We start from the raw sequence: 112,648 nt of genomic DNA, 5'->3' as shown, positions 1-112,648 counted from the left end.
CGCGGTAGCCGGTGCGGACGACCTCCACGCAGACCGGGCCGGTGACGACGGCGGAGCGGGTGTAGGCGACGGCGAGGTGCAGGCCGGGGTCGAAGGGTTCGCCCGGCTCGCCGAAGGAGACCAGGCCGAGTGCGCCGAGCTCGGCCTCCAGCAGGTCGGCGACGGCGCCGAAGCCGTCCACCACCTCGCCGGCGGCCCGTGCCTGGTCGAGGGCGTCGAGCACGGGGAGCAGCCGGCTGAGCACGTTGGAGACGGCGATCTCGCGGACGGCGAGGCGGTCCCGGTGGACGCGGCGGCGGTAGTTGTCGTACTCGGCCTTGAGCCGGCGCAGGTCCTCGTCGGGCCCGGTGTGCGGGCCCTCACCGTCGCCTGGCGAGTGCGCCATGGACCGGACTCCCTCCGGACGGTATCCACGACCCCTGAAACCGGGATAATTCTGGATATAGGGCTTGTCAAGGGCCGAGGCAGGGAGGTAGGCGCGATGATCACCGAACTGGCCGTGGAGCGGGTCGAATTCACCTGCGGACAGTGTTGGCACCACTGGTCCGTGGACTACGACGTCCAGCACTACCGCGACGACGACGGCACGGACTGGGAGCACTTCTCGTACGACGGCATCGGCACCGCCTCCCCCTACACGCCGGACGGCGGCGTGCCCTGCCCGGAGTGCGGGCGGCACTGGGTCGGCCACCTCGTCGCCCGGCGGCTGGTGCCGCTGGCCGGTGCGGCCGGGACGGCTCCGCGCCACCGCGTCTCCGACCTGTCGAGTCACCGCCCGGAGCGGCACGAGGCGCCGCTGCTGTCCGGCGTCGTCCACCCCGAGACGCACCCGACCGGCTCGGGCTGACCGCCGCCGGCCCGGGGAACACCCGCGCGGCGGCCACCGGGGACGCTGCCGCGCGGGAGTCCGACCGCTCCGCCGCACCCGCCCGGGAGTCCGCCGTGTCCTCGTCCGCCCCCGTCCCGCAGTCCGCCCCGGCCGAGCCGGGCACCGGGCCGGAGCTGGTCGCCGCCGTGGACATCGGCGGTACGAAGATCGCCGCGGCCCTGGTCGACGCGGCGGGCACCCTGGTCGCCCGTACGCAGCGGCCCACCCCTGCCACCGCGCCCGCCGAGGCGGTGCTGGGCGCGGTCCTGGACGCGGTGGAGGAGTTGGCCGCGCACCCGCGGTGGTCCGCCGCGGCGGCGCTCGGCATCGGCAGCGCGGGGCCGGTGGATGCGGCGGCGGGCACCGTCAGCCCGGTGAACATCGCCGCCTGGCGCGGCTTCCCGCTGGTGGAACGAGTGGCCGGCCACCCTGCCGTCCGGGTGCCGGTGGCGCTGCTCGGGGACGGGGTGGCGATCGCCGAGGCCGAGGCCTGGCGGGGCGCCGCGGCCGGGTACCGCAATGCGCTGTGCATGGTGGTCTCCACCGGCGTCGGCGGCGGTCTGGTCCTGGACGGCGCCGTGTACGCGGGGCCGTCCGGGAACGCCGGGCACATCGGCCACATCACCGTCGGGATGGACGGCCCGCCCTGCCCCTGCGGCAGCCGCGGCTGCGTGGAGGTCTACGCCAGCGGCACCGCGATCGCCCGGTACGCCGCCGAGCAGGGCCTGCGCCCGCCGGACGGCGACACCACGGCCGCCGCCGTCGCCACGGCCGCCCTGGCCGGGGACGCGGTCGCGCTCGCCGCCTACGACCGGGCGGCCCGGGCGCTGGCCGCGGGCATCGCCGCCACCGCGACCCTGGTCGAACTGGAGGCGGTGGTGATCGGCGGCGGCGTGGCGCAGTCCGGCCCGGTGCTGTTCGACCCGCTCGCCCGCCACCTGGCCTCGTACGCCGCACTCCCGTTCACCCACGGCATCCGCCTGCACCCCGCCCGGCTCGGCACCGACGCCGGCCTGGTCGGCGCAGCAGCCGCCGCCATGCGCCTGGCGGGCACGCCCGGGCCGCGCCCGGCGGACCTCACTCGGGCCTGACCGGCGTCTGCCCGCACAAAGGCGCGGCCGCCGTCGCAGTGTCGGGGCCGACGGTCAGCGGCCGTCTTCCCGTCCGTCCACCCGCGGCTCAGTGGTCGGCGGCGATGGTGGCGTCGATGCCGGCCAGGGCGATGTCGAGGCCGGTCTCGAACTGGAGGTCGCGGGAGGCGCGGATGCCGCCGTCCTCGGCGGGCGGCAGCAGGTCGGCGTTCTCGGCGAAGCGGGCGTCCGCCTGCTGCGCGACGCCCCGGATGACCCGGTTGAGTTCGTCCTCGTGCAGGCCGGAGGCCTTGACCCGCTGCAGCCACTGCGACTCGGCCAGCGCGAAGCCGTAGACGAACTGCAGGACCAGGCCGAGGGCGCCGCCGAGCCGGTCGCCGGTGAGGCCGGTGCGGCGGATCGCACCGATCGCGCTGGTGGAGAAGAACAGCGAGTTGGGGCCCAGGGCCAGGAACTGCCCGGCGAGCTGGGCGGCCCAGGGGTGGTCGTGGAGGCAGCGGCGGTACTCGTGGGCCAGCAGCCGCAGGTGCGCCCGCCAGTCGTCGCCGTCGCCGAGCGGCGGGATGCGCATGTCGCCGAAGGCCTCGTCCAGGGCGAGTTCGAGGAGTTCGTCCTTGTTGTCGACGTACCAGTAGACCGACATCGGGGTGACGTCCAGGGCGGCCGCGAGCTTGCGCATGGTGAAGGCCTGCACGCCTTCGGCGTCGAGGAGTTCCACAACGGTGCGGACGATCCGATCCCGGCTGAGGCCCGCGGGCGCGCTGCCGCGGCGCCGCTCCTTCGGCGGTGAGACCCAGATGCTGACACCGGGGTCACGGGGCTTGTCCGCCATGCTCGTCCTTCGTGCTCGCCGCACGGCCGCCCGACGGCGGCCGTGCAGCGATCGTAGAGGTCGGGTCAGCCGGCCTGGGCGACCGGCTCGGCCGGGGCGGAGGCCGCGGGCGGCTGCGCCGCGGCCCGGCCCAGCAGCCAGGCGGCGACCAGGCCGCCGGCCAGCACCGCGGCCGCACCGATCAGTTGGCCGGCGGTCAGGCTGTCCGCGAAGGCCGAGCGGATCCGCCCGGCCAGCGAGGTGCCGCCGGCGGCGAGCGCGTCCGGCAGCGAGCGGGCCGCGGACTCCGGCAGGCCGGACGGCAGCGCCCCCGCGAAGTTGGCGGTCAGCACCGCGCCGAGGACGGCGACGCCGAGCGAGTTGCCGAGCTCGCCGAGGGTGCCCATCAGTCCCGAGCCGACGCCGGCCTTCTCCGGCGGGATGGAGGTCATCACCGCACCGGCCATGGCGGGCTGCGCGCAGGCCACACCGGCGCCCATCATCACCAGGCCGAGCAGGATTCCCGGGTAGGAGCCGCCGTGGCCGAAGAGGGCGATCGCGGCGAGGCCGCCGGCGAGCAGCGACAGGCCGGTGGCGATGGCGGTCGGCGGCGAGAGCTTCGCGGTGAGCCGCATTCCGGCGCCGGTGAGGTTGAGCGCGACCACGGTGAGCGCCATGGGGGCGGTGCGCAGGCCGGCGGCGAGCGGCCCGTAGTCGAGGACGAACTGCAGGTGCTGGGTGAGCAGGAAGAGCGAGCCGCCCATGCCGAAGCTGACCAGGACGCCGCCGGACACGGCGCCGCGGAACCTGGCGTTGCGGAAGAACGCGAGGTCGAGCAGCGGGTGCTCGATGCGGCGCTCCCACAGGCCGAAGGCCAGCAGGAAGAGCAGGCCGAGGCCGCCGGCGACGAGGGTGCGCGGGGCCGTCCAGCCGTAGCCGGGGCCCTGGATGACGGCGTAGACCAGGCCGGTGAGGCCGGCGGTGGAGAGGACGGCGCCGAGCAGGTCGGGGCGGTCGCCGCGCGGATCCTTGGACTCGGGCACGAGCCTGCCGACGGCGATCAGGCCGAGCACGGCCACCGGCAGGTTGACCAGGAAGGTGGAGCCCCACCAGAAGTGGGCGAGCAGCACGCCGCCGATGACCGGGCCGAGGGCGACGCCGAGCGAGGCGACGGCCGTCCAGGCGGCGATGGCCTTGGGCTGCTCGTCGGCGTCGAAGGTGCGGACGACGATGGCGAGGCTGGTGGCGAGCAGCAGGCTGCCGCCGACGCCCATGCCGGCCCGGGCGGCGATGAGCTGGCCGGGGTTCGAGGCGAGGGCGGCGATCAGCGAGCCGGCGCCGAACAGGGCGAGGCCGATCATCTGCACCCGCTTGCGGCCGTACCGGTCGGCGAGCCCGCCGGCGGCGATCAGCAGGCCGGCCTGGGCGAGCGAGTAGGCGCCGATGACCCACTGGGTCTGCGCGGTGGTGGCGCCCAGCTCCTCGGTGAGGGAGGGGATGGCGACGTTGAGGATGGTGTTGTCGAGGATCACGACGAGCTGCGCGAGACAGATGACCGCGAGGATCACCCATCGGTCCGGTCGGCGCTGGGGCTGGGTCATACGGGCTCCGCTCTTGTACGGTGTAGAAGACTTGTACAACGTATAGGAGCGGCCGCGAGGGGCGCCATCGGTTTTCCGGATGCGACGCGGCGCAGGTCAGAGGCCGGAGCGGATCTCCTCCAGGGACTCCTGCATCAGCACCCGGGCCCGCCCGAACCAGTCGGCCAGGACGGCCACCTCCTCCGGGCCGTAGTCGGCGAAGAGGGCGCCGAGCCGGGCGTAGAACGGGCCGTAGGCCTGCATGATCCGCTCCTGGGCGGAGGGGTCCATGGCGATCCTGACCTTGCGGCGGTCGGCCGGGTCGGGCCGCCGGAGCGCGTACCCGGCCCGCTCCAGCCGGTTCAGCACACCGGTCACGGCGCCGGTCGTGAGGTGCGCGCGTTCGGCGAGGTCGCCGGCGGCCAGCGACTCCCCCGCCAGTTCCGCCTCGATGAGGAAGCCGATGCAGGTCAGGTCGGTGGTGTTGAGGCCGAGCCGGGCCGCGAGGTCCTGCTGCCCGAAGTGGGCGGTGGCGATCATCCGGTCCATCGCGTGCAGGGCCTGCTCGGGGGTCGCTGCCGGGCGCGGCTTGCCTTCCACGGACAGTCTCCTTAGCATCTAAGTTACTTAGCTCGTGAGATAAAAAGTCGTCGAACCGCGGGCCTGCGGCGACGGCACCATCACACCAAACGAGGAGACATGAGCGCACACGGCGACCACGACATGGGGCACACCGTCGCCGGCTGGACCGGCTCACTGCTCGCCATCGCCGGAACGGCGGTGGCCGGCACCGCCTTCGCGGCCGGATCCACCGGCTTCCTCCGGCTCGGCCTGGCGGCACTGCCCGCCGCCGCCCTCACCACCTGGCTGCTGCACCTCGCCGGCTGGGGCAAGGCCACCGGCCCGCGGCCCCACGGACGCCGCGACTGGCGCCTTCGCGACCCCGAAGCCCGCCACGGCCATTCGGACTGCCTCGGCTGCCGGCTGGCCGGGCGGGGACGCCGCGCACCCGCTCCCGAACGGGCCTTCCCCACACCGGAGCAGGTGCGCGCAGGCGCCGCGGACCGGCGCCCGGCAGATCAGGGCAGCGTCCAGAACTGGACCGTGACCAGGTAGAAGACCGCGACCCAGAACACGGTCGCCGCGGCGACGATGCCGAGGCCGATGCGGTTGGTCCTCGCCGCCGGCTCGTCGGGCCTCGGCCGCAGCCACCGTTTGAGCAGCCGGTTCACGTAGTACGGCATCGTGAGGAAGGTCATGATGAAGCTCGACAGCAGGTTGCCCACGAGCAGCCCGAGCCAGAACGGCATGTGCAGCGGCGACAGGGCGAGCGTCAGCAGCACCACGGTGGGGTAGAGGCCGACCCAGACCGCGAGGGCGGTCTTGGCCTCCGAGGGCGGCGGCGCTTCCCTGCCGTTCTCCTCGAAGGCGAACCAGCTGCCGAACGAGTTGTCGATCGTGTGCAGTTTGAACTCGTTGAACTTCCTGCCCTCGGCGAGGATCTCCCGCCGTTCGGCCGACGTCAGCCAGGCGTCGAGGTGCTCGGCGTTGTCGAACCGGTACAGCGTGGTCCACTCCTCCTGCAGCCCCTCGATCGGGCGGAAGAGCTCGGTGCCGCGGTAGCCCTCGAAGGTGCTCTCCTCCTGGCTCATGCGGTGCTGCCAGGCGAGGAAGTCGTCGACGTGGTTCGGGTGGACGCGGTGGGTGACCACCATGGTCACCAGCGGATCCGCCGGCTTGGTGCCGCCGCTGACCACCTGCTGGGTGCCGGGGCCGTCGAAATAGCCGCGGCCGACGTCGAGCAGCGTCTGCCGGGTGGCGCTGTTGATCCACGCCTGCAGGTGGGCGATCGAGTCGAACCGGTACACGACGACCCAGTCGGGCTGCAGGGACGTCGGCGGGGAGATCTCGGCGCCGAGGTACCCGGCGTAGTCGGCGGCGGCGCTGTTGACGTCCAGCTGCCACGTCGCGTACTCCCGGTCCCGTCCGGGCCGGACCTTCTGGCCGATGATGGCCGTTGCCGTGGCGCCGTTGCGCTCTTCGGTGCTCATGTCGCCCGGCCCGTCGGCGCCGACCTGCTCTCGGCGAGCCGGCTGTAGATCCGTTCCGGGGTCAGCGGCAGCGCGCGGTGGCGGACGCCCGTGGCGTCGTGGAGCGCGTTCGCCAGCGCCGGGGCCACCGGGTTGATGCAGCACTCCGCCATCCCCTTGGACCTCATGGGCCCGAAGGAGTCCGACGACCCCACCAGGAGCACGTCGGTGCGGGGGACGTCGGCGTACGTGGGGATGCGGTAGTTGCGGAAGTTCGGGTTGACCATGACTCCGTCGGCGTCGACGTGGTGGTTCTCGGTCAGCGCGAAGCCGATCCCCTGGGCGACACCGCCCTCCACCTGCCCGCGGACCTGTGCGGGGTTGATCACCACGGCGGCATCGGTCGCCTGGACGCTGTGGAGGATCCGGATCTCGCCCGTCACCCGGTGGACGGCGATCCGGAACCCCTGCGTGTTGGAGGTGACGCTCCGGGGCGACCCGTAGGCCCTGCGGGCGGCGGTGAAGCGGATCCCGCGCGCCCGGGCCAGTGCGACGAGCTCGGCGAGCGACACCCGCCGGTCGCCGCAGACGACACCGTCGTCGTCCATCGAGCACAGGACGAGGTGGACGCCCGTGTGCGCGGCGGCGAACTCCAGGATGCGGTCGCGCACGGCGCCGGCCGCCCGCAGTACCGCGTTGCCCGCCACGAAGAGGCCGGCGCTCGCGAAGGCGCCGGTGTCGAACCCCGTGCGGTCGGTGTCGGACTGGACCAGGCGGATCCGCGACGGCGTCGTGCCCAACTGGTCGGCCGCGATCTGCACATGGGCGGTCGAGGTGCCCTCGCCGAACTCGACCGTCCCGACGGACAACTCGTAGACGAGGTCGTCGCCGAGCGTGACCCAGGCCTCCGAGATGTGGTCGGTCGGGGGCGCGGTCTCGTGCAGCGAACTCGCCACGCCCGTCCCGACGAGCCACTCCGGACCGGGCGGCGGCCCGTCGGCCGTACGGGCCAGGGCCTCGTCCACCAGATCGATGCACTTCCCGAGTCCGTCCTCGGTGAACATCACGTCGTCGGGGCCGTCGTGCAGGGCGACGAGCGGATCGCCCGGGCGCACGATGTTGCGCCGCCGCAGCTCGAGCGGGTCCATGTGCAACGCGCGGGCCAGCTCGTCCATCGCCGACTCCACGGCGAACGCCGGCTGCGTCATCCCGTAGCCGCGCAGGGCCCCGCTCGGAACGGTGTTCGTGTAGACGGAGAAGGCGTCGTACTTCTTGTTGGGGCAGCGGTAGATCATGACGGCCGCGCCGCCCGCGAACAGCGTCTCGCCGCCGTGGTTGCCGTAGGCGCCCGTGTTCGACACGTTGCGGACCTGGAACGCCGTGAGCGTTCCGTCCGCCTTCGCGCCGAGCCTGACCGTCAGCGTCATCGGATGCCTGGGCGAGGCGGTGGTGAACTCCTCCTCGCGGGTGTACTCGAAGCAGACCGGCCGGCCGGTGTCCAGGGTGGCGAGCGCGACCAGGTCCTCCGAGATCACCTCCTGCTTGCCGCCGAAGCCTCCGCCGACGCGCTTGCAGAACACCCGGAGCTGGTCCGGGCGCAACGCGAAGAGGTAGGCGAGTTTGACCTTCGCGATGGACGGCGACTGCGAACTGGTGCGGACGTTCAGACGGCCGCCCTCCATCCAGGCGATCGATCCGTGGGTCTCGAGGTGCGCGTGCTGCACCCGCGGTGAGGAGTACGTGCCTTCGTGGACCACGTCGGCCTCGGCGAACCCCGCCTCGACGTCACCGATGTGCGAATGGAGCTCGAGCAGGATGTTGTGGACGGGATCGCGGACGAAGGGATCCGCCGTGCCGTGCAGCTGCGGCGCCCCCTCGGCCATGGCCTCCTCGGGGTCGAACACCGCCGGCAGGGGTTCGTAGTCGACGACGACCCTCCGGCAGCCCTCCTCCGCCGCCGCGACCGTGTCGGCCAGGACGGCGGCGACGCGCTGGCCGACGAAGCGCACCGTGTCGTCGAGGACGAAGGTGTCGTCCGGATCGACGAGGTGGTCGGTGTGGATCGCCGTGGTGAAGCGCTTGCGCGGCACGTCCTCCCAGGTGTAGACCCGCTGCACCCCGGGGACGGCGAGTGCGGCGGTCTTGTCGATCGAGACGATCCGGGCGTGCGCATGCGGCGAGTGCAGGACCTTGAGGTGCAGCATGCCGTCGATGTGCGTGTCCATCGTGAACTCGGCGCGACCGGTCACCACGTCGTTGGCCGCCGGCGCACCGACGCTCGTCCCGACGGCCTTGCCGGGCACGGCCGTCTCCACGCCGGCGACGCCCCGCACGGCGTCCTCGATCGCCCGATAGCCCGTGCAGCGGCAGAGGTTGCCCTTCAACGCCCTCGGCAGGTCCTCCTTCTGGGCCTCGGTGAAGGTGGCGGACGTCATGATCATCCCTGCGGTGCAGAAACCGCACTGGAAGCCCGGGGCGTCACGGAACCGGCGCTGCACGGGATGCAGGTTCCCCGGTGATCCGAGACCCTCGATCGTCGTCACCTCACGGCCCTCCGCACGGAAGGCGGGGGTGATGCAGCTGTGCACCGGACTGCCGTCCAGCCACACCGTGCAGGCGCCGCAGTCGCCCGCGTCACAGCCCTTCTTGACGCCGTGGTGGCCGAGTTGCCGGAGGAAGGTGCGAAGGCACTGGCCGGGGGCCGGTTCCTCGTCGAAGCCCCTGCCGTTCACGATGTAGGTCATGCCGGGCCCCCGGCTGTGAGTTCGCGGCGAATCTCTTCGGCGAAGTGCTGTGTCAGGTGGCGGCGGTGGTCGGGGGTCCCGTTGGGATCCGCGAACCAGACGTCGTCGGGGATCGCGTCCACGCTGCGCCGCAGCGCGTCGGCGTCGGGCACGGTGTCGAAGGCCAGGCGCACCGGCCGCGTGGTGCCGGCGGTGACGGTGAGCAGCAGGTCGCCCGTTCCCGGCGTCCGGGTGCCGATGAGGAAGACCGTCGAACGGCCCAGGCGGGTCAGCGAGAAGCGGCGGTGCGCAGCCCGTTTCCTCAGGGCGCGCGCGGGAATGTCGATGCGCCGCAGGATCTCCCCGGGCTCGAGGACGTTCCGGTTGTTGCCGGTGACGAAGTCGTGGGCGTCGACGGTGCGCACCGACCCGTCGCGGGCCCACAGTTCGTACGTCGCCTCGAGTGCGACCGTCAGCGTGATCATCGGGCCGGCCGGCAGCGACATGCAGATGTTGCCGCCGACGGTCGCCGAGTTCCAGACCTTGAACGAGGACAGGAACGCCTCGCAGCTCGTCGCCAGGAGGGGGCCTGCCGTCCAGTCGGCGGGCGGCTCGAAGGCGTGGAGGTCACGGACGGTGCACGTGGCGCCGATGGCGAGACCCGTGTCGCTCGGGACGAGCGGATCCCAGCGTAACGACGTCAGGTCGATCAGGCGGTTGAGGTGCGGCTGCTCCACGGAGTACAGCCATGTTCCGCCGGCGAGCCAGGCGTCGCCCTCGCGCCAGTCCGCGCCCGGGTGGTCGGCCGGTCGCCGCACGACTTCGGTGATGGTGTTGAGGTCCATGGGAATTGATCTCGGCTCACTGAACTCGTCGAATCCGACGGGTCGCGACATGCGCCGGGAGCGGCACAACCTCGAGCGACAGAGTCATGTTCCGGCCGCTGCGGTCGAGCTGTCCGAGGAAGGACCGGCGGGCGCTGGATTACCTTTCGAGCGTATCGCGGAACGGGCCGGCAGGTGCGGCCGGACGGCCCCGGCCGTCGCGGGCCCGTAGGCGTCGGCGAGCCGGTGCAGGAAGTCGGCCGGGTCGAAGCGGTACTCCTGGGTGCCGACGGCCTCCAGGGCCAGGGTGGCGAGCTGGCAGCCGACCCGGGCGGCGGTGAGGACGGGCAGTTGCCACACCGTGGCCGCCAGGAAGCCGGCCCGGAAGGCGTCGCCGACGCCGGTGGGGTCGGCCCTGGCCCGCTCGGGCGGCGGGGCGGTCTCGACGGGCGGCTCGCCGCGGCGCTCGGTGCGGACGCCGTCGGCCCCCAGTGTGGTGATCCAGCTGCCGACCCGGTCGAGCACCTGGGCCCCGGTCAGCCCGGTCCGGTGCAGCAGCAGTTCCCGCTCGTAGGCGTTGGTGAACAGCAGCTCGGCGCCAGTGACGAGGTGCACGGCCTCCTCGGCGGAGAGCCGGGCGAGCTGCTGGGACGGGTCCGCCGCGAACGGGATGCCGGCGTCCCGGCACTCCTGCGTCCGGTGCCGCATGGCCGCCGGGTCGTCCGGGCCGATCAGCACCAGCCGGGCGGGGCCGGTGCGGGCCAGCACCTCGCGGAGCCGGACGGTCGCGGCACGGGCCATGGCGCCGGGGTGGAAGGAGGCGATCTGGTTCTGGTCCCGGTCGGTGGTGCACAGGAACCGGGCGGTGAGGAGGTCGGGCACGGTCAGCACCCCGGCGGTGTCGACGCCGTTGGCGCGCAGCCAGGCGTCGTACTCGGCGTGGTCGGCCCCGGCCGCGCCGACCAGCACCGGGGCGAGCCCGAGCCGGCCGAGGCCGACGGCGATGTTGGCGCCCACCCCGCCGCGCCGTACCTCCAGGTCCTCCACCAGGAAGGACAGTGAGACCCGGTCGAGCCGGTCGGGCAGCAGCTGGTCGGTGATCGACCCGGGGAAGACCATCAGGTGGTCGGTGGCGATGGAGCCGCTGACGACGATCCGCCCGGCGGGGTCGTGCACGGAGGCTGTCACGGGTGTTCCTTCCGGGATCGGCGGGCCGGCTACCAGCCGCGGCGGGCGGCCGGGAGGCGGCTGCCGTGCCGGAGGCGGGCGACCAGGGCGCGGCGCAGTTCGCGGTCGTGGTCGGTCTCGGTCGGCAGGTCGAGCTGGACGATGTCCACGCCGGCCGAGCGCAGCAGCCCGATCCGGTCGGCGACGGTGTCCGGGGAGCCGGTGTGGGCGGCGGCGAGCGAGCGGCGGACGTAGGCGGCGACCTGGTCCGGGCCGTGCCCGGGGTCGGACCGGCCGCGTTCGCGGTCGCGGTCGAGCTGGACGGCCTCCGTCCAGCGGTGGGCGTCCGGTCCCGCGGTGAGCCGCAGGGCGTCGCGGCGCAGGCGCCGGACGCGGTCCCGGGCGCGCTCGTCGGTGTCGTCGAGGACGACGGTGACGTGCCGCCAGATCCGCAGGGTGCGGCCGTGCGCGGCGGCTGCGGCGCGGACCTCGGCGATCCGGCGGCGGGTGTCGGGCAGCGGCAGCGGGCCCACCGCGTACACGTCCGCGTGCCGGGCGGCGAGGGCGACGCCCTCCGGGGAGGAGCCGCCGAAGGAGAGCAGTTCGCCGCCGGGCCGGGGCCGCAGGCCGGGCCGGGCGCCGTGCACCCGGTAGAACTCGCCGTCGAAGTCGAAGTCCTGCTCCGCCGCCAGGTAGCGGCGGAACACCTCCAGGTACTCGCCGGCCCGGCGGTAGCGGTCGGCCTTGCCGAGCAGGTCGCCGTCGCGGGCGACGTCGAGGTCGCTGGAGCCGACGATCACGTGGGCCGCGGCGCGTCCGCCGGAGAGGCGGTCCAGGGTGGCCAGCGAGCGGGCCGCGGCGGTGGGGGCGGTGGTGCCGACGCGGTGGGCGACGGCGGTCCGCAGCCGGGTGGTGGCGGCCAGCGCCCAGCCCGCCACCAGCCACGGGTCGGGCCAGGAGCTGGACTGCACCACCAGGGCGCTGTCCAGCCCGTCCTCCTCCAGTTCGCGGGCGGTGCGGACGACGTGCGCCGGGTCGGCGGTGCGGTCCCGCGGGTCGGGGGCGTGGCGCAGCGCCTGCCGCTCCTGCGGGGTGCGGCCGGGCAGCGGGGCGGCGCGGACGCCGCCTCGGATCTCCAGTTCCATCGGGGGACCTCCGCGGGTCGAAGTGGGGTCAGCCGGCGGCGGGGCCGAGCCGGGCGAGGGTGTCGAGCAGGCGGGCCCGGCTGACGAAGACCTCGGGCGGCAGCGAGACGTACAGCTGGATGGTGGTGACGCCGGGCAGGTGGTACTGCAGGATGCGTTCGCGGCACTCCTCCGGGGAGCCGCTGATGAACAGGCCGTCGACGGCCTCGTCCGGCAGCGCCTTCTGGGCGCCCTCGGTGTCGCCGGCCGCCCACCGTTCGTGGGTCTCGGCGAGGAGTTCGCCGTTGCCCAGCCACTCGTGGAACTTGCGGTAGGGCTCCCGGTTGAGGATCCAGGCGAGGAACGGGCGGCTGGCCCGGTGGGCGTAGTCGGTGTCCTCGGTGGGGCAGACGAAGACCTTGACGACGAGTTCCTTGCCGGGCGGCTGCGGTCCGACGGCGTTCAGCACGGTCGGCAGGTCCTTGGGGAGCAGCAGGTTGGTGATGGCGCCGTCCCCCTCGGTGAAGCCGAGCCGGAGCATGCCGGGGCGCAGTGCCCCGAGGATCACCTTGACCGGCTCGGCGGGCGGGTGCGGCAGCCGGTAGCCGGTGATGGAGAAGGTGTCGAAGTCCCCGGCGATGTGCTCGCCGCGCAGCGCCCGGGTGACGAAGCGCAGCACGTCGCGGGTGCGCTTGAAGGGTTCGTCGAAGGGGATGCCGTTGATGTCGGTGACGTGCGCCGGGACGGAGGCTCCGATGCCCAGCAGTACGCGTCCGGGGGCGAGTTGGGCGAGGGTGGCGGCGGTCTGGGCGAGCACCGCCGGCCCCCGGGTGTGCACCGGGACGATGCCGGTGGCGATGCGCAGGCCCGGGGACCAGGCGGCGGTGGCGGCCAGCGGGGTGAAGGCGTCGGTGCCGCCGCCCTCCGCGCTCCAGACGTCGGTGTAGCCGAGGTCGGGGAGCCGTTCGACGAGGAAGCGGTGCCGGTCGATGGTGAGTCCCGGCAGCGGCAGGGTGATGCCCCACTTCGGCGGTGCGGCCGGGGTGCGGCCGTGCGGTTCGTACGGGGCGGTCATGGCGGCGGACGTCCTTCCTGGGGTGGTTCGTTCGGTGCGGGGCGGCGCGCTGTCAGGCGCGGACGCGGACGGTGGTGAGGTCGAGGAACCAGGACTGCGGCTGGACGAGCCCCTCGACCTTGGGCGAAAGGGCCCGCGGGTTGCGGTCGTTGACCACGAACAGCCACGGCGCGTCCTGGGTGACCAGCGACAGTGCCTTGCGGTGGTCGGCCTGCCGCTTCGGCCGGTCGGGCGAGGCGGAGGCGCTCGCCAGCAGCGCGTCCACCTGCGGGTTGGCGTAGTGGCCCGTCCAGAACGGGCTCTTGGAGCCGATGAAGAGCGGCAGCAGCGCCTCGGACTGGAAGAGCGTGGTGGACTGGGCGATGGCGTCCGAGCCCAGGGCGACCTGGCCCTTGGCCTCCGCACCGATCAGCGTGGACCAGTCGGTGGTGCGCAGTTCGACCTTGATGCCGACGGCGGCGAGGTCGCGCTGCAGGGCCTCGGCGATCGGCACCGGCAGCAGGTTGCCTGAGCCGCCGGTCGGCACGGTCACCGAGGTGGAGAAACCGTCGGCGAGACCCGCCTCGGCGAGCAGCTGCCTGGCCTTGGCGGGGTCGTAGGAGTAGGTGTCGCCGGCCGGGTCGTAGGCGGCGGTGGCGCGGGGCGCGGCCTGGTAGGCGGGGTCTGCGGTGCCGTGCAGCAGCTTCTCGGCGATCGCCTTGCGGTCGATGGCGTAGTTGGCGGCGCGGCGGACCCGCGGGTCGCTCCAGGGTGCCTTCGCGGTGTCGAGGATCCAGTACCAGAGGTGGTCGTAGCTGTTGGTGGCGATCTGCACCCCGTCGGCCCTGAGGCTGTCGATGTCGTCGGGGTTCGGGTACTCGATCCAGTTGACGCCGCCGGAGCGCAGCGCGGCGGTGCGGGCGGCGGCGTCCGGCAGCGACTTGACGACCAGCCGGTCGAGCCTGGGGGCGCCGCGCCAGTACGCCTTGTTGGCGACCAGGGCGATCTCCTTGCCCTCGGCCTGCGAGGAGAACGCGAACGGGCCGGTACCGACCGGGTGCTGGGAGAAGTTCGCGGAGCCGGTCTTCTTCACGGCGGTGGGGCTGGCGATCAGGACGTGCGCCAGGTCCTCGGGGAAGTGGCCGTTGGGCTCCTTGGTGACGAGTTCGACGTGGTCGGCGTCGGTCTTGCGGTAGGAGGCGATGCTGCCGGCGTACTCCTTGGCGGCGGCGCCGAGGGCGTCGGTGTACTCGGGGCTCTTCTTGTCGAGGTAGCGGTCCAGATTGAAGACGACGGCGTCGGCGTCGAAGGGGGTGCCGTCCTGGAAGAGGACGCCCTTGCGCAGGGTGAAGGTCCAGGTCTTCGCGTCGGCGGCGACCTGCCATGACTCGGCGAGGGCGCCGGTGACGACGGGCGGCCTATCGGTGTCCTTGAGCAGTTCGTAGCGGGTGAGGCCCTCGTAGATCTGGAAGCCGACCAGGCGCTTGCCCTCGAAGCCGGCGCCGCCGATGACGGTGTCGGGGTTGGGCAGCTTGCCGGTGGCGCCGATGACGAGCGTCCCGCCGTGGCCCGCGCCGCCGGCCGCGTCGCCGGGGGCTGCGGTGGTGCCGGAGGCGCAGCCGGCGGCCGCGAACAGGACGGCGGCGGCCGACAGCGCGCCGGCTCTGGAGCGGACGGGGTGGACGTGACGGTGCGTCATGGCGATTCCTCGTTCTCGGTGCAGTGGGTGTGCGACGGTGCGGGAGGAGTGGTCAGGGGGCGGCCGGACGGCCGGTGGCGGCCTCGATCAGCGCGCGGGTGTACGGGTGGGCCGGGGCGTCCCAGAGGTCGGCGGCGGGGCCCTCCTCCACCACCCGGCCGTGCCGCAGGACGAGCACCCGGTGGGCCAGCTGCCGGACGACGGCCAGGTCGTGGGAGATGAACAGGTAGCCGATCCCGGCGCTCTCCCGCAGGCCGGTGAGCAGGTCGAGCAGCCGGGCCTGGGCGCTGCGGTCCAGGGCGGAGGTCGGCTCGTCGCAGACCACCAGGTCGGGGCCGGTGGCCAGGGCGCGGGCCACGGCGACCCGCTGCAGCTGCCCGCCGGAGAGCTCCCTCGGGTGGCGGCGGGCCAGTTGCGGGTCGAGGCCGACCTGCCGGAACAGCCGGGCGACGGCCTCCGGCCGCTCGCGGCGCGGGGTGCCGTGCAGGCGCAGCGCGAAGGCGACCGCCTCGCCGGCCCGCAGGGCGGGATTGAGGGAACCGCGCGGATGCTGCGGCACGAACTGCAGCCGGGCCCGGACGGCCCGGGCGCCGCGGCCGCGCAGCCGGTACGGGTCGTGGCCGGCGAAGCGGACGGTGCCGGCGTCGGGGGCGAGCAGGCCGAGGGCGAGCCGCGCCAGGGTGGACTTGCCGGAGCCGGACTCGCCGACCAGGCCGACGGTCTCGCCGGGCGCGAGGGCGAGGCTGACGCCGTCCAGGGCGGTGCGCCGGCCGTAGTGCTTGGCCACCCGGTCGAGCTGCAGCAGTGCGGGGCGGGCGGTCATCGGCGGGCTCCCGGTTCGGCGGCGACCAGGGCCGCGGTGAAGGCGTGCTCCGGCTCCTCGAGCACCCGGTCGGCCGGGCCGCGTTCGACGATCCGCCCTTCCTGCATCACCGCGACGGCGCCGCCGACCCGCCGGGCGACCGCAAGGTCGTGGGTGACCAGCAGCAGGGCGATCCCGCAGTCGGCGCGCAGGGTGGCGAACAGGTCGAGGATGCGGCCGCGGACGAGGGCGTCCAGGGCGGTGGTCGGCTCGTCCGCGACCAGCAGTTCGGGCCCGCAGGAGACGGCGACGGCGATCGCCGCGCGCTGCCGCAGCCCGCCCGACAGCTCGTGCGGGTAGGACCGCGCGACCCGCTCCGGGTCGGGCACGCCCGCGGTGGCGAGCAGCCGGACGGCGTCCGCGCGGGCGGCCCTGCGCGAGTCGGCGACCCGGTGCCGGCGCAGCACCTCGGCCAGCTGCGGGCCGATCCGGCGCAGCGGGTCCAGCACGGCGGCCGGGTCCTGCGGGACGTAGCCGATGCGGCGGCCCCGCACCCGGCCGAGCGCCCGCTCGTCCAGGCCGAGCAGGTCGGTGCCGGCCAGCCGGACCCGGCCGGTGACGGCGGCGCCGCGGCCGGGCAGGCCGAGGACGGTGCGGGCGACGGTGGTCTTGCCGCTCCCGGACTCGCCGAGCAGCACCAGGGCCGCGCCCGCGGCCAGGGTGAGCGACACCCCGTCGGCGGCCCGGACACCGCCCGGGTACGCGACGGTGAGTTCCTCGATCTCCAGCAGGCTCATCGGACGGCCTCCGGCAGCAGCGCGCCGCGGTCGCCGATCCGCTGCCGCAGCACCTCGCCCAGGGTGTTGAACACCACCGAGACGGCCAGCACTGCCAGGCCGGGCAGCACCGCGGGCCACGGGTGGGTGAACAGGGCGGGCCGCAGCTCGTCGAGCATGGCGCCCCACTCGGGGGTGGGCGGGGCGGCGCCCAGGCCGAGGAAGGACAGCCCCGCGGCGTACACCACGGCCAGGCCGACCAGCGAGGAGGCGTAGACGAGCACCACCGGGGCGACCACCGGCACCACCTGGCGCAGCACCAGGGCGAGCGGGCCGGCCCCGGAGACCCGGGCGGCCTCCAGGTACTCGGCGGTGCGGATGCGCCGGACCTCGGTGAAGGCGACCCGGGCGACCGCGGGGGTGAGCACCACCGACAGCGCGAGGACGGTCGCCCCGAGGCCGGGCCGCAGCAGGGTGGCGACGGCGATCGCCAGCAGCACCCCGGGGAACGCGTACAGCACGTCCAGGCTGCGCAGCAGCGCCTGCTCGAGGACCCGCCCGCCGAGGCCCGCCGCGACGCCGAGCAGGGTGCCGGCGGCGGTGGCGGCGGCCACCGGCACCAGGGCACCGGTGAGCGAGGCCCGGCCGGCCCAGATCAGCCGGCTGAGCAGGTCGCGGCCCTGGCCGTCGGTGCCCAGCAGGTGGCCGGGGCTGCCCGGGTCGAGCAGCCGGTCCTGCAGCCGGCCGGCGGTCGGGTCGTACGGGGCCGCCAGCGGCGCCGCGACGGCGAGCAGGACGACCAGCAGGGCGAGGGCGGCGGGGACGGCGACGGCGGGGTCGCGCAGTGCGCTGCGGGCCATCTCAGCTCCTCGTCCGCGGGTCGACGGCGGCGTGCGCGGTGTCGACCAGGATGTTCACGCCGACGAAGGCGGTGGCGACGACCAGCACCCCGCCCTGGATCAGCGGCAGGTCGCGGGCGGCGAGCGCGTCGTACAGCAGCCGGCCGAGGCCCGGCCAGGCGAACAGGGTCTCCACGAAGACCACCCCCTCCAGCAGGTAGGCGAGTTGCAGGCCGCCGATGGTCAGCAGGGCCGGCGAGGCGTTGTGCACGCAGTGCCGCAGCACGGCCGCACGGCCCAGGCCGCGGGCCCGCAGGCCGTCCGCGAGGTCCCCGGCCAGCACCGAGCCGAGCGCCGCCCGGAACACCCTGGCGGTCAGGCCGAGCGGCACCAGCGCCGCGGCGACCGCCGGCAGCACCAGGTGCCTGGCGAGGTCGGCCGGGCCGCCGTCGCCGAACACGTCGTGCGTGCCGCCGGCCGGCAGCCAGCGCAGCCGCACCGCGAGGACGGCGATCAGCAGCAGCGCCACCGAGTACTGCGGCGCGGACACCGCCAGCGTCGACAGGCCGCCGGACAGCCGGCCGAGCGGGCCGCGCGGCCGCAGCGCACCGCACGCACCCAGCACCACCCCGCCCACCAGCACCAGCAGGAAAGCGGCTGCGGTGAGCGTCAGCGTCTGGCCGAGCGCCGGGAGCAGCAGCTGCCCGACCGGGCGCTGGTCGGAGATCGAGGTGCCGAGGTCACCGGACAGCGCGTGCCGCAGCCAGGCCAGGTACCGGACCGGCAACGGCTCGTCCAGGCCCAGGCGTTCGGAGAGCTCGCGGCGGGCCTCCGGCGGGGCGCCGGGCCCGAGGAAGGCGGCCACCGGATCGCCGGGAACGAGCGCCACGGTGGCGAACACCACCGCGGTCACCCCGAGCAGCGTCGGCACGGCCAGCAGCAGGCGGCGGAGCAGGAACCGGGTCACCCACCGGCCCTCCGGGTCGGGAGGGCCCGGAGGCGAGCGGGAGACCCGGACGGTCCGGCGGCGGGCCGGCGGGCGGGGGCGGACATGGGCAGGGGCATCCTTCCGAGGGCGGTACGGACGGCCGCGACCTGCGGCGTTCACTGTGAGGAAGGTTGCGGACGGAAGCGGCGGACAACCAGTCAGGAGTTCATGCTGATACCGCCGGTCACAGGATCGGCTGCCGTGACGGGGGGGTACACCCGACCGGGATGCCCGGCCGGGCGGGGCCCCGTCCCGTCCTTGACCTGCTGCAAGAGCCGCACCTAGGGTTGCTGTCATGGCTTCTCGGCGGACCGACTTCACCCTGGTCGGGATCGGCGGCTCGTGGCACCGCAGGTGCTTCGACGAGCTGTGTCCGCAGCGCGCCCCGCGCTGACCGCCCGGCGTTCGCCGCCGCCCGGCCGGCGCCCCTCCCGTCCCGGGACCGCCCGCCGGCTCCGCAGCCCGGAGCCCCGCCGGCAGGTCCCTGCCGTTGCGCCGTGCCCGCCCGGCCGGCCCGCCACCTCCGAGGGGACCGCTCCGCCATGCCGCACCACACCGACTCGCCCTCCGCGCAGGGGGGTTCGCGATGGCCGCACTGACCAGGCCGGCCGGCCCGCGGGGCTGCCGGCACCCGATCCGGCGCGCCCCGCGCCCCACCGCCGCCCCGGCGCCGGTGGACGCCCTGCACGCCGAGATCGACAACCCGCTCGACCTGATCGCCGGCCACCAGCTGCTCGCCGAACCGCCCCCGCCCGAACTCCCAGGCAGACCCGCCCCGGTGGCCGCCGACTGCACCTGCGGCCACCCGATGTGCCCCGGCGACGGCCACCGCGCCACGGACGTACGGGTGTTCCTGGTGGAACGCCACCCGGTGGCCGCCGCCGGGCTCCGCTCGGTGCTCTCCACCGTGCCCGGGCTGTCGGTGGCCGGGTCCGCCGCCGACCCGCTCCGGGCCGTCCCCGCGGTACGGCGGGTCCGTCCCGACGTGGTGCTGCTCGGCCGGGGCGCCGGACTCGGCGAGGACCTCGCCGCCGTCACCGCACTGCGCGGCCCGGACGGCGCCCCCGACGCCCGGGTCCTCCTGCTGCGCCGCGCCGAATCGACCGCCGAGGCCAGCCGGATGCTGCTGGCCGGCGCCAGCGGCTGCTTCCCGCTCGACCTCCCGGAGGACCGGATCATCGCGGCCGTCCAACTCGCCGCCGCCGGAGGATCGGTGTTCCTCCCGGCACCACCTGCCGCCCGCACCCATCCGACCGGCCCGCCCGGGCACATCGCCGAACCACCACCGCAACAGGTCGGCCTGACCGCCCGGGAACGCCAGGTCCTCGCCAAACTCGCCCTGGGGCTCAGCAACGCCGAAATAGGACGCGAACTCGCCCTGGCCGAAGCCACCGTGAAGAAACACCTCACCCAGGCCATGCGCAAGACCGGCCACTCCGACCGCCTCCGCGCCGCCCTCTACGCACACCGCCACGGCCTGGCCGGCTGACCGGCCGGCACGGGGGCAGCCCGATCAGGGCAGCAACCACAGGGGCGCGGGGAACTGCGCAATCAGGGGGCGGGCCTCCTGACGAATCAGGGCCAGGCCGATTTTGTCGAGACGCCCGCTCCCGAACTGCGCAGTTCCCCGCGCCCCTGGGTGCTTCCCCCAGGTCGGTGCAGTTCCCCCGCGCCCCTTGTGACTTGCCCCCGAAGGCGACCTTCGGAGCAGTCCGGGGCGCCGATCGTCGCCCCGGGTGGCTCCGTTCGGGGCTTCTGACGGTGCTTCGGTGATTCGTAGCGTGGGCCGCACCACGTCCAGCCGAAGGGAGAGCCCGATGGGTGACGCGTCCGACGGCGCCATCGCACATCCGCCCGCGACCACGGCCGTGCTCGCCGCCGCCCAGGGCGGCGCCGACCGCCCCGATCCGCCGCGTTCGCCGTACCGGTCGATGCCGGACGCCGAGCGCTCGGCCCTGTGGCGACGCCGCCTGCACGAGGCCGAGGCCGGCCTCACCCGCTATCTGGTGTCGCGGGGCGACGAGGTCCACCTGACCGACTGGTTCGCCCTGCAGGCGGAGATCTTCGCCGACCTGCCCGATCCGGCGACCGCCCCTGCCGCCGAGTGGCAGCGGGTGTTCTTCCGGGGCCAGGCGCTGATGGAGCGCTTCCTGGTCGCGCGGTACGGCGAGGAGGTACTGGCGGCCTGGGCGAGATCCAACGCCGAGGTGCACCGGGAGGTCGAGCCGGATCTCGGCCGGGGCGCCGCGGACCCGATCCACCGGATCGCCCGGCAGGCCGAACTGTACGGCTCCGACTACGAGTTCGACGACGATGCGCCGCCCGTGGCGGAGCGCGCCGCGCTCACCATCACGCACTGCGCGATCTGGGACTACCGGGAGAAGGCCCGCCGCAGCGGCGTCCGCCTCACCCTCGCCTCCCCGTGCACGTACTGCACCGAGGCGCTGTCCGCCAACATCCGCGCCAAGGGCTACCGCCCGGCGCACCGGCTGCGCAGCGGCCCGACCGGCCACGGCTGCCGCTGGGAGGCCGTCCGGCCCGACCGGCCGACCACCGCCGACGACGACGAACCCCGGGAGTCCTGATGTGCGGAGTCACCGGCTGGCTCGACTGGGACACCGACCTGCGCCACCAGGAGCGCCTGGTACGGGAGATGACAGCCACCCTGGCCTGCCGCGGCCCGGACGCCGACGGCGTCTGGCTGTCCCGGCACGCCGCGATCGGCCACCGCCGGCTGTCGGTGATCGACCTGGACGGCGGTGCCCAGCCGCAGACCGACACCGACCGGAGCGACACCGCGCAGCCCGGCGCGGTGCTCGGCTACAACGGCGAGCTGTACAACCACCTGGAGCTGCGCCGCGAACTCGAGGCCCTGGGGCATGTGTTCCGCACCCGCTCGGACACCGAGGTGGTGCTGCGCGCCCACCTCCAGTGGGGCCGGGAGGCGCCCCGCCGCTTCAACGGCATCTTCGCGTACGCCCTGTGGGACGTCCGCCGCGAGGAGCTGCTGCTCGTCCGCGACCACCTCGGCATCAAGCCGCTGTACTGGCACGCGCACCGCAGCGGGGTGCTGTTCGGCTCCGAGCCGAAGGCGCTGCTCGCGAATCCCCTGCTGCCCGCCGGGTTGGACGCGGAGGGTGTCGCCGAGCTGTTCGCCCTGCCCGCCGCGCCGACCCCGGGCCACGGGCTGTTCCGCGGCCTGCGCGAGGTCCGGCCAGGCCACCTGGTCGCCGTCACCCGGCACGCGACCCGTGAACTGCGCTGGTGGGCCCTGGAGTCCCGTCCGCACGGCGACGGGGAGCAGGCCACCCGGGAGCGGGTGCGCGCGCTGCTCGCCGACGCGGTCGAGCGCCAGCTGATCAGCGACGTGCCGCTGTGCACCCTGCTCTCCGGCGGGGTCGACTCCAGTGCGATCACCGCGCTGGCCGCCGCGGCCCGGGAGCGGACCGGCCAGGGCAAGATCACCAGCTTCTCGGTGGACTTCCCCGGCAGCGCCGACCGCACCCCCGACGCCTGGCGGACCACCCCGGACGCCCCGTACGTGCAGGCCGCCGCCGGGCACATCGGCACCCTGCACACCTCCGTCCTGGTCCCCGACGACGACCTGCTGGAGGCCCGGGACGCCGTGCTGCGCGCCCGCGACCGGCCCGGCTGGGGCGAGATGGACGCCTCGCTGCACCTGCTGTTCCGCGAGGTGCGGCGCCGCTCCACGGTGGCGCTCTCCGGCGAGGCCGCGGACGAGATCTTCGGCGGCTACCCGTACTTCCACGACCCGGCCGCACTGGCCTCCGGCACCTTCCCGTGGCTGCACGGCCGCACCACGCCGGCCGCGCTGCTGCGCCGCGAGGTGCGCGCCGAGGTCCGGCCCGAGGAGTACACCGCCGAGGCGTACCGCCGCACCCTCGCCGAAGTGCCGCGCCTGGCAGGCGAGTCCGCCGGGGAGGCGAAGGTGCGGGAGGTGTTCCACCTGGCCCTCACCCGCTGGCTGCCGCCGCTGCTGGACCGGGTCGACCGGGTGTCCATGTCGGTCGGGCTGGAGGTCCGGGTGCCGTTCTGCGACCACCGGCTGGTCGAGTACCTGTGGAACGTCCCCTGGGCGTTCAAGGCACCCGGCGGCCGCTCCAAGGGGCTGCTGCGGGACGCCGTGCGCGACCTGCTGCCGCCGCAGGTCACCGACCGGCCCAAGAGCGGCTACCCGTCCACCCCGGCCGTCCGCTACACCGAGGTGCTCACCGAGCGGGCCCGCGAACTGCTCGCCGACCCGAACGCCCCGGTCTTCGACCTGGTGGACCGGGCGCTGGTCCGCCGGCTGCTCGCCGAGGGCCGGCCGCTGCCGAGCCCGCGGACGGCGCCCAACCCGGTCGGCGGCCTGGACCACCTCGTGCAGGTCGACGAGTGGCTGCGCGCCTACCGGGTGGGGCTGCGGTGAGCGCCCCCGCCCACTCCGTGCCCGCCTCGCCGGCGCCGACCCGGGAGGACGCCTTCCGGGCCGCCGCCCGCCGCTGGACCACCGGCGTCGCCGTCCTCACCACCCTGGCCGGCGAGGAGGTCTTCGCCAAGACGGTCTCCTCGTTCTGCACCCTCTCGCTCGACCCGCTGCTGGTCAGCGCGGCCGTCGCCCGGCACAGCCCGCTGGTGGCCGCGGTCCGCGGCAGCGGCCGGTTCGCGGTCTCCGTCCTGACGGACCGGCAGATCGCGGTGGCCCGGAGGTTCGCCACCCCGGGCGCGGGCCGGGCGCTCGGCGGGTTCACCGCCGTGCCGATGCGCGCGGAGGCCACCGGTGCGCCCGTCCTGGAGGCCGCGCTCGCCTGGTTCGACTGCCGGCTGCACGGCGTGCTGCCCGGCGGCGACCACGCCGTCCTGGTCGGCCGGGTCGCCGCCGCGGACACCGGCCACGGCGCACCGCTGCTCTACCACGACGGCCAGTACCGCACACTCGCCCATCCCTCACCTGGAGTTGGCGCATGACCCTGCTGGACACCCCCGCCACCGCGCGGGGCCTGCTCACCGGCGACCGGTACCGGGCCGAGCTCGACGACGGGCGCGAGCTCTACCTGGACGGCAGGCGGATCGGCAACCCCGCCGAACACCCCGCCTTCCGGCCCGCCGCCGACGAACTCGCCCGGCTGCTCGACCTGCAGCACGACCCCGACCACCGCGACCTGCTCACCTGGAAGGACCCGGCGACCGGCCTGCGGCTCGCCCGGGCCTACCAACCGCCGCGCACCCTGCAGGAGTTGCACCTCCAGCGGCGCAGCGCCGAGTTCTGGCACGCCGAGGCGCTCGGCCAGCAGGGCCGCTCCCCCGCCTTCATGGCCTCGATCGCCGTCGGCGTGTACGACTTCCGGCACCGGCTGGCCGGCAACGACCCTCGGTTCGGCGCCAACGCCGAGGCCTGGTACCGGTACTGCGCCACCAACGACCTCGTCCTGTCGCACGCCCTCGGCGACCCGCAGATCGACCGCTCCGCCGACCCGGTGGACGAGCCCGACCTGGCGCTGCGCGTCCTGGAGGAGAACGAGCGGGGCATCGTGGTGCGCGGCGCCAAGCAGCTCACCACCCTGGCGCCGCTCGCCCACGAGGTGCTGGTCTACCTGTCGGCCTCGTTCGCGCAGCGGCGCGGCGAGCAGTTCGTGGTCTGGTTCGCGCTGCCGCTGAACACGCCGGGTCTGGTCACCCTCGCCCGGGAGCCGCTCGGCAGCGCCCCCTGGGGCCATGCGCACCCGCTCGGCGCCCGGTACGACGAGCAGGACGCGATGCTGTTCTTCGACGACGTCCTCGTCCCCTGGGACCGCGTCCTGCTGCTGCGCGACGCCGGCCTCGCCCGGATCGGCCTCGGCCGGATCAACGCCTGGAGCGCCTACGTCGGCCACATCCGCTACCGGGAGCGGCTGCGCGCCCTGCTCGCCACCGCGACCCTGGTCGCCGAGTCGATCGGCGTGGACGGCTTCCGCAACGTCCAGGAGGACCTCGGCCGGCTCGCCGGGTACGCCGAGCTCACCGAGTACTTCCTGGACGCCGCCGAGGCCCGCGGCGGCCTCACCGACGGCGGCCTGTTCGCGCCGGGCGACACCGCCGCCTCCCGGGTGTGGTCCGCCGAGGTCGCGGCCGAGGCCGTCGCGATCGTCCGCCGGATCGGCGCCTCCGGCCTGCTGATGCAGCCCACCGCCGGCGACCTCGCCAACCCCCGGCTGCGCCCGCACCTCGACCGCTACATGCGCGGCCGCGGCATCGACGCCGAGCGCAAGTCCCGCCTGTTCCGGCTCGCCTGGGAACTCACCGGCGACGGCTTCGGCCAGCGCCAGGACCTCTACGAGTACGTGCACCGCGGCGACCTCGCCCGCAACCGGATCAACCTGTTCAAGCGCTACGACCAGAGCGCCGCCCGCACGCGGCTGCTGCAGCTCGTCGACAACCCCCAGGAGGCCAGGCCGTGACCGCGTCCGCCGTCGAGATCCAGTCCCGCACCCTCGCCGGGTACGCAGACGCCAGCCGGCTGCGCCAGGTGCACGACCGCGACTGGGTGCTCGACCTCTTCCCCGACGATCCGAGGTCCCTGGTCGACCTCGGCAGCGGCATAGGGCAGCTGCTGCAGGCCGCCCTCGAACGCTTCCCCTCGCTGCAGCTCGCCGCCGGCCTGGAGCGCTCCGAGCACCGCATCGCCGAGGCCGCCGACCGCCTCCGCCCGTACGGCGCCAGGACCGTCCTCCACCAGGCCGACCTCACCGACCCCGAAGCGCTCCCGCTGCGCCCGGACGTGGTCACCATGACCTCCGTCCTGCACTGGCTCTTCCCGCACGAGGAGCGCGTCTTCGCCTGGGTCGGCCGGCACCTCGCCCCCGGCGGCCGCTTCCTGCTCACCACCTACCACCCGGCCCGCGACGAGCACGGCCTCGGCGGCGAGGACGAGATCGTCCGCGACGCCCTGACCGCCCTCGGCGCCGACCGCGGCGAAGTCCCCGGACTCTTCGCCCGCGCCGGCACCCTGCCGATCGCCACCCGCACCCGCACCGCCGACGACCTCGCCCGGGTGCTGCGCCCGCACCTCGCGGTCGCCGGCCACCTGGAGCGGGACGCGGTGGTCACCGTCGACAGCGCCGAGCAGTACGCCCACTTCCACGCCGCGACCTTCGGCGACTACTACAGCCGGCTCGTCCCCGCCGGGCAGCGCGCCGACTTCTTCCGCGCGGTCGGCGAGAGCGCCTGGCAGCGCCAGAACGAACGCGGCCACGTCAGCCGGATGCCCGTCCGGCTCTGGCAGCTCACCACGCCCTGACGAACCGTCACCATGCGGCCCGCCGGGCGCCGGACCTCCCACGGCACCCGGCGGGCCGCCCCTACGCTGGATGTGAACCGCACCGCCCGGCCGAGGAGCCAACCGTGTCAACTCCCGTCGCCAGCCAGGAACTCGGCGCCTTCCTGCGCGCCCACCGCGAACTGCTCAAGCCCGCCGACGTCGGCCTCACCACCACCGCCCGCCGCCGCACCCCCGGGCTGCGCCGCGAGGAGGTCGCCTCGCTCTCCGGCGTGGGCCTGGCCTGGTACACCTGGCTGGAACAGGGCCGGGTCGCCGCCTCCCGGCAGGTCCTGGAGGCCGTCGCCCGCGCCCTGCGACTCGACGCGGCCGGCCTGCGGCACGCCATGCGCCTCGCCGGCTACCACGAACCGGCCACCCCCGGCGGCGACACCGGCGCCGACAGGCTCTCCGCCGCCGTCCAGCCCGTCCTGGACTCCTGGCCCGCCAGCCCCGCCGTCCTGCTCGACCGCCACTTCGACCTGCTCGGCTGGAACGCCCCCTGGACCGCCCTCTGGGGCCCGCCCGAGGCCGTCCCCGCCGACCGGCGCAACCTCATGTGGCTGATGGCCGCCGACCGGCACCTGCGCTCCGTCCTGCACGACTGGGAGCCGCTCGCCATGAACGTCTTCCAGCACTTCCGCGCCCAGGCCGGCCCCGCCCTCGCCGACCCCCGCACCGGCGAGGTCTACCGCCACCTGGACAGCGACGCACCGGAGCTCCGCCACTGGTGGGGATGCCACTCCGTGGCGGAGCTCACGGCCCGTACCGTCACCGTCGAGCCGGCCGGCATCGGCCCGATCCGGCTGACCCTCTCCTCCTTCCACCCCGTCGACGACCCCACCGCCCTCGTCCTGCTCCTCACCCCCGCCACCCCCGCCGACCACACCCGCATGACCGCCCTCACCACCCACCCGCTCCGCAGCACGGGCTGAGGGCACCACGGCGGCGACGCCCTCAGGGGCGCGGCGAACCGCGCCGAAGTGCCCATCCCCCGACCGCCGCCGCCAACCCCAGCCCGACCCCCACCACCACGACCCCCGCCGCGACATCCGCGAAGGCCCCCACGGCCCACGCGCCGACCCCCGTCCCCGCATACATCGTCGAGGTCAGCCAGGCACTGGAGGTGGCCCGCAGCTCCGGTGCCACCGTGCCCGCGAGCGTCTGCTGGTCCGTCACGAAACCGCCGGAGGCGAGGAACCACACCACCACCCCGACCAGCGCGAGGACGAGCCCCGGCCCGGCCGCGGCGAGTCCGGTACCGGCCGCCAGCAGGCCTCCCCACAGGGGCAGCAGCGGAAGCCCGCTCCGCCCTGCGGCCCGCGCCCGGTCCCCGAGCCGTCCGCCCAGCAGCGACCCCGCGACACTGCCCGCACCGACCAGCACACCCACCAGCCCGAGCGCCTGCACCGACAGGTCGAACCGTGCCACCAGCAGCGCGCCGAGGAAGGTGTACGCGCCCAGGTTGGCCGCGTGGAACACGGTGTTGACGAGCAGTGCCCGCCGCAGCGCCGGATCGGCCCACCCCGCGAGCACCGCCCGCACCGCACCACCGCCACCGGGCACCGACGCCGCGGCCGCCCCGCCCCCGACCTGCTTCAGCAGCAGCGGCACCGCAGCCGCCGTCCCGATCGCCAGCGCCCAGAACGCCGAGCGCCAACCTGCGAGCCCGGCAAGGAATCCGCCGAGCGGCACCCCGATCACCTGGCCGCAGGAGAACAGCGCCATGCCCAGCCCCAGGGCCCGCCCCCGGACGCCCTCCGGCGCGGTCTCCGCGATGTGCGCCCAGATCGCCGGTCCGGCCGCGGCCGCCGCCAGCCCTGCGACGGCCCGGGAGACGACGAGCAGCGTCAGCCCGGTGGAGAGCGCCGCCGCCGCGTTGGAGAGCACGAAGAGCAGCGTCCCGGCGATCAGGGTCCGCCGCCGTCCGAAGCGGTCGCTGACCAGCCCGAGGAACGGCGCGAAGACCGCGTACACCAGCACGTAGGCCGTGACGCTGGAGGCGGCCGCGGCCTCGCTCACCCGGATCGAGCCGGCGATGGTCGGCAGCAGCGGCGAGACCAGGAAGGTCTCCGTGCCGAACAGGAACAGCAGCAGGAACACCCCGGCGTAGCGCAGTCGTTCGAACGTCCCGGCCTGCTCTTCGGCGGTCGGCGGCGACGCGGACACACTGCTCACGGCCCTCACATCCTTCTGTCGACGGAACTCGGCCGGGCCATCGTGTGCCGTCGGCCGCGGGCCGACCAGGCAGGCGATCATCCTGTGACTGCCGCTCACAGGCTCCCCCTCCCGCCGGATCTCCTGTCGCGGGGCCGTGGCAGGCTGGGGCGATGGACGGATTCCTGGGGTGGGTCGGCCGCCTGGGGGCGGGCGAGGTGGCGGCCGGGGCGCTGGTGTTCAACGTGGGGCTGCTGGTGGCGGCGCTGCTGGCGGGCGGGTGGCTGGTCCGCCGGTACGGGTACCGCCGGGTCGCGCCGGTGCCGGGCCCGGTGACTGCCGGTGAGGCGGCGCTGGTGGCGGTGGCCGTACTGCTCAACAGTGCTGTCGGGGTGGCCGGATGGGCGCTGTGGAAGGCCGGCTGGATCACGGTGTCCACCGCGGCCGGGCCGGGGGTGCTGCTCGAACTGGCGGCGTTCACGCTGGTCATGGACGCGCTGATGTATGCCGCGCACTGGATCGCCCACCGGCGGCGGCTGTACCGGCTGGCGCACGAGATGCACCACCGCTTCCCGGACCCGCGTCCGGCCACGCTGTTCGCCCTGCACCCGCTGGAGGTGGCGGGCTTCGGCGGTGCCTGGCTGGCCGTGCTCATGGTGTGGGAGCTGTCCGTACCGGCCCTCGGCGGATACCTGGTGCTCAACCTGGTCTTCGGACTGCTCGGCCACCTCGGGGTGGAGCCGCTGCCGGCCCGGGTGCGGCGGTGGCCGCTGTTCCGCTGGGTGGCGCTGCCGATGTTCCACGTCGGCCACCACCTCGACGCGAGCGTCAACTTCGGTTTCTACACGACCGTCTGGGACCGCCTGTTCGGCACGGTCGACCCGGCGTACGACCGGATGCGACACGCCGCCGACCCTGCGGCCGTCCGGGCGCCGAATGGCCTTCAATCACCGGCATGAGCTGCATCTTCTGCGAGGTCGTGGCCGGTGGTGCGGACACCCACCGGGTGTTCGAGGACGGGGCGGCGGTGGCCTTCCTGGACCACCGGCCGCTGTTCCCCGGCCATGTGCTGGTGGTGCCGCCGCGGCACGTACCCACCCTGACCGACCTGCTGCCGGAGGAGATCGGGCCGTACTTCGCACGCGTCCAACGGCTGGCCGGGGCCGTCGAGTCGGCGATGGCGGCGGCGGGCAGCTTCGTGGCCGCCAACAACCGGATCAGCCAGTCGGTGCCGCACCTGCACGTCCACGTGGTGCCGCGCAATCCCAAGGACGGCCTGCGCGGCTTCTTCTGGCCGCGGACGCGCTACCGCGACGACGCGCACGCCGCCGAGACCGCCGCCCTGATCCGCGCCGCCCTCGACGCCGGCTGAGCACCGCCCGCCGGAGCGCTCGTCCCCGCCGGGGCGTTGTCAGAGGCGTGCGGCATGCTCCGCGGCATGGACAAGCAGCAGTTCTGGGACCTGATCGAAGAAGCCCGCCGGCCCGCCCCGGAGGACGCCGAGGCCGTCGTCGAGCGCGCCACCGCCCTGCTCGCCGCCCGCCCGCGGCAGGACATCATCGCCGCCCAGCAGATCCTCTGGGACCTGATGGCCGACTCCTACCGCGGCGGGCTGTGGGGCGCCGCGTACGTGATCAACGGAGGTTGCTCGGACGACGGTTTCGACTACTTCCGCGGCTGGTTGATCACCTGCGGGCAGCAGGCCTTCGAGCAGGCCGTCGCCGCGCCGGACACGCTCGCCGGGCTGCGGAGCGTGCGCGAGGCCGCCGAACGGGACGAGGACCTGGAGTGCGAGAGCACCCTCGGCCTGGCCTGGGACGCCCATCTCGCCGCCACCGGTGAGCAGATGTCCGGCGACTGCTACTCGATCCGGTACCCGGAGATCGTCTTCGAGTGGGACTTCGACGACGACGAGGCGACCGAGCGGCGCCTTCCCCGGCTCGCGGCCCTGTACGGGGCGTGAAGCCCGTATCCGCGCCCAACACGCCTGCCCGACACGCGCCTCGGCCACCGGCCGCCCGCGCCCGACCCCGCGCACAATGACGGTATGACAGTTCCCTTGAAGTTCAGCGGAGCCTCGAAGAACCTGACCTTCGACGAACTGGAGAAGTTCGTCCAGGCTGCCCGGAAGGCCGGGGTGACCGGCTCCCAGCAGGTCACCGCCGTCGTCTCCACCACCGGCAAGCTCAAGCAGCTCCAGGTCCTCCTCGACGGGGAGTGACGCCCGCGGCGGGAAACGATTCGAGCCCGCCCCGGGCGATCGGCGAGAATGTGCACGTCCAGAGCACCTCCGCACCGAGGAGACGACGCACGTTGTCCCGCCAGCAGCCCTCCCCCGCTCCCCTCCCGGACGGCGCCGACCTGCGGTCCGACTGCTCGCGGTGCTTCGGCCTGTGCTGCGTCGCCCTCCCGTTCGCGGCCTCCGCCGACTTCGCCGCGAACAAGGACGCCGGCACCCCCTGCGGCAATCTGAAGGCCGACTTCCGCTGCGGCATCCACACGCAGCTGCGCGACCGGGGCTACCGCGGCTGCACCGTCTTCGAGTGCTTCGGCGCCGGCCAGAAGGTCTCCCAGATCACCTTCGGCGGCGACGACTGGCGGCAGCACCCGGGCTCCGCGCGGCAGATGTTCGCGGTCTTCCCGGTCGTGCGCCAGCTCCAGGAGCTGCTGCACTACCTCGCCGAGGGCCTGACGCTGCCCGCCGCCCGGCCCGTCCACCCCGAACTCCGGCGCGCCTTCGACCGGACCGAGCGCCTCAGCCTGGGCAGCGCCGAGGAACTCACCGCGCTGGACGTCCCGGCCCTGCGCCACGAGGTCAACACCCTGCTGCTGCGGGTCGGCGAACTCGTCCGCGCCGGCGTGCCCGGCCGCACCCGCAACCACCGCGGCGCCGACCTGATCGGCGCCAGGCTCAAGGGCGCGAACCTCCGCGGCGCCAACCTCCGCGGCGCGTACCTGATCGCCGCCGACCTGAGCCGGGCCGACCTGCGCAGCGCCGACCTCATCGGAGCCGACCTCCGGGACGCCGACCTGTGCGGGGCCGACCTGACCGGCGCGATCTTCCTCACCCAGTCCCAGCTCAACGCGGCCCGCGGCGACGCCGCCACCCGGCTCCCCGCCGGCCTCGACCGGCCCGCACACTGGGCCGCCGCCCACTGATGGAGGACCCGATCGACGCCCTCTGCGCGCGGCTCCACCGCGCGCTGCGCGGCGAGCACCCGCTCGACGCGGCCGATGTCGCCGCGCTGGCCTGCGAACTCCTCGCCCGGGGCGGCGACGGCCCGGCCGTCCGCGAGGCGGTCGAACGCCGACCTGGGGACATCCCGCCCGCCGAGCTCTCCGGCCTGGCCCGGGAACTGCTGACGGAGAGCGGCTTCGAACCCGGCTTCGACCTGGCCCCGGAACTGCTGGAGACCCTCCGGCAGGCGCTGGTGCCCGTCGTCCGCGACCTGCGCGCCCACGGCCTCCGCGACGGGGCCCGGCTGGTCGTCCAGGACGGGTGGTTCCCACCGTCCGCGGGCGTCGTCCTGGGCGACGCCTGGCTGCACGGCGGCGGCCTCCCCGCCTCCTGCGGCCGCGACCCGGCGACGGCCGTCGCCGCCCACGTCCAGGAGAGCCTGATGGAACGCGACCGCCGCGTCCGGCCCGTCTGCCCCGCCCACCGCCTCGGTCTGCACGCCGCCGTCGCCCCGTCCGGCACGGCCGTCTGGGCCTGCAGCGCGGGCGGCGGCCACCATGTCGCCGCGATCGGCGACCTCTGACGGCCGCAGGCCCCGCCGCCCGACCGCGCCCCACCGATCCCTGGAGTCCGAGTGACCGACATACCGTTCCGCGGCGTCCGAGCCGTCCACGACGAGCGGACCCTGGTCGTCTACCAGGCCTACCCGCCGGAGATCGCCGAGGCGGCGCTCGCCGCGGGCACCTTCGTGCCGCCGTTCAAGCGGGAGCGGATGACCTGGATCAAGCCCTCGTTCCGGTGGATGATGTACCGCTCGGGCTGGGCCGGGAAGCCCGGCCAGGAGCGGGTGCTGGCCGTCCGGATCACCCGGGCGGGCTTCGAGTCCGCCCTTGCGCAGTCCTGCCTGAGCCACCAGGACCGCGACCGGCACGCCTCCCGCGCCGAGTGGCAGGCGGAGCTGGCGGCGAGCCCCGTCCGCGTGCAGTGGGACCCGGAACGCTCCACCACGCTCGCCCCGCTGGAGCACCGCGCGCTCCAACTCGGCCTCTCCGGGCCCGCGGTGCGGGGCTACGTGGACGAGTGGATCACCGGCATCGACGATGTCACCGCACTGGCCCACGAAGTCCGCGCCCTGGCCAGGGAAGGCCGCATCGACCAGGCCGACGCCCTGATCCCCGCCGAGACGCCCTACCCGCTCCCCGCCCACCTCGCAGCCCGCATCGGCGCCACGGTCTGACCCACGCCTGCGGCCCCCGGTGGCTGCCCGGCCCGCTCTCAGGCGCTGCCGCGCTCGACGGCCTGCGGCGGCACCGGGGGCACGGGCGGCACGGACGGCAGGGCCACCTGCGGGTCGGACGCGCTCCGCACCCGTGTCCAGGAGTCGTGGTCGGCCTGGGCGATCTCCTCGTACTCGGCCAGGAATGCGGCCACCTGCACCGGGTCGGGCTCCCCGTCGCCGAGCCCGGCCCGGTGGAAGGCGAGCCGCCGCTCCAGCGCGCCGAGGCGGTGCACGGTGTCGGCCCGCTGCAGCCACAGGGCGCGGTGCGAGAAGAACGTCTGCCAGGCGGCGAGCACGGTGATCGCCGCACCGAGCCCGAGCGCGACGTCCGCCAGCCACTGCCGGGCCGGCTCCCCCACCTGCACCCCGAGCAGCACGGTGATCACCGCCGACAGGCCCACCGTGGAGATCTGCAGGCCGAACGCCCGCTTGCGGTCCGCGTTCCTGCGCCGGGTGCGGATCCGCAGCTGACTGCTCACTTCCTGCTCCACATACACGAGTTGACGCTGCGCCGGGCTGCCCGTCGCGCCACCGTCCCCCGCCATCGGCACTCCTCCCCCTCGGCTCGACCTGACAGTCTGCCAGCCCACGCCGACACCCGGCCGCTGTAACGCAACGGCTGTCCCACCGCGTTGGAAAGTCATGGACCGCACAACGACGACGCGCCCGGTGCCCACCGAACCGCCGGCCTTCATCGACTTCGCTGCGGCGAGGGGGCGCCACCTGATCAGAACGGCCTACCTGCTGACCGGCGGGGACGCGCACCTCGCCGAGGACCTCGCCCAGGAGGCGCTCGGCAGGCTGTTCGGGCAGTGGCGCAAGGTCTCCCGGATGGCCAACCCGGCCGGGTACGCGCAGACCGTCCTGGTCAACACCTTCCTGTCGTGGCGCCGCCGGCGCAGCAGCACCGAGCACGTCACGGACACCTTCGCCGAGCCGGCGGTGGCCGCCCCGGACCATGCGCTGCGGGTGACGCTGCTGCGGGCGCTCGGCGAACTGCCGCCGCCGGACCGGGCGGTGCTGGTGCTGCGCTACTGGGAGGACCGCAGCGCGGAGGAGACCGCGGCGGTGCTGCGGCTGAGTCCGGGCGCGGTGCGCGTGCGCAGCAGCCGGGCGCTGGCCCGGTTGCGGACCGTGCTCGGCGAGGAGCTCGACGAGCTCGTCCACCCCTGACGACGACCAGCAGTACGCAAGGATGCGGAGTACGAGGATGCCCGTCGAGGAGAACTTCACCGTCGCCCTGCGGTCGGCGGCCGAACTGGCCCCCGAGCCGAACGCCTTCGCCTTCGCCCAGGGTGCGGCGGAACGCGGTGTGCGGCGCCGCAGGCGGCGCCGGGCCGCCGTGCTGACCGGGGCCGCGGCTGCCGTGGCGCTGCTGGCCGCTGGTTCCGTGCCGGCGCTGCGCAGTGACCAAGGGGCTGCGGCGCAGCCCTGGTCGACGGTCACCGCGGAGTACATGCGCGATTCCCTGGTCTCCCTGCTGCCCGGCGGCCGGATCACCAATGCCCTCGGCTTCACCGGGGAGGAGAGCAGTGTCCGGGGAGGGCCGTCCGGCGTCGTCGAGATCGAAACGGCGCGCGGCGCGGGGCCGATCACGCTCTCGCTCGACCGGATCTCCACGCCGGTGACCGAGTCCTCCCGCGGTGCGCACTGCTTCGACCCGTCGGAGCGGGCGACCGAGAGCTGCAGCCGGACGGTGCAACCGGACGGTTCGGTGCTGATGGTCAATGTGCTGCTGCCGGAGCAGGCCGGGATGGGCAAGACCATGATCGCGACGTACACCCACCCGGACGGGCGCCAGGTGCGGATCGACTCGTTCAACCGCAGCGCGCAGGGCGAGCCCCCGATCACCGGCGAGCAGGCGACCGCGGTGCTGCAGAGCAGTGCCTGGGACGTCGGCTTCGGCGGTGTGCGGGTGACCGACCCGCCGCAGCCCGGGGTCTCGACCCCACCGGCGTCCGCCCTGCACGGGACGGTGACCGGGCTGCTGCCGGCCGGTGCGGTGGCGGGGCCGGCGGACGGACCCGGGCGGCCCGGCACCGTCCGGCTGGAGGTCACCCTGGAGGGCCGGACGAGCTGGCTCGCGGTCACCGTGGACCCGCACTGGCAGCAGGGCGGCCGGGACGACCCGCGGACGGTCTTCGAGTCGGGCCGCGGCCCGGAGCTGACGCACACCGCGGACGGCACCGCCGTGGTGGTCCGCGCCGAACGGGAGTCCGACGCGACGGACGGCCCGGAGGTGCAGTGGGGTGCCGAGGCGCTCCACCCGGACGGCACCCGGGTGACCGTCTCCGAGTGGAACGGCCCCGACGCCCGGACCTTCCTGCCCGGCACCCCCGCCCTGGACCTGGACCGGCTCAAGGCCCTGGCCACCGCCCCCGCCTGGCGCGGCTGACCGGAGAGACCCGGAGCCCGTCGGTCAGCTGGCCGGCGTCCTGAGGGCCTCGCGGACGCGGGCCCGTGCGGTGGCCGCGTCGGGGGCGGTGCGGGCGAGGGCGGCGAGCCGGCGGCAGTCGGCCAGGGTGCGGTCGGCGAGGGCTGCCCGCACTTCGGGCAGGCAGGCGGGTGCGGCGGAGAGGCCGGTGACGCCGAGGCCGACCAGCACCGGCGCGAGGTCCGGGTCGGCGGCGGCCTCCCCGCACACTCCGACCGGCACGCCCCGGGCCGCGGCGCCCTCCGCGGTGGCGGCGACCAGGTCGAGCAGGGCGGGCTGCCAGGGGTCGAGCAGGTCGGCGAGCGCCCCGAGCGTGCGGTCGGCGGCGAAGGCGTACTGGGCGAGGTCGTTGGTGCCGATGCTGAGGAAGTCGCAGACGCCGGCGAGCCGTTCGGCGCGCAGTGCGGCGGCCGGCACCTCGACCATGGCCCCGGCGGCGGGGAGTCCGTGGGCACGGACCCGGGCGGCGAAGGCGGCGGCCTCGGCGGGCAGCGACACCATCGGCGCCATCACCCGGACGTCGGCGCCGGTGCTGCGGGCGGCCTCGGCGATCGCGGCGAGCTGGGTCTCCAGCAGCTGCGGGTCGCGGGCGGCGGTGCGCAGGCCGCGCACGCCGAGCGCGGGGTTCTCCTCGTCGGCGGCGGTGGCGAAGGGCAGCGGCTTGTCGGCACCGGCGTCCAGGGTGCGGACGGTGATCCGGCGGCCGGCGAAGGCCTTGAAAACGGTGCGGTAGGCGGCGGTCTGCTCCTCGACGGTGGGGGCCTGCTCGCGGTCGAGGTAGAGGAACTCGGTGCGGAACAGGCCGACGCCCTCGGAGTCGGCGGCGGCCGCGCCGTCGAGTTCGTGCAGGGCGCCCAGGTTGACCAGCAGCGCGACGGGGTGTCCGTCGGCGGTGCGGCCGGGCCCGGTGGCGCCGGCGGCCCGTTCGCGGCGGCGCCGCTGCTCCTCGGCGGCGCGGCGGACGTCCTCGGGGCCCGGGTCGGGTTGGACGGTGCCCTCGGCGGCGAGGACGAGCACCTGCCGGCCGTCCTGCAGCCCGGCTGCGCCGGGGCAGCCGACGACGGCGGGCAGGCCGAGGGCCTTGGCGAGGACGGCGGTGTGGCTGGTGGGGCCGCCGCGGACGGTGACCAGGGCGAGCACCCGCTCGGGGTCGAGCAGGGCGGTGTCGGCCGGTGCGAGGTCGTCGGCGACCAGGACGTACGGGTGCCCGGGGTCGGGCAGGCCGGGCATCGGCAGCCCGAGCAGCCGGGCCACCGCGCGGTCGCGCAGGTCGTCGAGGTCGGCGGCGCGTTCGGCGAAGTAGCCGCCGGCGGCGAGCAGGGCGGTGCGGAAGGCCGCATACGCCCCGGTGACGGCGTGCGGGCCGTCGGTGCCGGTGGCGACGAGTTCGGCGGCCCGGTCGGCGAGGACGGGGTCGGCGGCGATCATCGCCTGGGCGGTGAGGACGTCGGCGGCCGTCCCGCCGGCCCGGGCGGCGCGCGCCTCGAGGTCGGCGACGACCTCGGCGAGCGCCGCGCGGACGGCGGCGGTCTCGGCGGCCGGGTCGGTGACCGGGCGGGGCGGCGGCAGCACGGGTGCCGGGGCGGCCTTGGCGACCGCTCCGGCGGCGCTGCCGCTGCCGACGCCGATCCCGGCGAGCGGTGCGGTGCTCACCGGACGGCGTCCAGGTCGTCGGCGAGCAGCGCGGCGAGTTCGCCGAGGGCGTCCTGGGCGCCGTCGCCGTCGGCGGTGAGTTCGAGGGTCTCGCCGTGGCCGGCGGCGAGGGCGAGCACCGACAGGAGGCTGCGGGCGTCCACGGGGGTCTGGCCGGGGCGGCCGACGCCGACCTTGACGTTCTGCCGGGCGGCGGCCCGGACGAAGAGGGAGGCGGGGCGGGCATGCAGGCCGCTCTGCGCGCCGACGGTGACCTGGAGCTGGGGCATGGTGCTGTCCCTTCGGTGGGGTGGGTGGGCGGTCGGCCGCCGGCCCGGTACCGGCGGTGGGGGCGTGCCGCGGGTACCGGGTGATCGGGGGTGACGCACCCGTTGCCGGGTGGGTTGCATTTGGTTTTACGCCCGGTTCATGTCCAGTGTCAACGCAATCGGGCAGAAATCCCACATGTTCGGACTCTTGATTTTAGGCACCGCGGGCGTATCGTCGGAGTCAACCAGGCGTAAACAGACATGAACGGACCCGATCCCACATGTACGCTCCAGAGCGTCAGCAGCAGATCCTGCAGCTCGCCCAAGCCCGGGGCCGAGTCGACGTCCCCTCGCTGGCGGAGGAGTTCAACGTCACGCAGGAGACCATCCGGCGCGACCTCAGTGCGCTCGACCGGGCCGGGCTGCTGCGCCGCGTGCACGGCGGTGCGCTGCCCGCCGGAGCGCTGCACCTGGAGCCCGGGCTCGCCGAGCGGGACTCCACCGCCGCGGACGAGAAGGAGCGGATCGCCCGCGCCGCGCTCGCCCTGCTGCCCGCCGAGGGCAGCCTGCTGCTGGACGCCGGCACCACCGTCTCCCGGCTGGCGGCGCTGCTGCCGATCGAGAGCACGCTGACCGTGGTCACCAACGCGCTGCCGGTCGCGGCACGGCTGGCCGACCACCCCTCGCTCGCGCTCCACCTGATCGGCGGCCGGCTGCGGCACCGCACCCACGCCGCCGTGGACGACTGGGCGCTGCGGGCTCTCGCCGACATCCACGCCGACGTGGCGGTGGTCGCCACCAACGGCTTCTCGCCGGAGGGCGGGCTCTCCACGCCCGACCTCGCCGAGGCGGCCGTCAAGCGGGCGATGGTCACCGGGGCGCGCCGGATCGTGCTGGTGGCCGACTCCTCCAAGTACGGCGCCCGGCACTTCGCCCGGTTCGGCTCGCTGGAGCAGGTCGACGTCCTGGTCACCGACACCGGGCTGACCGCCAAGCAGGCCGCAGAGATCGAAAAACTCGGACCGGAAGTGATCCGCGCATGATCGTCACCATCACCCCCAACCCCAGCCTCGACCGCACCTACGAGCTGCCCGAGCTGGCCCGCGGCGAGGTCAACCGGGCGACCGGGGACCGGCTCGACCCGGGCGGCAAGGGCGTCAACGTGGCCCGTGCGCTCACCGCGGCCGGCCACCGCACCGCCGCCGTGCTGCCGCTGGGCGGCGCCCCCGGCCGGCTGCTCGCCGAGCTGCTGCACCGGCAGGACATCGACGTGGCGGCCGTCCCGGTCTCCGGCGACACCCGGATCAACGTCTCGATCGTCGAGCGCGGCGGCCCGCTCACCAAGGTCAACGCACCGGGCCCGCGGCTGACGCCCGAGGAGTCGGCCGCGCTGCTCGCCGCGGTGCGGCGGCAGGCCGCCGGTGCGGACGTGGACTGGCTGGCCTGCTGCGGCAGCCTCCCCCGCGGCCTGGCGCCCGAGTGGTACGCCGACCTGGTCGCCGAGGCCCACCTGGGCGGCGCCCGGATCGCCGTGGACGCTTCCGGACCGGCCCTGCTGGCCGCGCTGGCGGCCGGCCCGGACGTGGTCAAGCCCAACCGGGAGGAGCTCTCCGAGGCCGTCGGGCGGCCGATCGCCACCCTCGGCGCGGCCCTCGACGCGGCCCACCGGCTGCGCGAGCTCGGCGCCCAGCAGGTGCTGGCCAGCCTGGGCGGGGACGGCATGCTGCTGGTCGCCGAGGAGGGCGCCTGGTACGGCACCGCCCCGGTGGACGAGGTGCGCAGCGACGTCGGTGCCGGCGACGCCTCGCTGGCGGGGTTCCTGAGCGCCGGCGGCATCGGCCCGAAGGCACTGGCCTCCGCGCTGGCGCACGGCGCGGCCGCCGTCCGGCTGCCGGGCAGTGTGATGCCGATCCCGGCCGACCTGGAACCGGACACCGTCGTGGTGACCGCCGACGTGCCGAGGGAGCTGCCACTGGGCCGCTGAACCGCGCGCGGCCGCGAGGGCCGCAGATGCGCACCGGCCGTCCCGGACGGCCGACCGGAAGGACCTGGGGGCAACAGGAACCGACCACGCACCTGTGCACGACTGGTGAAGGACCGACACGATGAGCGACAACGGCAGACTGATCACACCTGCGCTCGTGGATCTCTACCTCGCCCCCGACGACAAGGCGGAGGCCCTCCGCGCCCTGGCCCAGCGGCTCGCCGCCGAGGGCCGGGTCACCGACCTCGACGGCTTCCTCGCCGACGTGGCCGCCCGCGAGGCGCAGGCGCCGACCGGCCTGGGCGACGGGATCGGCATCCCGCACTGCCGCTCGGCCCACGTCACCCGGCCGAGTCTGGCCTTCGGGCGCAGCTCCCGCGGCCTGGACTTCGACGCCCCGGACGGCCGCCCGGCCGACCTGGTGTTCATGATCGCCGCCCCGGACGGCGCGGACGACGCCCACCTGCAGATCCTGGCCTCGCTGGCCCGCCGGCTGATGGACCCGGACTTCACCGGTGCGCTGCGCTCGGCGACCGACCCGAGCGCGGTCGCCGCCCTGGTCAACGACGAGGAACCGGCCCCCTCGCCGGAGCCCGCGGCGACCGCCGCACCGGCGCCCGCACCGGCCCCCGTGTCCTCGGCGGGCGGCCCGGTGCTGGTCGCGGTGACCTCCTGCCCGACCGGCATCGCGCACACCTACATGGCGGCCCAGGCGCTGGAGCAGGCCGCGGCCCGGGCCGGTGCCACCATCCACGTGGAGACGCAGGGCTCGGCGGGCTCGACCCCGCTGGACCCGGCGGTGATCGCCGCCGCGGACGCGGTGATCCTGGCGCACGACGTGGAGGTCCGCGACCGCGCCCGGTTCGCCGGCCTGCCGACGGTGGACGTCGGGGTGAAGGCGGGTGTGAACCGCGCGGACGAGCTGGTCGCCGAGGCGGTGGCGCTGGCCGCCGCGGGCCCGGCACGTGCGGAGCGGCCGGCGGCCGCCCCGGCACCGGTGCAGCGGCAGGAGCACTGGGCGAAGCGGCTGCGCGGCTACCTGATGACCGGCGTCAGCTACATGATCCCGTTCGTCGCGGCGGGCGGTCTGCTGATCGCGCTGGGCTTCGCGCTCGGCGGGTACAAGATCTCCTCGGCGCCGTCGGTGGTCGGCCACTTCGACTGGGCGTCCCAGCAGAGCTGGGCGGCGCTGCTCTTCCAGACCGGCGCGGCGGCCTTCGCCTTCCTGGTGCCGATCCTGTCCGGGTACATCGCGTACGCGATCGCGGACCGGGCGGCGCTGGCGGCCGGCATCGTGGGCGGCGCGGTCTCGGTGACGGTCGGGGCGGGCTTCCTCGGCGGCATCGTCACCGGTCTGATCGCCGGTCTGCTGGTCCGCTGGATGACCGGCTGGAAGGTGCCGCGGGCGATCGCCGGGATCATGCCGGTGGTGGTGATACCCCTGCTGTCGGTGGCCGCGGTGGGCTTCCTGATGTTCGTGGTGCTGGGTTCGCCGATCGCCACCGCGATGAAGGGGCTGACGGACTGGCTGAACGGCCTGTCGGGCACCAATGCGATCCTGCTCGGCCTGCTGCTGGGCGCGATGATGGCCTTCGACATGGGCGGCCCGCTGAACAAGGTGGCGTACACCTTCGCGGCCGGTGCGCTCACCACCGCGGGCTCGGTGCCGGACGCGGGCAGCCTCAAGGTGATGGCCGCGGTGATGGCGGCCGGCATGACCCCGCCGCTGGGCCTGGCGCTGGCGACGACCGTGCGGCGGCGGCTGTTCACCCGCGAGGAGCGGGAGAACGGCAAGGCGGCCTGGGTGCTCGGGGCCTCGTTCATCACCGAGGGCGCGATCCCGTTCGCGGCGGCCGATCCGCTGCGGGTCATCCCCTCGGCGATGGCGGGCAGCATGGTCGCGGGCGGCCTGACCATGGCCTTCGGCTCGACGCTGCGGGCCCCGCACGGCGGCATCTGGGTGCTGCCGCTGATCGGCAGCCCGGTGCTGTACCTGATCGCGATCGGGGCCGGCACGGTGGTCACGGCGGGCCTGGTGATCCTGCTGAAGGGCCTGCGGCGGCCCGTCCCGGCGGCTGCGGAGCCGGAGCCCGACCCGGCGGGCAAGGTACTGGCCGGCACGGCCGCCTGACGGTCGGCCGCAGCGGCGAAGGGGTGCGGCGCGCGGAGAGTGCACCGCACCCCTTCGGCATCCGGCCCGCGCAGTTCTCCCCCGGCCTCCGGCCGGGAGGTGCCCCCACGCGCCCCTGATCCGGCGCCCCGAGTGCCTACCGGCGCTACGGCCAGAGGAGGGTGCTGGTCCAGGCCGTGCGGCCGATGCCTTCGCCGGTGCGGGTGTAGCGGAGGCGGATGTGACGGCGGACCGGGTCGCCCTGCCAGAACTCGACCTCCTGGGCCCGCAGGGTGTACACGGTGTGACCGGCCGCGACAAGCTCCGGGTCGGCCTCCAGCAGCAGCTGGGCCTCGTCGGCCGCCTGGTCGTACGCGGCGAGCGAGCCGAGCGGCTCGCTCTGCCGCCCGACCAGGGCGGCCACCCGGGCACCGGGCGAGCGCCCGCGGAACTCGTCCGCGGAGACCGCCGGCGAAGCCGCTTCGACGGAGCCGCGGATGCGAATCTGCCGGCCCTGCGGCGGCCAGTACACGCTCAGTGCGGCCATCGGGCTGAGCGCCAGCTGGCGGCCCTTGGGGCTGTCGGCCTCCGCCGCGAACACCCAGCCGCCATCGGCCGCGTCGACGTCCCGCAGCACCAGCGCCCGGGCGTCGGGCACCCCGTCCGCGTCGACCGTGGAGAGCGTCATGACGTGCGGGTCGAGCACGCCCGCCTCGATCGCCTCGACCAGCCAGTCCACGAACAGCGGGCCCGGCTCGGCGGGTGCCAGGTCGGGGTCGAACTCCGGCAGCCCGCGTGCCATCGGCGGCCGCTCGCGCAGCAGCTCGCCGACCGGGCTGGGCCGGTACCTGTCGGTCCCGTGATCGGCCGCCAATTCCGCCTCCTGTTCGCTCTCCCCGTCCCCACCGTACTCAGTGGTGGAAGCCGACGCGGGCCGAGTCGTGCGGGTGGCCCTCGTCGAGGTGCTTGATGGCCCGCCGCATGTCCTCGGCGAGGAGTTCGATCTCGTCCCGGTCGACGCCGTGCCGGACCAGGACGCGCTGGATGACGGTCTCCTGGCGGTCCGGCGGCAGCGGGTAGGAGGGCACCTGCCAGCCTCGCATGCGCAGCTGGTCGGAGAGGTCGTACAGGCTCCAGCCGACCGAGGACGGGTCGGTGAGGGTGTAGGAGACGGCGGGCAGCGCGCCGGCGCCGTCGTACAGCAGGGTGAAGGGTCCCATCTCGGCGACCTGCCGGGCGAGGTACTGGGCGGTGTCGGCGCAGGCCTGGTAGACGCGGCGGTACCCCTCGCGGCCGAGGCGCAGGAACATGAAGTACTGGGTGATGACCTGGCCGCCGGGGCGGGAGAAGTTCAGGGCGAGGGTGGGCATGTCGCCGCCGAGGTAGTCGACGTGGAAGACCAGGCCGTCCGGCAGGGCGTCCTGGTCGCGCCAGAGCGCCCAGCCGACGCCGAGCGGGGCCATCCCGTACTTGTGGCCCGAGGCGTTGATGGAGGCGACCCGCGGCAGCCGGAAGTCCCACTCCAGGTCGGGGTGGAGGAACGGCGCGATGAACCCGCCGGAGGCGGCGTCGATGTGCAGCGGGACGTCGAGGCCGCTCTCGGCCTGCATCCGGTCGAGTTCGGCGGCGATCTCGGCGACGGGCTCGTAGGTGCAGGTGTAGGTGACGCCGAGGATCGCGACGACGCCGATGGTGTTCTCGTCGACGTACTCGCGCAGCTGGTGGGCCTGCAGGCCGGTCGCGCCGGGCTCGACCGGGACCTGGCGCAGCTCGACGTCGAAGTAGCGGGCGAACTTCTCCCAGCAGACCTGCACCGGCCCGCAGACCAGGTTCGGCCGGTCGGTCGACAGGCCCGCGGCCTGTCGGCGGTCGCGCCAGCGCCATTTCAGGGCGAGGCCGCAGAGCATGGCGGCCTCGCTGGAGCCGGTGGTGGAACAGCCGACCGCGTTGCCGTCGCCCTCGGAGGGCGCGTGCCAGAGGTCGGCGAGGATGTTCACGCAGCGCGACTCGATCTCCGCGGTCTGCGGGTACTCGTCCTTGTCGACGATGTTCTTGTCCAGGCACAGGTCCATCAGGCGGCGGACCTCGTCGTCCGCCCAGGTGGTGCAGAACGTGGCGAGGTTCTGCGCGGCGTTGCCGTCCAGCAGCAGCTCGTTGCGCAGCAGCTGGAAGACCACCGGCGGCGGCGACGGGAAGTCCGGCATGGACCGTTTGGGAAGGGGCCGCTCGCTCAGCGGCGAGGCGAAGATGTCGACGGCCGGGTCGGCCGCCGGTTCCTGAGCTTTGTGCAGAGCCACCGCGGCACCTCTCGCGTCGTCAACAGCTTCCCTGTTCGGACCCTACGGGCGTGCACCCGAGCCCGACAGCGGGCGTACTCCGACCCGGGCGGGGCGGTACGGCACGTCCGTCCACCACCGTCGCACCGCTCGGCGGAACCCGCATCCGGCACCCGGACGGCCCACCCCGGTTGGCGGGCCGCCGCGACCGGACGGACGGTCGGGACATCCGCACGTCTCCGAAAGGGAGATCGCCATGGCCTCCGCCTCCGTCCCTCCGAGTCCCGCCACGGGGGGCCCGCCCCCTCGTCAGAACAGCGGCTGGGTCACCGGCCTGGTGCTGTTCGCCGGTGTGGTCATGCTGGTCACCGGCCTCCTCGACCTGTTCCAGGGGATCGTCGCCGTCGCGCGGGACGACCTGATCGTCAAGACTCCGAACTACGTGTTCAGGTTCGACGTGACGGCCTGGGGCTGGATCCACATCGTGCTCGGGGCGGTGGTCGCCCTGGTCGGCCTCTGCGTGCTGCGCGGCATGGCATGGGCCCGCTACACGGGCATGGCGGTCGCCTCGCTGAGCGCCATCGCGGGCTTCCTGTGGCTGCCCTACTACCCCCTGTGGGCCATCGTGATCATCGCCTTGGACATGTGGGTGATCTGGGCGCTGGCGCTCTACCAGGAGGACTGACCGGCACCGGCGGGCAACACGGCCGCGGCACCCCGGCGGGTGCCGTGGCCCTCGCACGCACGCCCTAGGCTGCGGGCATGCCCAGTGGTGACGTCCCCGGACCGCTCGACCTCGGCCTGCTGCGGACCTTCCTGGCCGTGCACCGCGCCGGGTCGTTCACCGCCGCGGCCCGGATGCTGAGGCTCTCCCAGCCGACGGTGACCGCACAGATCCGCGTCCTGGAGGAGCAGCTCGGCCGGCCGCTGTTCGAACGGCTGCCGCGCGGGGTCGCGCCGACCGCCGTCGCCGACGCCCTGGCCGCCGAGGTCGCCGGGCCGCTGGACGCCCTCGCCGCGGTCGCCGAGCGGGGCACCGCCGACGAAGGTGCCAGCGCCGAGCCGGTGCACCTCGCCGGGCCCGCCGAGTTCCTCAGTGTCTGCGCACTGCCCGCCCTCGCCCCGCTGGTCGGCGGCGGGCTGCGGCTGCGGATCACCGCCGGGCTCACCGACGACCTGCTGGCCGGGCTGCGGGCCGGCCGGTACGACCTGGTGGTGGCCACCTCCCGGCCGCGCGGCCGGGCGCTGAGCGCCGTCCCGCTGGCGGACGAGGAGTTCGTGCTGGTGGCGGGGGCCGCCTGGGCCGCCCGGATCGGTCCCGGACGGGTGGCGGCCGAAGGACCGGCCGCGCTGCGGGGCGTCCCGCTGGTGACGTACGCCGAGGACCTGCCGATCGCCCGCCGGTACTGGCGGCACGTGTTCGGCACCCGGCTGACCGGGCCGGCCGCGGCCGTGGTGCCGGACCTGCGCGGGGTGGTCGCCGCGGTCGCCGCAGGGGCCGGGATCAGCGTCCTCCCCCGCTACCTCTGCGCCGCCGACCTCGCCTCCGGGGCGCTGGTGGCACTGCTGGAACCGGAGGACCCGCCGATCAACACGGCGTGGCTGGTACGTCGGGCGGGGGCCGCGGAGCCGCGGGCCGTCGTACAGGTGCGCGAACGGCTGCTGGCCGCGGCCCCCGGCTGGTGAACCGTCAGAGGCCGAGGGCCGCCGGGTCGGAGGCCAGCGCCCGCATCGGCTCGCGCGGGTCGGCGACCAGGCGGCGGGCCGACAGGTCGAGGAAGCCGCCGACCGCGGTGACCTCCGCCGCCAGGGTGCCGTCCGCCTTCACGATCGACTGCTCGACGCCGAACGTCCGGCCCTCGCCCCACACGAAGCGGCAGCTGACCGCCACGTCCTCACCGGCCCGCAGCTCCCGCTTGTAGCGCACCGTCGTCTCCAGCACCACCGGGCCGACGCCCTTCGCCAGCAGATCGGCCTGGCGGACGCCGGCGTTCTCCAGGTACGCCCAGCGGGCGTGCTCCGCGTACTGCAGGTAGACGGACTGGTTGAGGTGGCCCTGCGAATCGGTCTCGTAGCCCCGGACGGTGATCGGCACGGTGAATTCGGTCATGACCCGAACAGTACGGGGCTCGCCCCCGGGGTGCCGGGGGAATTGCGGGGTGGCCCGCAGGGGCGCCCCTCACGTGTCCAGGTGGGTGGGGGCGAACATGCGGAGGAGGGCGGGGAGGACGACGACGCTGGGGCCGGGGGTGGCCAGGGCGGCGGCGAGGTCGGCCCGGAGGGTGTCGGGGGTGGTGGCGGTGGCGGGGACGCCGAAGGACTCGGCGAGGCGGAGGAAGTCGGGGCGGGCGAGTTCGGTGGCGGTGGCCTCGCCGAAGGTGTCGGTCATGTACTCGCGGAGGATGCCGTACCCGCCGTCGTCCACGATCAGCCAGGTGACGTCCAGGCCGTGCTGGCGGGCGGTGGCGAGTTCGGCGACCGAGTACATGGCGCCGCCGTCGCCGGAGACGGCGAGGACGGGGCGGCCGGGCAGGGCGGCGGCCGCGCCGAGTGCGGCGGGGAAGCCGTAGCCGAGGCCGCCGGCGCCCTGGGCGGAGTGCATGGCGCCGGGGCGGCGGGCGTCCCACGCGGACCAGGCCCAGTAGCCGAGGATCGTCATGTCGAAGAAGGCCGGGGAGTCGTCCGGCAGGGCGGCCCGCACGGCGGCCAGCACCTGCTGCTCCAGCTCCAGCCCCTGGCCGTCGATCCGGGCGCGGACCTGCTTGAGGAGGTCGGCGGCGACGGCCTCGCCGCGGCCGTCGGCCTCCCGGGCGGGGACGGAGTCGGCGAGGGCGGCGAGGGCGAGCCGGGCGTCGGCGTGGATGCCGAAGGCGGGGTGGTTGGACTCCAGCTTGCCGAGGTCGGCCTCGACCTGGATCAGCTGCCCGCGCGGCGCGAACGTGTGGTAGTTGCTGGAGAGTTCACCGAGGCCGGAGCCGACGACCAGCAGCACGTCGGCGTTCTCCAGCAGGTCGGTGGTGTGCCGGTCCTCCAGCCAGGACTGCAGGGACAGCGGGTGCTCCCAGGGGAAGGCGCCCTTGGCGCCGAAGGTGCAGGCCACCGGGGCGCGCAACAGCTCGACGAGGCGCAGCAGTTCGTCGGTCGCACCGGCCCGGACGACTCCACCGCCGGCCAGGATCACCGGGTTCTCGGCCTCGGCGAGCAGCACGGCCGCCTCCGCGATCAGTTCGGCGCGTGGGACGAGCGGGCGGGGTTCGGCGCGCAGCCCGGTGACCCGGGGCACGGTGGTCGGGGCGAGCAGGACGTCCTGCGGGATCTCCACCCAGACCGGCCCGTACGGGGCGGTGAGTGCGGACTCCCAGGCGGCGGCGAGTGCGGAGGGGATCTGCGAGGCGGTGCGCGCGGTGTGCACGGACTTCACCACGTCGCGGAAGCTGGCCTGCTGGTCGACGAGTTCGTGCAGGTAGCCGCGGCGGCGGCCGCCGAGCCCGGCGGAGGGGATCTGCGAGGAGACGGCGAGCACGGGGGCGGAGGCGGCGGCGGCCTCCTGGAGGGCGGCGAGCGAGGTGAGGGCGCCCGGGCCGGTGGAGAGGAAGAGCGGGGCGACGGTGCCGGCGGTGCGGGCGTAGCCGTCGGCGGCGAAGCCGGCGTTGTTCTCCACCCGCAGGCCGACGTAGCGCAGCCGGGAGCGGCGCAGCGCGTCGAACAGTCCGAGGGCGTGCTGGCCGGGGAGGCCGAAGACGGTCTCGGCGCCGAGGTTGGCGAGGGACTCGACGACCAGGTCGCCGCCGTTGCGGACGTGGGTCATGCGCGCTCCTCGGCGATCCGGCGGGCCATCAGGGTGGTCAGCTCGTAGGCGGTGTGCGAGGCGGCCACGGAGGTGATCTCGGCGTGGTCGTAGGCGGGGGCGACCTCGACGAGGTCGGCGGAGACGATGTTGCAGCCGGCCAGTCCGCGGAGGATCTCCAGGAGCTCGCGGGAGGTGAGGCCGCCGGCCTCGGGGGTGCCGGTGCCGGGGGCGTGCGCCGGGTCGAGGACGTCGATGTCGATGGAGACGTACAGCGGCCGGTCGCCGATCCGCTCGCGGAGCTGCTGGGCGACCTCGTCGACGCCGCGGCGCATCACGTCGGCGGAGGTGACGATGCCGAAGCCGAGCTTCTCGTCGTCGGTGAGGTCCTGGCGGCCGTAGAGCGGGCCGCGGGTGCCGACGTGGCTGAGCGCGGAGGTGTCGAGGATGCCCTCCTCGACGGCGCGGCGGAACGGGGTGCCGTGGGTGTACTCGGCACCGAAGTAGGTGTCCCAGGTGTCGAGGTGGGCGTCGAAGTGGAGCAGGGCGACCGGGCCGTGCTCGGCGGCGACGGCGCGCAGCAGCGGCAGGGCGATGGTGTGGTCGCCGCCGAGGGTCATCAGCCGGGCGCCGGTGGCGAGCAGGTCGCGGGCGGCGGCCTCGACGGTGTCGACGGCCTCGTGGATGTCGAACGGGTTGGCCGCGATGTCGCCGGCGTCGGCGACCTGGGCGAGTGCGAACGGCGAGGCGTCCTGCGCCGGGTTGTAGGGCCGCAGCAGGCGGCTGGCCTCGCGGATCGCGTTGCCGCCGAACCGCGCGCCCGGCCGGTACGAGACGCCGGTGTCGAACGGGACGCCGACCACGGCGATGTCGGTGCGCCCGACCTCGTCCAGGCGGGGCAGCCGGGCGAAGGTGGCGGGGCCGGCGTAGCGCGGGACGCGGGACGAGTCGATCGGGCCGCGCGGTTCGGTGGTGCTCATCGTTTCCTCGGGTGGGTCGGTGGGTGCGGACGCGCCGGTTCGGTCAGGCGGCGGCGGTGACGGCCTCGACCGGGGCGCGGCCGTCCAGGCGCTCGCGCCACCGCTCCAGGATGCGGGCGTCGGTGGGCCTGGTGGCGAGGCTGACGGCCAGGTAGGCGATCAGGCTGGCGCCCAGGCCGTAGTAGATGGGCTCGTTGGCGAGGGTGCCCTTGAGCACCATGAAGGTCACCACGGTGACGCCGCCGGCGGTCATCGAGGCCAGCGCGCCCTGGACGTTGCCGCGGCGCCAGACCAGGCCGCCCAGGATCGGCACCAGCAGGCCGCCGACCAGCAGGTTGTAGGCGACGGTGAGGGCGGCGAGCACGTCGTCGAGCAGGCAGGCCAGGCCGATGGAGACGGCGCCGAGGATGATGATCGCCAGCCGGTTGGAGCCGACCTCGTCGTGGTCGTCGCCCAGCGGGCGGGCCTTGCCGCCGAGGGTGCGCAGCCGCTGCCAGATGTCGTTGTTGGCGACGGTGGCGGAGGCGATCAGGGCGCCGCTGGCGGTGGACATCATCGCGGAGAGCGCGGCGGCCAGCACCAGGCCCTTCACACCGGTCGGCAGGGTGGTCTTGACGATGGTGGCGAAGGCGCTGTCGGCGCCCTCCAGCTGCGGGTGCAGCGCCTTGGTGGCCATGCCGATCACGGCGCCGGCGAGGCCGTACACCAGGCAGTAGACGCCGGCCACGGTGCCGCCGTAGGAGGCGACCCTGTCGGTGCGGGCGGTGAACACGCGCTGCCAGATGTCCTGGCCGATCAGCATGCCGAAGGTGTAGATCAGCACGAAGGTGAGGATGGACTCGCCGCCGATGGAGCCGAAGGAGAGGTAGCCGTCGGGCAGCTTGTCCGCCATGGCGCTCCAGCCGCCGGCCCGGACCACGGCGATCGGCAGCAGCAGCACCAGCACGCCGATCGACTTCACCACGAACTGCACCATGTCGGTGAGGGTGATCGACCACATCCCGCCGAGCGCGGAGTAGCCGACCACGATGGTGCCGCCGATCACCACGGCCGCCCAGCGCGGCACGTCGAAGAGCACGTCGAAGACGGTGGCGTAGGCGATGGTGGAGGTGACCGCGAGCATCAGGGTGTAGATCCACATCACCACGCCGGAGATGACGCTGGCCGCGTCGCCGTAACGCAGCGAGAGCATCTCGGCGACGGTGTAGACCTTCAGCCGGGCGATCCGGGCGGAGAACAGGATGCTCAGGGCGAGCAGGCCGAGGCCGATCGCGAAGACCATCCAGGCGCCGGAGAGGCCGTAGGTGTAGCCGAGGCGGACGCCGCCGATGGTGGAGGCGCCGCCGAGGACGACGGCGGCCATGGTGCCGGTGTACATCAGCGGGCCGAGGCGGCGCCCGGCGACCAGGAAGTCGCTCTTGGAGCGGGCGCGTCTCCTGCCCCACCAGCCGACGGCGACGATGCCCAGCAGGTAGCAGCCCATCACGACGTAGTCGATGGCCATGTGGTCCTCCGATCCGGCCGGCCCGCGCTGCGGGTGCGGGCTGCCGGGGTGCTTGTGGGGGACGGCGGCCGCGGGCCGGAAGGGGCCGGCCGCGCTGCGCCAAAGGGGGACGGGTACGGGCCCGGCCGCCGGGGGGGGGCGGTGTCGGCCCGTGCTGAAACCGTAGAAGGCCCGCCCGGCCTGCTGAAGTGTCGGTTCCGTCCATTCTCTATGCTCTTGATGGAGGAAACATCCATCGAAGGGAGCCGATATGTCCGTTCCGCCCGCCCCGTACGCCGCGGACCCGGGCGCGCCCTCACTGCCGCTGAGCGTCCTGCTCGGCGCGCCGGGGCTCGGTCTGGAGCAGATCGCCGGGCCCCGCGAGGACCGGCTGATCGGCACCATCGGCACCACCGAGCTGCCCGACCCCGCGCCCTACCTGTCCGGCGGCGAACTGCTGCTGACCGCGGGCGTGCGCTTCCCGCCGACCACGGAGGCGGTGGACGCCTATGTGCGCAGCGTCGCCGCGGCCGGGATCGCCGCCCTCGGCTTCGGCATCGCGCCCGTCCACGACGAGGTGCCGCCCGTCCTGGTGGAGGCCTGTGAGCGGCATGCCCTGCCGCTCGTCCGGGTGCCGCCCGCGACGCCGTTCGTGGCGGTGAACCGGGCCGCGTACGCCTTCATGGCCGAGGCCCGCAACCGGGACCTGCGCCTGGTCTCGGAGGCGCAGGCCGCGCTCGCCTCCGCCGCCGCCCGGCCGGACGCCCTGCAGGCCGTCCTGCACCAGCTCGCCGTCCGCACCGCCTCCTGGACGGTCCTGCTGGACGCCTCCGGCCAGGAGCTCTTCGCCGCCGGCAGCCGCCCGGCCGCCCCCGCCCCGCGGCAGCTGCGCGACCTCGCCGCCCGCACGGCCGCCCGGCGCGCCGACCGGCCGGGACGGACGGCACCGCCCACCGCCGCCGCCGAACACCTCGCCGGGCGCCACCTCACCGTCCACACCCTGCCCGGCGGCCTCGCCCTCGGCATCGCCGCCGACGCCCCGCCCACCGGCGTCCACCGCTCGGTCACCGGCGTCGCCGCCGTCCTGCTCGCCCTGCTCACCGGCCCCCGGCACGCGCTCGGCGCCGACACCCGCAGCGCCGGCGCCCTCGTCCGGCTGCTGCTCGGTGCCGGGCCCGCCGCCGTCGCACCACTGCTGCAGCCGGACGGCGCCGCGGACGGCCGCTGGATCGTCGTCGCCGGGCGCCGCACCCGGCCCGGACGCGGCGAGGACCCCGTCCAGGTGGCGGCCCTCGGCACCGCTCTCGGCACCCCGTACCTCGACGTGGACGGCACCGCCCTGCGGGCCCTCGTCCCCGGCACGACACCACCGGACCCGGCCGCCGCAGTACGCCTCGGCTGGACCCTCGGCTTCAGCGCCCCCGCCGACACGGCCGGCCTCGGGCACGCCGCCGTCCACGCCGAACGGGCCCTGGAACGGGCACTCGCCGCCGGCCGGCCCGCCGCCCACCAGCGGAACGAGGCCCTCAGCCTGCACGCCCTGGTCCCCGACGACGAGGCCCGCGCCCACGCCGAGGCCCTGCTCGCCCCGCTCGCGGACGCCGGCGCCCCCGGGCCCGAGGTCCTGCTGGACACCCTGCGCAGCTGGCTCGCCCACCACGGCAGCTGGGACCGCACCGCTGCCGCCCTCTCCCTGCACCGCAACACCGTCCGCCAGCGGATCACCCGCATCGCCGACCTCCTGGGCGCCGACCTCCAGGACACCGACGTCCGCATGGAACTCTGGTTCGCCCTCCGCCGCATGACTCCGACGGAAAGCCCCTGAGGGGCGACCCGGACCTGTGGGCAAGCCACTGGGGGCGTTCGGATCCGGGAGCCGCTCAGTGGCCGAGGGCCCCTCAGTGCCGGTCGGTGAAGGAGCCGTGGCGGCCGGCGCCGGCGGCGAAGCGGGCTGCGCCCTCGCCGGCTTCGGGGAGGGAGCGGAGGCCGTGGCGGAGTTCGTTGTCCAGGGCGGCGGCCTCGGTGAGGCCCTCCTGTTCGAGCAGTGACAGCCGGTCCTCCCGCATGCAGGTCTGCGGGAACCGCGCGATCTCCGCCGCGAGCCGTTCGGCGGCGGCCCGCGAGGTGCCCCGCGGGACGACGCGGTCGGCCAGGCCGATGGCCTTCGCCTCGGCGGCGTCCACCGGCCGGCCGGTGAGGACGAGGTCCATGGCCCGGCCGGCGCCGATCAGGCGGGGCAGCCGGACGGTGCCGCCGTCGATCAGCGGGACACCCCAGCGGCGGCAGAAGACTCCGAAGACCGCGTCCTCCTCGACGACCCGTAGGTCGCACCAGAGGGCGAGTTCCAGTCCGCCGGCGACGGCGTGTCCGGCGACGGCGGCGATCACCGGCTTGCCGAGCCGCAGGCGGGTGGGCCCCATCGGGCCGTCGCCCTCGGGGGCGACCCGGTTGCCTTCGGCGGTGCCGAAGGCCTTGAGGTCGGCGCCGGCGGAGAAGGTGCCGCCCTCTCCCCAGAGCACGGCGACCGAGGCGTCCGGGTCGGCGTCGAAGGCACGGAAGGCCTCGGCGAGGGCCTCGGCGGTGGGCCCGTCGACGGCGTTGCGTGCTTCGGGGCGGGAGAGCACGACGGTCGTGACCGGTCCGCTGTGTTCGGTGCGTACGGGCATCTGCGCGGCTCCTCCTGGTTTCCGCGGCCGCCACCGGCCGGTGGATCGCCCCATCGAAGCAGAATGCGGCGGCCCCGGCGAGGGTGCCGCGCGGTGGGGACGGGTCGAAGCCCTGACAGGCGCTCATACTATGATCTGCCGCCGGGGATTGGGTGGCACACGATCCGGCGCTCCCGCCGCCGGAGGCCGTCCGACCCCGACGGGGGAAGGACCGCCATGGCAGGCAGCCACTACAAGGTGTCGCCCGAACAGCTCGACCGGCTCGCGAAGGAGTGGCAGGCCCAGGCCGAACGCCTGGAGCGCGTCGCCGCCAAGGTGGGGTCGCTCTCGGGCAAGTTCCGCACCGCCGAGATCGAGACGCTGATCACCCGGGGCCTGCTCGCCACCGGCATCGTCATCGCCGCCGAGGAGGCCGTGGAGGACGCCGGGGAGAGCGCCACCGGCACCGCGAAGGCACTGCACAAGGACGCCGCCGGCATCAGGCACTGCGCGGACAACTACCGCGAGGCCGAGGAGCACGCCGGCAAGCAGATGCCCGGCGGCGGGCACCACACACCGCCCAAGTCCCCGGGCAAGCACGGCGGCGGCAGCGGCGGACACCACGGGGGCGGGAGCGGGCACCACGGCGGTGGCGGCCACGAGGGCGGCAGCGGCGGGCACCACCCGATGCCCTCCTCGCCCAACCCGCACGGGAAGATCCCGATGTCCGACGTCGACTACGGCGGCGCCGGCTCCTGGAAGAGCGGCCGCGCCGCCTGCGAGGACTACGTCAACCAGGCGCTCGACGCCATGGGCATCAAGGACCCCGAGGCCCGGGCCAACTGGATGCGCGGCCTGCTCACCATGACCCAGCGCGAGTCCTCGTACAACGACTCGCACTGGCTGGTGAACAAGACCGACAGCAACGCCTGGGGCCCGACCCAAGCTGACGGGGCGCCGCTGCACTCCTCGCGCGGCCCCTGGCAGTGCATCCCGGACACCTTCGCCGCCTACCACCAGCCGGGCACCTCCACCAAGATCTACGACCCGGTGGCCAGCGCGTGCGCGTCCATGAACTACATGATGGCGCGCTACCACGTCTCCCCGGACGGCCACGACCTGGCCGCCAAGGTCGCCCAGGCCAACCCGAACCACGGCCCGCAGGGCTACTGACCGTCCGCGCCGGCCGCGCGGCCGGCCCCGCCGAACCCAGGAAGAGCCAACCGACCGTGTCCCGTCACACCCAGGCGCTGCGCGCCGCCACCGCCGTCCTGCTCGCCCTCGGCGCGCTGACCGCCTGCGACCCGGCCGAGCCGGAGCCCGCGAAGTCCGCCCAGGCACCCGCGGCGGCGCCGTCCTCCGAGGCTCCCGCGCAGGACGCGGCCTCCGCGCAGGCCTCCCCCACCGCCAAGGCCGGCGGCACCATCGGCGGCATCCCTGCCTCCGCCTGGATGGCGGGTGCCGACATCCCGCTCAACTCGGCCTACCACTGGCCCGCCCAGGCCGGAAAGGCGAAGCCGGTCAAGAACGGCGAGCCGTTCGCCTTCGAGGCGCTCTGCGACTCGGTGCGCTCCCAGGACCTCGCCGGCCTCGGCACCGGCGCCGACGGCGCGCAGACCCTGCTCAGCGGCGGCACCGACGAGTGGCAGGCGCAGCAGACGATCGTCCACTTCAAGGGCACCTCCAGCGGTGCCGTGCAGTCGGCCGGCGCCCTGCTGCGCGGCCTGACCGACGAGGTCAGGGCCTGCGCCCCGGACGGAGCCACCCCCTCGGTGAAGGTCACCGCCGAGGACCCGTCCTACCTGGCCGCCACCATCACCCTCAAGCAGGGCAGCGGCGGCATCACCGTCCACGAGTACCTGACCACCACCTCGACCACGGTGGCCGAGCTGACCGTCTACGGCCCGTACGGCACCAAGAAGCCCAAGGCCGCCTGGACGGTCAAGGACGACACCGCCGTCCTGCGCCTGCTGGGCGCCCCGCTCTGCGACGCCTTCAAGAACTGCTGACGCAGCTCTGACGTACGGTCAGTAGACGTCGCGGACATAGCGCTTGTCCGCGACGAGCTGCTTGACGTAGGCGGCCGCGTCCTCCTCGCCGAGCCCGCCCTGGGCGGCGACGATCTCGTGGAGGGCGCGGTCGACGTCCTTGGCCATCCGGCCGGCGTCGCCGCAGACGTAGAAGTGGGCGCCCGCCTCCAGCCACTTCCACAGCCGGGGGCCGTGCTCGCGCATCCGGTCCTGCACGTAGACCTTGTTCCGCTGGTCGCGGGAGAAGGCCAGGTCCAGGCGGGAGAGGACGCCCTGCTCGCCGAGGGCGGCGAGCTCGTCCTCGTAGTAGAAGTCGGTGGCGCGGCGCTGCTCGCCGAAGAACAGCCAGTTGCCGCCGTGGTGGCCGCGGGCCCGGCGCTCCTCCAGGAAGCCCTTGAACGGGGCGACGCCGGTGCCGGGCCCGACCATGACGGCGGGCGTGGCCGGGTCGGGCGGCCGGAAGTGCGGCGAGCGCTGGACGAAGATCCGTACCGGGGTGTCGGGCGCCGCGTCCGCCAGGAAGGTCGACGCCACGCCCTTGCGGCGGCGGCCCTGCTGGTTGTCGAACCGCAGCACGGAAACCGTGAGCCGGACCCGGGTCGGGTCGGCGAGCGGGCTGGAGGATATCGAGTACAGCCGCGGCTGCAGCTTCTTCAGCACGTCCACCCACTCCTGGGCGGTGGCCTCCACCGGGTACTCGGTCACCAGGTCGACCGCCTGGCGGTCCCAACTCCACTTCGCCAGCTCGTCCTTGTTGTCCGGGCGGAGGAGCTTGCGGAGCAGCCGGCCGTCGGCCGTGCGGTCGGCGGCGAAGCGCAGCAGATCCGGCGTGATCCGGGTGATGTCGAGGTGCCGGTGCAGTGCCTCGGTGAGGGTGGTCCGTCCGTGGCCCGCGAGTTCGACCCCGGTGTCGGGGTGCTGGCCGGTCGCGGCGAGCCACTCCACCACCAGCTCGGGGCAGTTGACCGGCCAGACTCCGAGGGCGTCACCGGCCTCGTACTCCAGGGTGCCGCTGTCGCCGAGGTCGAAGGTGAACTGGCGGACCTCCTTGCCCGCGCCGGGCAGGCTGAGCAGCCGGTTGCCGACCAGGCGGGCGGTGAACGGTTCGGCCTTGGTCGGCCGCACCCCGGCCGCCGGTTCTGCGGCGGACGGCGCAGGGCCGGCGGGCTCAGGGAGCGGCTCGGCGAGCCTGCCGAGCACCTGCTCCAGCCAGTCGGCGGCGGGCTGCTCGAAGTCCGGCTCGCAGTCGACCCGCGGCAGCAGCCGGACGGCGCCGAGCTCGGCCAGCCGCTCGTCGAGGCGCCGGCCGTGGCCGCAGAAGTCGCCGTAGCTGGAGTCGCCGAAGGCGAGCACCGAGTAGCGCACGCCGTCGAGGCGGGGGGCGCCGTCGCCCTCCAGCTGCTGCCAGAAGTCGGCGCCGTTGTCCGGGGCGTCGCCGTCGCCGAAGGTGCTGCTGACGACCAGCAGGTCGGTGCCCTCGGCGAGGGTGCCGGGGGTGCAGTCGGCCATGCTCAGCAGGGTCGGGGTGCGGCCGGCCTCGGTGAGCCGGGCGGCGGCGGTGGCGGCGAAGTCCTCGGCGTTGCCGGTCTGCGAGGCGTACAGGACGACCAGGTGCCGGGCCGGTGCGGCCGGGGCCGCGGCGGGTGCCGGGGCCTGTGCGGGCAGCGCGGAGCGGGAGAACATGCCGGCCAGGACGCCGTCCACCCAGAGGGCGTGCGCCGGGTCGAAGGGGGCGTTGGCCGGGAGCACGGGCACCGTGCCGGCCGGGACGGTGGCGCCGAGCCCGGCCAGGTACCCGGCGAGGTAGCGGCGTTCGTGGTCGGCGAGGGCGGGCGGGGCGGCCACGTCGGTGAGCGAGAACAGCTGGGTGAGCGCCGCGACCGGTGACCCGGCGGCCACCGCACCCACCGCGGCCAGTGCGGGCTCGGGCGCCGGCAGCACGGCCGGGGCGGGCTCGGGCACGGCGGCGACACGGGTCAGCGAGACCGCGCAGGCCTTGAACTCGGGCTGGAAGGACACCGGGTCGACGGCGTCGTTGGTCACGGCGTTGATGCTGAGGTACTCCCCGAACATGTCGTTCCAGTGGAAGGGCGCGAAGCAGGTGCCGGGGCGGACCCGGTCGGTGACCACGGCCGGCAGCACCGCCCGGCCGCGGCGGGAGGCGACCTCCAGCCGGTCCCCGGCGGCCACGCCGAGGGCTGCGGCGTCCTGCGGGTGGACCTCGACGAACGGGCCGGGGTTGAGCCTGTTGAGCTTGGCGACCTTGCCGGTCTTGGTGAGGGTGTGCCACTGGTGCTGCACACGGCCGGTGTTCAGCACGAAGGGGTAGTCGTCGTCCGGCAGTTCGGCCGGCGGCAGGTGCGGGCGGGCGTAGAACTGCGCACGGCCCGAGGGCGTCGGGAAGGCGAGCCGCGGCCGGGTGCCGTCCTCGCGCACCAGCAGGTCCTGGCTGACGCCGTCGTTGGCGTACCGGACGGGGTTGCGGTCCCCGCCGCCGGGCGGGCACGGCCACTGCACCGGTCCCTCGCGCAGCCGCTCGTAGGAGACGCCGCGCAGGTCCCAGCCGGTCTTCGGGTTCCAGGCCTGCTTGAGCTCCTCGAAGACCTCCTCCGCACTGGCGTAGGTGAACGCCTCGGCGTAGCCCATCGCGCAGGCCACGTCGGCGATCAGCCGCCAGTCGGGCACGGCCTGGCCGGGGGCGTCGACCGCGCCGCGCACCAGGGTGAGGTTCCGTTCGGAGTTGACCATCACCCCGTCGGACTCGGCCCAGAGCGTCGCCGGGAGCACCACGTCCGCATAGGCGTTGGTCTCGGTCTCGGCGAACACGTCCTGGGCGACGACGAGTTCGGCGGCCTCCAGGCCCTCGATCACGGTCCGCCGGTTGGCGACCGAGGCGACCGGGTTGGTGCAGATGATCCAGCAGGCCTTGATCTCGCCCTCGGCCATCCGCTCGAACATCTCCACGGTGCCGGCGCCGGCCTCGGCCCGGAGCGTGCCCCGCCCGACGCCCCACAGGTCCTCCATGAAGGCCCGTTCGGCCTCGACCAGGGTGGAGCGCTGGCCCGGCAGCCCGGGGCCCATGTAGCCCATCTCCCGGCCGCCCATCGCATTGGGCTGGCCGGTGAGCGAGAACGGGCCGCTGCCGGGGCGGCAGATCGCGCCGGTCGCCAGGTGCAGGTTGACCAGGGCGTTGGTGTTCCAGGTGCCGTGGGTGGACTGGTTGAGCCCCATCGTCCAGCAGCTCGTCCACTCGCCGGCGGTGCCGATCCACTCGGCGGCGGTCCGCAGGTCCTGCTCGGCGATCCCGGTGAGCTCGGCGACCGCGGCGGGCGGGTAGTCGGCGAGGAACTCCGGCAGCTGCTCCCAGCCCTCGGTGTGCTCGGCGATGAACTGCTCGTCGGTGTGCCCGCCGGCGACGAGCAGGTGCAGCAGGCCGTTCAGCAGGGCCAGGTCGGTGCCCGGCTTCACCTGCAGGAAGAGGTCGGCCTTCTCGGCGGTCGCGGAGCGGCGCGGGTCCACCACGATCAGCTTGGCGCCGGCCTTGACGCGGTCCATCATCCGCAGGAAGAGGATCGGGTGGCAGTCGGCCATGTTGGAGCCGATCACCAGGAAGACGTCCGCGCGGTCGAAGTCCTCGTACGATCCCGGCGGCCCGTCGGCGCCCAGCGACAGCTTGTAGCCGGAGCCCGCACTGGCCATGCACAGCCGGGAGTTGGACTCGATCCGGGAGGTCCGGACGAAGCCCTTGGCGAGCTTGTTCGCCAGGTACTGGGCCTCCAGGGACATCTGCCCGGAGACGTAGAGGGCCAGTGCGTCCGGCCCGTGCTCGTCGACGATCGCGCGCAGCCGCGCGCCGGTGGCGGCGACGGCCGCGTCGACGTCCAGCGGCACGGGCTCCTCGCCGCGGGAGGAGCGGACGAGCGCGGTGCCCAGGCGGCCGGGCGCGGCCATCATGTCGGCATGGGTGGCGCCCTTGGTGCACAGCCGGCCGCCGTTGGCGGGGTGGGCCTGGTCGCCGGAGGCCTTGAGGATCCTCCGGCGGCCGTCGGCCTCCCTGGCCACATCCAGCACGATGCCGCAGCCGACACCGCAGTACGAGCAGGCCGTCCTCACCCGGCTGGTCCCGGTCTGCAGCTTCGGCCCCGTCACGGCTGCCCCTCTCGTGGCCTGCCGGCCCGCGGCCCCGCCGGCGACTGACGGGGCCGGCCTGGCCGGCCGGGTGGGTCGCTCCCACCGGTGTCCAACGTAGGAAGGGCCTGTTGCGCGGATGTGACGCCGGACGGTCTCCGGCCGTTACGCCTGCCGCACGAATGACCGCCCCGCCTGTGAGGGGTGCCGCAGCCGTCAGCCCTCGGCCGGGGACAGCTCCGCCATCTCGTTCCAGCCGTCCACCGGGGCGTCGACGTAGATGATCTGCGGCTTGGCCGCGATGGCCTTGGGCAGTTCGGCCATGGCCGCCTTGAAGTGGTCGGAGTTCACGTGGACGGCGCCCGCGTCGGCCGACTCGAAGGCCTCCAGCAGCACGTAGACGGCCGGGTCGTCGAGGCTGCGGGACCACTCGAAGAACACGTTGCCGGGCTCCGTGCGGGTGGCCCGGGTGAACTCCTCGACCAGGGACGGCCAGCTGTCGGCGTACTCGGGCCTGGCGGTGAACTTCACGGTGATGAGGATCATGCGTGCTCCTTCGGGTCTGGACGGAGACAGGGGTCGACAGACAGCCTGCCCGGGCCCCGCCCGTCCGCCCAAACGGGCACGCGCTGCCTTCCGGCTCTGCCGGAATCTTCGATACAGCCTGACGTCAGTCCTCGTCCTCGTCCGATTCCTGCTTGCCGCGGACGTGGGCCGGGAGGGCGCCGGTGCACAGCAGTCCGACGACGGCGATCCCGCCCGCGGCGAGGACGGCGACCTTGAGCCCGGCGATCTGGGCGTCCTCGTAGTCCTCCACGATCGCGTCGGCCTCGGCGGGCGGGACGGAGGTCTCGGAGAGTGCAGTGGCGACGTCGTCTGCCGGAACGAAGGTGAGGCCGGCCTCGATCCGGATGCCGGCCTGCTGCTTCACCGCTTCGGAGATCCGCGGGTCGGCTCCGATGGCGGAGCTGAGGGAGGCGGCCAGGGCACCGATGAGGATGGCGCCGATCAGCGCGGTGCCGAGCGAGGAGCCGAGGTTCTGGGAGGTGTACTGCAGACCGCCGGCCTCGCTGCGGTCCTCCTCTCCGACGGACGACTGCACCACGTTGCCCAGCTGGGAGGCGAGCATGCCCATGCCGAGACCCATGACCGCCATCGCCCACGCGAACGAGGCCTCGTTGAGTGCCGGCTCGATCGTGGCGAGCAGCCACACGATCGAGGCGAGCAGGACGAGGAAGCCGATCCGCACGATGGTGCGCGGGGAGGCGATGCGCAGCAGCACCGAGCCGCCCATCGAGGCGATCAGCATGGTGATCGACACCGGCAGGAGCTTGAGCCCGGTCTCGAAGGCGTCCTTGCCCAGCACGACCTGGAGGTAGAGCGGGATGACGAAGAACAGGCCGAGCAGGATGGTGTTCTGGTTGAAGAGTGTGACCAGGCCGGAGCGCAGCCCGGAGATCCGGAACAGGCCGAGGCGGACGAGTGTGGGCCGACCCTTGGCCTCCCGGGTGTGCTCCCACCGGGCGAACAGGTAGAGCAGGACGCCGCCGAGCGTGATGACGAACAGCGTCGGCGAGAACCCGAAGATGGTGAAGGGGGCGTTGCGCGGCGCCAGCCAGCCCCAGCTGCTGCTCTGCAGGACGGCGAGCACGACCAGCGCCAGTCCGGCCGCGGAGAGCACCACGGCCACCAGGTCGAGGCGGGGCCGTTCGGCGGGCGCTTCCTCGCGCGGGATCCAGCCGATGAGGCAGAGCATCGCCGCGACCAGGACGACCTCGCCGGCGAAGACCAGCCGCCAGGTGAGGTAGGTGGTGACCCAGCCGCCGAGCAGCGGCCCGACGGCGATGCCGGCGCCGGCGAGACCGCCGATCACGCCGTAGGCGACGGCGCGGTCGCGGCCCCGGTACGCGCCGGCGACCAGGGCCGCGAGCGCCGGAAGGACGAGGGCGGCGCCGAGGCCCTCGATGACGGACCAGCCGAGGGCGAGCACCCACAGTTCGGGGGCGATCGCGGTCAGGCCGGAGCCGACGGCGTAGACGACCAGGCCGACGATGAACGTGCGGCGGCGGCCGTACATGTCGCCGAGCTTGCCGCCGGTGAGCATGAAGGCCGCCATGACCAGGGTGTACAGGGTGATGACCCCCTGGATGGCGGTGACCTCGGTGTCGAAGTCCTCGACGAGTTGACTGATCGACACGTTCATCACGGATGCGTCCAGCACCATCAGGAACTGGCCCGTGCCGAGGACGATCAGTGGCTTCCACCGGTTCACCGCGCCTCCAGGGGGCCGGGGCCCCGTTCGTCAGCCGTTGAGGATGCGTTCCTTCTGCACCTGGAACTCGGCTTCGCTGAGAACGCCCTGCTCCTTGAGCGTGGCGAGCTCCTTGAGCTGGTCGATCTTGCTGTCCATGCTGACCGGCGCGGCGGCCGGCGGCGGGGGCGGCGGGGGCTCCTGGTAGTACTGCTGCTGTTGCGGCGGCGGGGCCTGCTGGGCCTCCTGCTCGGCCCAGCGGCCGGCCTGCCGCCGGGACACGCGGTTGGACACCGCGGTCGCCGTGCCCGCCACCACGGCGGTGCGGGCGACTCCTCGGATCAGTCCCATGGTTCTCTCCTTCGGTCGGAACGGCTGCCGGCGACGGGCCGGTCACTCCTCGCCGGACTCGAGTTCGTCCAGCGCGGCGAGGAGGGCCGGCAGCGGGATGCGGCCGCTGGCCACCAGCTGGGCGCCGCCGCGGCGCAGGGCGGCGGCGAAGGGCGCGGCCCAGAGGTTCTCGTAGACGATCAGGCCGGCCGAGTTGCCGGGTTCGAGGGCGGCCGCGGCCTCCTCGAGGTCGTCCGAGCCGAGCAGGCCGGAGGCCGCACCCTCGAAGACCGCCAGGTCGAGTTCGCCGTCGCCGGTCATGTCGGCGATCTCCAGCCCGACGACGCTGCCGTCGAGCTCCTTCTTCATGAACATCAGGTCGATGATCCGGATGATGCCCCGGTCGACCAGGTCGACGAGCAGCGGGAGGCCCTCGCCGGTCATCTTGCTGCCGGGGAACTCGATCACCACGTAGTCGATCGGGCCCATCTCGTTGAGTTGGTCGGTCACTGCGGCTCCTCGGATGCGGTGCGGGAGTGGGTGCTCATGCGGCCGGCGGGCCTTCCTCGGCGCGTCCGCCGTAGGCGATCAGCGCGTAGAGGCCGATCACGTCGAGGGCGATCACCAGGACGGACCAGACCGGGTAGGACGGGATGAAGGCCATCTGGGCGAAGGCGTTGAGGACGAGCACCGCCACGCCGAACCAGCGGGCGAGCTGGTTGCGGGCGAGGACGCCGGCCGCGGCAAAGCCCTGGGCGACCGCCAGGCCGAGCATCGCCCAGCCCCAGGCGCGCAGGTCGCCGAAGACGAACCGGGCATCGCCGACGAACACCTTCGACTGCGCGATGGCCGCGATGCCGTCCAGGCCGTTGAACAGGGCCAGGACGCCCAGCATGACGGCGGCGAACAACCGCATGGACTCGCCCTGCTCCGCCGCGCGGGGCGGCGTCGGCCGGAAGCTTCCTGCGGGATAGGGTGCGGTCGCCATCGAGACCTCCGTACGGAAAGGGGCATCCGGGCCCGGCGTACTCCCCCTCGACGTACTCCCCCCTCGATCAGGGTGCGGGCAGTCGCCCGGGTTCGCACCACCCGGCGCGGGTGACCGGGTGGTGGTCACCCTCCGTGAATTGCGGCGGCCCGGGGGTGTACCGAAGATTGAAACCGGGACGACGTGTGCACCGGGCGCGCGCCCGATCCCCCGGTGGGCGCCATGCCAGACAGTTCAGCCGAGCGGCGGCCGGGTACGGGCGCCGCTGCGGATCCGGTCACCCGTTCGCTCCCCGGCGGCGACCCGGTGCTGGCCGCCCGCTTCGCCGTCCCGCCGGTACCGGCGACCTTCGTCCGCCGGGCCCGGCTCGCCGAACGCCTGTCGGCGGGCCTGCACCACCCGCTGGTGCTGGTGAACGGCCCCGCCGGGGCGGGGAAGACCCTGCTCGTCGCCGACTGGGCGGCCGCCGCGCCGCTCCCCGGGCCGGTCGTCTGGCTGACCCTGGAGCGCGGCGACGACGCCCCCGGCGTGTTCTGGGCGTACCTGCTGGAGGCGCTGCGGCACCGGGGCGTGCCGCTGCCCGACGACGTCGCCGACCCGGCCCGGGCCGCCGAGGTCGACCGGGCGCTGCCGGCCCGGCTGGCGGCGCACCTGGCCGGGCGGGACACCCCGGTGGTGCTGGTCCTCGACGAGTTCGAGCACGTCACCTCGCCCGCCGTCGCCGCCGGGCTGGACGGGCTGCTGCGGCACGCCGCGGGCGGCCTCCGCCTGGTGCTGATCAGCCGGGACGAGCCGCTGCTGCCGCTGCACCGCTACCGGGCCGCCGGGGACATCGCCGAACTCCGCGGCACCGACCTCGCGTTCACCGTCGACGAGACCGGCGTCCTGCTCTCCCGGCACGGCCTGTCGCTGTCCGCGCCGGGTGTGCGGGCGCTGGCCCGGCGGACGGAGGGCTGGGCGGCCGGGCTGCGGCTGTGCGCCCTGGCGACGGAGAGCGCCGACGACCCGGAGGCGTACCTCGGCGCCTTCGAGGCGGGACACAGCACGGTGGCGGACTTCCTGCTGGCGGAGGTCCTGGAGGCGCAGCCGCCGGAGACCCAGGACCTGCTGCTGCGCACCAGCATCCTGGAGCGGACGCACACCGGGCTGGCGGACGCCCTGACCGGCCGCCGGGACGCCGCCCGCATCCTGGAGGAGCTGCGGCACGCCAACGCCTTCGTCACCCCGCTCGGCCACGACTGGTACCGGCAGCACACCCTGTTCGCGGAGATCCTCCGGGTGCACCTGCGCGCCCGGCACCCCGGGCTGGAGCAGGAGCTGCACCTGCGGGCCGCCCACTGGCTGCACCGCGGCGGGCGGCTCGCCGCCGCCCTGGAGCACGCGGCCGCCGCCGGGGAGTGGGAGCTCGCCGCGTCCTGGCTGGTCGACGACCTCGCCCTCGGGCACCTGCTGGCCGGCCTGGACGCCGCCCGGCTGAACGGGCTGTTCGCCGCCATGCCGGAGGAGGCCGGCGGCCCGGCGGTGGAACTCGTCCGGGCCGCGCGGGCGCTCGCCCGGTGGGACGCCGACCGCGGGCTGGCACACCTGGACCGGGCCGACGGGCCGGCACCGGCCGCGGCCGGCAGTGCGGCGGCCCGGCTGGGCGGCGCGTTCCTGCGCGTCCTCGCGGCGCGGCTGCTCGGGTCGGCGGACATGGCGGAGAACGCCGCCGAGACCGCCGCCGACCTGGAGCGGGCGGTGCCGGAGGAACGGCTGCGGGCGCACCCGGAACTGTCGGCCCTGCTGCTCGCCGAACTCGGCTCCGCCCAGCTGTGGGAGGGGCGGTTCGACGCCGCCCGGGCCAGCCTGGCGGCCGCGGCCGAAGTCCCCGGCGGCACCGCCCGGGCCGCGGCCCGGCACGAGTCCCTCGGCCGGCTGGCCCTGATCGACCTGCTGCTCGGCTCCCCCGGCCGCGCCGAGGCGCACGCCCGGGAGGCGGTCGCGGAGGCCGAACGCTGCGGGCTGCCGCCGTCCGCGCACAGCGGGGTCGGACACCTGGTGCTGGCGGAGGTCGCCTTCGACCGCGACGACCTGGCGGCCGCCCGGGCCGGTCTGGAACGGGCCGCGGCCGGTGCGGGCGCCCGGCACGACCCGCTGGTGGTGGTCGGCCTCTCGGTGCTCCGCGCCCGGCTGCTGCTGGCCGGCGGGGACACCCGCGCGGCCCTGGCGGTGCTGGCCGCGGCCGAGCACCCGGCACCGGCCGACAAGCCCTCCCCCTGGGCGCAGCAGCGGATCGCGCTGGGCCAGTGCGCGGCCCACCTGGCGGGCGGCGATCCGCAGGCGGCCGTCCGGATACTCTCCGCGGCCGGCGGCGAGAGCCCCGAGCAGGCCGTCGCCGCGGCGCAGGCGCACCTCGCCGCGGGTGACGCCCGGGCCGCCGTCACCACCCTGGACGCGGTGCCCGCGGGGCAGCTGCGGCCGCCCGCCGTCGCGGTGCGCGCGCTGCTGGTGCGGGCCGGGGCCGCCTCGGCCGGCGGGGACCCGGCCGCCGCCCACCGGCTGCTCGCACAGGCGCTCGCCGCAGCCCGCCCGGACCGGCTGCGGCGGCCGTTCCGTGAGGCCGGCCCCTGGGTGCGCCGGCTGCTGCGGGAGCGGCCGGCCCTCGCCCGGCCCCACGGCTGGCTACCGCGCGACCTCCTGGCCGGCCTGCCCCGCCCGGACGACCCGGCGGCGGCGCCCCCGGTGGTGGAGCGCCTGAGCGAGCGCGAGCACGACGTGCTGGTAAGGGTCGCCCAGATGATGTCCACCGACGAGATCGCCGCCGACCTGCACCTGTCGGTGAACACCGTGAAGACGCACCTGAAGAGCATCAACCGCAAGCTGTGCGCCACCCGCCGCGGCGAGGCGGTCCGCCGGGCCCGGCAGCTGCACCTGCTGTGAGCCCGGCGGGGCTCTCACCTCGCCCGGGTGATGACCTCGGCCGCCGCAGCGGGGAGCGTGGTGGGCGGGGGGCCGAAGGCCACGGGGTTTCGAGGGAAGCGTGCCCATGCACTACGAGATCCGCGTTGCAGGGACGATGTCGGAGACCATGCTCTCCGAGGGGTTCCCCGAGCTCGACAGCTACGTCGTCCCGAGCCAGACCGTGCTGTTCGGCCAGGTCGTCGACGAGGCGCACCTGTACGGGCTGCTCGCGCGCTTCCGGGCGCTCGGCCTGCGCGTCGTGGAGTTCCGGCAGCTGCCGGACTGAGCGCCCTCCGGCCCGCACGGGTGCGCCGGACCGCCGACTGCAGCGGTCCGGCGCACCTGCCGTGCCCGGCCTTCGGGTCAGGCCAGGACCTTGGCCTTGGCCTGTTCGTACTCCTGGTCGGAGATGGCGCCGCTCTTCTTGAGCTCGGCGAGCTTGGCCAGCTCGTCGACGTGGCTGGAGGGACCGGGCCCGGAGCCGGCCGCGGCCTGCTGGACGTAGGAGCGGAAGTCCTGCTCGGCCTGCGCCCGCATCTGGAACTCGCGTTGGCCCATCCCCTTGCCGCGGGCGATCAGGTAGACGAACACGCCGAGGAACGGGATCAGGATGAGGAAGATGCACCAGCCTGCCTTGCCCCACCCGTTGACCGAGTCGTCCCGGAAGAGGTCCCCGAAGATCCGGAAGAGCAGGAAGAACCACAGGATCCACAGGAACAGCCACAACATGGTCCAGAAGATGTTGAGCAGCGGGTAGTCCACCGTTCGCCTCCTGTCTAGGCGGCCTGCCCCGGGCGGGGAGGCGGGTGGGCGGCCGTGCTCCGCACGGATCGCCCTGGCGTCAACCGTCCTCGGCAGCGGGCGCGCCCGCACCACCCGGTGCGGGTGATCTCCGCGGGCGGCCGGCGCGCGAGACTGATCGCCCGGGCGCCTCCCGGGCGCCGGCTCCGCACATCGAGGGAGCACCCCATGACCGCACCGTCCCGCCCCGCCGCGGACCCGCAGGATCTGCTGACCGGTCTGGGCCGGTCCTGGCTGTGGCCGCTGAGCTTCGGCATCCTGACCGTCCTCGCGGGCATCGTCATGCTCGCCTGGCCGGAGGAGACCACCCGGGTGGTGGCGATCATCATCGGCCTGCAGCTGCTGGTGGCCGGCGTGATCCGGTTCGTCACCGCCTTCACCCACGACGCCAGCAGCGGCAGCCGCGTCCTGTACGTGCTGATCGCGCTGCTGTCCGTACTGGCCGGCGTCCTGGTGCTGCGGCACCAGCTGCAGACGGTCGGCTTCCTGGCGATCGTCGTCGGCCTGTACTGGCTGCTGGCCGGGATCGTCACCCTGTTCGTCGCGATCTCCAACAAGAACGCACCGGGCCGCGGACTGTCGGTCTTCCTCGGTGCGATCGGCGTCATCGCCGGCATCGTGGTGCTCGCCTACCCGGTCGAGTCGGCCGTCGCACTGGCCCGGCTGCTCGGCCTGTGGCTGCTGCTGCTCGGCCTGATCGAGATCGGCGGCGCGTTCGTGCTGCGGGCCGCCCTGAAGAGGGCGGACGTACCCATGGGATGACCGGCCCGGCCGGGCGGCGGTGCCGTCCGGCCGGGCCGTTCTCGGCCGAGGCGTGCTCAGGAGGTGCGGCGGGCCGACAGCAGGGCGCCGTCCAGGGGGAGTTCGGCGACGCCGGTCAGGTCGAAGCCGGCCTCGGCGAGCAGCCGGCCGTAGTGCTCGGCCGTCCGCTCGCGGCCGCCCACGTTGCACAGCATGTGGACGTCCCACGGCACGGCGAGCGAGGGCGAGGGGTCGCCGTCCGCGGGCAGCAGCCGTTCCACCACGAGGAGTTCGGCGTGCTCGGGGACGGCCGCGGCGAGCCGCTGCAGGATGCCGAGGCACTGCCGGTCGTCCCAGTCGTGCAGCACCCGGGAGAGCAGGTAGACGTCGCCGCCACCGGGCACCTCGTCGGTGAAGTCGCCCGTCACCAGCCGGCAGCGGTCGATGCACCCGGCCTTCGTCAGGGCCGCGCGGGCGGCCTCCACGACGTGCGGGCGCTCCAGCAGGACGCCCTCCAGGTGCGGGTGGGCCTGCAGCACGCGGCCGAGCAGGGCGCCGTTGCCGCCGGCGACGTCCACCACCACGCGGGCGGTGGTGAAGTCGACCAGTTCTGCGATCGGGTCGAACATCTGGGTGCTGGCCGCCATCGACCGGTCGAACAGGTCGGCCAGCTCCGGGTCCTGCGCGAAGTGCGCGAAGTGGTGGGCGCCGAAGGTGTGCTCGAAGGCGTCCCGGCCGGTTCGGACCGCGTGCCCGAGGGCGCCGAAGGACTCGTAGAACGGGCCGCCGTAGAGCAGGGCGAGCGGGTGCAGCGACTGGTCGGCGCCGGTGCGCAGCAGTCGGCCGAGCTCGGTGGGCCGGTGGCTGCCTGCGCCGTCGGGGGCGAACACACCGAGGGCGGTGAGGTAGCGCAGCAGGCGGCGGAGGCTGTCGGGGTGGGCGCCGGTGAGTTCGGCGAGCCGCTCGGGGCCGGGCCGCGGCGCGGTGTCCAGGTGGTCGGCGAGCCGGAGGTCGGCGGCCACGGCGATGGCCTGGGTGGCCCAGGCGCCGGTCATCAGCTGGAGCAGCCGCTCGGCGGGGCGGTCGCCGGAGCGGCCGTGCTCGGCGAGCACGCCCGGGTGGTGGCCCCTGGCGTTGAGTTCCAGTCGCTGGTACCGGCCGCCGTCACCGGCGCGGAAGTAGAGGACGGTGACGTCCTCGTGGGCGTTGTGGCCCCCGCCGTCGGCCGTGGTGCCGCCACGGCCGAGCAGGGTGGCGCGCAGCCCCGCGAGGACGACCGGGCCGGGCGTGGTGACCTCGAGGGCGAGGTGCGCCTCGTGGTCGTGGGCGCGCTCGCCCGCGGCGACGGTGTCGAGGCCGGAGCCGGGCGGGACGGCGAGCGCGAAGATCTCGATCTCGCACGGGCTGCCGTCGGCGGCGGTCACCGGGGCGCGCAGGATGCCGACCTCCAGGGCGTCGGCGCTGCGCCCGTACCGGCGGGCCAGCCGGTCGCGGACGACGACGCTGGGGGTGACCGGCCCGACGGCCAGCCCTTCCTCGTGCAGCAGGTCGCGCAGCCCGGCCAGGGAGGGCGGGAAGACCAGGACGGCGGCGTGGGTGAAGCGGCTGTGCGCCGCGACGGCGTCCCGTTCGGCGGCGGGGAGGCCGGGCAGTAAGTCGGCGAGGACGGAGGCGGTGTCACTGGCCGCGACGAAGGCGGCGGCCCGGCGGATGCGGTCGAGGTCGTGCGGATCGAGGCGCGGCGGGGCCGCGCAGGGGTCGGTGCCCATGCTGATGTCTCCCCCGTGGAACGGGCGGTCTGAGGGTGGTCGGGTGACGGTCGGTCAGATGCCGACGTAGTTCTCGGCGAAGTGGTCCTGGTGGCGGCGGGAGGTCTGCAGGCTCTCCAGCCGGGCGCGCTGCAGTTCGCGGAGGAAGACGGCCTCGTCCCCGGTGCCGGCGGGCCCGTGCAGCAGGTTGATCATCCAGTGCGAGAACTCCTGGGCGCGCCAGATCCGCGGCAGGCAGTCGGCGGAGTAGCGGGCGAGCCGCTGCTCGTCGCCGCCGCGCAGCGCCGGGACCATCGCCCGGGCGAGCGTCTCGGCCTCCATGACGGCGAGGTTGGCGCCCTTGGCGGCGGAGGGGCTGATCAGGCTGGCGGCGTCGCCGACCAGGAACAGCCGCCCGTACTGGATCGGGTCGAGGACGTCGGAGGCCATGTCGACGATGCGGCGTTCCAGGACCGCGCCTTCGTTCAGCGGCCCGTACCGGTCGGCGCGCATGCGGTGGCGCAGTTCCTCCCAGATCCGGGCGTCCGGCCAGTCGGCCGGGTCCTCGCCGCGCGGGACCTGCAGGTAGTAGCGGGTGATGTCGGGTGTGCGGGCCATGTGGCCGGCGAAGCCGTCCTCGTGGACGGCGTAGGCGACGGCGGCCATGCTCTGCGGGGCGGCGGCGAGCAGCGCCAGCCAGGAGACGCCGTGGTCGCGGCGGAAGCGGCGGGCCGCCCCGGCGGGGACGGCGGTGCGGGCGATGCCGTGCCGGCCGTCGCAGCCGGCCACGAACCGGCACTGCAGCCGGTGCAGGCCGCCGTCCGCGGCCCGGACGGTGACCTGCGGGCGGTCGCCGGTCAGGCCGGTGACGGCCACGGCCGCGGTCTCGAAGCGCAGGTCGCCGCCGCGGGCGAGGAACTCGGCCACCAGGTCGCGGACCAGGTGCTGCTGCGGGTACACGGTGTGCACCTCGCCGCGGCCCAGGGTGCCGTACTGCAGCTCGAACTCGCCGGACGCGGTGCGGAAGGCGCAGGTGTCGTGCTGCTGCCCGCCCTTGAGCAGGCCGTCGGCGAGGCCGTGCTCGGTGAGCACCCGGACGGTGTTGGCGGCCAGGAACCCGGCGCGCGCCCGCTGCTCGACATGGGCCCGGCTCTGCCGCTCCAGGACGGTGCAACCGACCCCGGCAGCCAGCAGCAGATTGCCCAGGACCAGCCCGGCCGGCCCTGCGCCGATGATCACGACTGCCGATGTCTGTTCCGGCATGGTGCTCCCCCCGTTGTACTGCTGACTTCCTATCAGGTGCGTGCCGGAGCCGGGTAACCGGTGTCCTCCACCCGGCGGAACAACCGTGCAACGCATGGGTACGGGACCGGGGTTCCCCGTCCGGCTGCGTGCCGCGGGCCGCAGAACGCCGTCCCGTTCACCGAACGCGTGCGCGAGTGCGGGGCCGCGTCGGGCGGCCCCGGCCGGTCGGAGCCGATCGGGGCCGGCGGCGGGCACCGCGCACCGCCGGCCGCAGACCGCCTCCGGCGGGGGAAACGGCCAGGCCGGCGGCATGCCGACCCGCACCCGGGACCGGCCGCGGCCCCGGCGCGTCCGGCGTCGTCCGGCCGCTCCGGCGCGCCCCGGACCGCCTTCGCGCGCCCGGTTGTGTCCGGCCCCGTCCGCCGTTGTCGATCACTGATCAATCCTTTCTGCAGGCGATTTCACCTGATGGGGTGGCCGCCGGCGGTCCGGCCGATCAAGGGCTCCGGGACGATCTAGTGTTCCGGTCTGGGCGCCGCCCTCCGCACGGCCGGCGCTGCATTCCCTTCCCGAAACCTCATTTGACGTACCGTCACGCCCGAGTGCGGGGCGGTGGCACCATTCGAAGGAGAACCTGCCGATGTCCGTGGACGCGAGCCCGGAGGCACCGCAGGTGCAGCAGCAGTCCAGCCTTGCCACGGCTGCCGCCCGCAATCTGGCCACGACCACCAAGTCCGCCCCGCAGATGCAGGAGATCACCTCCCGCTGGCTGCTGCGGGTCCTGCCCTGGGTGCAGACCGCGGGCGGCACCTACCGGGTCAACCGGCGGTTGACCTACACCGTCGGCGACGGCCGGATCGAATTCGTGAAGACCGGTTCGCAGGTCCGGGTGATCCCCCGCGAACTCGGTGAACTCGCCCTGCTGCGGGGCTTCGACGACCTCGACGTGCTCACCTCGCTGGCCGACCGCTGCGTCCAGCGGGACTTCGGCCCCGGCGAGGTGCTGGTCGAGCAGGGTGCCCCGGCCGACCAGATCCACCTGATCGCCCACGGCAGGGTCAGCCGGATCGGCACCGGCCGGTACGGCGACTCCACCGAACTCGGCATCATCGGCGACGGCGACCGCTTCGGCGAGGCCGCCCTGCTCGACCCCGACGCCACCTGGGAGTTCACCGCCAGGTCGGCCACCGCCGGCACCCTCCTCACGCTCTCCCGCCGGGAGTTCGAGGCAGTACTGGACGGCTCCCCCAGCCTCCGCGACCACATCCTCGAGTTCCGCTCGCTCCCGCAGCAGCGGCAGAACGAGCGCGGCGAGGCCGAGATCGCCATGTCGGCCGGCCACACCGGCGAGGTCCGGCTGCCCGGCGCCTTCGTCGACTACGAGCTGCGCCCCCGCGAGTACGAGCTCAGCGTCGCGCAGACCGTGCTCAAGGTGCACACCCGCGTCGCGGACCTCTACAACCAGCCGATGAACCAGATCGAGCAGCAGCTGCGGCTGACCATCGAGGCGCTGCGCGAGCGCCAGGAGCACGAGCTGGTCAACAACCCGGAGTTCGGCCTGCTCAACAACGCCGACTACGACCAGCGCATCCAGACCCACTCCGGCCCGCCCACCCCCGACGACCTGGACGAGCTGCTCAGCCGGCGCCGCGACTCGGAGTACTTCCTGGCCCACCCGCGGACCATCGCCGCCATCGGCCGGGAGCTCAACTCCCGCGGGCTGTACCCGGACCACGTAGACCTGCAGGGCCAGCAGGTGCCGGCCTGGCGCGGTGTGCCGATCCTGCCCTGCAACAAGATCCCGATCACCAAGGAGCACACCAGCTCCATCCTGGTGATGCGCACCGGCGAGGACAACCAGGGCGTCATCGGCCTGCACCAGACCGGCATCCCCGACGAGTACCAGCCGAGCCTCTCCGTCCGGTTCATGGGCATCGACGAGAAGGCACTGATCTCGTACCTGGTCACCGCCTACTACTCGGCGGCGATCCTGGTGCCGGACGCGGTCGGCGTGCTGGAGAACGTCGAGATCGCGGGCGGCCGCGGCTGACCGGGTGACGGCCGTAACCCGGCCGTACAAGATCGAGTTGACACGGTGTCGGGCCGCCGCCGCGGCGGCCCGGCGCCGCCGTGCCCAGCCCGCCCCGACCGCCGCCGGAACGAAAGGCACCCACCACACCATGCCGGAACCGTTCACGCCGCCGGGCCGCCACGCCCGCCTGGCCGGCGCCGTGCTGGGGGCGACGGCGGCCTGCGCCCTGCTGACCGGTGCCGCGGGCGGCCGGCCGGGCGCCCCGGGGATCGGGGTCGGAGTCGAGCACTGCACCAGGGTCGGGGTCTCGGTGTCCGCGGCCGGCGCGGTCGACATCGCGGTGGAGACCTGGACGGACGTGCAGATCGAGGTGGACGTGGACGCGCCGGTCGCCGCGTACCAGGCACACCCGACACACCCCACGCACCCGGTTCATCCGACGCACCCGGCGCACCCTCCGAAGCCTGCCAAGCCCCCGAAGCCGACCGAGCCCTGTCCGCCGCCGAAGCCGACGCCGTGCCCGACCACACCGAGCCCGACGCCGACACCCACCCCCACGCCGACGCCCGTGCCGACCCCGACGCCCACTCCCGCGCCGGAGCCGCCGAGCCCGCAGCCCGCGGCGGCGCCACCCGCACCGCCGCCACCCCCCGACCCTGTGCCGACACCCGCGCCCGCACCGCCCGAGGCCGCCGAGCCGCCCGTGCCCACGCCGCCGCCCCCGGCCGCACCGCCGCGGAAGATCCGGATGCCGCTGTCGCCGCCCGCCGCCGCCCCGACAAGGCACCGCAGCACCTCCCCGGTGACCACGATGATGATCGTCACCGTCCCCGCCGTCCTCGCCGCGGCCGCCGCCAAGGTCCGCGGGCGGGCCGCCCGCGGCGGCCGGTCCTGACCCGTCCGGCCCGCGCCCGCCGGCCGTCCGCCGGACGGCCGGTCATCCAGTGCTGAACAGGAGTTGTCATGTCGGAGTGGCTCGCCCTGGCGATCGCCATGGCGGCGTCCGTCCTGGTCGTCGTGGCGGTGGTGGTGCTGCGCCAACGCCGGGTCGGGGAGGACGACGACCCGACCGAGACCCCGGACGTCATCGAGTACATCACCATGATGATCGGCGTCGTGTACGCGATCGTCCTCGGCCTCGCCATCGCCGGCGTCTGGGAGGGCCGCAGCGCCGCCCAGGACGAGGTGCTGACCGAGGCACAGGCGCTGCACGAGGTGAGCGCCCGGGCCGAGGTCTACCCGGCCGACTTCCGGGCCCGGGTGCGCGGCGACGTGGACGCGTACGTGTCCTTCGTGGTGGACACCGAGTGGCAGTACATGAAGGAGAAGGGCGAGATCTCGCCGCGCGGCACCGAACTGCTCGCCAGACTGCGCCAGGACGTGGCCTCGCGGACCCCGCAGTCGGACCTGGAGGCGCAGGCCTACCAGCCGATCATGGACCGGATCGCCGCCGCGGACGAGTCCCGCAGCACCCGCGGCCAGAGCACCGGGCCGACCATGCCCGGCGTGGTGTGGTTCGGCCTGATCGTGGGCGCGGTGGTGACCGTGGGCATGGTCTTCGCCCTGCAGATCCGGCGCTCGCCGCGGGAGTTGATCCTGGCGGGCACCTTCAGCGCGCTGATCGCCTTCCTGCTGTTCCTGATCTGGGACTTCGACGATCCCTTCGGCCGGGGCATCTCGGTGACCACCGATCCGTTCCTGGACCTCTTCCCGTCGGTGAACTGACCGGGGAACACAGGGGGCGGGCCGCATCGCTGCGGCCCGCCCCCTGGATCGTTCCGGAGCCGTCAGTAGGGCTTGACGAGCACGTGGGCGGCGCCGGGGATGCCGATCTTCAGCAGCTCGTCCTCCTCCGGCGTGGTGGGCGTGCCGGTCTCCTGCTTGAGGACGGCCCGGGACAGCGCCTGGACGAACATCGCCCGCGGGCGGCGCCGCGCCTCCCAGGCCTGCAGGGCGGCGGGCACCGACTCCGCGGCGTCCAGTTCCTGGGCCAGCACCAGGGCGTCCTCGACGGCCATCGCGGCGCCCTGCGCCAGGTGCGGGGTGGAGGCGTGGGCGGCGTCGCCGGCCAGCACCACCCTGCCGACGTGCCAGGGCTCGTCCACGGTGACCTGGGAGATCCGCGAGTAGACCACGGCCGCCGGGTCGGTGACCTGCGCCAGCGCCTCGGCGACCGGGCCGCCGAATCCGGAGAGCCGCTCGGCGAGCTGCCCGTGGGCCTTCTCCGGGTCCGGACGGAAGTCCTCGGCCTCGGCGAACACGGCGCCTAGGTACATGAGTTCGTCGGTGATCGGGGTGAGCAGCGCCTTGGCGGCGAGGTTGCCGGTGCTCATCACCACGCCCTGCACCTCGGGCTGCCGGGGCACCGTCACCCGCCAGTTGGCGAAGCCGGTGTACTGGGGGCGGTAGCGGTCGCCGTACAGCCGGGTGCGCAGCGGGGAGCCGATGCCGTCGAAGCCGACGACGAGGTCCCAGCGGCCGGTGGAGCCGTCGGACAGGGTGACGTCCACGCCCTCGCCGTCGTCGGCGAGTTCGGTGACGGTGGTGCCGAAGCGGATGGTCGCGCCGGCCTCGGCGGCGGCCCTGCCGAGCAGGTCGGCGAGGGCGGGCCGCGGTATGCCGTTGTTGGCGGGTGCCTCGTCCATCCGGGGCTGCGGGATCTTCGCGAGGGTGGCGCCGGCCGGGTCGCAGATGGTCAGCACCTCCCATTCGAAGCCGGCCTGCAGGCAGGCCTCGAGGACGCCGAGTTCGCGCATCACGTGCAGGGCGTTGGAGGGCTGGATGATACCGACGCCGAGGGCGTCGAGCTGCTCGCGGACCTCGGCGACCTCGACGGTGTGGCCGCGGCGGGCGAGCGCGACGGCGAGGCTGAGCCCGCCGATGCCGCCGCCGTGGACGAGGACGCGCAGGGGTGTTGCCATGGCTGGTCTCTCCGTTGGTTCGGGGGACGGCCGGGCAGGGGGACCGGCCGCGTGGTGCGGGAGGACGTGAGTGCGGGTGGCGCGGGAGCGGGTCCGGCGGTCAGCCGGCGACGGGCAGGGCCATCAGGTGGTCGACCAGGGCGAGCAGCACGTCCCGTCCGAAGGGCCGCTCCCGGACGTCGCCGACCAGCATCGGCACGTGCGGGTCCAGGTCGAGCGCGGCCCTGATCTCGTCCGCGGAGCGGGTGTTGACCCCGTGGAAGCAGTTGATCGCCACCACGAAGGGGATGCCCCGGCTCTCGAAGAAGTCGATCGAGGCGAAGCTGGTCTCCAGCCGCCGGGTGTCGGCGATGACGACACCGCCGAGCGCGCCGTTGACCAGGTCGTTCCACATGAACCAGAACCGCTCCTGGCCGGGCGTGCCGAAGAGGTACACCACCAGCTCGGAGTTGACGGTGATCCGGCCGAAGTCCAGGGCGACGGTGGTGGTGTCCTTCTGGCCGACGCCGTCGAGGTCGTCCACGCCGACGCTGGCCGTGGTCAGGTACTCCTCGGTGCGCAGCGGGGCGACCTCGCTGACCGCGCCGACCATGGTGGTCTTGCCGACGCCGAAGCCGCCGGCGATCAGGATCTTGACGGCGGCGGCGCCCGCCCGGGTGGTCGTCATCGGATACCTCCGTGGATATCTCCGGCTTTAGCCGGGGGAGGAAACGGAACTCCTGCGGAGCAGGGCAAGAGGCTGCGATTAGCCGCAAGGCGGACCGCAGTGCCCTGACCTGGAGATTTGGTCTTTACCATGGGTCGCACTAGTTTGTGAGCATGACGGCCGCTCACGTGAAGCGGGCTTTCAAGTTCCGCTTCTACCCGACTGATGCGCAGGCAGCCGAGCTGTCGCGCACCTTCGGGTGCGTGAGGCTCGTGTACAACAAGGCGCTGGCCGCCCGCACGGAGGCGTGGACGATGCGCCAGGAGCGGGTGAACTACAACGCCACGTCGGCGATGCTTACCGAGTGGAAGAAGACCGAGGAGCTGGCGTTCCTCACGGAGGTCTCCTCCGTGCCGTTGCAGCAGGCCCTTCGGCACCTGCAGGGGGCGTTCTCCAACTTCTGGACCAGGCGGGCGAAATACCCGACGTTCAAGTCGAAGAAAAAGTCCCGCAAGTCCGCCGAGTACACCACCAGCGCGTTCCGGTACCGGGATGGCAAGCTCACTCTGGCCAAGATGACGGATCCGCTGGACATCGTGTGGTCCCGGCCGCTCCCGGAGGGTCGGTCGCCGTCCACGGTGACCGTGTCTCAGGACGCGGCCGGCCGGTGGTTCGTCTCCCTGCTGTGCGACGACCGCCCGTCGATGCCCGCACCCGCCAATGCGGCGGTCGGCATCGACGCCGGGATCACCAGCCTGGTGACGCTCTCCACCGGAGAGAAGATCACCAACCCGAAGCACGAACGCGCCGACCGCGAGCGTCTGGCCAGGGCCCAGAGCGAACTCGCCCGCAAGGCCATGGGCTCGAACAACCGGGAGAAGGCCCGCAGGAAGGTCGCCCGCGTCCACGCGAAGATCGCCGACCGGCGCCGGGACTTCCTGCACAAGCTCACCACCCGACTCGTCCGCGAAAACCAAACGGTCGTGATCGAGGACCTGACGGTCCGCAACATGCTCCGGAACCACACACTCGCCCGAGCCATCTCGGACGCGAGCTGGAGCGAGCTGCGGACCATGCTGGAGTACAAGTGCGCGTGGTACGGCCGCGAGCTGATCACCGTCGACCGGTGGTTCCCCAGCTCCCGGCTGTGCTCGGCCTGCGGGGCGATCCGCGACAAGATGCCGCTGAACGTCCGCGAGTGGGCGTGCGACTGCGGTGCGGTCCACAACCGGGACGTGAACGCGGCGCGCAACATCCTGGCCGCCGGACTGGCGGCAACAGCCTGTGGAGACGGTGTAAGACCTCAACGGAGCACTCCGGGCGGGCGGTCGTCGGTGAAGCAGGAAGTAGTCCCACCGCCGCGCACCCGCGCAGCGGCTCAGCCGCGAGGCTGAGGGGAATCCCCCTCCTTCAGGAGGGGGAGGAAGTCAACTCAGAGCCTCCTCAGTCCCTCACGTACGGCGGCCAGCAGGCCGCGGTCGGCGCCGCCCGCGGCCCGGGCCACCGAGAGCGGGGCGCGGGCCGACAGGAGGCCCTGCTCGACGAGGTCGCCGAGCAGGATCTTGGTCACCGAGACCGGCAGGCCGAGGTCGGCGGCGACCTCGGCCACGGCGGCCGGCCGGCGGCACCGGTCGATGATCATCCGGTGCTCCGGCTGGAGCCGGCCGGGGCGGACGGGTGCGCCGTACGCGTCGACCGGCTCCTGCACGGTGGTGAGCAGGGTGATGAGGGTGAGGTCGTCCCGCTCGGGCGCGGTGCGGCCGCGGGTGATGGTGTACGGGCGGACCATGCCGTCCGCGCCGTCGTCGACCTCCTCCTCGTCCCAGTACGGGGTCACCCGCGCTGCCCGCCGCGCGCGGCGAACGCGTCGAACTCGCCGCGCTGCGGGGTGCTGAGCTTCTGGCCGACCTGCTGCACCAGGTTGTGCATGGCGAGCGACATGACCTCGGCGTCGACCTCCTGGGAGGCGACGACGGCCAGGTGGGTGCCCTGGCCGGCCGCGATGATGAACAGCCAGAGCTCGGCGAGTTCGACGATCACCTGGTGGACGGGGCCGCCGGCGAAGAGCTGGCCGACCCCGCGGGCCAGGCTCTGCTGGCCGGTGGCGACGGCGGCCAGGCGCTCGGCGTCGGAGCGGTCGATGGTGCGGGAATGGCTCACCACGAGGCCGTCGTCGGAGAGCAGGACGGCGTACCTCGTCCCGGCCACCGAGTCCACCAGGCCGTCGAGCAGCCAGTCGAGGTCCTGGTGGGTGGCGATTGTGCGCGTCATGACCGGTCTTCTCTCGTCGGGATGGGTTGGGTGTTCCAGGTGTCGCCGGGGTGCTGTCCGGGCCCGGTTCCGTCCGCGGGGGCGGCGCCGGCCCGGGCCTCCCGGGACCGCCGCTGGAAGGCACCGATCGCCGCTCCGGCCCGTCGGGGGGCCGGCCGGAACAGCGGGTTGGCGTCCCAGCGCGGCGGCGCGGGTGCGGCCGGCGGGTCGTTCGGGTCCACCCGCAGCTCGTCCACCAGGCTGGCCTGGCGGATGCGGCGGGGCAGCGGGGGTTCGCCGCCGCCGGCGGCCGGAGCGGTCGGCGCGGGAATCGCCGGCACGGCGGGCGGGACCGGCACCGGGGGCACCAGCTCGGCGGGCGCGGGCACCCGGGCCGGCCAGTCGGCGGCGGTCACCGGCTGCGGCCGGTAGGGCTCGGGCAGCCCGTAGGGGGCGGGCATGCCCTCCAGTGGTGCGATGTACGGCGGCCGGGCGGCGGGGAAGGACTGCCCGTGCTCCGCCGCCGGCTGCGCGCCGGGCAGCGGGTGGTGGCCGGCCGGCCGACCGGTGTCCTGCGGCAGACCGAACTGGTGCTGCGGCGGGTACGGGTCGCCGCTCGGTGCGTACGGGTCGTCGACCGGCACGTACGGGGCCTCCTCCGGCACCGGGTGGCGCTCCACGGGCGTACCCGCGGGTGCCTCGTCCGGGGCGGGCGCCCCGGCGAGTGCGGTGATGCCGGCCAGGGCCCGGCCGCGGGACCTGGTGGGCAGGCCGCCGGTGCCCTGCAGCGGCGGTACGGCGGTGGGCCGCGCCGTCGGGTCGGGGACGATCAGCTCGTCGGGGACGAGCACCACGACCCGGGTGCCGCCGAACGCCGACTGCCGGAACTCGATCCGCAGGCCGTGCTGGTCGGCGAGCCGGGCGATGACGTAGAAGCCCATGCGGATGTCGTCGCCGCGGGCGAGCACGTCGGCCCGGGGCGGACGGGTCATCAGCTCGTTGGCCTCGTCGATCTGTTCCTCTTCCATGCCCAGGCCGCGGTCCTCGACCTCGATCGCCACGCCGCGGCTGACCCGGCCGGCCCGGACCTCGACCGGGTTCGGCGGCCGGGAGAAGCTGAGCGCGTTCTCGATGAGCTCGGCGACCACGTGGGCGACCGGGCCGACGGCGCGCTCGGACAGCCAGGGGCTGCCGTCCAGGTCGATCACGACGCGCCGGTAGTCCTGGACCTCGCCCTGGGCGGCGCGCATCACGTCCAGCAGCGGGACGGGCTTGCGCCAGCGGCGGTGCGGGGTGCCGCCGGCCAGGATGACCAGGTTCTCCTCGTAGCGGCGCAGGCGTGCGGTGAGGTGGTCGAGATCGAAGAGCCCTTCCAGGATCTCCGGGTCCTCGTGGCGGCGCTCCAGCTCGTCGAGCTTCTTGAGCTGCTGGCCGATGAGCAGCTGGGTGCGGCGGGCGATCCGCTGCAGCAGGCGCTCGAAGCCGCGGTGCTGTTCGGCCTGGGCGACGGCGGCCTGCAGGGCGCTCGTCCGGGCCAGGTTGAACGCCGCGCCGAGCTTGGCGAGTTCGTCCTCGGTACGGGCCCAGGGGTCGCGTTCGATCGCCTTGGCCTGTGCCTCGATGTCGATCTGCTCGCCCTGGCCGAGCCGTTCGACGACCTCCGGCAGGGCGGTCTCCAGCTCCTCGGCCTGCTGGTGGAGCCGGCCGATGCGGCGGCGCAGCGTGCGGGTGAACCGCCAGCTGACGAGGGCCACCACGATCACGGCGAGCAGGCCGACGACGGTGGTCAGGCCGAGGCGGACGGCGAGGGTGATGATGCTGCCCTTGCCCTCCTCGACGACCAGCTGGGTGCGGTGCTCCAGCAGCGCGACGAGCTGGGGGGTGACCTGGTCGACGGACGTGCGCCAGGCCGCGCGGTCGGCGGTGAGCGCGATCCGGCCGTTGCGGTCGGCCTCGGCGGGCTTGAGGAGGTCCTGTTCGACCCGGGTCTTGGCCTGCCAGGCCGGGCTGTCGGCGATCGCCCGCCACATGGCGGCCTCGTCGGCGGGCAGGTAGGGGGCGACCTTGGTGCCGAACTGGAAGTCCTGCTCGGAGACCGCCTGCCGGACCTGCTGGAGCTCCTCGGCACTGAGGCTGCCGGCGGGCCAGCCGCGGGCGAGCAGCGCGTCCGAGCGGGAGATCATCTCCTTGCCCCAGAACAGGTCGACGAGCGGCTGGGAGATCGTGGTGATCCGGCCGTTGTCGACGTGGCTGAGCGAGGCGAACAGCCGCAGGTCCACGGCGATCAGGTCGGTGTAGTAGCGGTAGACGGCGGCCTGCTGCTGGTCGCCGCCGTTGTCGACCAGGGCCCGCTGGGCGGGCAGCTGGTTGATGGCCTGCCGGGCCTGCCGGACGGCCTCCAGGACCTCGGTGGGCGCGTCGTCGGCGGTGACGCCGGACAGCGTCTGGAACTGCCGGACGGCTTCGTCGGTCTTGGTGCGCTGGGTGCGCAGCGCGTCGCTGACGCCGCTGTGCGAGGCGAGGACGTCGGCGCTGAGGCGCCTCTCCTCCTGCAGGTTGTAGTAGACGATGTTGGACGGCTGGCCGGCCTTCTGGGCGAGCAGGCCCTGGGCGGCCTGCCGCTGGAAGTCGAGCAGGAGCTGTCCGCTGGTGACCGCCCACAGCGCGGCCAGCGCCACTCCGGGAACGATCGCCAGCACGAGCAGGGTCGCGCGGAGCGACAGCCGGCCCGTGATCCGCCGAGACGCGCGCGTGCGCAGGGCATTCTCCTTGGAGATGACGCCAGTCGTTCAGAACTGGTCGGATCTGATAAGGACTCTGACGGATGGATATTAGCCACACCGTATAACAACAAGGAAAGCCGCTGCCCCGGCCGCACGCCCGGACGGCGCGGCCGTGAAGGCCCAACAACCGCTCCAACCAGGCACAATGGGTTAGGGCAGGGACCAACGGCCCTGTTGTGGGCGGCTCTTCGCGCGAGGCCGGATCAGGCCTGTGCGAACTGACCCGCAGCGCTGCCGAACTGGAGCGGGGGTCGCCGCCGGACCGGCCCGCGAACCATCCGTCAGGACCGCCGGCCGAACCGCTCGGAGTCTACGCGTCCACTTGTCACGAGGTGAGATGATCCTGACAGAATTCTTCTGGAAATCGATCCCGGGCGGTCGAGGAACGGACCGGAGGAACCCCGCAACGGGGTCGAATCCGCCGGTCAGCCCGCATTTGCGAATGCCGCCCAGGCGTCGGCGAACATCTCGTGCAGCGGCTTGGGCGGCAGCAGCCGCAGGAACGGTCCCTCGACCTCCTTGCGGAACTCCCGGCCGGCCAGGTGGGTGGCCAGCTTGGCCGTCTCCAGCGGCAGTTCGGGCGCCTTGAGATCGGTCCACGGGCCGGGCACGAAGGCCGTCCGGCCGGCCCGCGCCCGCTTGCCGGTCTCGATCAGCCGCGCCGCCGCCAGCTCCTCCTGGGCAGCCTTGTGCCGGGCCGGCGTCCAGCCGTTCCACCGCCGGACGTCCTTGTCGGTGGGGCGGGCGAGGGTGAGCAGCTGCAGCAGCAGGGCCGCCGCGTCCGCGCCGACGCCGAGCACCCCGGACACCTCGGCGACCAGCCCGGGCACGCCCAGCGCCGGATCGGCCTCGTACCGGCCCGCGGGCACGGGGGTGTCCGCGGCCCGGCGGACCATCCGCTCCAGGCCGCCGCCCGGGAGGAGCAGTTCGACGTGCCCCACCCGCTCCGGCAGCCCGCCGAGGCGGTGCGCGGCGCAGCGGTCGGCGAGCCGCCGCCGGGCCGCCGGGTCGGCGAGCCGGGCCGGACGCAGGTACACGGTGCCGTAGCCGCCCCCGGCGGGGACGGCGAGCAGGCCGTCGTCGTACAGCACGGTCGGCTCGGCCCTGCCCCGGTCGTCACCGGGGTCGGCGAGCGGCACGGGCACGGTGGCCGGGCCGAACACCCGGGCGCGGTCCTCCGGGCCGCCGGGCAGCGAGTGGATGCCGACCGGGACGAGCAGGGCCGGGTCGGCGAGCCGGGTGTGCAGCCAGGCGCACTGCTCGGCGGCCCGGGCGGCCACCGGGTCGCCGACCGGGCGCATGGTCAGCGCCCACACCAGGGCGGTCGCCTCGGCCGCGAACTGGTGCCGGCCGTGGGCGTACCACGCCCGGTCCGGCCGGCCCTCCGCATCGGTGGAGTGCAGCAGGACGGAGCCGTACCGGCTCACCGCCGGGGTGTACCGGCGGACGGCGGTGGCATCGGTGGCGCCGGCCGGGGAGACGAGCATCCGCCACCACTCGCCGGCCAGGCCGGTCTGCTGCTCCAGGTCGCGCGCGGCCTCCTCGTCCGTCGCCTCCTCGACGCCGACCAGCCGGGCCCACACCCCGGCGATCCGCTCGGCCGCCGCGACCGGCCCGCCGGGCTGCCACAGCTCGGCCGGGTCGTCGGGGACGGCGGCGGCCAGCAGCTCCGCCCGCCCGGCGGGGCCGAGCTTGTGGAGCACGCTCTGCAGCTCGCGGGCGTCCCGGGCGCTCTCCCGGTACGGCTGCGCGGTGAGCATCTTCAGCTGCGCCTCGTGGTCGAGGCGTTGGGGCAGCCCGTCGAGCAGCAGCCGGGCGGTGGCCCGGCGGGCGCCGGTGCGGGCGACGAAGGCGTCCACGGCGTCCGGGCCGGGCCGCACCGGGCCGTGCTCGGCGAGCAGGTCGAGCAGCCGGCCGAGCCGGGCCGTGTCGTCCCGCCCGACCGTGATCTCCTGCAGCTCCTCCGCGCCCTCCGGCGGCGGGTCACCGGCCGGCTGCAGGAAGCGGTGCACCAGCTCGGGGTCGAGCGGCCGGCCGGGAGCCGGTGCCAAACGGGAGAGCGTGTCGGTGCGGACGGCGAGCACCCGCCCGCCCTCGGCGTGCCGGGCGGCGAGGGCCGCGCCGGCGGCCTCGCCGAGCCGCCAGCGGCTGCCGGCCTCCGCGAAGGGCTGCTGCGACCAGCAGCGCAGCAGTTCGGCCAGCGCCGGCCGGTCCTCCTCCGGGGTGGCGGCGGTGGCGAGCCGCCAGGCGGGGGCGTCGATCCGGCCGAGCAGCGGCGTCCAGTCCCGGGCGCGGGCGGGCGGGCTCAGCCGGCGCTCCTCCTCGCCGAGCCGCCCGGCCAGCCGGGTGCCGTCCGCGGCCAGCGCGGTGAGGGTGGCCGGTTGCGGGGACGGCGGCTCGGCCCGGTAGTACGAGGGCACCTCCACCAGGCCGCGCAGCGCGGTGAGCAGTTGCACGTCGGAGGTCTCGGCGAGCGGCGCCAGCCGGCCGGAGCGAACGGTCGCGACCCGCTCGGAGAGCGCCCGGCGGCGGGCCAGCAGGGCCCGGGCGCGGCAGGCGGCACGGACTGTGCCGTCGGTGACCGCCCGGTCCGTCAGCCCCGGTTCGCAGCGGGCGAGTTCGGCGTGCAGGGCGCTCTCGTCGGCGACGGCGAGCAGGGCGGCGGCGGTGTCGGCGCCGACCGTGCGCAGGGCGCCGGAGGAGGCCGGGTGGCGCGGTGCCAGGAAGTGCCAGAACACCGGCGGGGGCAGCACCGGGCCGTCCGTGCCGGCCTGCCAGAGCAGCGAGCCGTCCCTGGCGTCGTGGCAGCGCATCCCCTTCTCCTCGGTGAGGACGCAGTCGGTGCCGCCCCCGGGCCAGCGGGCGATGCCCCACGGGTGCCGCGAATCCTGGGTGCGGAGCTCGGCGGCGCGGCCGTCCGCGCCCTCCAGCCGGTACTGCCATCCGCGTCCGGGACCCGATTCGGTGCTCTGCAGCACCCGGAAGCCGGCCTGCCCGTCGCGGTGGCCGAGCGGGGAGGCGTCGGCATCCGCCCCGGCCGGCAGGGCGACCAGGCTGAGCAGGTCGTGGCAGAGCCGGTGGCCGTCGGGGACGGGCGCGTCGAGCAGGGCGGGCAGGGCCCGCTCGCCGGCGGTGCGGGCACCCGTCGCGGGGTCGAGCCGGGCCCAGCCGGAGGTGCCGTGCGCCCCGCCGCTCCAGACGGCGGTGCCGTCGCCGAGCTGCCGGGCGGAGTCCATGCCCCCGCGGTCGCCCGGCCGGACGATCCGCACCCCGTCGTAGCGGCCGGTGCCGTCCGGTGTCCCGAACGCCAGGACGGTGTCGCTGCGGCCCAACAGGCCGACCGTGCAGTCCGGTTCGAAGACGTCGTCGGGGCGGCCCGCCCAGTGGGCGTGCAGGGTGTACGGGTGCCGGGTGTCGGTCGTCCAGGCGATCAGGAAGTCGCCGCCGGCCCAGTGCACGGTGTGCCGCGCGACGTCCTCGGGGAGCGCGAAGGTACAGCCGCCGCGCCGCCCGCGGTGGTCGATCGCCACCGCGCGGTCCCGGGTGTACAGGACGAGCACCGGCCAGGTCGCCGTCCGGCCGGCGGGCGGTGCGCCGAGTTCGGCGAGGGCCTCGTCGAAGGCCGGCCAGCCGAACTCCTCGGGCAGGCCGGTGCGCAGGGTGCGCAGCAGCGGGCCGGTGAGGTCCAGGGCGGCCAGCGCCTCCTCGATGCCGTCCAGGGCGGCGGCGGTCGGCCGGTCCAGCAGGGTCTCCAGGGCGCCGAGGGCCTCCCCGGCGGCGCCCAGGCCGCCGTCGGCCAGGTCGTCGAGCAGGCCGCCGATCCGGGCGTGGACGGCGCCGGTGATCGCCGGGTTCGCGGGCAGCCGGGTGACCGCGGTGCCCCGCAGCAGGTCGGCGTGGACGGTGCCCTCCAGGCGGGGGCCGAGCACCGGGTCGGCGGCGAGCGCCCGCAGGTCGCGGCGCGAGCCGGTGCCCCAGAGGTCGAGGCGGACGGTGCTCGGCGGGGTCTCCACCGGGATGCCCGCGGCGAGGCAGGCGTCCGCGAGGTCGGCGTCCAGCCCGGAGGACCGGTACTTGGTCTCGTGCAGCCGCACCGGCACGCCCTCGGCCCGCAGCCGGGCGGCGAGCGGCGGCAGCAGGTCGAAGACCTCGGGCGTCAGCGGGCGGCGGGTGATCCCGCCGCCGCCGACCCGGTTGAACGCGTACTCGTACGGCAGCCGGCCGAGCCAGGCCGCCAGGCCGTCCGCGGGCGTCAGGCGGCCGTCGGCGAGCGCGTCGACCGCGCCGGAGGCGCGGAGCAGCCGCAGCCAGGCCTCGCCCCCGCCGGTGGGGGCGAATCCCAGCGCGGTGGACGGCTCGGGGAACAGCTCCAGCAGGCCGGCCCGCACCGCATCGGTCGGCGGGTGCGCCGCCAGCAGCGCTGCGGCGCCGTCCAGCAGCGCATCGGGCACCGGCCGGCCGGCGCAGCCCGCCAGCAGGCCGCCGAGCAGTGCGGCGTCCTCCTCAGGGCCGCGGCCGGCCGCCTTCCCGGAGGCGCGCAGCCGGGTGTGCAGGTCGGCCGGGAGGGTGGCGCCGCCCGCGGCCCAGGCGGAGACGAACCGGTGGAACTCCCGGTGGGCCTCCTCCGGCGGCAGGGTGGCGGCCAGCCACCGCTGGTGCGCCCCGAGCTCCTTGCCCGGCAGCAGCCCGAGGCCGGCGAACAGCAGCGCGTTCGCCCGGTGGTAGGCCGGGTCGACGGCCAGCGCGTGCTGCCGCTCGGCCTCCCGCGCCAGCACGTACGCCTGCCCGGACTGCCGCGGCAGGTACCGGGCGAGCCGGTGGCCGACGGTGTCCCAGAACCACGGCAGGTGCTGGGAGGGCAGCCGGCCGGCCCTGCCCTTCAGCCCGTTCAGGAACTGGGACGGCTTCCGCCGGGCCGCGGCCGGGAGCGGGCCGAGGACGTCCGCGAACTGCTCCCGGGCGCCCTGTTCGGCACCGGGCGAACTGACGGACAGCCAGTCCAGGTACACCGTGGACGCGGTGGGATCGGCGGGCAGCGGAACGATCGGCTCGGACATGCGGCAGATCCTCGCACGTGCCGCCGACGGCCCTCCCGCGGCGGGCCGGTCAGCCCGCCGCCCCCGGCTGCGGGACGACGGCGCCCGCGAAGGTGACGGTGCGGCGGGCACGGAAGCCCAGCGACTCGTACAGCCGGACCGCCCCGGTGTTGTCCTCCGCGACGTGCAGGAACGGCACCTCGCCACGGGCCCGGATGCCGGCGGCCACCGCGTGCACCAGCCGGGTGGCGAGGCCGCGGCCGCGGTGGCCGTCGTCCGTGCACACCGCGCTGATCTCGGTGTGGCCCGGCGGGTGGAACCTCTCCCCCGCCATCGCGACCAGCGCGCCGCCGACGCGGATGCCGAGGTACGTGCCGAGCTCGACCGTCCGCGGCAGGAACGGGCCGGGACGCGTCCGCTCCACCAGGGCGAGCATCTCGGGCACGTCCGCGGGGCCGAGCCGGACGGCCTCCGGGTCGGGTGCGGCCGCCACTCCGGCGTCCACCAGCTGGATGCCCTCGACGCGGAAGGTCACCCGCCAGTCCTCCGGCGGCGGCGCGGACACCCCCGCCGTCACCACGTGCCCGCCGGGCCCGACGACCGCGGCGGCCGCCGCCCAGTCCGCGGCCTCCGGAACCTGCGGCAGGCCGAGGAACGGCGTGACGTCCGCCGGATAGTGCAGCACCCGCCCGCGCCGCCCGGCGAAACGGGCATGCGGCCCGTCCAGCGCCGAGCGCACCGGGTTGTCCAGCGGGTGGGTGTCGTACGAGGTGGTCATGCCGGTCCTTGCTCAGGTGCGTTGGTGCCCCCGAGGCGCCGGGTCGGGAGGGCCCGGAGGCGAACGGGTGACGACAGGTGACAGCACCGGCCGCTCCCGAAAGCTTCCCGCACCGCCACGTCGCCGACCGTGCTCGGCACCCTTCAGGCGGCGTCGGGGGCGGGGCCGAGGACGTCGTTGACGTCGGCGAGGAACTGGCGCCAGGGCTCGGAGAACTCGTCGCCGCCGCACTGGTGGGCGTCGGCCCAGGCGTGCATGATCCACCAGCGGAGGCCCGTCCAGACCCGCTCGTTCCCGGGCGGGAGGAGGACCTGCGCCTCGGCGAGGCGGGCGAGCATCGGTCGCCTCGCCTGCGCCAGCGGCACGCCGCCGTCCACGGATCGCTGGTAGTCGCCGAGCTCTTCGAGGAGGACCTGCAGCCGGTCCATGTCGGTCATCCGTCATCACCTCCACCACGTCGGGGTGTCCCGGTACTGCCGTTCGCGAGATCGGCGTGAATTCCTCACGCTTCCCGCGCAGTTGTGGCCGACATGGTAGGCCGGGCGCGTGCCGGCCCACCGGGATTCCGCCGTTTCGCACGGAATCGGGCCGAATTGGCAGCACATCGGTCCGTCAGGGTCGACGGTCGGCGAGGGTGCGGAAGGTCACCGACACCCGCCGACCGCGCGGCACCCGGCCGCCCGGGCCCGGATCGCTCCTGCGGGCGGCGATGGCGTGGCGCCAGACGTGGCGGGCGGGGCCGGCGAGCACGGTGAGGCTGCCGGGTGCAAGCGGCACCGGCACCTTCCGGCCAGTCTCCGGCTCGGTGAAGTCCATGACGCAGGCCGAACCCAGGGAGAGCGAGGCGACCACCGGGCCGAAGCAGGGCACGCAGTCCACATGTGCGGAGATGCCCTGGCCGGGCCGGTACTCGTTGACGATCACCTGCTCGGCGGGGCCGGGCATCAGGCCCTCCGCGGCCAGCCGTCCGGCGAGGTCCAGCGCCCAGCCGGGCAGCGGCGGTGCGGTCGCGGCGCCGGCCGCGGCCACGGTGCGGCGGCCGTAGTCGTACCGGTGGCCGTAGTGCTGCACCCGCCGCCTGAGCTCCGCGGACCACGGCCCGGCGTCGATCCGCGCCAGCAGCGCGGCGCAGGCGTCCGCGTCGAGCCAGTCCGCAAGACGGAGCAGGCCCGGCACGGCGGTCTGGGGAGGCTCGGGCATGTCCGCACGGTAGCGGCCGGCACCGACAGTGCTGGTCGGGGAACCACGGCGCAGCACCGTGCGGGGCGCCGGAAGGGCGCCCCGCACGGCTGCTCGGTACGGCAGGGTCAGCTGCAGGCGGCTCCGTTCAGGGTGAAGGCGGTCGGAACGGGGTTGCTGCCGGAGTAGGTGCCCTGGAAGCCGAAGGCTGCACTCGCGCCGGGGGCGAGGGTGCCGTTCCAGCCGGCGTCCTTGGCGGTGACGGCGGCGCCGGTCTGGGTCACGGTGGCGTTCCAGGCGTTGGTGATCTTCTGGTTGCCGGGGTACGTCCAGCCGAGGGTCCAGCCGGTGACCTGGGTGGTGCCGGTGTTCTTGACGGTCACGGTGGCGGTGAAGCCGGTGCCCCAGGCGTTGTCCACCTTGTAGGCGACGGTGCAGGCCGCGGTCGGCGGCGCGGTGTCGTCGTCGGCCTCGGTGGCGGTGAAGGACGCGGCCTCCACGCCGGTGCCGCCGACGGTGAAGGCGGCGGCACCGCCCACGGTGTCGGCGTCCTGGGCGGCGGCGACGGTGACCTGCTGCGCGGTGGACCAGTTGGCGGGCGTGAACACCAGCGAGGCGGCGGCGGTCAGGTCGGTGTCGCCGGAGGTGCGGGCGACGGTGACGGTGACGTTCTGCGCGGGCGCGGCCGAGAGGCGGACGGCAACGGCGGCGGTGCCGCCCTCGGGCACGGTGACCGACGCCGGGGCGACCTGCACCGCGGGCGTCACCGGCTGCGGGTCGTCGCCCTTGCGCTCGGCGGCGAAGGCGGCCAGCCAGGCCAGCGGGGCGTTCCAGTTGATCGCGACCTCGTTGGTGGAGTACGAGCCGATGTCGTCGACGTAGCAGGCGGCGGGGGCGCAGCCGGTCAGCTTCTCGACGGCGATCGGGTCCTGCAGGCCGGAGTTGGGGCCGCCGGCGAAAGACCCGGCGGGCGGGTGCGGCAGCGAGGCGTCGTTCTGGCGGGCCCAGAAGCGGTGGTGCTGGTTCTCGGAGGCGTTCTCTCCGTAGCCGGTGACGTAGGAGCGGTCGAGCGCGTTGCGGCCGAGCAGGTAGTCCAGCGACTCCAGCGCCCCTGCGCGGTACCGCTGCTGGCCGGTGAGCTCGTACGCGACGGCCATGACCACGGCGTTGTTGGCGACGGAGCTGTTGGAGCCCCAGACGTAGCCGTCGGCGGCGATCGGGACGGCGTAGCCCTGGCCGGCCATGGTGGCGAGGTGGCCGTCGGCGGCGGCGGTCAGCCGGCCGCGGAGCCGGGCGAGGTCGTCGGCGGGCAGCGCGACACCGGGGACGGTCGCCAGGGTGATCCGGCCGAGGGTGGCGGTGCCGCCCCACCAGAAGGCGTCGGCGGGTGCGGCGTGCTGGACGGAGGAGGTGACGGCGTCGCGGTACTGCGACTCGCCGGTGGTGGCGAGGAGTTCGGCGGCGGCCCAGTAGAACTCGTCGGAGACGTCCTTGTCGTCGTAGGCGCCGCCGCCGGTGCTGTCGGTGCCGGGGGCCAGCACGTTGGGGTTGGCCTTGGCGGCCGTCCAGGCGCGGCGGGCCGCATCGAGGCAGCGGGCGGCGAACGCGGCGTCGTACGGGGCGTAGACGCGGGCGCACTGGGCGGCGGTGGCAGCCAGGTTGAGCGTGGCTGCGGTGGACGGCTTGTGCAGTTCGCGCTGCTGGGAGTCGAGTTCGGGGCGGGTGGGAAGGCCGGTCCACTGGGCGTCGTGGATCTTGTGGAAGGCCATGCCGGCCATCGGCTTCCCGGCCGGCACCTGCATCCGCATCAGGAAGTCGAGCTCCCAGCGGGCCTCGTCGAGCACGTCGGGGACGCCGTTGCCGCGCTCGGGCACCTTCAGGGTGGAGTCGCCGAGGGCGGCGTCGGCGCCGGCCCGGCGGGCGCGCTCGAAGGAGTTGACCAGCTGCCAGGTGGCGATGCCGCCGTTGACCACGTACTTGCCCTGGTCGCCGGCGTCGTACCAGCCGCCGCGGACGTCCAGGCTGTAGTCGCAGACCCCGGCCTGGCAGGGCACCGAGGTGTCGCCCTTGTTGGGCGCGACGCCGAGGTGGCCGGCCGGGTGCGCGTAGGCGGCGCCGGCCAGGGCGGCGTCGATCGCGATGCCGCTGCGCTGCTGGTAGAAGAAGGCCATCGAGTCGGAGCGCAGGCCGTCGTAGAGCGCCGCGGAGATGTCGAAGGGGTGGCTCGCGCGACCGTCGACGACCAGGGTGTAGCCGGTGCCGGCGGTGCTGTAAGCGGTGAAGTCGACCAGGTGGGTGGCTTCACCGGACGCGGCGTCGGCGCCGTGCACCGTGGTGGCGCCGGAGGCGACGGCCGTCCCGGCGGCGTTGCGCAGCTGCCAGGCGAGCGGGGCGGTGGCCGAGCTGACGACGGTGGCCCGCTTGGGGCCGTCCGGGAGGTAGCCGAGCTGGTTGACCCGGACGGGCGTGTCGGCGGCTGCGGCGGCCGCCGGGACGGCTGTCGCGGGGGCGGCTGCGAGACCGGCGGCGGTCAGCGCGCCGGCGGCCAGGGCGAGCCCGGTCAGGGCGGCTGCCGCGCGGCGCGGCAGCCGGCGGGCGGCGGTGGCAGGAGGCACGGGTGGGGCCTTCCTCGGCGGGGACGGGGGTCGGTGGGGCGCGGCGAATGAGTGGGAGCGCTCCCAGAGCTATCAAGCCAGCACCGCCTGGAGCACGTCAAGAGGCATGCAGCGAAGGCGATTTCGATCTGACGTGAGGGAGCGTTCCCATTCCGAAGTCGAGTAGACAGTGTCTACCCCCCTCCTGTAGACACTGTCTACATGAATGACGAGGATGCCGGGCTGCGGGCCCGGCTGGTCGAAACCGGTGTCGAACTGCTGGCCCGCGAGGGGGTGCAGGCGCTGACCCTGCGGGAGATCGCCCGCCGGGCCGGGGTCTCGCACGGCGCACCGCGCCGATACTTCCCCACCCATCTGGAACTGCTGTCCGCGATCGCCCGGCGGGGCTTCGCCGCGCTGGGCGCCCGCGCCGCCGCAGCCGTCGCCGACGGGCCACAGGACCCGAGGGAGCGGCTCACCGCCCTCGGCCGGGCCTACCTCGAGTTCGCCCGCACCGAACGCGGAATGTTCGAGCTGATGTTCCGTCACGACCTGCTGGAGAGCAACCGGCTGGGCCTCCGGGAGACCAGCCTGCCGCTCTTCGAGGTACTGGTGGACCTCGTCTCCCGGGCCCGCCCGCACGGCGGCACCGAACCCGCGGTCGCCGCCGCGGCGCTCTGGGCCAACCTGCACGGCATCGCCCAACTCTGGTCCTGGGGAAGCCTGCAGCTCGCCGCCGGCACGGAGGACGTCGAACTGCTGCTGCGCGCCGCACTCGACGCCCACCTCGGCACGGTGCAGCCGTGAGCCCCTCCCCGCGGCTCACCCTGGCCGCGAGCATCACCGGCGCCGTCCTCGTCGCGCTGGACGGCACCGTGCTGACCGTCGCCCAACCCGCCCTGCAGCGCGACCTGCACGCCGACTTCGCCCAGGTGCAGTGGACCAGCACCGGCTACCTCATCGCCGTGGCGAGCCTGCTGGTCCTGGCCGGGCGGCTCGGCGACCGGTACGGCCACCAACGGGTGCTCGCCGTCGGCACGCTCGGCTTCGGCGCGGCCTCGGCCGGCATCGGGATCGCCCCCGGGATCGGCTGGGTGATCGCCCTGCGGATCGTCCAGGGCGTCTTCGGCGCCCTCCTTCAGCCCGCCACCCTCGGCATGCTCCGCGCCGCCTACCCCCCGGACCGGCTCGCCTCGGCCGTCGCGATCCGGACCAGCGCCATCGGCGCCGCCGCAGCAGCCGGCCCGGTCGTCGGCGGGGCCCTGGTCACCGCACTCGGCTGGCGGGCCGTGTTCGCCCTCAACATCCTTCCCGCACTGGTGATCGGTGTGCTGGCCCTCGGCCGCCGCGGCACATCCCCGGCACCCTCCCCGGGCGCAGCCCCCGCGCCCGTACGGCTCGACCCGGTCGGCGCGGCACTGCTCGGCACGGCCCTGGCCTGCCTGGTGCACACCCTGGTCACCCTGCCGGAGACCGGCTGGACGGCATCCGCCGTCCTCGGCGCCCTCGCCGCCACGGCCGCCGGTGCCGCCTTCGTTCGGCACGAGCGGCGTGCCGCAAGCCCGCTGGTGCCGCCGGACCTGGTCGGCTCCCGGGCCGTGGCCGCCTCGCTCGGCGTCCTGGTCGCCGCCTCGGCGACCATGTTCGGCGCGCTCTTCCTCGCCAGTTGGTACCTGCAGGACGTCCTGGCGCTGGATCCGTTCTCGGCCGGCCTGCGTGGGCTGCCGTTGGCCGCCGCCATGGTGCTCGCCGCACCGCTCGCCCCCGTGCTGCTGAAGCGGTACGGGCCGCGGCGGACCGTTGCCTCGGCCACGGCCCTGCTCACCGCCAGTGTCCTGGTGCTCTCGCGGCTGGACCGGACGGCCGGGGTGCTGTCCACCGGCGCCGGATTCCTGCTGATGGGAGCCGGGTTCGGCACGGTGATGGTCGCCGCGACGGCGGTGGTCGTCCGCCGGGCCGCCACCGCCCACGCCGGGGTGGCGGGCGGACTCCAGCAGACCGCCATGAACACCGGCCCCGCCCTCGGCGTGGCCACCGCCACCACCGCCCTCGCCCTCTTCGCCGGCACCCCTCACCCGGCCGGCCCCGCCCTGGAGAACGCCCTGGGCCCGTCCCTCACCCTCCTCGCCCTCACCGGCACAGCAGGCACCGCCCTCGCCCTGGCCCTCCCCCACCGCACGGCCCCCGCCGACCCGGCCCCCGCACAGGCGGGTCACCGAAGGCAGTTGGGCACCTCGTAGGGGCGCCGGGGCGGCCGCCGGCCTGGGGTTTCTCGGGCGCTAGGGTGTCGCGGACCGTCCGCATGATCGACACATCCGGGAGTCCGCCGATGACCCCGAACCGCACGAGTGCCCTGTTCGCGGCGGTGCTCACCCTCGCGGTGGTCGTGGTCTACCTGGCCCTCCCCTCCAACCCGGACGTGGAGTACGCCAACGACTACGTCGACCACACTGCGCTGCAGGTGGCGGGATACCCGTCCTCGGAGAACCTGGAGGTGGTGCAGAAGGCGCTCTGGCGGATGGCCGACGGCGACGCCGGACGGTTGTCGGCCCTGGCCACCTCCGACGGCTCGAAGACCCAGGCGCTGACCAATGCCAAGATCTGGGTGGGGGCCTTCGGCAAGGGCGCGCAGGGCAGGGCCACGCCGAGTTCGTGACTCCTCCCCCGGTTGAAGCCGGGGGCTTCTCGCTAGCCCGGGTGGGCCTCGCGACGGACCAGCCCGGCCCGTAGAACGTTGACGGCTCCCACCGTGTCGGCGTGCGCCCGGTGGCCACAGCCAACACAGTGGAAAGACTCCTGCGTGGGCCGGTTCTCCACGGCGGTGTGCCCACATTCCGGGCACCTTCGGGAGGTGTTGCGGGGGTCCACCGCCATCACTTCCCGTCCGGCGCATTCTGCCTTGGCGGTGAGGATCGCAAGGAACACCCCCCAACCGGCATCCGAGATCGAACGGTTGAGTCCGCCCTTGCTCGCGGCCCCGTTGGACAGGAAGCCACCCGGCCGCTCGGGGTCGGGCTTCGGTTCGGGCGACCGAAGCATGTTGCGGATCTTGAGGTCTTCGTGCGCGATGAAGTCGTGCTCACGCACCAGCGCGAACGCGGTCTTGTGCGCATGGTCCAGCCGTTGGCGGCGGACCTTCCGGTGTAGCCGGGCCACACTCTCCACGGCCTTACGGCGGCGTTTGCTGCCGCGCTTGCACCGAGACAGCACCTGCTGCGCCTTCTCCACCGCGGCGGCGGCCCTCCGGCCGTGGCGAGGATTCTCGACGAACGCGCCATTGGAGTCGGCGAGGAAGTTGGCAATGCCCATGTCGATGCCGACCGTGCTGCCCGTCGCCGCAAGCGGTTCGGGCTGGGCCTGGTCGGCGGTGAGGACGACGTACCAGCGGCGGCCTTCCCGCTTGATGCTGATCGTCTTGACCTTGCCGACCACGGGCCGGTGTTGGTGCACCTTGACATGGCCGACACCTTGGAGCCGGACGCGGGTGACGGGGTCGTGCGGGGTAGCATCCCAGCGGCAGCCGTCGCCGTCCTTCGGCCACTCCACCGTGTCGAACCGCGCGGATGACCGGAAACGCGGATAGCCGGGCTTCTCACCGGCCCTGACCCGGCGGAAGAAGCCGGCGAACGCTTTGTCGAGACGCCGCAGGGTGGCCTGCTGCGAGCTGAACGACCAGCGGGCCTGGTCCGGGTCGAACGCCCGGATCTCCTTCAACTGGCCGGACTGCTGCCCGTATCGGACGGTCGTCCTGGAGACGTGCCGCCAGGCGTCACGCCGCTCCTGGAGGGCGGCGTTGTAGAGCGTGCAGTGGTCTCGCAGCATCGCCGACAGCGCCTGTTCCTGGCCCACCGTGGGCCTGATGAGGAACTTGTACGCACGGATCACCCGCCCCTCCAGGATCCAGTCCGGCAGGTTCACCCTACCCGGCGCCACCGACAACGAAGTTGCCTCCGCCGCTCCACGGCTCCGCACCGGGATGCGTTTCCCTCCCCTGTCCGGAGCCGGGGGTACCCACGCAAAATCAAACGGATGGATCGGTCGGCGTCCGCCTCCTACAGTGACGGGGTTCCCACCACCCCGACCAGGAGCGGACCATGCGCGTGCACTACCCGCGGACCCCGCACCTGCCCTGGTCGCCGGGTGCCGCGGCGGACGACGTCCGGGCCGGTGACCTCTCCGGGCTGCACGGCCGGGAGGTCGTGGTCACCGAGAAGATGGACGGCGAGAACACCACGCTCTACACCGACGGGCTGCACGCCCGCTCGCTGGACTCCGGGCACCACCCCTCGCGGGCGTGGGTGAAGGGTCTGCAGGGGCGGATCGGCCCGACGATTCCGGCGGGCTGGCGGGTGTGCGGGGAGAACCTGTTCGCCCGGCACTCGATCGCCTACACCGGCCTGGACAGCTGGTTCTACGGCTTCTCGGTCTGGGACGCGGCCGACCGCTGCCTCGGCTGGGACGACACCGTCCGCTTCCTGCGGCGGCTGGGCGTCCCGGTGCCGCGGGTGCTGTGGCGCGGGGTCTTCGACGAACGGGCCGTGCGGGCGCTGCGCCTGGACACCGGGCGCGAGGAGGGCTACGTCGTCCGCGCCGCCGAGGGCTTCCCCCGCGAGGAGTTCGGCCGGCGGGTCGCCAAGTGGGTGCGGCCGCACCATGTGCAGACCGACACGCACTGGATGCACGCCGCCGTGGTGCCGAACGGGCTGGGCCCGGCCGCCCCGCTGTGGGCGGTGCGGTCGGGTGCGGAGGCCGACCTGCCCGCGCTGCTCGCGGCGACCGGTCCCGGTGAACGGGAGCCCGGAGAACCGGAGTCCGGAGAACGGGACCCCGAGGCGGCGGTGGCCGACGTCTCCGCGCGGCTCGACGTGCTCGGCCGGACGGGCGACGCCCGGCTGGCCGGGGTGCTGGCGGCCGCACTGGCGGGCGGCAACCGGGGCCGGCTCGCCGCCGGGCTCGCCGGGCCGCTCGGCATGCCGCTGGCCCGCCGGGTCGCCGACCTGGTCGGCCTCCACCCGGCCCTGCAGCGCCCCTTCCCCGACGAGGACCGCCGGGCCGGACTGGTCCGGATGGCACAGGTCGCGGACCTCGGGGTGCTGCACGCGGTCGCCGCCGCCGTGACGACCGGGCGGGCGGACGCGGAGGCCGCCGGTGCCCGCGAGCAGGCCGAGTGGTCGGCGCTGCACGCCGAGGACGCCGGACTGCTCGGCGAGGCCCCGCTGGCCCCGCTGCGGTCGGGCCTGCGCGAGGCGCTCGCCGGCCTCGGGCCGGACGCCGCGGACCGCTGCTGGGCCGAGGCCAGGGAGGCGTTCGCGCTCGGCCGGGTGAGCGGGGTCGAGGACGCCGTGGCGGCGTCCTGGCGGTGGCGGTCCGGCGCCTTCCCTCAGCTGGTGCAACTGGTCGGCCCGTCCGGCAGCGGCAAGAGCGGCTTCGCGGCCCGGCTGCCCGAGGTGAGCGCCCGGGTCTCGCTGGACGGGCTCCGCGAGGAGCGCGGCGACCGCGCCGACCAGCGGGCCAACGGCGACGTGCTGCGCGAGGGCCTGGACCGGCTGGACGCCGCGCTCGCCCGCGGCGGCACGGTGGTGTGGGACGCCACCTCGCTCAACCGGCAGCAGCGTTCGCTCGTCCAGGGCGTGGCGCAGCGCCGCGACGCCCTGGTCACCCAGGCGGTGCTGCTGGTCGGGGAGGCCGAGCTGGCCCGCCGCAACGAAGTCCGTCCGCACCCGGTGCCGCCGGGTGTGCTGGCGGCGCAGCTGCGGCGGTTCGGGCCGCCGTACCCGGGCGAGGCGCACCGCACCTGGTACATGGGGGCGGCCGGCACCGTCGAGGACACGGCAGGGACGATCGGCGGGGAGGACGCCTGATGCGCACCAGCGAGGAGATCTACCACCGGGTCCGCTGGGACGCCCGGTTCGACCCGTCGCGGTTCGTGCTGGTCGTCCAGCAGCGCGGCGCCGACCCGAAGCGCGTCCCGCTGGACGGCTTCGCGCCGGGCGGGGACGTCCCCTGGCACCGGGTGCTGTCCGTGGAGGCGGACGGCGAGACGGTGTGGGACCGCGCAGCCGGGGTGGACCGGCTGGACAGCACCGCCGCCGGCCGGGCCGGGGACGGGCGGCGGCTGCGGGCCCCGTTCTTCACCGCCCGCACCCCGCACGGCTGGGACGGCTCCGCCTGGAGGCCGATCGGGGAGGCGTCCGCGCCCTCGCCCGCCGCACGGCACGGCCGTGTGAAGGTGATCACCTGGAACACCCTGTGGGACCGCTACGACGGCGAGCGGATCGACACCGCGCGCCGCCGCCCGCTGCTGCTGGCCGCGCTGGAGCGGGCGGACGCGGACGTCGTCGCCCTCCAGGAGGTCGAGCCGGCACTCGTCGAGATGCTGCTGCGCGAGCCGTGGGTGCGGGCGGGGTGGACGTTCGGCACCGACCCGCGCGGGCGGGACGTCCCCGACTGCGGGCTGCTGCTGCTCAGCCGGCTGCCCGTGCTGGAGGCCGGGCGGCACCTGCTCGGCCCGCACAAGGCGCTCGCGGCGCTGGTGGTCGACACCGGCTCGGGCCCGCTCACGGTGGCCGCCACTCATCTGACCAGTGACCACACCGAGGACGGCCCCGCCCGCCGGCAGGCCGAACTGGCCCGGATCGCCGAGGGGCTGGCCGGGGTCGAGGGCGATCTGGTGCTGGTCGGCGACTTCAACGACGGCCGGGGCGGCCCGGACGGCCCGGCCGCGGTCCTCGGGCTGCACGACGCCTGGTCCCAGGTGCACGGGCCGGACGACGACACCCCCACCTTCGACCCCGGCGCCAACCCGCTGGCCGCCGTCTCCTCGCTCTCCGGCCGGGCCTCCCGGCTGGACCGGGTGCTGCTGCGCCCGGGCGGGCCGCGGGCGGCCTCCGCCGTACTGCTCGGCGACCGCCCGACCGCGGACGGGCTCCGTCCGTCGGACCATTACGGTGTGGAGGTCGAACTGGGCCCCGGCGGGGCCGCACCCGACGGCGTCTTCGACGTCCGCCCCACGGTGCGCACGGCCCTCGCCTGGCTGCCGCCGGACGTGCTGTGGCCGCCGATCCAGGCCGTCCGCGCCGAGCACGACCCGCAGATCCACCGCTGGCCGCCGCACGTCAACGTGCTGTACGGCTTCGTCCCCGAGGCCGAGTTCGAGCAGGCCGCGCCGCTGCTCGCGGAGGCGGCCGCCGAGGTGGCGCCGTTCACCGCCCGGCTGGCGGGGGTGCGCAGCTTCCGGCACCGGCACGGCTCCACCGTGTGGCTGGACCCGGCGGCCGGCGACCCCGGCCGGTGGGCCGGACTCCACCGGGCACTGCTGGAGCGCTTCCCGCTCTGCCGGGGCCGTTCCGAGGGCTTCACCCCGCACCTGAGCCTCGGCCGGACGGACGACCCGCGGGGGCTGGTCACCGAGTGCACCGCACGGCTGCCCGAGGCCACGGCCGAGATCGGGCGGTTGGTGCTGCTGTCCCGGCGCGGCGAGGAGCAGATGCGGCCGCGTGCCACCGTGGCGCTGGGCACCGGCGAGATCAGCTGGCTGCCGGAGGCCGCGCCGACGGCGGACGCCCCCGCACCGGACACGCTCGCCGACCGGACGGCGCGGCGCATCGCCGGGGCGCTCACCGAGGGCGTGGTGCACCTCGCCGGATCGCGGCGGACGGGCTGCGCGCTGCCCGGCGCCGACCTCGACCTGGTGGCCGCCCTGCCGGGGGACCCCGACCCGGCCGAGGTGCAGGCCCGGGTGGCGGCCGCGCTGCCGGAGGCCGTCCGGCTGCGGCAGGTGGTCGGGGCGCGGGTGCCCGGCCTGCGGTTCTCCGTCGACGGCCTGGACGTCGACCTGGTGGTCGTCCCCACGGGGTCGCTGGACCCTGCGGAGGCGGTGGAGCGGCGCGCCGAGCTCGGCGAGGCCGCGGCACTCGCGCTGAGCGCCGTCTCCGACGCGGACGCGCTGCTCGCCGCGGTCGGCCCGCGGCGGGCGGCGTTCGCCGGGCTCGCCCGGGAGGTGAAGGCCTGGGCGAAGGCCCGCGGCCTGGACTCGGCGCCGTTCGGCGGCCTGCCGGGCCTGGCCTGGGCGGTGCTGGCCGCCCGGACGGTCACCGAGGCGCCCGGCCTCGACGGCGAGGAGCTGCTGCGGCACTTCTTCGGCACCTGGGCCGCCTGGGACTGGCGCGAGCCGGTCGGCCCGCCCGCCGGTCCGGCCCTGCCCGCCGGTCCGGCCCTGCCGGCCGGGCCGGTGACGGTCGCCACCCCGACGGCCCCCGTCCGCTCCTGCACCGCCCAGGTCACCGCCGGCGGACGGGAGTTGCTCGGCCAGGAGCTCTACCGGGCCTGGGAGGTCCTGGAGGCCGCGGCCGCCGACGGCCGGGACGCCCGGCCCGAGCTGTCGGCCCCGCCGGCGCTGCACCGGCGGCACGCGGCCTGGGCCGTGGTGGGCGTGCAGCCCGCCCGCGCCGCGGAGTTCGATGAGGTGCTCGGCCTCGTCCGCGGCCGGATGCGCTCCCTGCTCGCCGCCCTCGACGAGGCCGGTGCCGCCGAGGCGCACGCCTGGCCGCGCCCCTTCGCCACCGGCCCCGCCACTGCCCGCTTCGCCGTCGGCCTCGGCCGCGCCCCGGTCGACGCCGACACCCTCGCCGCCCTCGCCGACCGGTGGACCCGCGGCCTGCCGGGCGTGGACGTCACCTGGACGGAGGGCGGCGGCGTGCCGACGCTCTACTGAGCGCCCGCCGGGCCGGGCCCCGGAGGCCCGGTCCGCCGACGCCGGACGAACGGCCCGACCGTCAGCCGGAGACTGCCTGCGCCTGCCGGAAGTCGGCGAGCGCGGCGGCGTAGTGCCCGGCCACGGTCCACAGCAGTGCACGGTCGGTGAGAGCGGTGGCGAGCGGTCCGGCGCCCTGCCCGGGGTGGTGGGCGTGCAGGGCCCGGGCGAGGGCGACGCCCCGGTCGAAAAGGGGCTGCAGGTGCTCCACGAAGCGGTACCGGCGCTCCGCCTCCAGGACCGCCTGCCGTACTACGCGGCGGCGGTGCAGTGCGACGAGTTCCGCCGTCGGGTCGGCAGCGGTCACGGGCGGCAGGGCGTCCACCTCCCGTCCGAGCTCGGCGGTGCGCTCCTCGAAGCGCTGCCGGACATCGGCCGACCACCTGTACAGAAGGTTGCCGAACGCCGGCACGGGGCCGGCCTCGGCGGCGCATTCGTCTGCGGCGGTGTCCACGGAGAGCAGCAGTCCGACGTCCGTGGCGGAGGCGCTCTCACTCGGCTGATCGGCGGCGAGTCCGCCCAGGAGGGTGTCGGCCTCCGCCCGTACCCGGTCGGCCTCCGTGTCACGGCCGGCCCGGTCCAGCGTCCGGGCGAGGTGGAGCAGCGCGTGGAACACATGGGGCCGCCTCTCCTGGCCCGGCGTGGACGGCTTCCGTGCCCGGTCGACGAGTTCGGCAGCCACGGCGACCGCCTCGTCGTGGCGGCCCGCGGCGATGAGCTGGGCGTGCCAGGCGATCCTCGACCAGTCGGTGGAGTCCGCGCGGTCCGCCCGTACCGCCTCCGCGTACACATCGGCGGCCTCCGTGTGCCGTCGCTCCTCGGCGAGGCCGGCCGCCCAGGCCTCCAGGCCGCGGACGAAACCGCGGCGCGTGCCCGGCTCGGCCCGCTCGATCGCGGCCATCCGGGACCGGTCGACAAGGCCGTCGCCGCGGCGGCCCATCTCGAACAGCAGCCGCTGGCGGGTGTCCAGCGCGTCAAGCAGGGTCTCCGGGCCGCGCGGGTCGTCGGCGGCCATGGCCTCGGCCGCCGCGACGGCCTCGTCGAGCAGGAGGAGTCGGGCCTCGGGCAGATTCCGGGCCTCGGCCTCGTAGCTGAACCGGGCCAACGCGCGGGAGAGCTTCGGCAGGTGGACGGCCGGGCTGACCTCGGCCAGGATCCGGTGCGCGGCGACCTGCTGGGCCAGGCTCATCCGGTAGACGTCGAGCAGTGCCACCCGGGCGCGCACGATCGCGTCGTTGTCCATTCGTTCCCCCTCGTTCCGTCACCCCGTTCGGCCCGACCCGCCGTCAGGGCAGCACGGCGGACGCGCCGGTGTCTCCGCAGGGGAGCCCGGGCGCGTGGGAAGGGGTGGGTCCGTCGAGTGTGCGGGGTGCGCACCGCCCCGGACAAGATCGGTCCGGCGTGCTCTCGGTCCTACCGCCGGACCCCTCCGAGCGGGCATGATGGACCTGACACTCTCCCGGCTGCCCCTTCGTGCGGCGCCCGGCGCCCCCACAACGACACTGACTGTTCGTCAGAGCAGTGCTCCGCGCAGCCTTGACGCGGGCACGACGGGGTTGCTTCGCTGTCCTGGCTCACTCAACACCGCCCCCACGCGGAAGCCGACGAGCGTCAACTTGCCGTGGCCGACGGGTGGCGGGCGCACTCCGTACACCCAGCCATGGAGGACCGTTGAGCACCATCAGCACCCTGAGAGTCGGCGCGGTCGGCGCCGTCCTCGCCCTGGTTCTGGGGGCCGCCGCACAGACCGCGAGCGCCCGCACCGGGGCCCCGCCGCAGCAGCCCCGCGCCCACTCCGCCGTCCAGGCCGTCGAGGAGGAGACCGCCCGGGCGGTCGCCGCCTCGCTCGGCGACTCCGCCTGGCGGGACGGCCTGCGGGCCGCCGCCCGCGGCGGCGCCGAGGTCGACCTGTCGGCGCTCACCGCGCACGCGTCCGCCGACGCGGGCCGCAAGCTCGCCGCCCCGGTCGCCGAGGGCAACTCCCGCATCCTGGCCGCCAAGGGCCTGGACGCCGCCACCGGCCCGCTGCTGCGCCTGCGGCTCGGCGACGCCTCGATGCGCCCGGCGCTGGACGCCGGCGCCGTCCCGTGGGTCGCGGCCGCACCGGCGAGCGACCGGGCCACCACCCTCACCGCCTACGACAGCCGCGGCCGGGCGCACACCCTGGACGCCACGCAGGTGCCCCGGCAGCCGGTCTACCTGGTCGACATCGACGTCAGCCGGGCGCTGGCCGGCGGCGCCGAGATCCTCCGCCGCACCCTCGGCGGCACGCCCGCGGCCGCGGGCCCCGCGGTGTCGGCCGCCGCGAACGGCTGGTGGGGCACGAAGATCGACGCGATCGAGGTGTCCGACGACGAGGAGCCGTGGTTCAAGGGCGGCGCCGAGATGTACGCCCTGGTCACCGGCTTCGGCCTGGACGGCAAGGTGCGGGTCGACCCGGTCGACATGCCGTACCTGGACTACGACGGGACGGTCTACCGCCCCAACCAGATCCTGGTGAACTGGTCGAACTACAAGTACAACCTCGCCGACGTGGTGCTGATGGAGGAGGACGGCAGCACCAACTACCAGGCGCTGGCGAAGGCCATCGCGGCCGTCCTGCTCACCATCACCGACCAGGGCGCGTACATCCCGCTGGTGAACGCCGTCCTGGACGCCATCCCCACCGAGTGGTGGACGGACGACCCGGACTACGTGGACTCCTGGTACACCCTCGCCAGGACCTCCTCGGGCCGGCTGGACGGCGCCCGCGGCAACGGCTGGATGAACGTCTCCCCGTACTGGGTGTCCGCCTTCTGATCCTTTCCGGATCGGCAGCAATTCCCGTGGAAATGTGGACAGATCGGATAGATTGCTCCACAGAACACCCGGCCGCCCCGCCGTGCGAGCGGCGGGGCGGCCGGGCCCACGACGAGGCACGAGGGAGTGCTGCTCTGATGGCCCAGCAGGTACGGGGTGTGATCGCACGGTCCAAGGGTGCGCCGGTGGAGGTGGTCACCGTCGTGGTGCCCGACCCGGGGCCCGGCGAGGCGGTGGTGAAGGTCCAGGCGTGCGGGGTGTGCCACACCGACCTGCACTACCGGGAGGGCGGCATCAACGACGAGTTCCCCTTCCTGCTCGGCCACGAGGCCGCGGGTGTGGTGGAGTCCGTCGGCGAGGGCGTCACCGAGGTCGCGCCGGGCGACTTCGTGATCCTCAACTGGCGTGCGGTGTGCGGCAACTGCCGGGCCTGTCGGCGCGGCCGGCCCTGGTACTGCTTCGCCACCCACAACGCGAAGCAGAAGATGACCCTCACCGACGGCACCGAGCTCTCCCCCGCGCTCGGCATCGGCGCCTTCGCCGAGAAGACCCTGGTCGCGGCCGGGCAGTGCACCAAGGTCGACCCGGCCGCCTCCCCCGCCGCGGCGGGCCTGCTCGGCTGCGGCGTGATGGCCGGCCTCGGCGCCGCCGTCAACACCGGCGCGGTCGGCCGCGGGGACTCGGTCGCGGTGATCGGCTGCGGCGGGGTCGGCAATGCGGCCGTGCTCGGCGCCCGGCTGGCCGGCGCGGCCCGGATCATCGCCGTCGACCTGGACGCGCGCAAGCTGGCCAAGGCCAAGGATCTCGGCGCCACCCACACCGTCGACTCCTCCGGCACCGACCCGGTCGAGGCGATCCGCGAACTCACCGGCGGCCACGGCGCGGACGTGGTCATCGACGCGGTCGGCCGCCCCGAGACGTACCGGCAGGCGTTCTACGCCCGCGACCTGGCCGGCACCGTCGTCCTGGTCGGCGTGCCCACCCCCGAGATGAAGCTGGAGCTCCCGCTGCTGGACGTCTTCGGCCGCGGCGGCGCCCTCAAGTCCTCCTGGTACGGCGACTGCCTGCCCGACCGGGACTTCCCGATGCTGATCGACCTCTACCTGCAGGGCCGCCTCGACCTCGACGCCTTCGTCAGCGAGACCATCCCGCTGGACGGCGTCGAGCAGGCCTTCGAGCGGATGCACAAGGGCGAGGTGCTGCGATCGGTGGTGCTGTTCTGATGGCCGCCCGCATCGAACACCTGGTCACCTCCGGCGAGTTCACCCTGGACGGCGGCACCTGGCAGGTCGACAACAACGTCTGGCTGATCGGCGACGACGAGGAGGTCCTGGTCGTCGACCCGGCCCACGACGCGCCGGCCATCGCCGCCGCGGTCGGCGACCGCCGCCTGCTCGCGATCGTCTGCACCCACGGGCACAACGACCACATCAACGCCGCCCCCGAACTCGCCGCCCGCACCGGCGCACCCGTCCTGCTCCACCCCGAGGACGCGGTGCTCTGGCAGCAGACCCACCCGGGCGTCAAGCCGGACGCCGACCTGGCCGACGGACAGACCCTCACCGTCGCCGGCACCGAGCTGACCGTGCTGCACACCCCCGGCCACAGCCCCGGCGCCGTGTGCCTCCACGCACCCGGGCTCGGCACGGTGTTCAGCGGCGACACCCTCTTCGCGGGCGGCCCCGGCGCCACCGGCCGCTCCTTCTCCGACTTCCCGACCATCATCCGCTCGATCCGCGAGCTCCTCCTCGCCCTCCCCCCGGAGACCGTGGTCCGCACCGGCCACGGCGACCCCACCACCATCGGCACCGAGGCCCCGCACCTCGACGAATGGATCGCCCGAGGCCACTAGGGACGTGAAGACGTGCCCCGGGGCGACCCGGGGCACGCGAAACGGGAGGTGCCGCGGTGGTCCGCCGCGGTACCTCCCGTGCCTACGTCGGGGCGGCCGTGGTCACGCCGTTCCCCCGTGCGGCGCCGTCCGGATCACGTGCGGCGCCGCCCGGAGCGAGCCTGCCGCAGGTGCGGCCCCGGCCGGAATCCGGGGCCGGGATTCCACGGATACGCAATCAATCCGCGGGGGCCGTCCTGGGCACTGCGGTGAGCTGCTGGCGGGAGCGCGCGCCGGTCTTCTGCATGGCCCTGGCCACGTGCTGTTCGACGGTGCGCGGGGACAGGTGGAGGGCGGCAGCGATCTCCCGGTTGGTCATCCCTGCGGCGGCGAGCTGCGCGACCTCGTCCTCGCGGGGCGACAGCAGGTCGCCGTAGCCGGGACGGCCGGGGCCGCGCCGTTCCTCGGGCGGCCGGTGGCCGCGCAGGTCGGCCCGCGTCCGGGCGGCGTCCCAGGTGGCGCCGAGCGACTCGAAGCGTGCCGCGCAGCCGGTGAGCGCCGCGACCGCGGACTCGGTGCCCTGGCCACCGCCGGCGAGGGTGCAGCGGGCGGCGGCGGCCGCGGTGAGGGCCGCGTGGTACGGGCGGGGCAGTGCCTCGTAGGCGGCGGAGCTGCGTTCGTACGCGGTGCGGGCGGTGCGCAGGTCGCCGGTGGTCTCGGCGAGGGCGGCCTCGGTCCAGAGCAGGGCGGCGTCGGCGGAGGGGGCGTCGCGTCCGTCCAGTCCGGCGGCGAACTCGGCGACCATCTCACGGGCGGCGGGGACGGCTCCGGCCCGGGCGGTGGCCTCGACGGCCCAGGGGGCGAGTTCGGCGGCCCAGGCCCAGACGCCCTTGGCGCGCAGCCGGTCCCAGGCGAGGGCGGCCTCGGCGGCCGCGGCGGGCACGTCCTCGCGGGCGAGGGCGAGGCGGATCAGTGCGCCGGAGGCGGCGGCGGAGAGCGGGACGGGCCCGTGGTCGCGGTCGGGGGCGTCCGGGCCGGAGAGGTACTCCTCGGTCTCGGCCCAGGCGCCGCGGGCGAGGGCGAGCAGGCCGAGGACGAGTCGGGCGTCGGAGGCGATGAAGGGCATGTCGCCGGCCTCGGAGACCAGGGCGCCGGCCCGGCCGGCGAGTCCGGCCCAGCGGCCGGTGGCCCAGTCGAGGACGAGGGTGCAGCCCCGGCCGGTCTGCTCGGCGTAGGAGGCGCCGCTGCGGGCGGCCAGCGCGACGCCCTCGCCGAGCAGGGCGCGGGAGCGGTCGTAGTGGCCGATCCAGACGGCCGCGTCGGCGGCGTTGCACAGGCCGCGGGCGGCCTGCTGCCGGACGGCGACGGGTTCGCCGTCCCGGGGCAGCGCGTCGACGAGCGGCCAGGCGCCGGGGTCGCCGATGTTGAGCAGCACGCTGACCCGGTTGGCGGCGACCGCGGCCCGGACGACCGGGTCGCCGATCTGCTCGGAGACGTCGAGGGCGCGTTCGATCCAGGCGACGTTCTCGGCGAGCGGGGCGCCCGGCCAGTACGGCATGGAGAGGGCGGACATCGCGCGGGCGAGGAGGACGGGCTGCTCCTGGAGTTCGCCGACGGACCGCTCGAGCTCGACCTGTCCGTCGATGCAGCGTCCCATCTGGTTGCAGAGCAGCAGCCCGAGGTCGAGCCGGATCTCGCCGCGCAGGGAGGGTGCGATGCCGTCGTCGGCGACGATGTGCTGGAGCACCTCGAGTGTCCGGTCGGAGCGCAGGCCCATGACGGCGGAGCGGGCGAGCAGGGCGACCAGGCGGGAGCGGGCGTGCTCGGGCACCGGCCCGGTGGCGAGTGCGGACTCCAGCAGGGCGACGGCGCGCTCGAGGTCGCCGGTGTCGGCGTGGTGCTGGGCGGCGCGTTCGACGGCGTGCAGCCAGCCGCGCACCTGGCCGCCGGCGCGGCGGTGTCCGGCCACCCGCTCCCAGGGCACGGGCTGCCGGCGGACGAGCAGCGCGGCGGCCCGGGTGTGCAGGTCCTCGCGGAGCGGCCCGGTGAGTGCGTCGAGGACGGCGGCGGCGGCGAGCGGCACCCTGAAGCCGTACCGGCCGTCGCCGTGGTCGTGCAGGGCGGCGGCCGCCAGGGCGGCCTGCAGGGCGGTGCGGCCGGCCTCGGGGGCGAGGCCGGCGACCTCGGCGAGGTCGGCGGCGGTGGCGGGTTCGTCGAGGACGGCGGCGGCGTGGACGACCGGGCGGTGCTGCGGCGGCAGGGCCGTGGTGCGGCGCAGCGCCAGGGCGGCGAGCCGGGGCGGGGGTGCGAGGTCGGCGGGGAGCGGGGCGCGGCGGTCGGCGAGCGGGGCGAGCAGGTCGGCGACGACCTGGGCGATGCCGCCGGTGGCACGGTGCAGTCGTTCGGCGGCCCCGGGCGGGCAGCGGTCGGGCCCGAGTGCGGCGGCGGCCGCCCGCCGGACGTCCTCGACGCCCAGCGGTCCGAGCACGTGCCGCAGGACGGTGAGCCCGGCCGGGTACTCGGTGGCGGCGCCGAGCGGGAGGCCCGGCTCGGGGAGTTCCTCGGGCCGGAGGCTGAGTATGCAGGCGAGGCGGGGCGGCGGTGCGGCGAGCAGGGTGCGCAGGGCCGCGAGGTCGTCGGGGGCGGCGCGGTGGACGTCCTCGACGACGAGCAGGACGGGGCCGTCCTGGCCGGCGGCGGACGGGTCGGTGCGGGCGGGCTCCGGGAGGCGGTCGGTGAGCCGGGCGAGGAGCCGGCTCTTCCCGGTGCCGGCCTCCCCCTCGACGAGCAGCAGGACGGGCCCGCCGCCCGGCCCCGTCGACCAGGCCCGTTCCAGTGCGCGCCGCAGGCCCGTCTCGTTCAGTTCGTCCACACCGTCCACCCCACTGCTGTTCACTGCCCGGTCCGGCTTTCTTTGCGTATCCGTACTTCAGTCTCCACTGATTGCCGTCATCGTGGTGGGCGGGCAGCGTGGTCCGGGTCAAGTCCTCGAGGCCCGTGGGTCGGCGGGGGCCGCCGCCGATGCCGCCGCCGTGCAGGCAGGAGCCCCGCGTGAGGAACTCGACCTCTCCCAGACCCGTTGCCGTGCCGCCCGTGTGCACGGATGCGCCGCCCCGGTCCGGACGCCGACTGACGGCGGCGGTGACGCTGCCCGCCGTGCCGGAGTCGGTGCCGCAGCTGCGGCGGACGGCGCGGGCCCTGGTGCGCAGCCGCCGGCTCTCCCCGGACGTGGCCGAGGCACTGTCGGTGATCGTGACCGAGCTGGCCACCAATGTGGTGCTGCACAGCGGCAGCCCGGACGTGTCGGTGCTCTTCGAGGTCTGCGACACGGCGCTGACGGTGCGGGTGCGGGACACCGGGCGCTGGCGCGAGCGGCCCACCCCGCGGTGCGAGCCGGCCGACGTGGACGCGGCGTTCGGGCGCGGGCTGGATCTGGTCGACGCGTTCGCGGTGGACACCACGGTGCTGCGGACGGCCGGCGGGACGCTGGTGGAGGCCGTGATCGCGCTGTAGCGGCGCACCGGCCGGCCCTTCGAAGGGGTGGCCGGTGCGCCGCCGTCGGAGCGGGGGCTCCGGTCAGGCCAGGAGTTTGGCCTTGGCCTTCTGGAATTCGTCGTCGGAGATGGCTCCGGTGTTCTTCAGTTCGGCGAGCTTGGCGAGCTGGTCCGCATGGCTCCCGCCCGTACCTCCGCCGCCCTCGGCGGCGGCCTGGCGGACGTACGCCTGGAACGCCTCGTCGGTCTTCCGCATCTGGTCCACGTCGCGCTGGGCCATCGAACTGCCACGGGCGATCAGGTAGACCAGCACGCCGATGAGCGGCAGCAGGATCACGAAGATCGTCCAGCCTGCCTTGCCCCAGCCTCCCATGTCGTCACTGCGGAAGATGTCAGTGATGATCTTGAAGAGCAGGAAGAACCAGAGGATGAAGACGAAGAGCTCGAGCATCGTCCAGAAGAGGTTGAGCAGCGGGTAGTCGTCCATGGCACTCCCGTCCCAGCCCTGCGCCGGTCGGCCGGCGGGCTGTCGGTCCACGGCGGCGCCCCCGCACCGCCCGTCCCAGGCCGTCCGAGCCGGACAGGGGACAGAACGAGTCATACCATCGCACTTCACGCCCGGCATGCGGCCCGTAGGCCGGTCGGGGTACCCCGGCCGGGGATGCCGCCCGGCGGGCGCGGCGGGCCGCCACCGGTCACGTCCCGGACAGCAGGGGGTCACGATTCGGGCAGCGGTGGCCGGGCACGGCGAGGATTTCTTGTGCGGGCCGACCGGATGCCATTGACTAGCAGCGCTAGTTAAGCCGACGAGGGAGCGCTCGTGAGACCACCCGCCCTGGCTCCGCCCGCCGCCGCACCGACTGGCCCGGTCCCCACGTACCGGCTGCGCGGCCTGCCCGACGAACCGCCCGCCCGGCGACCGGTACGGTCCCGGGCCGACACCGAGGCCGAACAGCTGCTGCGCCGCACCGCGCAGTACCTGCTGCGCGACGTCGACGGCCTGGCCCGCGAACTGGTCGCCATGATCCGGGAACGGGAGCCCGCGTACCCCGCCACCATGGGCCCCGAGGAGCTCCGCCTGGAGGTGCGCTCCTCACTGGAGAGCTCGGTGCACACCCTGGTCGACCCGGCCGGCACCTGGGAGGCCGCCCGGCTCTCCTCCTGGCAGATCGGCGCCCGCCGCGCCCAGCGCGAACTCCCGCTGGACGCCCTGCTGCACGCCTTCCGGCTCGGCGGCGCCCTGGTCTGGCGCCGACTCGTGGACACCGCCACCCGCCGCGAACCCGACCGCGCCCACCTGCTGCTGCACAGCGCCGCCGGCATCTGGAGCTTCGTCGACGAGCACTCCGACCTGATCACCCAGGCCTACCGCCTGGTCGAGAGCCAGACCGCCCGCGAGCACCGGGAACGCGCCCGTGCCCTGGTGCAGTCGCTGCTCGACGGCACCACCCGGATCAGCGACCTGCCCACCGCCGCCGCCGCCCTCGACCTGCCCGAACGCGGCCGCTACGTGGTGGCCGCGCTGGCCGGCCCGGCCGGGCCTCCCCGGCACCCGGCCGAGGCCGCCGCGACGCCCGCCGACCCGCCGCCCGGCGTCCGGATCGTCCGGCACCGCGGCTCCGAGGGCGAGCACGCCCTCGTCCTGCTCGGCGACGCCGACCCCGCCGACGTCGCCGACTGCCTGGGCCGCCGCCGCGGCACCCGGGTCGGGATCGGCCCGGTCGTGGAGGAGCTCGCCGAGCTCGGCACCGCCCGCCGTGCCGCCGACATCGCCCTGCGCACCTGCACCGCCGACGGCGACGTGGCACTGCTGAACGATCGGCTGCCCGCCGCCCTGGTCGTCTCGCTGCCGGACTTCGGCGCCGCCCTGGTCGAGCGCGCACTCGGCCCCGTCCTCGAACTCGACTACCAGGACCGCGAGTCGATGCTCACCACGCTCTCGGTCTGGCTGGACAGCGCCGGCTCCGCCCAGCGGGCCGGCAGCAGGCTCTTCTGCCACCGCAACACCGTGCTCAACCGGCTGCGCCGCTACGAGCAGTTGAGCGGCCGCAGCCTCAACGACCCGCGCAACGTGGTCGAACTCTCCCTCGCTCTCGACGCCCACCGCCTGCTCGCCGCCTAGCGGCGGGCTCACCCCCAGGGGCACGGGGTTATCCCAAGGGGCGCGGGGAACTGCGCAATCCGGATGTGGCCGTCACAACTGCACGGGTCAAGCCCTGATCTGCACGACGACCCGCATCCGGATTGCGCAGTTCCCCGCGCCCCTGAGTGACGACCCGCCATTGCACTCTTCCCGGTCCCCGGAGCGTGCGCCAGCGCCGCAAGCAGCACTGGTCGACGTCACAACGCGACCCGCCGCCCCTTGTGCAGCCGCAACGCGTGCCCGCTGCGCCATGGACCACCCGTCGGCCGCCGTGGTGTCCTGCCGCTCACCCAGCACCGGGCGGACACCAGCGTCCCCCGTGCTTCCCACCCTCCCGAGCGGCCGCGGCCCGCCGTACGCCGGTCCGCGCTCGGACGCAAGGAGCACCATGAGTCCACCCGAGCGGTTCGGTTCGCTCACGATCGAGCACTTGCACGTCGCCTACGGACGCGCCGTCGAGGCGCTCCGCGGGGTCTCGCTGGACCTCCCGGCCGGACGGATCGTCGCCGTCCTCGGCGCCAACGGGGCCGGCAAGAGCACCCTGCTGCGCGCCGTGTCCGGCACGCTCGCCCTGCACAGGGGCGCGGTCACGGCCGGTTCGATCGCCGTCGGCGACCAGGGCCTGACCGACGACCCGGCCCGGGCCGTCCGCGCCGGCGTCGTCCAAGTACCCGAAGGCAGGAGGGTGTTCGCCGACCTGACGGTCGAGGAGAACCTCCGCGCCGGCGAACTCGGCCGGGGCCGCCAGGGGGCCGCGAGCCGCCGGGAGGCGCGCGACCGGGTCTTCGCCCTGCTGCCGGTGCTGGCCGAGCGCCGCCGCCAGCGGGCCGGCCTGATGTCCGGCGGCGAGCAGCAGATGCTCGCCATCGGCCGGGCGCTGATGGCCGACCCGCGCGTCCTGCTGCTGGACGAGCCCTCGCTGGGCCTCGCCCCGCGCATGGTGGCGAGGATCGGCGCGATCGTCCGGGAGATCAACGAGCAGGGCACCTCGGTGCTGCTGGTCGAGCAGAACGCCGCCATGGCGCTGTCCGTGGCGCACCGGGCGTTCGTCCTGGAGAACGGCCGGGTACGGCTGGAGGGCACCCCGGAGGAGCTGGCCGCCAGCGACGAGGTGCGCCGGCTGTACCTCGGCGCCGCCGAGGAGGAGACCGGGCAGCCGCACACCGCGCCGCCGGTCTTGGCCCTGCGCAGGTGGACGGCATGACGGCCCCGGCGGCCCGGCTCGCCGTCCGGAACGTCACCGTCCGGTTCGCCGGCCTGACCGCGCTGGACGACGTGTCGTTCACCGTCGAACCGGGCACCGTGCACGCGCTGATCGGCCCGAACGGCGCCGGCAAGTCGACCTGCTTCAACGTGCTCTCCGGGGTGTACCGGGCGGCCTCCGGCAGCGTCGAGTACGGCGGCCGGGAGCTCACCGCGCTGGCCCCGCACGCGATCACCGGGCTGGGCATCGCCCGTACCTTCCAGAACATCGTGCTCACCGCGGGCACCGTCGCCGAGAACCTGATGCTCGGCCGGCACCGGCTCACCCGGGCCGGGTTCGCCGCCACCGCGCTCGGGCTGCCCTCGGCCGTCCGGGAGCAGCGGCGGCACCGGGCCAGGGCCGCGGAGATCGCCGACTTCCTCGGCCTCGGCCCGTACTTCGACCGGCCGGTCGGCCCGCTGCCGTACGGCGTCCGCAAGCGGGTCGAGATCGCCCGGGCACTGTGCACCGAGCCCGGGCTGCTGCTGCTCGACGAACCCGTCGCCGGCATGAACCCCACCGAGCGGCTCGCGATGGCCGACACCGTCGCCGCGATCCGCGAGGCCCTCGGCATCTCGATCCTGCTGGTCGAGCACGACATGGGGATGGTCATGCGGCTCGCCGACGCCGTCACCGTCCTCGACTTCGGCCGCCGGATCGCGGACGGCACCCCCGAGGCCGTCCAGCAGGACCCGGCCGTCGTCCGCGCCTACCTCGGACAGGAGGAACCCGTATGACCAGACTTGCCGAGACCCTGCTCGACGGCATCGCCCTCGGGTCGGTCTACGCCCTCGTCGCGCTGGGCTTCGTCGTCGTCTTCAAGGCCTCCGGGGTGATGAACTTCGCGCACGGCTCCGTCCTGCTGCTCGGCGGCTGGACGGTCACCGCGACGCACTCCGCGCTCGGCTTCCCGCTCGCCGTACTGGTCGGCGCGGCCGTCGCCGGGACCGCCTCCGGGCTGCTCCACCTGCTCTCCGCCCGCGGAGTGCGCGGCGAGGGGGCGCACGTCGCGACCATCCTCACCATCGGCGTCGACCTGGTGCTGGTCACCGCGCTGGCCCGCGGCATCGGCGCCGACTACCTGGGCACCGGCGACCCGTGGGGCTCGGAGGTCGTCCGGCTCGGCGGGGTGCACGTCGCCGAGGCCCGGCTCGCCGGGATCGCCGTCTCCGTCACCCTGATCGGCCTGTTCTTCGCTGCCTTCCGGTGGTCCCGCTGGGGGCTGGCGATGCGCGCCGCCTCCTCCGACGAGGAGGCCGCCGCCCTGATGGGCGTCCGGCTCGGCCGGGTGCGGCTGATCGCCTGGTGCACGGCCGGCGCACTGGCCGCCGTCGCCGCGGTCTTCCTCGCCGCCTTCCCCTCCCCCGGCCTGGACCGCTCCACCGGCCAACTGGCCCTCGCCGCCTTCCCCGCGGCGATCCTCGGCGGCATGGACTCGGCCGTCGGCGCACTCGCCGGCAGCCTCGCCATCGGCCTGGCCGGCGCACTCGCCGCCGGCTACCAGGACTCCCTCGGCGCACTCGGCGAGGGCCTGCCCGGCATCGCCCCGTACCTGGTGATGATCCTGGTGCTGCTGGTGCGGCCGGCCGGACTCTTCGGATCGAAGGAGTCGACCCGTGTCTGACCTCCTGTCGAAGCGCCGCGCCGCGGCCGCCGCCGGCGTCCTGGTGCTGCTCGCCCTGCCCTTCTACGCGGACGGGTTCTGGCTGCAGAGCGGCCTGTTCGCGATGGCCGCCGTGCTCGGCGCGATCGGGCTCAACCTGCTCACCGGCACCGCCGGACAGCTCTCGCTCGGCCACTCCTTCTTCCTCGCCGTCGGCGCCTACGGCTACGTGTGGCTCTCCGGCGGGTCGGGCGGCAGCGGCTCGGGCCGGCTCGGCGGCCTCGGACTGCCGCCGGTGCTCGCCTTCGTCCTCGCGGTGGCGCTGGCCGGCGGCGCGGGCGGCCTGTTCAGCCCGATCGCCGGGCGGCTGCGCGGCATGTACCTCGGCGTGGCCACCATCGCGCTGGTCTTCCTCGGCCAGCACGTCATGGTCAACTCCCGTTCGGTGACCGGCGGTTTCAACGGCCGGGCGGTGGAGCCGATGACGCTGTTCGGGTTCTCCTTCAGCGACTCCTCGCCGCGCGGACTGGCCGTGCTCGGGGTGCCGTTCGGCGGCGTCGAGCGGCTCTGGTACTTCGGCCTCGCGCTGGTCGCGATCGGCCTGTACACCGCCCACAACCTCCACCGCGGCCGCCAGGGGCGGGCGTTGGCGGCACTCCGGGACAGCGGGACGGCCGCGGCCGTGATGGGGGTGCCGGTCGCCCGGTACCGCTGCGCCGCGTTCGTCGTCTCCTGCCTGTACGCCGGTGCGGCCGGCGCGCTCACCGCCCTGGTCTTCAAGCGCGTGGTGCCCGACCACTTCGGGCTCGCGCTGTCCATCGACTACCTCGCGATGATCGTCATCGGCGGGCTCGGCTCGGTCGGCGGCGCGGCCGCGGCGGCCGTCCTGGTCTCGCTGCTGCCCCAGGTCCTCACCGTGTACGCGGACCGGCTGCCGCTGATCGCCCCGGCCGGCACGGACGGCTTCGGCGCCACCCCCGGCGAGGCCGCCCGCTACCTGTACGGCGCCGCGATCGTCCTGATCCTCGCCCTCGCCCCCGGCGGACTGGCCGGCCTGGTCCGCCGCGTCCGCCCGACCGCCGCACCGGCCGCCGCGCCCGTCCCCGCTGCACCGATCCCCACATCCGTCTCCCGCACCGCCACCCACCCCTCGCACGGCAAGGAGCCGACCCCGTGAACAGCAGCAGAGCACTCAGAACCGCCGCCGCCCTCGCCGTCCTCGTGCTGACCGCGACCGCCTGCAGCACCAAGGGCGGCACCTCCTCCGAGCGGGTCGGCAAGGACGACGTCAGGATGGGCCCCGGCGTCACCGAGACCACCATCACCCTCGGCGCGCTCACCGACCTCAGCGGGGTCTACGCCTCCCTCGGCAAGAGCATCGTGAACGCCCAGCAGATGTGGGTCGAGCAGACCAACAAGATCGGCGGCATCTGCGGCCGGAAGATCGAGATCAAGGTCAAGGACCACGGCTACGACGT

98 protein-coding genes (2 of these 98 only partly in view) are annotated in these 112,648 nt (G+C 74.8%); 49 read left to right on the top strand and 49 right to left on the bottom strand.

Features of this window, described 5'->3' with window-relative positions; genetic code table 11:
* Positions 1–385, bottom strand: partial view of a nucleotide exchange factor GrpE gene (gene grpE, locus ACQ614_RS27765; protein ID WP_431681496.1) — the 5' portion only. Its footprint begins 59 nt before the window's first position; 385 of the gene's 444 nt are visible here — the first part of the coding sequence; its start codon is at positions 383–385; its stop codon lies off the left edge, out of view.
* A 96-nt stretch (positions 386–481) separates the two neighbouring features.
* On the opposite strand from grpE, the gene ACQ614_RS27760 reads away from it, so the two are divergent.
* Positions 482–847 (top strand): hypothetical protein, encoded by a 366-nt coding sequence (locus ACQ614_RS27760; protein WP_431681494.1) that lies wholly within the window; start codon positions 482–484, stop codon positions 845–847.
* A gap of 95 nt (positions 848–942) precedes the next feature.
* Positions 943–1,959 (top strand): ROK family protein, encoded by a 1,017-nt coding sequence (locus ACQ614_RS27755; RefSeq protein WP_431681492.1) that lies wholly within the window; start codon positions 943–945, stop codon positions 1,957–1,959.
* A gap of 88 nt (positions 1,960–2,047) precedes the next feature.
* On the opposite strand, the gene ACQ614_RS27750 is transcribed toward ACQ614_RS27755, so the two are convergent.
* The 3 genes from ACQ614_RS27750 to ACQ614_RS27740 form a co-directional block, all read right to left on the bottom strand.
* Positions 2,048–2,791: a TetR/AcrR family transcriptional regulator gene (locus tag ACQ614_RS27750; RefSeq protein WP_431681491.1), complete on the bottom strand. Its 744-nt coding sequence runs from the start codon at positions 2,789–2,791 to the stop codon at positions 2,048–2,050.
* Positions 2,792–2,856: 65 nt separating this feature from the next.
* Positions 2,857–4,371, bottom strand: a complete 1,515-nt coding sequence (locus ACQ614_RS27745; RefSeq protein ID WP_431681490.1) for an MFS transporter — start codon at positions 4,369–4,371, stop codon at positions 2,857–2,859.
* Positions 4,372–4,467: 96 nt separating this feature from the next.
* Positions 4,468–4,950 (bottom strand): MarR family transcriptional regulator, encoded by a 483-nt coding sequence (locus ACQ614_RS27740; protein WP_431681489.1) that lies wholly within the window; start codon positions 4,948–4,950, stop codon positions 4,468–4,470.
* Between the two features lie 99 nt (positions 4,951–5,049).
* On the opposite strand from ACQ614_RS27740, the gene ACQ614_RS27735 reads away from it, so the two are divergent.
* Entirely contained in the window at positions 5,050–5,466 is a 417-nt protein-coding gene (locus tag ACQ614_RS27735; RefSeq protein ID WP_431681487.1) for an HGxxPAAW family protein, read from the top strand.
* Here the strand turns inward: ACQ614_RS27735 and ACQ614_RS27730 are convergent.
* The 11 genes from ACQ614_RS27730 to ACQ614_RS27680 form a co-directional block, all read right to left on the bottom strand.
* A complete protein-coding gene (locus ACQ614_RS27730; protein ID WP_431681485.1) occupies positions 5,430–6,401 on the bottom strand; it encodes an antibiotic biosynthesis monooxygenase in 972 nt (323 codons plus the stop codon). The two genes, ACQ614_RS27735 and ACQ614_RS27730, sit on opposite strands and share 37 nt — an antisense overlap.
* On the bottom strand, positions 6,398–9,124 hold the full coding sequence (locus ACQ614_RS27725) for a molybdopterin-dependent oxidoreductase (protein WP_431681484.1): 2,727 nt from the start codon (positions 9,122–9,124) through the stop codon (positions 6,398–6,400). The genes ACQ614_RS27730 and ACQ614_RS27725 overlap by 4 nt, the downstream gene beginning before the upstream one ends.
* On the bottom strand, positions 9,121–9,948 hold the full coding sequence (locus ACQ614_RS27720; protein WP_431681482.1) for an FAD binding domain-containing protein: 828 nt from the start codon (positions 9,946–9,948) through the stop codon (positions 9,121–9,123). Before ACQ614_RS27720 ends, ACQ614_RS27725 begins: the two co-directional genes overlap by 4 nt.
* 84 nt (positions 9,949–10,032) lie before the next feature.
* Positions 10,033–11,046: a PfkB family carbohydrate kinase gene (locus tag ACQ614_RS27715; protein WP_431684043.1), complete on the bottom strand. Its 1,014-nt coding sequence runs from the start codon at positions 11,044–11,046 to the stop codon at positions 10,033–10,035.
* 98 nt (positions 11,047–11,144) lie between these two features.
* Complete coding sequence (locus ACQ614_RS27710; protein ID WP_431681481.1) at positions 11,145–12,239, bottom strand: LLM class flavin-dependent oxidoreductase; 1,095 nt, start codon at positions 12,237–12,239, stop codon at positions 11,145–11,147.
* Between the two features lie 28 nt (positions 12,240–12,267).
* Positions 12,268–13,293 carry an LLM class F420-dependent oxidoreductase gene (locus ACQ614_RS27705; RefSeq protein WP_431681479.1) on the bottom strand — a complete coding sequence of 342 codons (1,026 nt, stop codon included), beginning with the start codon at positions 13,291–13,293 and terminating at the stop codon, positions 12,268–12,270.
* A gap of 52 nt (positions 13,294–13,345) precedes the next feature.
* Entirely contained in the window at positions 13,346–14,971 is a 1,626-nt protein-coding gene (locus ACQ614_RS27700; RefSeq protein WP_431681477.1) for an ABC transporter substrate-binding protein, read from the bottom strand.
* Between the two features lie 52 nt (positions 14,972–15,023).
* Complete coding sequence (locus tag ACQ614_RS27695; RefSeq protein WP_431681476.1) at positions 15,024–15,794, bottom strand: ABC transporter ATP-binding protein; 771 nt, start codon at positions 15,792–15,794, stop codon at positions 15,024–15,026.
* Positions 15,791–16,570: an ATP-binding cassette domain-containing protein gene (locus tag ACQ614_RS27690; protein ID WP_431681475.1), complete on the bottom strand. Its 780-nt coding sequence runs from the start codon at positions 16,568–16,570 to the stop codon at positions 15,791–15,793. Before ACQ614_RS27690 ends, ACQ614_RS27695 begins: the two co-directional genes overlap by 4 nt.
* A complete protein-coding gene (locus ACQ614_RS27685) occupies positions 16,567–17,409 on the bottom strand; it encodes an ABC transporter permease (protein ID WP_431681474.1) in 843 nt (280 codons plus the stop codon). The genes ACQ614_RS27690 and ACQ614_RS27685 overlap by 4 nt, the downstream gene beginning before the upstream one ends.
* Before the next feature lies 1 nt (position 17,410).
* The gene (locus tag ACQ614_RS27680) at positions 17,411–18,355 is read right to left on the bottom strand and encodes an ABC transporter permease (RefSeq protein ID WP_431681473.1); all 945 of its coding nucleotides are present in this window, start codon (positions 18,353–18,355) and stop codon (positions 17,411–17,413) included.
* Between the two features lie 607 nt (positions 18,356–18,962).
* Here ACQ614_RS27680 and ACQ614_RS27675 point away from each other — a divergent pair.
* From ACQ614_RS27675 to ACQ614_RS27645, 7 genes are all read left to right on the top strand, one after another.
* The gene (locus ACQ614_RS27675; protein ID WP_431681472.1) at positions 18,963–19,865 is read left to right on the top strand and encodes a LuxR C-terminal-related transcriptional regulator; all 903 of its coding nucleotides are present in this window, start codon (positions 18,963–18,965) and stop codon (positions 19,863–19,865) included.
* A 328-nt stretch (positions 19,866–20,193) separates the two neighbouring features.
* Complete coding sequence (locus ACQ614_RS27670) at positions 20,194–20,961, top strand: hypothetical protein (protein WP_431681470.1); 768 nt, start codon at positions 20,194–20,196, stop codon at positions 20,959–20,961.
* On the top strand, positions 20,961–22,805 hold the full coding sequence (gene asnB / locus ACQ614_RS27665) for an asparagine synthase (glutamine-hydrolyzing) (protein WP_431681469.1): 1,845 nt from the start codon (positions 20,961–20,963) through the stop codon (positions 22,803–22,805). Before ACQ614_RS27670 ends, asnB begins: the two co-directional genes overlap by 1 nt.
* Complete coding sequence (locus ACQ614_RS27660; RefSeq protein WP_431681467.1) at positions 22,802–23,344, top strand: flavin reductase family protein; 543 nt, start codon at positions 22,802–22,804, stop codon at positions 23,342–23,344. Before asnB ends, ACQ614_RS27660 begins: the two co-directional genes overlap by 4 nt.
* Positions 23,341–24,813 (top strand): 4-hydroxyphenylacetate 3-hydroxylase family protein, encoded by a 1,473-nt coding sequence (locus ACQ614_RS27655; RefSeq protein ID WP_431681466.1) that lies wholly within the window; start codon positions 23,341–23,343, stop codon positions 24,811–24,813. The genes ACQ614_RS27660 and ACQ614_RS27655 overlap by 4 nt, the downstream gene beginning before the upstream one ends.
* On the top strand, positions 24,810–25,652 hold the full coding sequence (locus tag ACQ614_RS27650; RefSeq protein ID WP_431681464.1) for a class I SAM-dependent methyltransferase: 843 nt from the start codon (positions 24,810–24,812) through the stop codon (positions 25,650–25,652). The genes ACQ614_RS27655 and ACQ614_RS27650 overlap by 4 nt, the downstream gene beginning before the upstream one ends.
* 104 nt (positions 25,653–25,756) lie before the next feature.
* On the top strand, positions 25,757–26,605 hold the full coding sequence (locus tag ACQ614_RS27645; RefSeq protein ID WP_431681463.1) for a helix-turn-helix domain-containing protein: 849 nt from the start codon (positions 25,757–25,759) through the stop codon (positions 26,603–26,605).
* Between the two features lie 22 nt (positions 26,606–26,627).
* Here the strand turns inward: ACQ614_RS27645 and ACQ614_RS27640 are convergent, their stop codons facing one another.
* Complete coding sequence (locus ACQ614_RS27640; RefSeq protein WP_431681461.1) at positions 26,628–27,848, bottom strand: MFS transporter; 1,221 nt, start codon at positions 27,846–27,848, stop codon at positions 26,628–26,630.
* Positions 27,849–28,000: 152 nt separating this feature from the next.
* Between ACQ614_RS27640 and ACQ614_RS27635 the strand changes: the two genes are divergently transcribed.
* The 7 genes from ACQ614_RS27635 to ACQ614_RS27605 all read left to right on the top strand — a co-directional run bounded on the left by ACQ614_RS27635 (position 28,001) and on the right by ACQ614_RS27605 (position 32,242).
* Positions 28,001–28,786 carry a sterol desaturase family protein gene (locus ACQ614_RS27635; RefSeq protein ID WP_431681459.1) on the top strand — a complete coding sequence of 262 codons (786 nt, stop codon included), beginning with the start codon at positions 28,001–28,003 and terminating at the stop codon, positions 28,784–28,786.
* Complete coding sequence (locus ACQ614_RS27630) at positions 28,783–29,199, top strand: HIT family protein (protein WP_431681458.1); 417 nt, start codon at positions 28,783–28,785, stop codon at positions 29,197–29,199. Before ACQ614_RS27635 ends, ACQ614_RS27630 begins: the two co-directional genes overlap by 4 nt.
* Before the next feature lie 66 nt (positions 29,200–29,265).
* The gene (locus ACQ614_RS27625) at positions 29,266–29,790 is read left to right on the top strand and encodes a DUF4240 domain-containing protein (RefSeq protein WP_431681456.1); all 525 of its coding nucleotides are present in this window, start codon (positions 29,266–29,268) and stop codon (positions 29,788–29,790) included.
* 84 nt (positions 29,791–29,874) lie between these two features.
* Positions 29,875–30,048 carry a hypothetical protein gene (locus ACQ614_RS27620; protein WP_431681455.1) on the top strand — a complete coding sequence of 58 codons (174 nt, stop codon included), beginning with the start codon at positions 29,875–29,877 and terminating at the stop codon, positions 30,046–30,048.
* A gap of 92 nt (positions 30,049–30,140) precedes the next feature.
* Positions 30,141–30,986: a pentapeptide repeat-containing protein gene (locus ACQ614_RS27615; RefSeq protein ID WP_431681453.1), complete on the top strand. Its 846-nt coding sequence runs from the start codon at positions 30,141–30,143 to the stop codon at positions 30,984–30,986.
* Positions 30,986–31,588, top strand: coding sequence for a hypothetical protein (locus tag ACQ614_RS27610; RefSeq protein WP_431681452.1), 603 nt, complete (start codon positions 30,986–30,988; stop codon positions 31,586–31,588). Before ACQ614_RS27615 ends, ACQ614_RS27610 begins: the two co-directional genes overlap by 1 nt.
* Before the next feature lie 51 nt (positions 31,589–31,639).
* Complete coding sequence (locus tag ACQ614_RS27605; RefSeq protein ID WP_431681451.1) at positions 31,640–32,242, top strand: DUF4291 domain-containing protein; 603 nt, start codon at positions 31,640–31,642, stop codon at positions 32,240–32,242.
* Positions 32,243–32,280: 38 nt separating this feature from the next.
* Here ACQ614_RS27605 and ACQ614_RS27600 read toward each other — a convergent pair whose 3' ends face one another.
* Entirely contained in the window at positions 32,281–32,829 is a 549-nt protein-coding gene (locus tag ACQ614_RS27600; protein WP_431681449.1) for an SLATT domain-containing protein, read from the bottom strand.
* Between the two features lie 124 nt (positions 32,830–32,953).
* Here ACQ614_RS27600 and ACQ614_RS27595 point away from each other — a divergent pair, with 124 nt between their 5' ends.
* The gene (locus ACQ614_RS27595) at positions 32,954–33,457 is read left to right on the top strand and encodes a SigE family RNA polymerase sigma factor (protein WP_431681447.1); all 504 of its coding nucleotides are present in this window, start codon (positions 32,954–32,956) and stop codon (positions 33,455–33,457) included.
* Between the two features lie 37 nt (positions 33,458–33,494).
* Positions 33,495–34,679 carry a hypothetical protein gene (locus tag ACQ614_RS27590; protein ID WP_431681445.1) on the top strand — a complete coding sequence of 395 codons (1,185 nt, stop codon included), beginning with the start codon at positions 33,495–33,497 and terminating at the stop codon, positions 34,677–34,679.
* A gap of 24 nt (positions 34,680–34,703) precedes the next feature.
* Here ACQ614_RS27590 and ptsP read toward each other — a convergent pair whose 3' ends face one another.
* Both ptsP and ACQ614_RS27580 read right to left on the bottom strand, forming a co-directional pair.
* A complete protein-coding gene (ptsP, locus tag ACQ614_RS27585; RefSeq protein WP_431681444.1) occupies positions 34,704–36,371 on the bottom strand; it encodes a phosphoenolpyruvate--protein phosphotransferase in 1,668 nt (555 codons plus the stop codon).
* Entirely contained in the window at positions 36,368–36,640 is a 273-nt protein-coding gene (locus ACQ614_RS27580; RefSeq protein WP_431681443.1) for an HPr family phosphocarrier protein, read from the bottom strand. The genes ptsP and ACQ614_RS27580 overlap by 4 nt, the downstream gene beginning before the upstream one ends.
* A 260-nt stretch (positions 36,641–36,900) precedes the next feature.
* Here ACQ614_RS27580 and ACQ614_RS27575 point away from each other — a divergent pair, with 260 nt between their 5' ends.
* The 3 genes from ACQ614_RS27575 to ACQ614_RS27565 all read left to right on the top strand — a co-directional run bounded on the left by ACQ614_RS27575 (position 36,901) and on the right by ACQ614_RS27565 (position 40,734).
* Positions 36,901–37,662: a DeoR/GlpR family DNA-binding transcription regulator gene (locus tag ACQ614_RS27575; RefSeq protein ID WP_363488208.1), complete on the top strand. Its 762-nt coding sequence runs from the start codon at positions 36,901–36,903 to the stop codon at positions 37,660–37,662.
* Positions 37,659–38,603, top strand: coding sequence for a 1-phosphofructokinase (gene pfkB, locus ACQ614_RS27570; RefSeq protein WP_431681441.1), 945 nt, complete (start codon positions 37,659–37,661; stop codon positions 38,601–38,603). The genes ACQ614_RS27575 and pfkB overlap by 4 nt, the downstream gene beginning before the upstream one ends.
* Positions 38,604–38,724: 121 nt before the next feature.
* Positions 38,725–40,734: a PTS fructose transporter subunit IIABC gene (locus ACQ614_RS27565; protein WP_431681439.1), complete on the top strand. Its 2,010-nt coding sequence runs from the start codon at positions 38,725–38,727 to the stop codon at positions 40,732–40,734.
* Between the two features lie 145 nt (positions 40,735–40,879).
* On the opposite strand, the gene ACQ614_RS27560 is transcribed toward ACQ614_RS27565, so the two are convergent.
* Both ACQ614_RS27560 and ACQ614_RS27555 read right to left on the bottom strand, forming a co-directional pair.
* Positions 40,880–41,587, bottom strand: a complete 708-nt coding sequence (locus ACQ614_RS27560; RefSeq protein WP_431681437.1) for a pyridoxine/pyridoxamine 5'-phosphate oxidase — start codon at positions 41,585–41,587, stop codon at positions 40,880–40,882.
* Between the two features lie 37 nt (positions 41,588–41,624).
* Positions 41,625–43,010, bottom strand: coding sequence for a glutamate decarboxylase (locus tag ACQ614_RS27555; protein WP_431681436.1), 1,386 nt, complete (start codon positions 43,008–43,010; stop codon positions 41,625–41,627).
* A 235-nt stretch (positions 43,011–43,245) separates the two neighbouring features.
* On the opposite strand from ACQ614_RS27555, the gene ACQ614_RS27550 reads away from it, so the two are divergent.
* Both ACQ614_RS27550 and ACQ614_RS27545 read left to right on the top strand, forming a co-directional pair.
* On the top strand, positions 43,246–43,674 hold the full coding sequence (locus ACQ614_RS27550) for a DUF7144 family membrane protein (protein ID WP_431681434.1): 429 nt from the start codon (positions 43,246–43,248) through the stop codon (positions 43,672–43,674).
* A gap of 77 nt (positions 43,675–43,751) precedes the next feature.
* Complete coding sequence (locus tag ACQ614_RS27545; RefSeq protein ID WP_431681432.1) at positions 43,752–44,675, top strand: LysR family transcriptional regulator; 924 nt, start codon at positions 43,752–43,754, stop codon at positions 44,673–44,675.
* A gap of 4 nt (positions 44,676–44,679) precedes the next feature.
* Here the strand turns inward: ACQ614_RS27545 and ACQ614_RS27540 are convergent, their stop codons facing one another.
* From ACQ614_RS27540 to ACQ614_RS27525, 4 genes are all read right to left on the bottom strand, one after another.
* Positions 44,680–45,099 (bottom strand): acyl-CoA thioesterase, encoded by a 420-nt coding sequence (locus tag ACQ614_RS27540; protein WP_431681431.1) that lies wholly within the window; start codon positions 45,097–45,099, stop codon positions 44,680–44,682.
* Between the two features lie 69 nt (positions 45,100–45,168).
* A complete protein-coding gene (locus tag ACQ614_RS27535) occupies positions 45,169–46,797 on the bottom strand; it encodes a thiamine pyrophosphate-binding protein (protein WP_431681430.1) in 1,629 nt (542 codons plus the stop codon).
* Positions 46,794–47,756, bottom strand: a complete 963-nt coding sequence (gene speB, locus ACQ614_RS27530; RefSeq protein ID WP_431681428.1) for an agmatinase — start codon at positions 47,754–47,756, stop codon at positions 46,794–46,796. The genes ACQ614_RS27535 and speB overlap by 4 nt, the downstream gene beginning before the upstream one ends.
* A gap of 43 nt (positions 47,757–47,799) precedes the next feature.
* Positions 47,800–49,260: a sodium:solute symporter gene (locus ACQ614_RS27525; RefSeq protein WP_431681427.1), complete on the bottom strand. Its 1,461-nt coding sequence runs from the start codon at positions 49,258–49,260 to the stop codon at positions 47,800–47,802.
* A 250-nt stretch (positions 49,261–49,510) separates the two neighbouring features.
* On the opposite strand from ACQ614_RS27525, the gene ACQ614_RS27520 reads away from it, so the two are divergent.
* Positions 49,511–51,064 (top strand): PucR family transcriptional regulator ligand-binding domain-containing protein, encoded by a 1,554-nt coding sequence (locus ACQ614_RS27520; RefSeq protein ID WP_431681426.1) that lies wholly within the window; start codon positions 49,511–49,513, stop codon positions 51,062–51,064.
* 73 nt (positions 51,065–51,137) lie between these two features.
* Here ACQ614_RS27520 and ACQ614_RS27515 read toward each other — a convergent pair whose 3' ends face one another.
* Positions 51,138–51,905: a crotonase/enoyl-CoA hydratase family protein gene (locus ACQ614_RS27515; protein ID WP_363499095.1), complete on the bottom strand. Its 768-nt coding sequence runs from the start codon at positions 51,903–51,905 to the stop codon at positions 51,138–51,140.
* A gap of 216 nt (positions 51,906–52,121) precedes the next feature.
* On the opposite strand from ACQ614_RS27515, the gene ACQ614_RS27510 reads away from it, so the two are divergent.
* Together ACQ614_RS27510 and ACQ614_RS27505 are read left to right on the top strand one after the other, a co-directional pair.
* Positions 52,122–53,057 (top strand): hypothetical protein, encoded by a 936-nt coding sequence (locus tag ACQ614_RS27510; protein WP_431681424.1) that lies wholly within the window; start codon positions 52,122–52,124, stop codon positions 53,055–53,057.
* 56 nt (positions 53,058–53,113) lie between these two features.
* A complete protein-coding gene (locus ACQ614_RS27505; RefSeq protein ID WP_431681423.1) occupies positions 53,114–53,893 on the top strand; it encodes a hypothetical protein in 780 nt (259 codons plus the stop codon).
* Between the two features lie 18 nt (positions 53,894–53,911).
* Here the strand turns inward: ACQ614_RS27505 and ACQ614_RS27500 are convergent, their stop codons facing one another.
* The 6 genes from ACQ614_RS27500 to ACQ614_RS27475 form a co-directional block, all read right to left on the bottom strand.
* Entirely contained in the window at positions 53,912–58,063 is a 4,152-nt protein-coding gene (locus tag ACQ614_RS27500; protein WP_431681422.1) for a molybdopterin-dependent oxidoreductase, read from the bottom strand.
* Positions 58,064–58,258: 195 nt separating this feature from the next.
* On the bottom strand, positions 58,259–58,588 hold the full coding sequence (locus ACQ614_RS27495) for a putative quinol monooxygenase (RefSeq protein WP_431681421.1): 330 nt from the start codon (positions 58,586–58,588) through the stop codon (positions 58,259–58,261).
* 124 nt (positions 58,589–58,712) lie between these two features.
* Positions 58,713–60,314: an MFS transporter gene (locus tag ACQ614_RS27490; RefSeq protein WP_431681419.1), complete on the bottom strand. Its 1,602-nt coding sequence runs from the start codon at positions 60,312–60,314 to the stop codon at positions 58,713–58,715.
* Between the two features lie 30 nt (positions 60,315–60,344).
* Entirely contained in the window at positions 60,345–60,644 is a 300-nt protein-coding gene (locus ACQ614_RS27485; protein ID WP_431681418.1) for an SHOCT domain-containing protein, read from the bottom strand.
* A 42-nt stretch (positions 60,645–60,686) separates the two neighbouring features.
* Positions 60,687–61,112 (bottom strand): DUF6325 family protein, encoded by a 426-nt coding sequence (locus ACQ614_RS27480; RefSeq protein ID WP_431684042.1) that lies wholly within the window; start codon positions 61,110–61,112, stop codon positions 60,687–60,689.
* A 55-nt stretch (positions 61,113–61,167) separates the two neighbouring features.
* Positions 61,168–61,611, bottom strand: a complete 444-nt coding sequence (locus ACQ614_RS27475; RefSeq protein ID WP_431681417.1) for a DUF7144 family membrane protein — start codon at positions 61,609–61,611, stop codon at positions 61,168–61,170.
* Between the two features lie 222 nt (positions 61,612–61,833).
* Here ACQ614_RS27475 and ACQ614_RS27470 point away from each other — a divergent pair, with 222 nt between their 5' ends.
* Complete coding sequence (locus ACQ614_RS27470; RefSeq protein WP_431681416.1) at positions 61,834–64,530, top strand: LuxR C-terminal-related transcriptional regulator; 2,697 nt, start codon at positions 61,834–61,836, stop codon at positions 64,528–64,530.
* Positions 64,531–64,636: 106 nt separating this feature from the next.
* Positions 64,637–64,837: a hypothetical protein gene (locus ACQ614_RS27465; protein ID WP_363499125.1), complete on the top strand. Its 201-nt coding sequence runs from the start codon at positions 64,637–64,639 to the stop codon at positions 64,835–64,837.
* 77 nt (positions 64,838–64,914) lie between these two features.
* Here ACQ614_RS27465 and ACQ614_RS27460 read toward each other — a convergent pair whose 3' ends face one another.
* On the bottom strand, positions 64,915–65,280 hold the full coding sequence (locus tag ACQ614_RS27460) for an SHOCT domain-containing protein (RefSeq protein WP_431684041.1): 366 nt from the start codon (positions 65,278–65,280) through the stop codon (positions 64,915–64,917).
* A gap of 240 nt (positions 65,281–65,520) precedes the next feature.
* Between ACQ614_RS27460 and ACQ614_RS27455 the strand changes: the two genes are divergently transcribed.
* Positions 65,521–66,114, top strand: a complete 594-nt coding sequence (locus ACQ614_RS27455) for an HdeD family acid-resistance protein (RefSeq protein WP_431681415.1) — start codon at positions 65,521–65,523, stop codon at positions 66,112–66,114.
* A 56-nt stretch (positions 66,115–66,170) separates the two neighbouring features.
* Here the strand turns inward: ACQ614_RS27455 and ACQ614_RS27450 are convergent, their stop codons facing one another.
* Positions 66,171–67,862 (bottom strand): methyltransferase, encoded by a 1,692-nt coding sequence (locus ACQ614_RS27450; protein WP_431681414.1) that lies wholly within the window; start codon positions 67,860–67,862, stop codon positions 66,171–66,173.
* Positions 67,863–67,916: 54 nt separating this feature from the next.
* Complete coding sequence (locus tag ACQ614_RS27445) at positions 67,917–69,104, bottom strand: 4-hydroxybenzoate 3-monooxygenase (RefSeq protein ID WP_431681412.1); 1,188 nt, start codon at positions 69,102–69,104, stop codon at positions 67,917–67,919.
* 622 nt (positions 69,105–69,726) lie between these two features.
* On the opposite strand from ACQ614_RS27445, the gene ACQ614_RS27440 reads away from it, so the two are divergent.
* The 3 genes from ACQ614_RS27440 (at position 69,727) to ACQ614_RS27430 (ending at position 72,843) form a co-directional block, all read left to right on the top strand.
* Positions 69,727–71,136 carry a family 2B encapsulin nanocompartment shell protein gene (locus ACQ614_RS27440; protein ID WP_431681411.1) on the top strand — a complete coding sequence of 470 codons (1,410 nt, stop codon included), beginning with the start codon at positions 69,727–69,729 and terminating at the stop codon, positions 71,134–71,136.
* Between the two features lie 130 nt (positions 71,137–71,266).
* Complete coding sequence (locus ACQ614_RS27435) at positions 71,267–72,013, top strand: hypothetical protein (RefSeq protein WP_431681410.1); 747 nt, start codon at positions 71,267–71,269, stop codon at positions 72,011–72,013.
* Positions 72,014–72,081: 68 nt separating this feature from the next.
* The gene (locus ACQ614_RS27430) at positions 72,082–72,843 is read left to right on the top strand and encodes a DUF4239 domain-containing protein (protein ID WP_431681409.1); all 762 of its coding nucleotides are present in this window, start codon (positions 72,082–72,084) and stop codon (positions 72,841–72,843) included.
* A 62-nt stretch (positions 72,844–72,905) separates the two neighbouring features.
* Here the strand turns inward: ACQ614_RS27430 and ACQ614_RS27425 are convergent, their stop codons facing one another.
* A complete protein-coding gene (locus ACQ614_RS27425) occupies positions 72,906–74,039 on the bottom strand; it encodes an FAD-dependent monooxygenase (protein WP_431681408.1) in 1,134 nt (377 codons plus the stop codon).
* Between the two features lie 100 nt (positions 74,040–74,139).
* On the bottom strand, positions 74,140–74,706 hold the full coding sequence (locus ACQ614_RS27420) for a GTP-binding protein (protein WP_363499212.1): 567 nt from the start codon (positions 74,704–74,706) through the stop codon (positions 74,140–74,142).
* Between the two features lie 152 nt (positions 74,707–74,858).
* Between ACQ614_RS27420 and ACQ614_RS27415 the strand changes: the two genes are divergently transcribed.
* Positions 74,859–76,079, top strand: a complete 1,221-nt coding sequence (locus ACQ614_RS27415) for an RNA-guided endonuclease InsQ/TnpB family protein (RefSeq protein ID WP_431684040.1) — start codon at positions 74,859–74,861, stop codon at positions 76,077–76,079.
* A 38-nt stretch (positions 76,080–76,117) separates the two neighbouring features.
* Here ACQ614_RS27415 and ACQ614_RS27410 read toward each other — a convergent pair whose 3' ends face one another.
* The 8 genes from ACQ614_RS27410 to ACQ614_RS27375 all read right to left on the bottom strand — a co-directional run bounded on the left by ACQ614_RS27410 (position 76,118) and on the right by ACQ614_RS27375 (position 89,326).
* Entirely contained in the window at positions 76,118–76,522 is a 405-nt protein-coding gene (locus ACQ614_RS27410; protein ID WP_431681407.1) for a DUF742 domain-containing protein, read from the bottom strand.
* Entirely contained in the window at positions 76,519–76,956 is a 438-nt protein-coding gene (locus tag ACQ614_RS27405) for a roadblock/LC7 domain-containing protein (protein WP_431681406.1), read from the bottom strand. Before ACQ614_RS27405 ends, ACQ614_RS27410 begins: the two co-directional genes overlap by 4 nt.
* On the bottom strand, positions 76,953–79,634 hold the full coding sequence (locus ACQ614_RS27400) for a nitrate- and nitrite sensing domain-containing protein (RefSeq protein ID WP_431681405.1): 2,682 nt from the start codon (positions 79,632–79,634) through the stop codon (positions 76,953–76,955). Before ACQ614_RS27400 ends, ACQ614_RS27405 begins: the two co-directional genes overlap by 4 nt.
* Before the next feature lie 509 nt (positions 79,635–80,143).
* On the bottom strand, positions 80,144–84,775 hold the full coding sequence (locus tag ACQ614_RS27395; RefSeq protein ID WP_431681403.1) for a hypothetical protein: 4,632 nt from the start codon (positions 84,773–84,775) through the stop codon (positions 80,144–80,146).
* Positions 84,776–84,824: 49 nt separating this feature from the next.
* Positions 84,825–85,532: a GNAT family N-acetyltransferase gene (locus ACQ614_RS27390; protein WP_431681402.1), complete on the bottom strand. Its 708-nt coding sequence runs from the start codon at positions 85,530–85,532 to the stop codon at positions 84,825–84,827.
* A 143-nt stretch (positions 85,533–85,675) separates the two neighbouring features.
* On the bottom strand, positions 85,676–85,969 hold the full coding sequence (locus ACQ614_RS27385; protein ID WP_431681401.1) for a hypothetical protein: 294 nt from the start codon (positions 85,967–85,969) through the stop codon (positions 85,676–85,678).
* Between the two features lie 175 nt (positions 85,970–86,144).
* Entirely contained in the window at positions 86,145–86,732 is a 588-nt protein-coding gene (locus tag ACQ614_RS27380; protein ID WP_431681400.1) for an alpha-ketoglutarate-dependent dioxygenase AlkB, read from the bottom strand.
* 107 nt (positions 86,733–86,839) lie between these two features.
* Positions 86,840–89,326, bottom strand: coding sequence for a glycoside hydrolase family 9 protein (locus ACQ614_RS27375; RefSeq protein ID WP_431681398.1), 2,487 nt, complete (start codon positions 89,324–89,326; stop codon positions 86,840–86,842).
* Between the two features lie 201 nt (positions 89,327–89,527).
* Here ACQ614_RS27375 and ACQ614_RS27370 point away from each other — a divergent pair, with 201 nt between their 5' ends.
* The 3 genes from ACQ614_RS27370 (at position 89,528) to ACQ614_RS27360 (ending at position 91,961) form a co-directional block, all read left to right on the top strand.
* Positions 89,528–90,112, top strand: a complete 585-nt coding sequence (locus tag ACQ614_RS27370) for a TetR/AcrR family transcriptional regulator (protein ID WP_431681397.1) — start codon at positions 89,528–89,530, stop codon at positions 90,110–90,112.
* Entirely contained in the window at positions 90,109–91,545 is a 1,437-nt protein-coding gene (locus ACQ614_RS27365; RefSeq protein WP_431681396.1) for an MFS transporter, read from the top strand. The genes ACQ614_RS27370 and ACQ614_RS27365 overlap by 4 nt, the downstream gene beginning before the upstream one ends.
* 89 nt (positions 91,546–91,634) lie before the next feature.
* A complete protein-coding gene (locus ACQ614_RS27360; protein ID WP_431681395.1) occupies positions 91,635–91,961 on the top strand; it encodes a hypothetical protein in 327 nt (108 codons plus the stop codon).
* 32 nt (positions 91,962–91,993) lie between these two features.
* Here ACQ614_RS27360 and ACQ614_RS27355 read toward each other — a convergent pair whose 3' ends face one another.
* Positions 91,994–93,190: an RNA-guided endonuclease InsQ/TnpB family protein gene (locus ACQ614_RS27355; RefSeq protein WP_431684039.1), complete on the bottom strand. Its 1,197-nt coding sequence runs from the start codon at positions 93,188–93,190 to the stop codon at positions 91,994–91,996.
* A gap of 209 nt (positions 93,191–93,399) precedes the next feature.
* Between ACQ614_RS27355 and ACQ614_RS27350 the strand changes: the two genes are divergently transcribed.
* Both ACQ614_RS27350 and ACQ614_RS27345 read left to right on the top strand, forming a co-directional pair.
* Positions 93,400–95,166 (top strand): RNA ligase family protein, encoded by a 1,767-nt coding sequence (locus ACQ614_RS27350; RefSeq protein ID WP_431681394.1) that lies wholly within the window; start codon positions 93,400–93,402, stop codon positions 95,164–95,166.
* The gene (locus ACQ614_RS27345; RefSeq protein ID WP_431681393.1) at positions 95,166–98,018 is read left to right on the top strand and encodes a poly(A) polymerase; all 2,853 of its coding nucleotides are present in this window, start codon (positions 95,166–95,168) and stop codon (positions 98,016–98,018) included. Before ACQ614_RS27350 ends, ACQ614_RS27345 begins: the two co-directional genes overlap by 1 nt.
* Positions 98,019–98,079: 61 nt before the next feature.
* Here the strand turns inward: ACQ614_RS27345 and ACQ614_RS27340 are convergent, their stop codons facing one another.
* Complete coding sequence (locus ACQ614_RS27340) at positions 98,080–99,300, bottom strand: hypothetical protein (RefSeq protein WP_431681392.1); 1,221 nt, start codon at positions 99,298–99,300, stop codon at positions 98,080–98,082.
* A gap of 428 nt (positions 99,301–99,728) precedes the next feature.
* Here ACQ614_RS27340 and ACQ614_RS27335 point away from each other — a divergent pair, with 428 nt between their 5' ends.
* The 3 genes from ACQ614_RS27335 to ACQ614_RS27325 all read left to right on the top strand — a co-directional run bounded on the left by ACQ614_RS27335 (position 99,729) and on the right by ACQ614_RS27325 (position 102,708).
* Positions 99,729–100,856, top strand: a complete 1,128-nt coding sequence (locus ACQ614_RS27335; protein WP_431681391.1) for a DUF3103 family protein — start codon at positions 99,729–99,731, stop codon at positions 100,854–100,856.
* 137 nt (positions 100,857–100,993) lie between these two features.
* A complete protein-coding gene (locus ACQ614_RS27330; RefSeq protein ID WP_431681390.1) occupies positions 100,994–102,079 on the top strand; it encodes an S-(hydroxymethyl)mycothiol dehydrogenase in 1,086 nt (361 codons plus the stop codon).
* On the top strand, positions 102,079–102,708 hold the full coding sequence (locus ACQ614_RS27325) for an MBL fold metallo-hydrolase (protein ID WP_431681389.1): 630 nt from the start codon (positions 102,079–102,081) through the stop codon (positions 102,706–102,708). Before ACQ614_RS27330 ends, ACQ614_RS27325 begins: the two co-directional genes overlap by 1 nt.
* A gap of 217 nt (positions 102,709–102,925) precedes the next feature.
* Here the strand turns inward: ACQ614_RS27325 and ACQ614_RS27320 are convergent, their stop codons facing one another.
* Positions 102,926–105,559 (bottom strand): LuxR C-terminal-related transcriptional regulator, encoded by a 2,634-nt coding sequence (locus ACQ614_RS27320; protein ID WP_431681388.1) that lies wholly within the window; start codon positions 105,557–105,559, stop codon positions 102,926–102,928.
* A gap of 269 nt (positions 105,560–105,828) precedes the next feature.
* On the opposite strand from ACQ614_RS27320, the gene ACQ614_RS27315 reads away from it, so the two are divergent.
* Positions 105,829–106,200, top strand: a complete 372-nt coding sequence (locus tag ACQ614_RS27315) for an ATP-binding protein (RefSeq protein WP_431681387.1) — start codon at positions 105,829–105,831, stop codon at positions 106,198–106,200.
* Between the two features lie 63 nt (positions 106,201–106,263).
* Here ACQ614_RS27315 and ACQ614_RS27310 read toward each other — a convergent pair whose 3' ends face one another.
* A complete protein-coding gene (locus ACQ614_RS27310) occupies positions 106,264–106,668 on the bottom strand; it encodes an SHOCT domain-containing protein (protein ID WP_431681386.1) in 405 nt (134 codons plus the stop codon).
* A 333-nt stretch (positions 106,669–107,001) separates the two neighbouring features.
* Here ACQ614_RS27310 and ACQ614_RS27305 point away from each other — a divergent pair, with 333 nt between their 5' ends.
* The 6 genes from ACQ614_RS27305 to ACQ614_RS27280 form a co-directional block, all read left to right on the top strand.
* The gene (locus tag ACQ614_RS27305; protein WP_431681385.1) at positions 107,002–108,303 is read left to right on the top strand and encodes a PucR family transcriptional regulator; all 1,302 of its coding nucleotides are present in this window, start codon (positions 107,002–107,004) and stop codon (positions 108,301–108,303) included.
* Positions 108,304–108,712: 409 nt separating this feature from the next.
* Positions 108,713–109,528, top strand: a complete 816-nt coding sequence (locus ACQ614_RS27300) for an ABC transporter ATP-binding protein (RefSeq protein ID WP_431681384.1) — start codon at positions 108,713–108,715, stop codon at positions 109,526–109,528.
* The gene (locus tag ACQ614_RS27295; RefSeq protein ID WP_431681383.1) at positions 109,525–110,304 is read left to right on the top strand and encodes an ABC transporter ATP-binding protein; all 780 of its coding nucleotides are present in this window, start codon (positions 109,525–109,527) and stop codon (positions 110,302–110,304) included. The genes ACQ614_RS27300 and ACQ614_RS27295 overlap by 4 nt, the downstream gene beginning before the upstream one ends.
* The gene (locus ACQ614_RS27290; protein WP_431681382.1) at positions 110,301–111,191 is read left to right on the top strand and encodes a branched-chain amino acid ABC transporter permease; all 891 of its coding nucleotides are present in this window, start codon (positions 110,301–110,303) and stop codon (positions 111,189–111,191) included. The genes ACQ614_RS27295 and ACQ614_RS27290 overlap by 4 nt, the downstream gene beginning before the upstream one ends.
* Positions 111,184–112,347: a branched-chain amino acid ABC transporter permease gene (locus ACQ614_RS27285; RefSeq protein ID WP_431681381.1), complete on the top strand. Its 1,164-nt coding sequence runs from the start codon at positions 111,184–111,186 to the stop codon at positions 112,345–112,347. The genes ACQ614_RS27290 and ACQ614_RS27285 overlap by 8 nt, the downstream gene beginning before the upstream one ends.
* A protein-coding gene (locus tag ACQ614_RS27280) for an ABC transporter substrate-binding protein (protein WP_431681380.1) crosses the window boundary here: on the top strand, positions 112,344–112,648 show its beginning. It continues 952 nt past the right edge of the window; the window shows 305 of its 1,257 coding nt (coding positions 1–305); its start codon is at positions 112,344–112,346; its stop codon lies beyond the right edge, outside the window. Before ACQ614_RS27285 ends, ACQ614_RS27280 begins: the two co-directional genes overlap by 4 nt.

This window comes from Kitasatospora dryopteridis (genome assembly GCF_050749075.1).
GTDB lineage: Bacteria > Actinomycetota > Actinomycetes > Streptomycetales > Streptomycetaceae > Kitasatospora.
This window is presented reverse-complemented; position numbering and strand designations above follow the sequence as displayed.

What these genes read in the sequence shown, in the direction of transcription:
- ACQ614_RS27760 (WP_431681494.1), top strand. Translation starts at nt 482, where the DNA reads ATGATCACCGAACTGGCCGTGGAGCGGGTCGAATTCACCTGCGGACAG.
- ACQ614_RS27750 (WP_431681491.1), bottom strand. Translation starts at nt 2,791, where the DNA reads ATGGCGGACAAGCCCCGTGACCCCGGTGTCAGCATCTGGGTCTCACCG.
- ACQ614_RS27745 (WP_431681490.1), bottom strand. Translation starts at nt 4,371, where the DNA reads ATGACCCAGCCCCAGCGCCGACCGGACCGATGGGTGATCCTCGCGGTC.
- ACQ614_RS27735 (WP_431681487.1), top strand. Translation starts at nt 5,050, where the DNA reads ATGAGCGCACACGGCGACCACGACATGGGGCACACCGTCGCCGGCTGG.
- ACQ614_RS27730 (WP_431681485.1), bottom strand. Translation starts at nt 6,401, where the DNA reads ATGAGCACCGAAGAGCGCAACGGCGCCACGGCAACGGCCATCATCGGC.
- ACQ614_RS27725 (WP_431681484.1), bottom strand. Translation starts at nt 9,124, where the DNA reads ATGACCTACATCGTGAACGGCAGGGGCTTCGACGAGGAACCGGCCCCC.
- ACQ614_RS27720 (WP_431681482.1), bottom strand. Translation starts at nt 9,948, where the DNA reads ATGGACCTCAACACCATCACCGAAGTCGTGCGGCGACCGGCCGACCAC.
- ACQ614_RS27715 (WP_431684043.1), bottom strand. Translation starts at nt 11,046, where the DNA reads ATGGTCTTCCCCGGGTCGATCACCGACCAGCTGCTGCCCGACCGGCTC.
- ACQ614_RS27710 (WP_431681481.1), bottom strand. Translation starts at nt 12,239, where the DNA reads ATGGAACTGGAGATCCGAGGCGGCGTCCGCGCCGCCCCGCTGCCCGGC.
- ACQ614_RS27705 (WP_431681479.1), bottom strand. Translation starts at nt 13,293, where the DNA reads ATGACCGCCCCGTACGAACCGCACGGCCGCACCCCGGCCGCACCGCCG.
- ACQ614_RS27700 (WP_431681477.1), bottom strand. Translation starts at nt 14,971, where the DNA reads ATGACGCACCGTCACGTCCACCCCGTCCGCTCCAGAGCCGGCGCGCTG.
- ACQ614_RS27695 (WP_431681476.1), bottom strand. Translation starts at nt 15,794, where the DNA reads ATGACCGCCCGCCCCGCACTGCTGCAGCTCGACCGGGTGGCCAAGCAC.
- ACQ614_RS27690 (WP_431681475.1), bottom strand. Translation starts at nt 16,570, where the DNA reads ATGAGCCTGCTGGAGATCGAGGAACTCACCGTCGCGTACCCGGGCGGT.
- ACQ614_RS27685 (WP_431681474.1), bottom strand. Translation starts at nt 17,409, where the DNA reads ATGGCCCGCAGCGCACTGCGCGACCCCGCCGTCGCCGTCCCCGCCGCC.
- ACQ614_RS27675 (WP_431681472.1), top strand. Translation starts at nt 18,963, where the DNA reads ATGGCCGCACTGACCAGGCCGGCCGGCCCGCGGGGCTGCCGGCACCCG.
- ACQ614_RS27670 (WP_431681470.1), top strand. Translation starts at nt 20,194, where the DNA reads ATGGGTGACGCGTCCGACGGCGCCATCGCACATCCGCCCGCGACCACG.
- asnB (WP_431681469.1), top strand. Translation starts at nt 20,961, where the DNA reads ATGTGCGGAGTCACCGGCTGGCTCGACTGGGACACCGACCTGCGCCAC.
- ACQ614_RS27655 (WP_431681466.1), top strand. Translation starts at nt 23,341, where the DNA reads ATGACCCTGCTGGACACCCCCGCCACCGCGCGGGGCCTGCTCACCGGC.
- ACQ614_RS27635 (WP_431681459.1), top strand. Translation starts at nt 28,001, where the DNA reads ATGGACGGATTCCTGGGGTGGGTCGGCCGCCTGGGGGCGGGCGAGGTG.
- ACQ614_RS27630 (WP_431681458.1), top strand. Translation starts at nt 28,783, where the DNA reads ATGAGCTGCATCTTCTGCGAGGTCGTGGCCGGTGGTGCGGACACCCAC.
- ACQ614_RS27625 (WP_431681456.1), top strand. Translation starts at nt 29,266, where the DNA reads ATGGACAAGCAGCAGTTCTGGGACCTGATCGAAGAAGCCCGCCGGCCC.
- ACQ614_RS27620 (WP_431681455.1), top strand. Translation starts at nt 29,875, where the DNA reads ATGACAGTTCCCTTGAAGTTCAGCGGAGCCTCGAAGAACCTGACCTTC.
- ACQ614_RS27610 (WP_431681452.1), top strand. Translation starts at nt 30,986, where the DNA reads ATGGAGGACCCGATCGACGCCCTCTGCGCGCGGCTCCACCGCGCGCTG.
- ACQ614_RS27600 (WP_431681449.1), bottom strand. Translation starts at nt 32,829, where the DNA reads ATGGCGGGGGACGGTGGCGCGACGGGCAGCCCGGCGCAGCGTCAACTC.
- ACQ614_RS27590 (WP_431681445.1), top strand. Translation starts at nt 33,495, where the DNA reads ATGCCCGTCGAGGAGAACTTCACCGTCGCCCTGCGGTCGGCGGCCGAA.
- ACQ614_RS27580 (WP_431681443.1), bottom strand. Translation starts at nt 36,640, where the DNA reads ATGCCCCAGCTCCAGGTCACCGTCGGCGCGCAGAGCGGCCTGCATGCC.
- ACQ614_RS27575 (WP_363488208.1), top strand. Translation starts at nt 36,901, where the DNA reads ATGTACGCTCCAGAGCGTCAGCAGCAGATCCTGCAGCTCGCCCAAGCC.
- pfkB (WP_431681441.1), top strand. Translation starts at nt 37,659, where the DNA reads ATGATCGTCACCATCACCCCCAACCCCAGCCTCGACCGCACCTACGAG.
- ACQ614_RS27565 (WP_431681439.1), top strand. Translation starts at nt 38,725, where the DNA reads ATGAGCGACAACGGCAGACTGATCACACCTGCGCTCGTGGATCTCTAC.
- ACQ614_RS27550 (WP_431681434.1), top strand. Translation starts at nt 43,246, where the DNA reads ATGGCCTCCGCCTCCGTCCCTCCGAGTCCCGCCACGGGGGGCCCGCCC.
- ACQ614_RS27545 (WP_431681432.1), top strand. Translation starts at nt 43,752, where the DNA reads ATGCCCAGTGGTGACGTCCCCGGACCGCTCGACCTCGGCCTGCTGCGG.
- ACQ614_RS27540 (WP_431681431.1), bottom strand. Translation starts at nt 45,099, where the DNA reads ATGACCGAATTCACCGTGCCGATCACCGTCCGGGGCTACGAGACCGAT.
- ACQ614_RS27535 (WP_431681430.1), bottom strand. Translation starts at nt 46,797, where the DNA reads ATGACCCACGTCCGCAACGGCGGCGACCTGGTCGTCGAGTCCCTCGCC.
- speB (WP_431681428.1), bottom strand. Translation starts at nt 47,756, where the DNA reads ATGAGCACCACCGAACCGCGCGGCCCGATCGACTCGTCCCGCGTCCCG.
- ACQ614_RS27525 (WP_431681427.1), bottom strand. Translation starts at nt 49,260, where the DNA reads ATGGCCATCGACTACGTCGTGATGGGCTGCTACCTGCTGGGCATCGTC.
- ACQ614_RS27520 (WP_431681426.1), top strand. Translation starts at nt 49,511, where the DNA reads ATGTCCGTTCCGCCCGCCCCGTACGCCGCGGACCCGGGCGCGCCCTCA.
- ACQ614_RS27515 (WP_363499095.1), bottom strand. Translation starts at nt 51,905, where the DNA reads ATGCCCGTACGCACCGAACACAGCGGACCGGTCACGACCGTCGTGCTC.
- ACQ614_RS27510 (WP_431681424.1), top strand. Translation starts at nt 52,122, where the DNA reads ATGGCAGGCAGCCACTACAAGGTGTCGCCCGAACAGCTCGACCGGCTC.
- ACQ614_RS27495 (WP_431681421.1), bottom strand. Translation starts at nt 58,588, where the DNA reads ATGATCCTCATCACCGTGAAGTTCACCGCCAGGCCCGAGTACGCCGAC.
- ACQ614_RS27485 (WP_431681418.1), bottom strand. Translation starts at nt 60,644, where the DNA reads ATGGGACTGATCCGAGGAGTCGCCCGCACCGCCGTGGTGGCGGGCACG.
- ACQ614_RS27480 (WP_431684042.1), bottom strand. Translation starts at nt 61,112, where the DNA reads ATGGGCCCGATCGACTACGTGGTGATCGAGTTCCCCGGCAGCAAGATG.
- ACQ614_RS27475 (WP_431681417.1), bottom strand. Translation starts at nt 61,611, where the DNA reads ATGGCGACCGCACCCTATCCCGCAGGAAGCTTCCGGCCGACGCCGCCC.
- ACQ614_RS27470 (WP_431681416.1), top strand. Translation starts at nt 61,834, where the DNA reads ATGCCAGACAGTTCAGCCGAGCGGCGGCCGGGTACGGGCGCCGCTGCG.
- ACQ614_RS27465 (WP_363499125.1), top strand. Translation starts at nt 64,637, where the DNA reads ATGCACTACGAGATCCGCGTTGCAGGGACGATGTCGGAGACCATGCTC.
- ACQ614_RS27460 (WP_431684041.1), bottom strand. Translation starts at nt 65,280, where the DNA reads ATGTTGTGGCTGTTCCTGTGGATCCTGTGGTTCTTCCTGCTCTTCCGG.
- ACQ614_RS27455 (WP_431681415.1), top strand. Translation starts at nt 65,521, where the DNA reads ATGACCGCACCGTCCCGCCCCGCCGCGGACCCGCAGGATCTGCTGACC.
- ACQ614_RS27450 (WP_431681414.1), bottom strand. Translation starts at nt 67,862, where the DNA reads ATGGGCACCGACCCCTGCGCGGCCCCGCCGCGCCTCGATCCGCACGAC.
- ACQ614_RS27445 (WP_431681412.1), bottom strand. Translation starts at nt 69,104, where the DNA reads ATGCCGGAACAGACATCGGCAGTCGTGATCATCGGCGCAGGGCCGGCC.
- ACQ614_RS27440 (WP_431681411.1), top strand. Translation starts at nt 69,727, where the DNA reads ATGTCCGTGGACGCGAGCCCGGAGGCACCGCAGGTGCAGCAGCAGTCC.
- ACQ614_RS27435 (WP_431681410.1), top strand. Translation starts at nt 71,267, where the DNA reads ATGCCGGAACCGTTCACGCCGCCGGGCCGCCACGCCCGCCTGGCCGGC.
- ACQ614_RS27430 (WP_431681409.1), top strand. Translation starts at nt 72,082, where the DNA reads ATGTCGGAGTGGCTCGCCCTGGCGATCGCCATGGCGGCGTCCGTCCTG.
- ACQ614_RS27425 (WP_431681408.1), bottom strand. Translation starts at nt 74,039, where the DNA reads ATGGCAACACCCCTGCGCGTCCTCGTCCACGGCGGCGGCATCGGCGGG.
- ACQ614_RS27420 (WP_363499212.1), bottom strand. Translation starts at nt 74,706, where the DNA reads ATGACGACCACCCGGGCGGGCGCCGCCGCCGTCAAGATCCTGATCGCC.
- ACQ614_RS27415 (WP_431684040.1), top strand. Translation starts at nt 74,859, where the DNA reads ATGACGGCCGCTCACGTGAAGCGGGCTTTCAAGTTCCGCTTCTACCCG.
- ACQ614_RS27405 (WP_431681406.1), bottom strand. Translation starts at nt 76,956, where the DNA reads ATGACGCGCACAATCGCCACCCACCAGGACCTCGACTGGCTGCTCGAC.
- ACQ614_RS27395 (WP_431681403.1), bottom strand. Translation starts at nt 84,775, where the DNA reads ATGTCCGAGCCGATCGTTCCGCTGCCCGCCGATCCCACCGCGTCCACG.
- ACQ614_RS27390 (WP_431681402.1), bottom strand. Translation starts at nt 85,532, where the DNA reads ATGACCACCTCGTACGACACCCACCCGCTGGACAACCCGGTGCGCTCG.
- ACQ614_RS27385 (WP_431681401.1), bottom strand. Translation starts at nt 85,969, where the DNA reads ATGACCGACATGGACCGGCTGCAGGTCCTCCTCGAAGAGCTCGGCGAC.
- ACQ614_RS27380 (WP_431681400.1), bottom strand. Translation starts at nt 86,732, where the DNA reads ATGCCCGAGCCTCCCCAGACCGCCGTGCCGGGCCTGCTCCGTCTTGCG.
- ACQ614_RS27370 (WP_431681397.1), top strand. Translation starts at nt 89,528, where the DNA reads ATGAATGACGAGGATGCCGGGCTGCGGGCCCGGCTGGTCGAAACCGGT.
- ACQ614_RS27360 (WP_431681395.1), top strand. Translation starts at nt 91,635, where the DNA reads ATGACCCCGAACCGCACGAGTGCCCTGTTCGCGGCGGTGCTCACCCTC.
- ACQ614_RS27350 (WP_431681394.1), top strand. Translation starts at nt 93,400, where the DNA reads ATGCGCGTGCACTACCCGCGGACCCCGCACCTGCCCTGGTCGCCGGGT.
- ACQ614_RS27345 (WP_431681393.1), top strand. Translation starts at nt 95,166, where the DNA reads ATGCGCACCAGCGAGGAGATCTACCACCGGGTCCGCTGGGACGCCCGG.
- ACQ614_RS27340 (WP_431681392.1), bottom strand. Translation starts at nt 99,300, where the DNA reads ATGGACAACGACGCGATCGTGCGCGCCCGGGTGGCACTGCTCGACGTC.
- ACQ614_RS27330 (WP_431681390.1), top strand. Translation starts at nt 100,994, where the DNA reads ATGGCCCAGCAGGTACGGGGTGTGATCGCACGGTCCAAGGGTGCGCCG.
- ACQ614_RS27325 (WP_431681389.1), top strand. Translation starts at nt 102,079, where the DNA reads ATGGCCGCCCGCATCGAACACCTGGTCACCTCCGGCGAGTTCACCCTG.
- ACQ614_RS27310 (WP_431681386.1), bottom strand. Translation starts at nt 106,668, where the DNA reads ATGGACGACTACCCGCTGCTCAACCTCTTCTGGACGATGCTCGAGCTC.
- ACQ614_RS27300 (WP_431681384.1), top strand. Translation starts at nt 108,713, where the DNA reads ATGAGTCCACCCGAGCGGTTCGGTTCGCTCACGATCGAGCACTTGCAC.
- ACQ614_RS27295 (WP_431681383.1), top strand. Translation starts at nt 109,525, where the DNA reads ATGACGGCCCCGGCGGCCCGGCTCGCCGTCCGGAACGTCACCGTCCGG.
- ACQ614_RS27290 (WP_431681382.1), top strand. Translation starts at nt 110,301, where the DNA reads ATGACCAGACTTGCCGAGACCCTGCTCGACGGCATCGCCCTCGGGTCG.